General features: G+C 45.7%; 93 protein-coding genes, 1 tRNA gene, 1 pseudogene and 1 riboswitch (1 of these 96 only partly in view). Of the genes and pseudogenes, 24 read left to right on the top strand and 71 right to left on the bottom strand.

Annotated features, from left to right (window positions below; genetic code table 11):
• From ACAN55_RS06690 to ACAN55_RS06665, 6 genes are all read right to left on the bottom strand, one after another.
• On the bottom strand, nt 1-1,603 hold a 1,603-nt coding region (locus tag ACAN55_RS06690; protein WP_379129820.1), incomplete at its 3' end, for a hypothetical protein.
• Between the two features lie 132 nt (nt 1,604-1,735).
• Nucleotides 1,736-2,347: a ribonuclease HII gene (gene rnhB / locus ACAN55_RS06685; protein ID WP_379129855.1), complete on the bottom strand. Its 612-nt coding sequence runs from the start codon at nt 2,345-2,347 to the stop codon at nt 1,736-1,738.
• 203 nt (nt 2,348-2,550) lie between these two features.
• Nucleotides 2,551-3,411 (bottom strand): ribosome biogenesis GTPase YlqF, encoded by an 861-nt coding sequence (ylqF, locus tag ACAN55_RS06680; RefSeq protein WP_379129818.1) that lies wholly within the window; start codon nt 3,409-3,411, stop codon nt 2,551-2,553.
• 28 nt (nt 3,412-3,439) lie between these two features.
• Nucleotides 3,440-4,057, bottom strand: coding sequence for a signal peptidase I (lepB, locus tag ACAN55_RS06675; RefSeq protein WP_379129815.1), 618 nt, complete (start codon nt 4,055-4,057; stop codon nt 3,440-3,442).
• 175 nt (nt 4,058-4,232) lie between these two features.
• Nucleotides 4,233-4,577, bottom strand: a complete 345-nt coding sequence (gene rplS, locus ACAN55_RS06670) for a 50S ribosomal protein L19 (RefSeq protein WP_379129812.1) — start codon at nt 4,575-4,577, stop codon at nt 4,233-4,235.
• 147 nt (nt 4,578-4,724) lie between these two features.
• The gene (locus ACAN55_RS06665; protein ID WP_379129810.1) at nt 4,725-5,009 is read right to left on the bottom strand and encodes a hypothetical protein; all 285 of its coding nucleotides are present in this window, start codon (nt 5,007-5,009) and stop codon (nt 4,725-4,727) included.
• A 255-nt stretch (nt 5,010-5,264) separates the two neighbouring features.
• Between ACAN55_RS06665 and ACAN55_RS06660 the strand changes: the two genes are divergently transcribed.
• Complete coding sequence (locus tag ACAN55_RS06660) at nt 5,265-6,209, top strand: DUF4097 family beta strand repeat-containing protein (protein WP_379129808.1); 945 nt, start codon at nt 5,265-5,267, stop codon at nt 6,207-6,209.
• 86 nt (nt 6,210-6,295) lie between these two features.
• Here ACAN55_RS06660 and ACAN55_RS06655 read toward each other — a convergent pair.
• The 9 genes from ACAN55_RS06655 to ACAN55_RS06615 all read right to left on the bottom strand — a co-directional run bounded on the left by ACAN55_RS06655 (nt 6,296) and on the right by ACAN55_RS06615 (nt 13,263).
• Nucleotides 6,296-6,369: transfer RNA gene (locus ACAN55_RS06655), tRNA-Pro, on the bottom strand.
• A 737-nt stretch (nt 6,370-7,106) separates the two neighbouring features.
• Nucleotides 7,107-7,934 (bottom strand): tRNA (guanosine(37)-N1)-methyltransferase TrmD, encoded by an 828-nt coding sequence (gene trmD, locus ACAN55_RS06650; protein ID WP_379129853.1) that lies wholly within the window; start codon nt 7,932-7,934, stop codon nt 7,107-7,109.
• Nucleotides 7,934-8,461, bottom strand: a complete 528-nt coding sequence (gene rimM / locus ACAN55_RS06645) for a ribosome maturation factor RimM (RefSeq protein WP_379129806.1) — start codon at nt 8,459-8,461, stop codon at nt 7,934-7,936. Before rimM ends, trmD begins: the two co-directional genes overlap by 1 nt.
• Nucleotides 8,462-8,552: 91 nt before the next feature.
• The gene (locus tag ACAN55_RS06640) at nt 8,553-8,783 is read right to left on the bottom strand and encodes a KH domain-containing protein (protein WP_379129804.1); all 231 of its coding nucleotides are present in this window, start codon (nt 8,781-8,783) and stop codon (nt 8,553-8,555) included.
• A gap of 22 nt (nt 8,784-8,805) precedes the next feature.
• Nucleotides 8,806-9,078 carry a 30S ribosomal protein S16 gene (rpsP, locus tag ACAN55_RS06635; RefSeq protein ID WP_379129801.1) on the bottom strand — a complete coding sequence of 91 codons (273 nt, stop codon included), beginning with the start codon at nt 9,076-9,078 and terminating at the stop codon, nt 8,806-8,808.
• Nucleotides 9,079-9,114: 36 nt separating this feature from the next.
• On the bottom strand, nt 9,115-10,500 hold the full coding sequence (gene ffh / locus ACAN55_RS06630) for a signal recognition particle protein (RefSeq protein ID WP_379129798.1): 1,386 nt from the start codon (nt 10,498-10,500) through the stop codon (nt 9,115-9,117).
• A gap of 20 nt (nt 10,501-10,520) precedes the next feature.
• On the bottom strand, nt 10,521-10,877 hold the full coding sequence (locus ACAN55_RS06625; protein WP_379129795.1) for a putative DNA-binding protein: 357 nt from the start codon (nt 10,875-10,877) through the stop codon (nt 10,521-10,523).
• A 126-nt stretch (nt 10,878-11,003) separates the two neighbouring features.
• Nucleotides 11,004-11,651, bottom strand: coding sequence for a PAQR family membrane homeostasis protein TrhA (gene trhA / locus ACAN55_RS06620; RefSeq protein WP_379129792.1), 648 nt, complete (start codon nt 11,649-11,651; stop codon nt 11,004-11,006).
• A gap of 94 nt (nt 11,652-11,745) precedes the next feature.
• Nucleotides 11,746-13,263 (bottom strand): carboxypeptidase M32, encoded by a 1,518-nt coding sequence (locus ACAN55_RS06615; RefSeq protein WP_379129790.1) that lies wholly within the window; start codon nt 13,261-13,263, stop codon nt 11,746-11,748.
• 348 nt (nt 13,264-13,611) lie between these two features.
• On the opposite strand from ACAN55_RS06615, the gene ACAN55_RS06610 reads away from it, so the two are divergent.
• The 6 genes from ACAN55_RS06610 to ACAN55_RS06585 all read left to right on the top strand — a co-directional run bounded on the left by ACAN55_RS06610 (nt 13,612) and on the right by ACAN55_RS06585 (nt 18,354).
• Nucleotides 13,612-13,788 carry a hypothetical protein gene (locus tag ACAN55_RS06610; RefSeq protein ID WP_379129787.1) on the top strand — a complete coding sequence of 59 codons (177 nt, stop codon included), beginning with the start codon at nt 13,612-13,614 and terminating at the stop codon, nt 13,786-13,788.
• 122 nt (nt 13,789-13,910) lie between these two features.
• A complete protein-coding gene (locus ACAN55_RS06605; protein WP_379129784.1) occupies nt 13,911-14,639 on the top strand; it encodes a hypothetical protein in 729 nt (242 codons plus the stop codon).
• A gap of 185 nt (nt 14,640-14,824) precedes the next feature.
• A complete protein-coding gene (locus ACAN55_RS06600; RefSeq protein ID WP_379129782.1) occupies nt 14,825-15,196 on the top strand; it encodes an iron-sulfur cluster biosynthesis family protein in 372 nt (123 codons plus the stop codon).
• A gap of 88 nt (nt 15,197-15,284) precedes the next feature.
• Nucleotides 15,285-15,851, top strand: a complete 567-nt coding sequence (locus ACAN55_RS06595) for a beta-class carbonic anhydrase (RefSeq protein ID WP_379129780.1) — start codon at nt 15,285-15,287, stop codon at nt 15,849-15,851.
• 177 nt (nt 15,852-16,028) lie between these two features.
• Nucleotides 16,029-16,736: an ABC transporter ATP-binding protein gene (locus tag ACAN55_RS06590; protein WP_379129776.1), complete on the top strand. Its 708-nt coding sequence runs from the start codon at nt 16,029-16,031 to the stop codon at nt 16,734-16,736.
• Nucleotides 16,720-18,354, top strand: a complete 1,635-nt coding sequence (locus tag ACAN55_RS06585; protein WP_379129774.1) for a hypothetical protein — start codon at nt 16,720-16,722, stop codon at nt 18,352-18,354. The genes ACAN55_RS06590 and ACAN55_RS06585 overlap by 17 nt, the downstream gene beginning before the upstream one ends.
• A 97-nt stretch (nt 18,355-18,451) precedes the next feature.
• Here the strand turns inward: ACAN55_RS06585 and ACAN55_RS06580 are convergent, their stop codons facing one another.
• Both ACAN55_RS06580 and arfA read right to left on the bottom strand, forming a co-directional pair.
• Entirely contained in the window at nt 18,452-18,814 is a 363-nt protein-coding gene (locus ACAN55_RS06580; protein ID WP_379129771.1) for a hypothetical protein, read from the bottom strand.
• Nucleotides 18,815-18,904: 90 nt separating this feature from the next.
• A complete protein-coding gene (arfA, locus tag ACAN55_RS06575; protein WP_379129768.1) occupies nt 18,905-20,410 on the bottom strand; it encodes an arabinosylfuranosidase ArfA in 1,506 nt (501 codons plus the stop codon).
• Between the two features lie 166 nt (nt 20,411-20,576).
• On the opposite strand from arfA, the gene ACAN55_RS06570 reads away from it, so the two are divergent.
• Nucleotides 20,577-21,491, top strand: coding sequence for an ArsR/SmtB family transcription factor (locus ACAN55_RS06570; protein WP_379129766.1), 915 nt, complete (start codon nt 20,577-20,579; stop codon nt 21,489-21,491).
• A gap of 191 nt (nt 21,492-21,682) precedes the next feature.
• A complete protein-coding gene (locus tag ACAN55_RS06565) occupies nt 21,683-21,964 on the top strand; it encodes a hypothetical protein (protein WP_379129763.1) in 282 nt (93 codons plus the stop codon).
• An 84-nt stretch (nt 21,965-22,048) separates the two neighbouring features.
• On the opposite strand, the gene ACAN55_RS06560 is transcribed toward ACAN55_RS06565, so the two are convergent.
• A complete protein-coding gene (locus tag ACAN55_RS06560) occupies nt 22,049-22,426 on the bottom strand; it encodes a MerR family transcriptional regulator (RefSeq protein ID WP_379129760.1) in 378 nt (125 codons plus the stop codon).
• Nucleotides 22,427-22,499: 73 nt separating this feature from the next.
• Between ACAN55_RS06560 and ACAN55_RS06555 the strand changes: the two genes are divergently transcribed.
• The gene (locus tag ACAN55_RS06555; RefSeq protein ID WP_379129757.1) at nt 22,500-22,781 is read left to right on the top strand and encodes a hypothetical protein; all 282 of its coding nucleotides are present in this window, start codon (nt 22,500-22,502) and stop codon (nt 22,779-22,781) included.
• A 90-nt stretch (nt 22,782-22,871) separates the two neighbouring features.
• Here ACAN55_RS06555 and ACAN55_RS06550 read toward each other — a convergent pair whose 3' ends face one another.
• From ACAN55_RS06550 to ACAN55_RS24240, 8 genes are all read right to left on the bottom strand, one after another.
• On the bottom strand, nt 22,872-24,965 hold the full coding sequence (locus tag ACAN55_RS06550) for a thioredoxin domain-containing protein (protein WP_379129850.1): 2,094 nt from the start codon (nt 24,963-24,965) through the stop codon (nt 22,872-22,874).
• A gap of 207 nt (nt 24,966-25,172) precedes the next feature.
• On the bottom strand, nt 25,173-26,273 hold the full coding sequence (locus tag ACAN55_RS06545) for a DUF1648 domain-containing protein (protein WP_379129754.1): 1,101 nt from the start codon (nt 26,271-26,273) through the stop codon (nt 25,173-25,175).
• Between the two features lie 1,018 nt (nt 26,274-27,291).
• The gene (locus ACAN55_RS06540; RefSeq protein ID WP_074108930.1) at nt 27,292-27,453 is read right to left on the bottom strand and encodes a DUF255 domain-containing protein; all 162 of its coding nucleotides are present in this window, start codon (nt 27,451-27,453) and stop codon (nt 27,292-27,294) included.
• Between the two features lie 579 nt (nt 27,454-28,032).
• A complete protein-coding gene (locus ACAN55_RS06535) occupies nt 28,033-28,740 on the bottom strand; it encodes a nuclear transport factor 2 family protein (protein ID WP_379129750.1) in 708 nt (235 codons plus the stop codon).
• A 6-nt stretch (nt 28,741-28,746) separates the two neighbouring features.
• Entirely contained in the window at nt 28,747-29,550 is an 804-nt protein-coding gene (locus ACAN55_RS06530; protein WP_379129748.1) for an SDR family oxidoreductase, read from the bottom strand.
• A gap of 72 nt (nt 29,551-29,622) precedes the next feature.
• Nucleotides 29,623-29,925: a Dabb family protein gene (locus ACAN55_RS06525; RefSeq protein WP_379129746.1), complete on the bottom strand. Its 303-nt coding sequence runs from the start codon at nt 29,923-29,925 to the stop codon at nt 29,623-29,625.
• A 300-nt stretch (nt 29,926-30,225) separates the two neighbouring features.
• Nucleotides 30,226-30,432 (bottom strand): hypothetical protein, encoded by a 207-nt coding sequence (locus tag ACAN55_RS24245; protein ID WP_489685767.1) that lies wholly within the window; start codon nt 30,430-30,432, stop codon nt 30,226-30,228.
• Nucleotides 30,433-30,553: 121 nt separating this feature from the next.
• Nucleotides 30,554-30,697 (bottom strand): hypothetical protein, encoded by a 144-nt coding sequence (locus ACAN55_RS24240; RefSeq protein WP_489685766.1) that lies wholly within the window; start codon nt 30,695-30,697, stop codon nt 30,554-30,556.
• Nucleotides 30,698-30,826: 129 nt separating this feature from the next.
• Here ACAN55_RS24240 and ACAN55_RS06520 point away from each other — a divergent pair, with 129 nt between their 5' ends.
• The 4 genes from ACAN55_RS06520 (at nt 30,827) to ACAN55_RS06505 (ending at nt 34,885) form a co-directional block, all read left to right on the top strand.
• Complete coding sequence (locus ACAN55_RS06520) at nt 30,827-31,753, top strand: helix-turn-helix transcriptional regulator (RefSeq protein WP_379129744.1); 927 nt, start codon at nt 30,827-30,829, stop codon at nt 31,751-31,753.
• Between the two features lie 14 nt (nt 31,754-31,767).
• On the top strand, nt 31,768-32,856 hold the full coding sequence (locus ACAN55_RS06515) for a DNA polymerase Y family protein (protein WP_379129742.1): 1,089 nt from the start codon (nt 31,768-31,770) through the stop codon (nt 32,854-32,856).
• A gap of 70 nt (nt 32,857-32,926) precedes the next feature.
• A riboswitch (cyclic di-GMP riboswitch) is annotated at nt 32,927-33,016 on the top strand.
• 454 nt (nt 33,017-33,470) lie between these two features.
• Complete coding sequence (locus ACAN55_RS06510; protein WP_379129739.1) at nt 33,471-34,187, top strand: sensor domain-containing protein; 717 nt, start codon at nt 33,471-33,473, stop codon at nt 34,185-34,187.
• Between the two features lie 335 nt (nt 34,188-34,522).
• Nucleotides 34,523-34,885, top strand: a complete 363-nt coding sequence (locus ACAN55_RS06505) for a VOC family protein (RefSeq protein ID WP_379129737.1) — start codon at nt 34,523-34,525, stop codon at nt 34,883-34,885.
• A gap of 327 nt (nt 34,886-35,212) precedes the next feature.
• On the opposite strand, the gene ACAN55_RS06500 is transcribed toward ACAN55_RS06505, so the two are convergent.
• Nucleotides 35,213-36,016, bottom strand: a complete 804-nt coding sequence (locus tag ACAN55_RS06500; protein WP_379129734.1) for a hypothetical protein — start codon at nt 36,014-36,016, stop codon at nt 35,213-35,215.
• A gap of 468 nt (nt 36,017-36,484) precedes the next feature.
• On the opposite strand from ACAN55_RS06500, the gene ACAN55_RS06495 reads away from it, so the two are divergent.
• The gene (locus ACAN55_RS06495; RefSeq protein ID WP_379129731.1) at nt 36,485-37,048 is read left to right on the top strand and encodes a CPBP family glutamic-type intramembrane protease; all 564 of its coding nucleotides are present in this window, start codon (nt 36,485-36,487) and stop codon (nt 37,046-37,048) included.
• A gap of 12 nt (nt 37,049-37,060) precedes the next feature.
• Here ACAN55_RS06495 and ACAN55_RS06490 read toward each other — a convergent pair whose 3' ends face one another.
• The 3 genes from ACAN55_RS06490 to ACAN55_RS06480 form a co-directional block, all read right to left on the bottom strand.
• Nucleotides 37,061-38,182, bottom strand: a complete 1,122-nt coding sequence (locus ACAN55_RS06490; protein ID WP_379129728.1) for a PTS transporter subunit EIIC — start codon at nt 38,180-38,182, stop codon at nt 37,061-37,063.
• Between the two features lie 212 nt (nt 38,183-38,394).
• A complete protein-coding gene (locus ACAN55_RS06485) occupies nt 38,395-38,835 on the bottom strand; it encodes a hypothetical protein (protein ID WP_379129725.1) in 441 nt (146 codons plus the stop codon).
• A gap of 197 nt (nt 38,836-39,032) precedes the next feature.
• Nucleotides 39,033-39,584, bottom strand: a complete 552-nt coding sequence (locus tag ACAN55_RS06480; RefSeq protein WP_379129722.1) for a hypothetical protein — start codon at nt 39,582-39,584, stop codon at nt 39,033-39,035.
• Between the two features lie 259 nt (nt 39,585-39,843).
• Here ACAN55_RS06480 and ACAN55_RS06475 point away from each other — a divergent pair, with 259 nt between their 5' ends.
• On the top strand, nt 39,844-41,061 hold the full coding sequence (locus tag ACAN55_RS06475; protein WP_379129719.1) for a hypothetical protein: 1,218 nt from the start codon (nt 39,844-39,846) through the stop codon (nt 41,059-41,061).
• A gap of 343 nt (nt 41,062-41,404) precedes the next feature.
• On the opposite strand, the gene ACAN55_RS06470 is transcribed toward ACAN55_RS06475, so the two are convergent.
• Nucleotides 41,405-41,809: a GNAT family N-acetyltransferase gene (locus tag ACAN55_RS06470; protein ID WP_379129716.1), complete on the bottom strand. Its 405-nt coding sequence runs from the start codon at nt 41,807-41,809 to the stop codon at nt 41,405-41,407.
• 321 nt (nt 41,810-42,130) lie between these two features.
• Here ACAN55_RS06470 and ACAN55_RS06465 point away from each other — a divergent pair, with 321 nt between their 5' ends.
• Complete coding sequence (locus ACAN55_RS06465) at nt 42,131-43,156, top strand: NAD(P)-dependent alcohol dehydrogenase (RefSeq protein ID WP_379129714.1); 1,026 nt, start codon at nt 42,131-42,133, stop codon at nt 43,154-43,156.
• A gap of 17 nt (nt 43,157-43,173) precedes the next feature.
• Here the strand turns inward: ACAN55_RS06465 and ACAN55_RS06460 are convergent, their stop codons facing one another.
• Nucleotides 43,174-43,728, bottom strand: coding sequence for a GNAT family N-acetyltransferase (locus tag ACAN55_RS06460; RefSeq protein ID WP_379129711.1), 555 nt, complete (start codon nt 43,726-43,728; stop codon nt 43,174-43,176).
• 215 nt (nt 43,729-43,943) lie between these two features.
• Here ACAN55_RS06460 and ACAN55_RS06455 point away from each other — a divergent pair, with 215 nt between their 5' ends.
• Together ACAN55_RS06455 and ACAN55_RS06450 are read left to right on the top strand one after the other, a co-directional pair.
• Nucleotides 43,944-44,267, top strand: a complete 324-nt coding sequence (locus ACAN55_RS06455; protein WP_379129709.1) for a hypothetical protein — start codon at nt 43,944-43,946, stop codon at nt 44,265-44,267.
• A 146-nt stretch (nt 44,268-44,413) separates the two neighbouring features.
• Entirely contained in the window at nt 44,414-46,279 is a 1,866-nt protein-coding gene (locus ACAN55_RS06450; protein ID WP_379129706.1) for an LTA synthase family protein, read from the top strand.
• A 112-nt stretch (nt 46,280-46,391) separates the two neighbouring features.
• Here ACAN55_RS06450 and ACAN55_RS06445 read toward each other — a convergent pair whose 3' ends face one another.
• The gene (locus tag ACAN55_RS06445) at nt 46,392-46,637 is read right to left on the bottom strand and encodes a hypothetical protein (RefSeq protein ID WP_379129704.1); all 246 of its coding nucleotides are present in this window, start codon (nt 46,635-46,637) and stop codon (nt 46,392-46,394) included.
• Nucleotides 46,638-46,739: 102 nt separating this feature from the next.
• Nucleotides 46,740-47,693 carry a ketopantoate reductase family protein gene (locus tag ACAN55_RS06440; RefSeq protein ID WP_379129701.1) on the bottom strand — a complete coding sequence of 318 codons (954 nt, stop codon included), beginning with the start codon at nt 47,691-47,693 and terminating at the stop codon, nt 46,740-46,742.
• A 177-nt stretch (nt 47,694-47,870) separates the two neighbouring features.
• Here ACAN55_RS06440 and ACAN55_RS06435 point away from each other — a divergent pair, with 177 nt between their 5' ends.
• Nucleotides 47,871-48,446 carry a TetR/AcrR family transcriptional regulator gene (locus ACAN55_RS06435; protein ID WP_379129699.1) on the top strand — a complete coding sequence of 192 codons (576 nt, stop codon included), beginning with the start codon at nt 47,871-47,873 and terminating at the stop codon, nt 48,444-48,446.
• Between the two features lie 10 nt (nt 48,447-48,456).
• On the opposite strand, the gene ACAN55_RS06430 is transcribed toward ACAN55_RS06435, so the two are convergent.
• The 7 genes and pseudogenes from ACAN55_RS06430 to ACAN55_RS06400 form a co-directional block, all read right to left on the bottom strand.
• Nucleotides 48,457-49,326 (bottom strand): aldo/keto reductase, encoded by an 870-nt coding sequence (locus ACAN55_RS06430; protein WP_379129695.1) that lies wholly within the window; start codon nt 49,324-49,326, stop codon nt 48,457-48,459.
• Nucleotides 49,327-49,445: 119 nt separating this feature from the next.
• Nucleotides 49,446-49,865, bottom strand: a complete 420-nt coding sequence (locus ACAN55_RS06425) for an RrF2 family transcriptional regulator (RefSeq protein WP_379129693.1) — start codon at nt 49,863-49,865, stop codon at nt 49,446-49,448.
• A 159-nt stretch (nt 49,866-50,024) separates the two neighbouring features.
• On the bottom strand, nt 50,025-50,420 hold the full coding sequence (locus ACAN55_RS06420) for a hypothetical protein (RefSeq protein ID WP_379129848.1): 396 nt from the start codon (nt 50,418-50,420) through the stop codon (nt 50,025-50,027).
• Between the two features lie 33 nt (nt 50,421-50,453).
• Nucleotides 50,454-51,398 (bottom strand): annotated as a pseudogene (locus ACAN55_RS06415) (dihydrolipoyl dehydrogenase family protein); the annotation flags it as partial.
• A gap of 30 nt (nt 51,399-51,428) precedes the next feature.
• Nucleotides 51,429-52,460 carry a zinc-binding alcohol dehydrogenase family protein gene (locus ACAN55_RS06410; protein WP_379129690.1) on the bottom strand — a complete coding sequence of 344 codons (1,032 nt, stop codon included), beginning with the start codon at nt 52,458-52,460 and terminating at the stop codon, nt 51,429-51,431.
• Between the two features lie 226 nt (nt 52,461-52,686).
• Entirely contained in the window at nt 52,687-53,043 is a 357-nt protein-coding gene (locus ACAN55_RS06405) for a hypothetical protein (RefSeq protein WP_379129688.1), read from the bottom strand.
• 16 nt (nt 53,044-53,059) lie between these two features.
• Nucleotides 53,060-53,854 (bottom strand): lipid II flippase Amj family protein, encoded by a 795-nt coding sequence (locus ACAN55_RS06400; RefSeq protein ID WP_379129684.1) that lies wholly within the window; start codon nt 53,852-53,854, stop codon nt 53,060-53,062.
• A 183-nt stretch (nt 53,855-54,037) separates the two neighbouring features.
• Here ACAN55_RS06400 and ACAN55_RS06395 point away from each other — a divergent pair, with 183 nt between their 5' ends.
• Nucleotides 54,038-54,853 (top strand): lipase family protein, encoded by an 816-nt coding sequence (locus ACAN55_RS06395; protein WP_379129682.1) that lies wholly within the window; start codon nt 54,038-54,040, stop codon nt 54,851-54,853.
• Nucleotides 54,854-54,898: 45 nt separating this feature from the next.
• On the opposite strand, the gene ACAN55_RS06390 is transcribed toward ACAN55_RS06395, so the two are convergent.
• Nucleotides 54,899-55,774 (bottom strand): LysR family transcriptional regulator, encoded by an 876-nt coding sequence (locus tag ACAN55_RS06390; protein ID WP_379129680.1) that lies wholly within the window; start codon nt 55,772-55,774, stop codon nt 54,899-54,901.
• A gap of 136 nt (nt 55,775-55,910) precedes the next feature.
• Between ACAN55_RS06390 and ACAN55_RS06385 the strand changes: the two genes are divergently transcribed.
• Nucleotides 55,911-56,501: a LysE family translocator gene (locus ACAN55_RS06385; protein ID WP_379129678.1), complete on the top strand. Its 591-nt coding sequence runs from the start codon at nt 55,911-55,913 to the stop codon at nt 56,499-56,501.
• A gap of 64 nt (nt 56,502-56,565) precedes the next feature.
• On the opposite strand, the gene ACAN55_RS06380 is transcribed toward ACAN55_RS06385, so the two are convergent.
• Both ACAN55_RS06380 and ACAN55_RS06375 read right to left on the bottom strand, forming a co-directional pair.
• Nucleotides 56,566-57,648, bottom strand: a complete 1,083-nt coding sequence (locus ACAN55_RS06380; RefSeq protein ID WP_379129675.1) for a small-conductance mechanosensitive channel — start codon at nt 57,646-57,648, stop codon at nt 56,566-56,568.
• 254 nt (nt 57,649-57,902) lie between these two features.
• Nucleotides 57,903-58,208 (bottom strand): Dabb family protein, encoded by a 306-nt coding sequence (locus tag ACAN55_RS06375; protein ID WP_379129672.1) that lies wholly within the window; start codon nt 58,206-58,208, stop codon nt 57,903-57,905.
• A gap of 209 nt (nt 58,209-58,417) precedes the next feature.
• On the opposite strand from ACAN55_RS06375, the gene ACAN55_RS06370 reads away from it, so the two are divergent.
• Entirely contained in the window at nt 58,418-58,924 is a 507-nt protein-coding gene (locus ACAN55_RS06370) for a hypothetical protein (protein WP_379129669.1), read from the top strand.
• A 70-nt stretch (nt 58,925-58,994) separates the two neighbouring features.
• Here ACAN55_RS06370 and ACAN55_RS06365 read toward each other — a convergent pair whose 3' ends face one another.
• The 25 genes from ACAN55_RS06365 to ACAN55_RS06245 all read right to left on the bottom strand — a co-directional run bounded on the left by ACAN55_RS06365 (nt 58,995) and on the right by ACAN55_RS06245 (nt 106,456).
• Nucleotides 58,995-59,807 (bottom strand): ABC transporter permease, encoded by an 813-nt coding sequence (locus ACAN55_RS06365; RefSeq protein ID WP_379129666.1) that lies wholly within the window; start codon nt 59,805-59,807, stop codon nt 58,995-58,997.
• On the bottom strand, nt 59,804-60,835 hold the full coding sequence (locus tag ACAN55_RS06360) for an ATP-binding cassette domain-containing protein (protein WP_379129663.1): 1,032 nt from the start codon (nt 60,833-60,835) through the stop codon (nt 59,804-59,806). Before ACAN55_RS06360 ends, ACAN55_RS06365 begins: the two co-directional genes overlap by 4 nt.
• Before the next feature lie 365 nt (nt 60,836-61,200).
• The gene (locus tag ACAN55_RS06355) at nt 61,201-61,623 is read right to left on the bottom strand and encodes a hypothetical protein (RefSeq protein WP_379129661.1); all 423 of its coding nucleotides are present in this window, start codon (nt 61,621-61,623) and stop codon (nt 61,201-61,203) included.
• 13 nt (nt 61,624-61,636) lie between these two features.
• Nucleotides 61,637-62,353, bottom strand: coding sequence for an MOSC domain-containing protein (locus ACAN55_RS06350; protein WP_379129658.1), 717 nt, complete (start codon nt 62,351-62,353; stop codon nt 61,637-61,639).
• A gap of 239 nt (nt 62,354-62,592) precedes the next feature.
• Nucleotides 62,593-64,134: a methyl-accepting chemotaxis protein gene (locus tag ACAN55_RS06345; protein ID WP_379129655.1), complete on the bottom strand. Its 1,542-nt coding sequence runs from the start codon at nt 64,132-64,134 to the stop codon at nt 62,593-62,595.
• 252 nt (nt 64,135-64,386) lie between these two features.
• Nucleotides 64,387-65,157, bottom strand: a complete 771-nt coding sequence (locus tag ACAN55_RS06340) for a succinate dehydrogenase/fumarate reductase iron-sulfur subunit (protein ID WP_379129652.1) — start codon at nt 65,155-65,157, stop codon at nt 64,387-64,389.
• A gap of 14 nt (nt 65,158-65,171) precedes the next feature.
• A complete protein-coding gene (locus ACAN55_RS06335) occupies nt 65,172-66,830 on the bottom strand; it encodes an FAD-binding protein (protein ID WP_379129648.1) in 1,659 nt (552 codons plus the stop codon).
• A gap of 21 nt (nt 66,831-66,851) precedes the next feature.
• Nucleotides 66,852-67,388 carry a hypothetical protein gene (locus ACAN55_RS06330; RefSeq protein ID WP_379129645.1) on the bottom strand — a complete coding sequence of 179 codons (537 nt, stop codon included), beginning with the start codon at nt 67,386-67,388 and terminating at the stop codon, nt 66,852-66,854.
• On the bottom strand, nt 67,385-68,110 hold the full coding sequence (locus ACAN55_RS06325; protein WP_379129643.1) for a 4'-phosphopantetheinyl transferase family protein: 726 nt from the start codon (nt 68,108-68,110) through the stop codon (nt 67,385-67,387). The genes ACAN55_RS06330 and ACAN55_RS06325 overlap by 4 nt, the downstream gene beginning before the upstream one ends.
• Before the next feature lie 28 nt (nt 68,111-68,138).
• Nucleotides 68,139-69,287: an ABC transporter permease gene (locus tag ACAN55_RS06320; RefSeq protein WP_379129641.1), complete on the bottom strand. Its 1,149-nt coding sequence runs from the start codon at nt 69,285-69,287 to the stop codon at nt 68,139-68,141.
• Nucleotides 69,284-70,417, bottom strand: coding sequence for an ABC transporter permease (locus ACAN55_RS06315; RefSeq protein ID WP_379129638.1), 1,134 nt, complete (start codon nt 70,415-70,417; stop codon nt 69,284-69,286). The genes ACAN55_RS06320 and ACAN55_RS06315 overlap by 4 nt, the downstream gene beginning before the upstream one ends.
• A gap of 29 nt (nt 70,418-70,446) precedes the next feature.
• A complete protein-coding gene (locus ACAN55_RS06310) occupies nt 70,447-71,370 on the bottom strand; it encodes an ABC transporter ATP-binding protein (RefSeq protein WP_379129636.1) in 924 nt (307 codons plus the stop codon).
• A gap of 45 nt (nt 71,371-71,415) precedes the next feature.
• On the bottom strand, nt 71,416-72,237 hold the full coding sequence (locus ACAN55_RS06305) for a thioesterase II family protein (RefSeq protein WP_379129632.1): 822 nt from the start codon (nt 72,235-72,237) through the stop codon (nt 71,416-71,418).
• Between the two features lie 14 nt (nt 72,238-72,251).
• A complete protein-coding gene (locus tag ACAN55_RS06300) occupies nt 72,252-72,764 on the bottom strand; it encodes a hypothetical protein (RefSeq protein ID WP_379129630.1) in 513 nt (170 codons plus the stop codon).
• Nucleotides 72,765-73,192: 428 nt separating this feature from the next.
• Nucleotides 73,193-73,963: a hypothetical protein gene (locus tag ACAN55_RS06295; RefSeq protein WP_379129627.1), complete on the bottom strand. Its 771-nt coding sequence runs from the start codon at nt 73,961-73,963 to the stop codon at nt 73,193-73,195.
• A gap of 30 nt (nt 73,964-73,993) precedes the next feature.
• Complete coding sequence (locus ACAN55_RS06290; protein ID WP_379129624.1) at nt 73,994-77,356, bottom strand: thioester reductase domain-containing protein; 3,363 nt, start codon at nt 77,354-77,356, stop codon at nt 73,994-73,996.
• Between the two features lie 40 nt (nt 77,357-77,396).
• A complete protein-coding gene (locus ACAN55_RS06285) occupies nt 77,397-78,503 on the bottom strand; it encodes a 2-oxo acid dehydrogenase subunit E2 (RefSeq protein ID WP_379129621.1) in 1,107 nt (368 codons plus the stop codon).
• A complete protein-coding gene (locus ACAN55_RS06280) occupies nt 78,500-79,537 on the bottom strand; it encodes an alpha-ketoacid dehydrogenase subunit beta (protein ID WP_379129619.1) in 1,038 nt (345 codons plus the stop codon). Before ACAN55_RS06280 ends, ACAN55_RS06285 begins: the two co-directional genes overlap by 4 nt.
• Nucleotides 79,515-80,459, bottom strand: a complete 945-nt coding sequence (locus tag ACAN55_RS06275) for a thiamine pyrophosphate-dependent dehydrogenase E1 component subunit alpha (RefSeq protein WP_379129617.1) — start codon at nt 80,457-80,459, stop codon at nt 79,515-79,517. The genes ACAN55_RS06280 and ACAN55_RS06275 overlap by 23 nt, the downstream gene beginning before the upstream one ends.
• On the bottom strand, nt 80,452-80,691 hold the full coding sequence (locus ACAN55_RS06270; protein ID WP_379129615.1) for an acyl carrier protein: 240 nt from the start codon (nt 80,689-80,691) through the stop codon (nt 80,452-80,454). Before ACAN55_RS06270 ends, ACAN55_RS06275 begins: the two co-directional genes overlap by 8 nt.
• Before the next feature lie 267 nt (nt 80,692-80,958).
• A complete protein-coding gene (locus tag ACAN55_RS06265; protein WP_379129612.1) occupies nt 80,959-82,989 on the bottom strand; it encodes a condensation domain-containing protein in 2,031 nt (676 codons plus the stop codon).
• Nucleotides 82,990-83,004: 15 nt separating this feature from the next.
• Nucleotides 83,005-93,246 (bottom strand): amino acid adenylation domain-containing protein, encoded by a 10,242-nt coding sequence (locus ACAN55_RS06260; RefSeq protein ID WP_379129610.1) that lies wholly within the window; start codon nt 93,244-93,246, stop codon nt 83,005-83,007.
• Nucleotides 93,247-93,266: 20 nt separating this feature from the next.
• Nucleotides 93,267-97,913, bottom strand: coding sequence for an amino acid adenylation domain-containing protein (locus tag ACAN55_RS06255; protein ID WP_379129607.1), 4,647 nt, complete (start codon nt 97,911-97,913; stop codon nt 93,267-93,269).
• A 13-nt stretch (nt 97,914-97,926) separates the two neighbouring features.
• Entirely contained in the window at nt 97,927-100,962 is a 3,036-nt protein-coding gene (locus ACAN55_RS06250; protein WP_379129605.1) for a type I polyketide synthase, read from the bottom strand.
• A 19-nt stretch (nt 100,963-100,981) separates the two neighbouring features.
• On the bottom strand, nt 100,982-106,456 hold the full coding sequence (locus ACAN55_RS06245) for a type I polyketide synthase (protein WP_379129602.1): 5,475 nt from the start codon (nt 106,454-106,456) through the stop codon (nt 100,982-100,984).
• A gap of 983 nt (nt 106,457-107,439) precedes the next feature.
• Here ACAN55_RS06245 and ACAN55_RS06240 point away from each other — a divergent pair.
• A complete protein-coding gene (locus tag ACAN55_RS06240) occupies nt 107,440-108,144 on the top strand; it encodes a DUF6199 family natural product biosynthesis protein (protein ID WP_379129600.1) in 705 nt (234 codons plus the stop codon).
• 187 nt (nt 108,145-108,331) lie between these two features.
• Here ACAN55_RS06240 and ACAN55_RS06235 read toward each other — a convergent pair whose 3' ends face one another.
• Nucleotides 108,332-108,829: a hypothetical protein gene (locus tag ACAN55_RS06235; RefSeq protein ID WP_379129597.1), complete on the bottom strand. Its 498-nt coding sequence runs from the start codon at nt 108,827-108,829 to the stop codon at nt 108,332-108,334.
• A protein-coding gene (locus ACAN55_RS06230) for a sensor histidine kinase (RefSeq protein WP_379129594.1) crosses the window boundary here: on the bottom strand, nt 108,822-110,039 show its 3' portion. It continues 540 nt past the right edge of the window; the window shows 1,218 of its 1,758 coding nt (coding positions 541-1,758); its start codon lies beyond the right edge, outside the window; the stop codon is at nt 108,822-108,824. Before ACAN55_RS06230 ends, ACAN55_RS06235 begins: the two co-directional genes overlap by 8 nt.

Here is a 110,039-nt window from a genome sequence, read left to right as displayed (position 1 = left end):
CGCCAGCCGCGGGGGCACCTGGTCCCGCAGCGTCAGCATGCGGGACCGCACTAAGCTGCGGGAGCGAGCCCCGCAGCTCAGTCAGTACGCCCTGCAGCTTCGCGAGCAGGGCCGTCCCTGATGCGGCGGGGCTGCCAACACCCGCCGCGCCTGCATTACCGGCCGCACCTCCAGTACCCGCAACTCCTGCCGCGTTCCCGGCTGCACCTCCAGCACCCGCCGCACCCGCCGCATTACCAGCTACGCCTCCAGCACCTGCCGCGCCCGCCGCATTACCAGATGCACCAGTACCTGCCGCATTACCAGCTGCGCCTCCAGTACTTGCCGCACCTGCCGCATTACCGGTTGCACCTCCAGCACCTGCCGCATTACCAGCTGCACCTCCAGCACCTGCCGCTCCCGCCGCATTCCCGGCTGCACCTCCAGCACCCGCCGTACCTGCCGCATTCCCGGCTGCACCTCCAGCACCCGCCGTACCTGCCGCATTCCCGGCTGCACCTCCAGTACCCGCCGTGCCCGCCGCATTACCGGCTGCACCTCCAGTACCCACCGCGCCCGCTTCATTACCGGCTGCACCTCCAGTACCCGCCGCACCTGCCGCATTACCGGCTGCGCTGCCAGCACCCGCCGCACCTGCCGCATTACCGGCTACATCTCCAGCACCCGCCGCGTTCCCGGCCGCCCCTCCAGCGCCTGCCGTTCCTGCTGCATTTCCAGCCGCACCTGCTGTTCCTGCCGTACCCACAGCATTCCCGGCTGTATCTCCAGCGCGTAACGTTCCTTGCGCCATTCCTTGCTGAGCTTGAGTAGAATTACTGCCGGTAGCAGCCGTTCCTGCTCGACCTGCCGTACCAGCTTGTCCACTTTCATTTATACCATCATCGGCTGTACCTGCACTCATCGCAGCCGCTTCATCCGAATTTAAATTAAGTTTTGCAGCTCCGCCACTGGTATTCTGGTTCGTTGCCACTCCACCAGTTCCAGACCCCATGCCTCCTGCTGTTTTCAGCTGAGATGCCCACACAGTGACCTGTTCCTCTAAAGCTGACAATAATTGAGTCAGTCCTGGCCCAAATACCGCCTGATGCAATCCCTTTACACTTTCAGCCGTTACAGGCAGGCCTCTTTTGACCGAGATAACCGCTGCTTGCAACCACTGCTCTGCAGGCACGCCTTGGGGTTTGGCGCTCATTACCGCATTCAGCTGAGCCGCAGTTTCCTTGGTTAAGGGAAGCCCTGCAGACTGCATTGCCTTAATAATCTCCGGGCCGTCTTTAGCGTTGGTAAGACCAAGCGATTCCAGCGCCTCCCCCATACTTTGCGGAGAAGCCACCGTCACTTCAAGGGATACCGGCTTCAACACAGGTAATCCATTTTCTCCAGGAGGTGATACCTGCATATTCAACGTTTGTCCCGCCTGCAGCGGTGTTTCAAGCTCAGCACGAACAGGCAACCCCTGAATCTGGACAACCGCTTCTTTTCCGGAATCCGAGACACTGAGCACAACGCCGCGCACAACCTGGCCTTCTTTTAACTCCAGCGACTTCGGCTCGCCAGCTTTGCTGTCTCCCAGCAACCCGCGGATCATCGATCCAATATTCATTGCGTTCACGCCCTTCCCGTCTATCCAGGTACTATCCTGTCTTTATCTTTATCGGACATTTCTTCTTTTTTGTCTAGGCGATCGTACCCATCCATCGTCTTCCATTTTCTTACATAAACCCGTCTCACACGTTTAGAACAAGGTTTGCTGCTCTGCCAATATATTATTTAGGAAGCTGCGCCGGTGCATTGGTGTTGGTCCAAGGAGGGTTATCTGTTCCCGGTGCAGTTTGGTTGCATAACCTTTATGTATCGCAATACCGTAATTTGGATATAATTGCTCCCAAATCCCCTCACACAGCCTGTCGCGTGTAACCTTAGCCACAATTGAAGCAGCGGCGATGGACTGCGAGTTCGCGTCTCCTTTAATAATGGCACGCTGTGGCAGTGGTAAATCCACCTTCTCAGCATCGATCAGCATATAGTCGGGAGTTAGACTCAGACCTTCAACCGCTTTTCTCATGGCCAGCCGAGATGCTTGTTTAATATTGATTTCATCTATAATAGCCGAATCTACGTGACCCACGCCAACAGCCAGCGCCTGCTCCATAATCAGCTCAAATAAAGCATCCCGTTTTTTGGAGGTCAGTTTCTTGGAATCGTCAACACCCTCGATTACAAGACCCTCCGGCAATATCACCGCTGCCGCAACGACGTCGCCAAATAGACATCCCCGCCCAACTTCATCCACACCCGCAATCCGCCGATAAGACTGTTCCAGGCATTCTTTTTCATATAAAAGCATATCTACGCTACTCAAATTGCATCCACCTGCCCGTTCATTTTCCTACTACTCTACTAACTCAGCTTACCATAGGAACCCTTGATTAGGCATCCTTCATTATCATACAAACCGGTCTATACATCAGCAAACAGTAAAAAAAGCCAACCGGGTACCGGCTGACTCTTCCATCCTGATGATTGCGTTATAGTTCCGCTTATTTAAAACTAAGGTGTCTCCAGTGTAAATCGTCCAAGCTTTCCTTCACGTAGCTCATGCAGCAGTGTGCGGGAAGCCTTCTCCAGATCTACCCGTCCGCCACTAATCAGACAACCACGTTTACGTCCGATAGCTTCCATGACAGCGACGATTTCATCCGGATTCTCCAGATCCTCCGGAAGCTTGTTAATGCCGAAACGTTCCTGGAAGCGGGAGCCGTAATCCTTCACCAAATATTTGATCGCATAAAAAGCGATGTCCTCGATGTTAAGGATTTCCTCCTTGATCGCACCGGTTACTGCCAAGCGGTAACCCACTTCCTGATCCTCGAATTTCGGCCACAGAATACCCGGGGTATCCAGCAGCTCCAGATTTCCACCCGTTTTAATCCATTGTTGGCCTTTAGTTACACCCGGACGGTCACCGACCGCGGCGATTGACCTACCAGCCATTTTATTAATCAGGGTAGATTTCCCAACGTTCGGAATACCGACGATCAGAGCGCGTGCAGGACGGGGATTCATTCCCTTGGCAATCTGCCGGTCAATCTTCTCTTTCAGCAGCAGCTTCACCTGTTCTGGAATCTCCTTGACCCCCGTACCTGTGGATGCATCCGCAGGATGAGCCACATGACCCTGTGCCTTGAAATAAGCCAGCCATTTGCGCGTTGCCTCCGGATCAGCCAGATCTGACTTATTCAGAATAATCAGCCTTGGCTTGTTACGCAGAATATCATCAATCATCGGATTGCGGCTGGAAAGCGGAAGACGGGAATCGAGCAACTCTATCGCCACATCAATCAGACTCAGCTTCGCCTCGATTTGCCTTCTCGCCTTCGTCATATGACCGGGAAACCAATGAATGGTCATTGCCGTCACCTCCTTTGATTTCTATCTTTTAGTGGTTAATCATTTGAATATCTTTGACCGGCCAGAATATCAAATCTGCCCGCCCAACGATATCACTTAGTGGAACATACCCGATCATCCGGCTGTCCTTGCTGTCTGAACGATTGTCTCCCATAACAAACACATGCCCCTCGGGTACTGTGGTGTCTGAGAAATCTTCATTCGGGAAGTTCTTATTATTGTACAAAGCGTTATTCTTATGCGCGTTATCCATAGCTTCCTGGATATAAGTTTCATTCACCGGTTCACCGTTGACGGTAACTACATCGCCTTCAACTTTTACAGTATCTCCAGCCACACCAATTACACGTTTAATGAAATCTCGGCCCTCAGAAGGCACATGGAATACGATAACCTCGCCACGATGCGGCGACCTGATATCATATAAAATTTCATTCACGATAACCCGCTCTCCGGTATGGAAGTTAGGCTGCATGGAAGGCCCGTCCACTATAAACGGTTTGAACAAAAGCCAGCGAATCAAAATTACCAGCACTAAAGCAATTGCAATTGCCTTAATCCATTCAAGCACTTCATTTTTCTGCTTAGGAGGTAGCTGGCTTGTCTCTCCAGACTCACCTTGTAGCTGCTCTAAATCCTGCTGCATCGTTCACCATCCTCTCGATATGCCATATATACAAATAAACGCAAAAAAACTCCCACCAAAAACCCCTCCGCAGATACTCCTTCAGGAGGCCTTTTTGGAGAAGCCGTTCCCCAGTACTTGATATAGATAAAACGAAAGGGGCTTGAACTCAAGCCCCTTTCTGTTTGCCGCAATTCTAGCGACGGATTTCTTTAATTCTTGCTGCTTTACCGCGAAGTTCACGAAGATAGTACAGTTTCGCACGACGAACTTTACCACGGCGAGCCACTTCGATCTTTTCGATTTTAGGGGAGTTGAATGGGAAAGTTCTTTCCACACCCACACCGTAAGAAATTTTACGAACTGTAAAAGTTTCACTGATTCCACCGCCGCGACGTTTGATTACAACGCCTTCGAACAACTGAATCCGCTCACGAGATCCCTCGATTACTTTTACGTGCACTTTCAAAGTGTCGCCCGGGCGAAAACTCGGGAGATCGCTGCGAAGTTGCTCTTGAGTAATTGCTTGCAGGATATTCATTATGGATTTCCTCCTTCCGTACAGGTGTTCTTGCCTCTTCAAGAAAGCCTTTGCTCTCCATCATTATCGCGCAGAGGACCACCGTATTCCACACAACAGAAATAATAATATCATAATGGGCAAGCCATTACAACCATTTATTATATTTTATAGTGGCAGCATATCCCTTTTCTTAGCTTTGACCCGGCAATCCTTGCATAAGCCAACGACAGATCCGTTGTCCTGTGCGTAGAAGATTAGTTTCCCGTTCTTTTTTCTGCAGGAGGAGCAAGGCTGATCTGTGGTCTTCTGCTTGCTCTGGCGATGCCTGTCTATGGATACCACGTTGCGGTTTTGTGCAGGTGCCGCTTTTGAAGCTGAGTCTTTATTTCGAAATAAAATAAACATGAGTGCCACTACCAGTACCAGAATGAATCCAGCAGCGTATATCATTGTGCCCACCCTTCTTTCCTGCGGCATATGAATATCTTCTATTATAAGATACTTTTTTTCTATAGAACAAGCAGTTTCTCTGTTCCTCGCCTCGTCTGCTCCTCACTACCCATATCCCGGAGATTAACTAGCCTTAGGTCCAGTACCGGAACCCGCCTGCAGCCTCTTTTTGAATAAATTTCCACACTCTATACTATTGTAAGAAGCTACGATACGAAGCATTATACTTACTGATTACTAAGGAGGATTTAATGTATGCGCACAAACAGACCGTTGCTGGCCGCGACTGTAGTTCTTTCTTTCGTACTGCTGGCTGGCTGTACAGAATTGCCTGGAAAGGCAGATCATAACCTGGGGAGTAATCTTTCTGGGGAAGGGTCATTCCAGCAGTTGGGAGAGTCGATACAGCAGGAGGTTGGCAAAGCCGCAGCTACCGTGGAGCAGGCAGTGGAAAAGACAGCGGTTAAGGTATCTGACAGCATTACAGCTGACTGGACCAGCACAGAACTTTCAGCATCGCAGGCGATAAATTCCGCTTCTACCCTTACCATGGTGAATCCCGTGGGTAAAATTGAAGTAAGACCCGTAACCGGGGAGCAATTAACAGTTACCGCTACGGTTAGATTAGAGAAAGATTCCGCTCATGAGGCGGATCATCAAATCATCATGGACAATGCCGAGGTTTCTATCCAGTTAAGTGGAGACCGGGTGAACGTATCTACACATTCCAAAGAGAATCCCGGGCAGGATTTGTGGAGTTGGGCTCAGGATGAATTAGATGATTCTGACTTCACGATCGATTACGCAATTGGAGTTCCTGAGGGGATAGATACGTTTGAAATCACCAATAATGTGGGTGAGATCCGGCTCCAGGATTTGAAAGGAGTCTACCATGTAACCAGCAATGTTGGGGCTATTCACATATCAGGTGCGGAAGTAACGGGTTCATCTACAGTGGAAGCCAATACGGGCAGTATTCGCTTGGATCTCGCCAGCATGGCGGAGGGTAGCAGCCTTAAGGCTAAGACTGATGTAGGCAGTCTGACCGCTATTCTACCTGAATCAATGGGATGCGACCTAGAAACTTCAAGCGAGCTAGGAGCGATAACAGGAGCGGATAGCGGTACTAGCAAGCTTAATGGTGGTGGGCCACTGCTGTCCCTGTCCTCCAAGATCGGATCGATCACCGTTCATCAATAATATTAATAGTAAAACAGTAAAAACCACCGCCAGCGAAAATATTCGCTAAGCGGTGGTTTTTGATAGTAATGCATCACATCTTCGAATCGGAGTAACAGGATTTGAACCTGCGACCTCACCCACCCCAAGGGTGCGCGCTACCAGGCTGCGCTATACCCCGATACTATGTAAGCCGGTGTCACTATGGACAAATTAACGGCAGCGCTTTCACTATTATTATATATACCGCAAAGCTCTTTTCCAATCAACCCCATATTTCAAAATAATTCCCGAAAGACGTCAGTAAAAATTAAAATTAATTAATATAAATATTTTAAAATTTATAGATATTCCCCCACAGCTGTGCTATACTGTCCCTACAAAGAAAGGAGGTGCGTTCACATTAAGCATGACATGTTGAACGTATCCCTTACCCGAGCCAATGCTAATTGATACCTGGCGTTGGTGGCGCGGGATACGGATCAAGGCTTCACAAGCTTTAAATAGCGCCCCGGGTAAAAAAGACCGTCTTCGGACGGTCTTTTTGTTTGAAATCTTTTATTCTATTGTGATATGCAACCTAAGATTTACGGTTTTTATAGAACTCGATAATATCACTTACCGTGCGGAGCTGCTCCGCTTTAGCCTGGACAACGTCCACGTTTGATTTAAATTCTTCCTGCGTTTTCGTAGTCACTTTGGATTCATTCCTTTCATAAATTAAACTCTGCTGACGAACTCTTTTTACCGCCGCTCTATACATTACCCACAAATCACCCTTTCAACACACTTTTTCAGTATATGCGGGTGTTTTATTTTGATGACTGTATACTGTGGGCAGTGGCTGATCTTCATAAAAAAAAGCGCCTCATTCATGGAATACCATGTAATGAGACGCTGAATCGGGTATATTCGTTATTACTTCTTAGCTTTAAGCTGCTCGAGAAACTTCTTATCCTTCACTGTCAGCTCCATAACCTCCAATAGATCGGGACGCCGCTCGAATGTCCGCTGAAGCGCCTGTTCACGCCGCCAGACATCAATATTGGCATGATGGCCACTTAGGAGGATATCCGGCACCTTCCAGCCACGGAATTCAGCAGGACGCGTGTAGTGAGGGTATTCCAGCAGCCCGGTGCTGAAGGAATCCGTTACTGCAGACGTTTCGTTGCCCAGTGCCCCCGGCTGAAGGCGGACAATCGAATCAATAACGGTCAACGCCGGCAGTTCCCCGCCTGTAAGCACGTAATCTCCAATAGACAGCTCGTCGGTAACCAGATGCTCGCGAATCCGCTCATCGTATCCTTCGTAGTGGCCGCAGATAAAAATCAGATGCTCCTCCTGGGCCAGCTCTTCCGCTATCTTCTGGGTATAGGTCTTACCCTGTGGACACATCAGGATGATGCGCGGTTTCTTCTTTACTGCGTTGTCAGCGTCTATATCCACAGCTCCCGCCACAATTTCATCAACCGCTTCGAATGCCTCAGTTCCAGTCACTGCTTTTTCGCCGCCCGATTCGGAGAGCACATGCTCCACAGCAGCGAAAATGGGATCTGGCTTCAGTACCATCCCGCCTCCCCCTCCATAAGGGGTATCATCCACAGTATTATGCTTATTGCCGGAGAAATCACGGAAATTGACCGCCTGTAGTGATACAATGCCTTTCTCACGGGCCTTGCCAAGAATGCTAGTGCCAAATACGCCTTCACACATCTCCGGGAACAGCGTCAGCACATCAATTCGTATCATGACAGTAGTCCTTCCATTAAGTGAATCGTGACGCGCTTAGCGGCCACATCCACATCAAGCACTACATCGTCAATAACCGGAATCAGGATCTCCTTGCCTTTGCCTGTTGGCTTTACCACCCATACATGGTTAGCTCCGGGTGTCAGAATCTCCGTGATGGTTCCCAGCGGCTCAGCACCAGGTTCGTCCGTATGCACAGTGCAGCCGATAATCTGATGATAGTAGTATTCATTGTCCGGCAGCTCCACTAGATCCGTGCTCGGAACTTTTAGCAGACTGCCTTTAAATTTCTCCACTTGATTAATATCTGTATAACCCTTCAGCTTAACGATATACGTCCCTTTATGTTCACGCGCAGAATCAACAATTACGTCAAAAGAGCTCCCGTTCTCTGGCACCACAGTCAGCTTCTTCCCCGTTGCGAAACGCACTTCCGGAAAATCGGTAGACGATAATATTTTCACTTCTCCGCGAATCCCATGCGTATTCACGAGCTTGCCGACAGTCAACATTTCTCCCGCCATTTGATCCTCTCCTTTAAACACATTACTATATATAATTGAACAAAAAGGAGCCGGGATATACTATCCCTAGCCCCTCATTGTGCGATCTACTTTAAGATAAAATATCTACGGTTACCCGTTTATCGCTTTTGACTGCTGCCGATGTGACTACTGTACGAAGCGCTTTAGCGATCCGGCCCTGCTTGCCGATAACCTTTCCTACATCATCAGGATGTACAGAAAGCTCATAGACGATCAGGTGATCCTTCTCAACGACCCGTACCGCCACATCTTCTGGATGATCCACCAAAGCCTTAGCAATTACTCCAACTAATTCTTCCATAGGGGACCCTCGCATTCAGTCATTATTTCGATTGCTTAGACTCATGGAACTTCTTCATCACGCCTGCTTTGGAAAGCAGATTGCGGACGGTATCAGATGCTTGCGCACCTTCTTGAAGCCATTTAAGAGCTTTCTCTTCATCGATCTTAACTACTGCCGGTTGTTCAATCGGATTATAGTAACCAATTTCCTCGATGAAACGACCGTCACGAGGGGACCGGGAATCAGAAACCACTACACGGTAGAAAGGCGCTTTATGTGCACCCATTCTTTTCAAACGAATACGTACTGCCACGAAATTCACCTCCTTAAAAAAGTATCCTGCTTATATTTAACGGAAAGGAAACTTCATTCCTTTGCCGCCCATACCCTTGAGTGCCTTCATGGCGTTCTTCGCGCCTTTGCCGCCTCCGCCCATCATGCCGGAGAACTGCTTCATCATCTTACGCATTTCATCAAACTGCTTGATCAGCCGGTTCACCTCAGCAACTGAGGTTCCGCTGCCGGTAGCGATCCGCTTGCGGCGGTTAAGGTTGATGATTTCGGGCTTCTGCTTCTCAGCCTTGGTCATGGAATGAACAATGGCCTCTACGCGTCCCATCTGCTTGTCGTCCACCTTCAGATCTTTCATACCCTTGGCTTTGTTCATACCAGGCAGCATATCAAGAATCTGATCAATCGGTCCAAGCTTCTTCACTTGATCCATCTGTTCCAGGAAATCATCGAACGTGAATTCTGCATTACGCATCTTCCGTTCCATTTCCTTAGCCTTCTCGGCATCGATATTGGACTGTGCCTTCTCGATCAGCGACAGCATGTCGCCCATACCCAGAATTCTTGAAGCCATCCGCTCCGGATGGAACGGTTCGAGTGCGTCGATCTTCTCACCAAGCGCGGCGAATTTGATCGGACAGCCGGTGACCGCTTTGACGGACAAAGCCGCACCACCACGGCTATCGCCATCCAGCTTCGTCAGGACGACGCCGGTAAGCTCGAGCTGTTTATTGAAGTTATCTGCCACATTAACGGCATCTTGACCGGTCATGGCATCCACGACGAGCAGCACTTCATCAGGATTCACAACAGTGTGAATCTGTTTCAGCTCTTCCATTAGTTCTTCGTCGATATGCAGACGGCCTGCAGTATCGATGATCAGATAATCATTGTTGTTATCCTTCGCATGCTGAAGGGCTTGCTTCGCAATTTCTACCGGACTCGTCTGGTTACCCAATGAGAATACCGGAACTTTGATCTGCTCACCCAGGACTTGCAGCTGTTTGATCGCAGCAGGGCGGTAAATATCCGCCGCTACCATCAGAGGACGATGGTTACCTTTCTGGAGCAGCTTGGCCAGCTTCGCAGTAGTGGTCGTCTTACCGGCACCCTGCAGACCCGCCATCATAATTACGGTCGGCGGCTTGTTCGACTTCACCAGCTTGGCGTTAGTTCCGCCCATCAGCTCTGTCAGTTCCTTATTGACAATATCAATAATGACCATGCCCGGTGTGAAGCTGTTCATGACTTCCTTGCCGACAGCCTTCTCTTTCACCTTGGCGACGAAATCCTTAACTACCTTGAAGTTAACATCCGCTTCCAGCAGGGCCATTCTGACCTCGCGCATCGCTTCATTAACATCTTCTTCCGAGACCTTGCCTTTGCCGCGCAGCTTGCTGAACACATTCTGCAATCTTCCGGTTAACCCTTCAAATGCCGCCATAGGCCGCTGCCTCCTTCGCCTTACTCCAAGCTTTGTATACGATCCACGATCTCCGTGAACCGTTCATTATATAGTTCCGGCAGCAGCCCGATCTCCGGGAGCCTGCGCAGTTCGTCTAAGTATTGAATCCGGCTCTCGTGCTTGCCGAGCAAGCCAAGCTTCTCTTCATAATTCTCCAGTACCTGCTCCGCCCGTTTGATATGCTCGTACACAGCCTGGCGGCTGATTTCGAATTCGGCGGCGATTTCCCCCAGGGAGAAATCATCATGGAAATAATATTTAAGGAACGTCTGCTGCTTATCGGTAAGCAGCCGTTCGTAGAAAGCAAACAACAGATTAATTCGTGTTGTCTTCTCGAGCCTGCTATCCTGACTCATTAAGGGCACTCCCTTCGTCAAGGAAAAACACTTTACAGCATCACAACGTCCCTTATAATACCGAAAACAAAGAAAGATGTCAAGCACTTTTGCTTGTCATCTTTTTTTGAGTTACTTCATATCCCATCAGCGGATCGGAAGCAAGTAGATCAGCACGGCAAAAAAGTGGGTAACCGTTCCTGCGAGCACGAACATATGCCAGATCGCGTGGTGAAATGGAAACCCTCTCCACACATAAAATATCGTGCCCAGTGTGTACAGAATCCCACCCGCCATCAGCAGTGTCATCCCGCCGTCAGCAACAGACAGAGACAACGGATGCCAGGCAATTACGATCAGCCAGCCCATGGCGATATAGAAGACCGTCGACATGAACAGAAACTTTTTCGTAAAAAACGCTTTGAAAAAGACACCGAAGACAGCAACGCCCCAGATAATCCCGAACAAGCTCCAGCCCAGCGGTCCACGGATCGCCACAAGCAGAAACGGAGTGTACGTCCCGGCAATAAACAGGTAAATGGAAGAATGGTCAAAGAACTCGAACAAATCTTTAGCTCTGCCATCCCTTAGACTGTGTACCAGGGTTGAATTCAAATATAGAAGCAGCATCGTTGTGCCGTAAATGGAGAAGCTGACCACATGCCAGGCCGTGCCTTTTAGTGAAGCAAACACGACCAGTAGTACCAATGCAGCAATGCTGAGTACTGTTCCAATACCATGGGTGATCGCATTGGCCACTTCTTCCCTGCGGCTGTAAGTATAAGTATCCGCCATACCAAAATCCTTCCGTGAATCATTTTCTTCTATTATAGCTCGTTCATCGGCTCCGTTCCACTGTGCCTGCCTGGAACTCTATACGAATAAGAAGTTACAGCTTATACAGCTCGGTATACTTCGCCTCCAGGTAATCCGCCAGATAATCCGGATTCAAGGGCTCTCCTGTCACCTGTTCGATAATCTCAGATGGCGTCAGGCTTTTGCCGTATACATAAATTTTCCCGGTCAGCCACTCTTTGATCGGCAGCAGATTGCCGGAAGCAATCAATTCGTCGAAGTCCGGAAGCTCCTTGCGCAGAGTGTGCATAATTTGTGCCGCATACATATTCCCAAGCGAGTAGGAAGCGAAATAGCCGAAGTCGCCGCCCGACCAGTGCACATCCTGTAGAACACCCAGACTGTCGCTCGGAGGTGTGATTCCGAGGTATTCCTGGTATTTCGCGTTCCATACAGAAGGCAGGTCTTTCACTTCCAAGCCTTCATTAAAGATAAGCTTCTCAATCTCGTAGCGCACGATGATGTGCAGATTATAGGTCAGCTCATCCGCTTCAATCCGAATAAAGGAATTGGCGACACTGTTAATGGCCCGGTAAAATTCTTCTACAGTAACTCCAGCAAGCTGAACCGGAAAATGCTGCTGCAAATCAGCGAAATACCGCTGCCAGAACGGTAGACTGCGTCCGATCATATTTTCCCATAGTCTGGACTGGGATTCATGAATACCCATCGACGCACCCTGGGCAAGAGGGGTTCCCACCAGGTCTTTGTTAATATTTTGCTCATAGAGGGCGTGTCCGCCTTCATGCAGGGAGCTGAATATCGCACTGGTCACATTATCCAGAAGATAACTCGTCGTAATTCGGACATCTCCGGGATTCAGTCCGGTAGCGAAAGGATGAACACTCTCATCGAGCCGACCCGCTTCAAAGTCGTATCCCATCTGACCCAAAATAAACAGTCCAAACTTCTCCTGCTGCTCTTTCTCGAAGATTCGACTAAGAAATCCCGTATCCGGCTTGTTCGGAGAAGCGGTGATCGCTTCAACCAGCGGTACTAAGCGGGCCCGCAGGCGGCTAAAGACCTCGTCAACTTTCGCTACGGTCAAGTCGGGCTCGTACAGATCTAGAAGCGTATCATATGGTGTATCTTTTACACCCCAGAACCCGATAAACTCTTTTTTGAACTCCACAATCTTCTCAAGAAAAGGCTGAAACGACGCAAAATCATTGGAATCCTTGGCTTCCTCCCATTTCGTCTGGGCGTTCGCGGCCAATATAGAGTATTCTTCGAATCTCTCCGGCGGTATGCTCTTGCTGCGCTCGTATTCCTTGCGGCAATCCTTGACGATTTTATTCTGCTGATCAGTTAGCTGATTCATAACCGCCGGACGGCTGAAGAACTCTGTTAGTTCTCCCATCTCTTCCGACGTCTCCAGTCTGAAGCCTTCTCCGCTCAGCATGCCCAAGGTTCTGGAACGGATCTCCGCTCCCTTGCGCGGCGCGCCTGTACGCAGATCCCAATGCAGCAGTCCGATGGCCTCATTGTACCCGCTGATCTTTGTAAGTAGTGCGCTGAATCTTTCCCACTGCTCTGCTACGTGTTGTTCCATGAATGGGACACCCGCTTTCTCTGTTTTACGATCACCTCTTGATGATACTTTTTTAGATACCTATAATCAACTTTGCCTCCAAGAAAATAGCTTAAATAAGTTAAACCCGCGTGGAATGAGCGTTTTTCGAGAATGTTATCTACTTTCACCTGAATCAATAGATTCCATCCCCCAAGCTTAAGTCTCAAATCTAAAAGCAACATTGTCACTAAAATTATTTCTTTATTGTATGCTAAACAACTAATTTTGCGCTAAAATAGAAATATATAGATATTAAATGAATTTATAGAAAATACTCCACTCTATTTCGTCTACTTCTAACACTCACTATTGAAGGGAGTACTTAATATGAAAAAGTTAGGTTACCTCATTATGATTTTAGGCTTCATCACCTGGGTGGCGGGGATAAAGTTACAAACCACAAACCACGGCCAGTTTGAGAAGGATGTTATTCTTATCGGTCAAATAGTGTTTATTTTAGGGGGGATTGCTCAGATGATCATTCGGGTCAGATATAAAAAATGATTTATATTATTATATATGTAAAATAAATACATAATTTTAATTATTGATTAAACTTACATTTAAATGGTATAAATATCTCCGGGAGGTTATCTTTCCCAATTATATCTTTCCAGGAGGAATCAATGAAAAATCATCTTATCAAGGCTATTGCTGTACTCTCAATCATTACTACAGTATCCGTAGCACCGCTCAGTAACTTCGCGTCTGCTGCACCCGTTTATCCGGGGGAACCGCAAGTACAAAGTTCGTCTTACCTCACGTCTGACGGAAATGAGGTATTCAAAGCCTCTGCAAAATCTGTAACTGGAACTGTAGAGATACTTGAGGGAACAGATCAAGATTGGACAAAGTTAAAGGTTGTTCAAGGCGATCGTGTTGACATTCTTGAAAGAAAGACTGTAGATGGAATTCCAACGGTCGTTATCTCTAACACCGAAGGTGATAATCATGTAGTTCAAACCATTGATGATCAAGTACTAGTTGACAATGAAATCGTTCAAAGCAAGGAGGTTAACTTACCCGCATCAAAAAGCAATAAGACTGCGGCTAATGCCGTTGCAAGTACGAGTACTACATGGTATGTAAAAGACAGTATCAGTGGGAGCTTCAATAGTGATTTCGCAGTACTTTCGATATTAATTGGTGTTATTACTGCTTTTATGAGCATCCCCGCTTCCATCGCTACTACCCTTGCTGTTGGAATTTATGGTTACAGAATACCTTACACTTGGTACAATAAATTAACACTTTGGGATGCAGCGCCTTATCGCCCACTTCATTGGATAACTACAACTACTTATTCTGACGCAGCTATGACAATTCAGACAGGTTACGATTCTTATTATATTTAATTAAACAACCTCACCAGAGATATGATTCTGGTGGGGTTTCTTTCATTTCCTCTTATAAAATCTTAGAGAACACCTCATTTACGGCATTTATTACATATTGATAATAACGATGCGCCAGGCCCAACCGAGAACTTGACGCATTTTAATTATAATCCGTATAATCAACTACTAAGGAGCGTGAGACCATGATTATTCAAGTAACACCAACCGCTGAGAAGAAGCTGATCGAAAGGCTTGGAGATCAACCTGGAATATTCAAGCTCTTTTACGATACAGTGGACTGCGGTTGTGATGGTATTAATGTACTGTTAATTGTCGATGAGACGGGTCCTGAGGATTTAACGATTGAAGCGGGCAAATTGTCCTTTGCCGTCAGCCGCCAGCAGGAGATTTTTTATGAAGAACGGATGCGTCTGGATGCGGAAGATCGGTTCTCTTCCTTTAAGCTGGATAGTGATTCACAAATATATGGAACCAACGTATTGGTGAGGGATACACGAAATGGCGGGAAAGATATCTCCGAAGATCGATCCGCCGCCTGTACTATTAAATCATAAGACAGCATGAACTAAGATTAGCTGCAAAAAGGATGACTGAAGGAAGCTGTAGAGGAAGAATTTAAGAACTGTAGAGGGGGAGCATGCCATGAGTCAAGTATCGGATATTCTGCAATTTAACCGCGATTTTGTTGAGAAGAAAGAATATGAAGCCTATTTAACCAGTCGTTATCCGGATAAAAAAATGCTGGTTATTACCTGCATGGATACCCGTCTCGTGGAATTGCTGCCGAAGGCGATGAATTTCAAGAACGGCGATGTCAAAATTATCAAAAATGCCGGAGCCGTCATCTCCCAGCCATTCGGAAGCGTCATGCGCAGTGTCATGGTTGCCTTATATGAGCTGGATGCGGATGAAGTTATCGTCGTTGGGCATTATGAATGCGGCATGGCCTCGCTGAATGCGGAACGAATGATCAATTCCATCAAAGAGCGCGGCGTTTCGGATCAAGTATTGTCCACCCTTGAGAACTCAGGAATCAAGCTGTCCAAATGGCTGCGCGGGTTTGACAATGTTGAGGACGGGGTAATTCAAACTGTGGAGCTGATTAAGCAACATCCTCTGCTCCCCCCAGGCATACCCGTTCACGGCATGATCATTGATCCGGCTACCGGAGCGCTTGAACTCGTCTCGGACGGGTACAGCCCGAATTGACAACTCTCCAACTGCTTTTGGCATGGATCTAGGATCCATGCCCTTTTTTATGGAACAATGCTTATTAAGCTGGGTGAAACCTGCCTGTTCGCTTTAACGTATTACCGGGAGATATCGAATACAGCTACATCCATAACTCAGTGGTATTGGTATTCAAATGAATAGGACGGTGCTGACATGCAGCTGATTTTGGACAATGTGCATAAGTCTTTTGGGGACAAAAAAGTATTGGAGGGAATTGATTACACCTTTGAGAAGGGGAAAATTTACGGTCTGCTGGGACGAAACGGCGCGGGCAAGACCTCATTATTCAATTGTCTCAGCGGTGAGACGGATATGGATATGGGGGCTGCGTTTCTGGCTGTAAATGATCAGCAGAAGCCGCTTGCCAGCGAAGATATCGGATATGTCTTCTCCTTGCCAATTCTGCCTGATTTCCTGACCGGATATGAGTTCGTAAAGTTCTTTATGGATATTAACATGGATAAAATCATCCCTGGTGCGACCATCGATTCCTATTTCGAACTGATCAAGATCGGTCCGGACGACCGGCACCGCCTGATCAAGAGCTATTCCCACGGCATGAAGAACAAAATCCAGATGCTCTGCTTCATTATTACCCGTCCGCCGCTGATCCTGCTTGATGAGCCGCTGACCTCCTTCGATGTTGTGGTGGCGCTGGAGATTAAAAAGCTGCTCCGTGAGATGAAGGATGATCATATCATCATCTTCTCGACCCATATTCTGCAGTTGGCCGCCGACCTCTGCGACGAGCTCGTAATTCTAAATAACGGTAAGCTTGAAGAGATTCCCGCCAGTACCCTGCACAGCGCAGAATTTGAAGAGAAGATCATTCAAATGCTGAAGGATGAGAGCCATGATTAGTGCACTGTTCTCTACACTTAATAATATTCTGAATATCCGCGCTTCTTCTTCGGTTAACCGGCTGATTTATTTTTATCAGAAAATACCGCTGATCGGCAAGTTGGCGAAAGATCGACTGTATGCCGAAATCTCACTCAAAAAGAATCTTACCGTCGTCGTAACCATCCTGGGCATGATCTGGGGGATACTGAACAAATTTTTGTACATAGGTGTGCTGATGTATTTACCTGTCGTCTATTTCCAGAAAGATCTGCCTGCCAGCGATCAATTCGATCTATTCCTGGGGATCTTCGTCCTGCTTAGTTTTATCGTCGCTGCTATCTCCAATACAGTCATCCTGGAACCAAAACGTGACAAATACATCTGTGTGAAGCTAATGAAGCTGCCAGCAGAGGGGTATATGCATGCTACACTTTCCTACAAATATATAACCTTTGTTATTTACTTTTTGCCGGCGGTCTCGGTATTCTTCTCACTGCTCGGTGCCACGTTCATTCATGCTCTTCTGTTCACCCTGATGATGGCCGCATGGCGCCTCATTGGTGAAGCCTTAGCCCTATGGAACTTTGAGAAGCGCGGCAGCCTGCTGTGGAGAAACTACCCGCTTATTTGGACTGTAATTCTTGGAGGTTATGCAGTAGCATACGGAACGCTGTATCTTGGGAGACCTCTGCTCCACAGTCACTGGATGTTTAATGTGCCGAGCGTACTGATCGTGTTATTACTCGGTACCTGTGCTGCCTGGTACATCGCAATATATCCGGACTTCCGCAAAGCGGTGGATGCCGTAAGCAAAACCGACGAACCTCTGCTGGATATGGGCCGGATGATGAAAAATGCGAAAAAGGCTGAAGTCAGCATCAAGGAGAAGGACAGCAGCTTCAAATACTCCACCGTAGACCATTTCCAAGGAAAAAGCGGGTACGTTTATCTCAATGCGATCTTCTTCGCACGCCACCGGCGCTTCCTGATCGAGCCTGTTCTTCGGAGGCTGTACATCATCGGCGCCCTCTGTGCTGCTGGTTTTGCGGGAATGCTGATTGCTCCTGACTCCGCTCCACTCATTGCCTCCAAGCTGACGGAATCACTGCCTATACTTGTATTCGTAATGTATTTCACCTCCATCGGTGAACGCGTCTGCAAGGCTATGTTCTACAACTGCGATCTCAGTCTGCTGAGATACAGCTTCTATCGCGAAAGAGAGACCATACTCAAGAACTTTAACATCCGTCTGCTGAAAATAGCCGGGCTTAACCTGATTCCGGCAGCCGCCATCTGCATCACCGTAAACGCGCTAATCCTGTTCTCCGGAGAAGAATGGGCGATGCCAGAAGCGCTGAGCTTTAGCGTCTCAATCCTGTTCTTGTCACTGTTCTTCACGGTCCATCATTTGTTCATGTATTACATTTTCCAGCCGTATGCGGCAGAGTTTAATATGAAGAATCCTTTTTTCTTCATCGTGAACACCATTGTGTACGCTATTTGCTTATTCTGTTTCCAGTTCAATACGGCTCCCGCCTATTTCGCACCGGTGGTCATTGCTGCTACTGCGTTATATGTGGCCACCGCACTGGTTCTGGTGTACCGGATATCACCCCGGACTTTCCGTATTAAATAAGGGGTGGCTATTGAGATCGTCCCGGAACGACACAAACCTCCGCTACCACTGTAAAGTGGGCGGAGGTTTGTGCTATTTCTCTGTAGAGTGTGCTATTTTATAGCAGCGAGATCGCCAGCAGCTCATAGAGCACCAAAGGCAGGATTACATTGCCGCCGCCTGGATAGGGATAAGGGGTCGGATAGTGGTGATATGGCGGATAAGGCTTGGGATAATAAGGATTGTAATAGCCCCTGGACATATCCGCTGTAAGTGTTATTGACAGGTACAAGTGCTTGTTGTCCATGCCTGCAATCATGCCTTCGTGCATTTGACCATCTATGGTCTGCACCGTCACAGGATGGTTCATGTATGGCTTACAGTTGTTGTGCAAGGTTTTCTTAATTCCATGCAAATGCTCTACCACAGCAGGGTCTGCCTGATAAATAACGGTCTGCTGGCCGGGATTATATGTCGACATTTAAACTCAGTCCTCCGTAAATGGATTTGCTCCATTCTATGCGGATGCCTATGCCGGGGTGCAGCCCAGCTTGCTTACGGATTCATTTAACTACACTTTCAGACGAATCACATTCCATGACGCTTTGGCTAGAGATGCTGTAACCTTCGCCCCCTCCACCCCAGCACTACCGTTACGATGCGGTTTAACGCGATCTGGCTGCTGCTCCGTATTGGCGGCCTTCAAATCTTCGCTCTCCATAACGGTATGCTCGATCAGCGTGCATGAGCCGAAACTCCGGAGATCCACCTCCAGCAGCAATGAGGATTCCAGATGGCGGTTGACGGCAAAAATCGTTACCTCACCTGCTTCTTCATTGTGTATAGCAACAGATTCCAGATAGGGTACATCTGTAATTTCCTTGGAATCGTATTTCGGTGAGTTGATTAGCGGTACCAGTGCTTTGCCACGCCCATACACCGAGGTATGCATATACGGGTAGAAGATCGTCTGTCTCCACGCGCCCCCTCCATTTGAGGTCATGATAGGAGCAATTACGTTGACCAACTGGGCCATACAGGCCATTTTCACCCGGTCCGCATGCTTCAATAAACTGATCAGCATACAACCGACAAGGAGTGCATCCTCATGGTTATAGATATCCTCAAGCTGTGGGGGCGCGATACTCCAGGGATCTCTTTTATTGTCCGCCTCATGCGAATGATACCAGACATTCCACTCGTCGAAGGATAACAGCATCTTCTTCTTACTTCGTTTCTTCGCCTTCACATAATCACAGGTCGCTATGAGCGTGCGGACGAACTCATCCATCTCCAGCGAACGGGCCAGAAAGGTCGGGGTGTCATCCTCAGGGTTGCCATAATATTGATGCATCGACAGATATTCCACATGCTCATACGTATGGTCAAGCACCGTAGCTTCCCAATCCGGGAAGGTTGGCATCGCGATACTCGAGCTTCCGCACACAACCAGTTCAACGCTTGAATCCACCCACTTCATCACCTTGGCCGATTCCTGCGCCAACCGTCCGTATTCCACTGCTGACTTGTGGCCGATCTGCCAGGGCCCGTCCATCTCGTTGCCCAGACACCAGGTCTTGATGCCGTGCGGCTGTTCATATCCATGCTCACGCCGGAGGTCGCTCCAATACGTTCCTGACGGATGATTGCTGTATTCCACAATATTTCTTGCAGCATCAATTCCCCGGGTTCCCAGGTTAATCGCCATCATGACATCGGTATTGGCTTTTTGGGCCCAATCCACGAACTCATTGAAGCCGAACTCATTCGTCTCAATAGTGCGCCAGGCAAGCTCTAGTCTGCGTTTGCGTTCATGTACCGGACCGACCGAATCCTCCCAATTGTAGCCGGAGACGAAATTTCCGCCGGGGTAGCGGACAATTGGCACCTTAAGTTCTTTAATCAGCTCCAGCACATCTTTCCTGAAACCGTTCTCATCTGCTTGCGGATGACCAGGCTCATAAATGCCGCCATACACAGCCCTGCCCAGATGCTCGATAAATGATCCATAAATCCGCTTATCAATCTCCCCAATCACGAAATCTTTGTCCACAATCATCGTCGCTTTAACTGTCATTCCTCTGTCCCTCCGTATGGATTAATATAATTATTAATCAACTCGTAAATGCATTAATTTATCTATTATATTAAGGTTTTATCCACTCAACGGCAACATTTTTTGCCAATGCATTTGTATAAACATTAAATCTGCCTTAGAATAGCAATAGATTGGAGGGCTGAACTTGATAAAAGCTTACACAGATTCATCCTGGCTGCCTTTATTCGAGGCCTTAGCCAGTGAAGTACGACTGAATATTATCCGGCTGCTGGCAGAACAGCCCATGAATAACAAAGATCTGGCGGCGCAGCTGAAGCTCAGCGGGGCTATTGTCTCCATGCATGTTCGCAAGCTGCAGGATGCCGGTATCATCCAATCGGAGATGGTCCGTCTGGATGGCGGCACCCACAAAATGAATACGCTCTCTGTGGAATCGATTGAGATCCTGTTCCCTGTCATTCGTCATGTTCCCAGACTGTTTCATGAAATCTCTGTCCCGATCGGACATTTCAATGACTTTGACATTGCTCCCACCTGCGGGCTGGCCACTCCAAACCGGATTATCGGGCAGTTCGACGATCCGCGCTTTTTCCTTGACCCGGAGCGTGTAAATGCAGGCATCCTCTGGTTCGGCAAAGGCTATGTCGAATACCGTCTGCCTAACTATCTGCTCTCCTCCCAGAAGATTGAGGAAATCGAGATTACGCTGGAGATCGGCTCCGAAGCACCAGGCATTAACCGCAATTGGCCATCGGACATCAGCTTCATCCTGAATGGTACAGAGCTTGGCTTCTGGACAAGTCCCGGTGATTCTGGAGACGGAAGAGGGACCTATACCCCTGCGTGGTGGAGAGATGACGTCAACCAATACGGGTATCTGAAGCAAATTCAGATTAATGCGGGTGGCACCTTCCTCGACGGGCAGCGGATGTCGGACATAACCTTACAGGATCTGGCTGTGGACCGGAACCAGTGGACCCTACGGCTAGAGGTCAAGGAAGATGCTGCCCATGTGGGCGGATTAACCCTGTATGGGGTTGGCTTCGGCAATTATAATCAGGATATTGTGTTCCGGACGTATTATAAAGCGGGGGAATAACCTTTTTTGGCACACTAAATAACCGTAAACTTTGGAGGAAGCGATTTGACAGTAGAATTCGGATGAGGATACAGGAGTTATCGGCGACCCGACTCACGCAAGCGCTGCCTTAGGGGAGAAATTGTGGTATGATACCGTCGATGCCATTGCGCGGATACTACAGGAACTTATTGAGAGGAAGTGATATCGGAATGAGCAAAGTTCAAACCATTGATTTTTCAAAAAAGTATAAGCAGCAAGCAACTAAAAATGAATTTATGATATTTATCGGAACAAGTTTGTTGACAATTCTATTCGTAATATTAGCTGTCGTTCAATCTGTCTGGTATTTAATATTAATCCTTCCAATCGTCGTTTTTTGGGGAGTTTATTCGAACTATAAGAAAATACAGCTAGTTGAAGAACTCGACACGGGTGCTAAGCTATTTGTTCATAATACCGAATGGAAAAAATACAAACAACAAAATAAATAGCATTATCGCTTCATTCATTAAGGACACAGGGTGTATAACGAAACGTTATGCGCCCTGTGTTTTTTTCACAGAGTACAATGCCTTTCATTCATGGAGGGGTAACCCTGTCAGCAAGCTATTCACTTCGTGGAGGCTTCTCAGTACATCTTCCTTCTGCTTCCGCAGTACTTCCAGATTCTCCTCGATGGACTGTACCCTATTTATCAGCAGCCGGTGCACATAGCTTAGAAGCTCCTCCGTTCCGCAGCCCGACTGCCGTTTGTACTCAAAAAGACCCTGAATCTCCTTCACCGCGAAACCCCACTGCTTGAGCTGTATAATCACACCAAAGTCCATGACTTCCCGTTCCGTAAAAAAATACCGGTTACTCTTCAGCTCCGGACACAGGAGCGAGAGATCCATGTAATACCTGACCGTGTCCATGGTAGTGTTCGTGGCCTTGATAAACTCACCGATCTGCATTAGCCGCCCCCCCTTGTCATGGGGTTAACCCCATATGTTGTATTTATTATATCTCATGGTGAGGGGGTTAATAATGTTCAATTGGCTTATTGTGACCTATGCCATCCTTATGGGCTTCGCCGCCGTATCACAGCGCAGCAAGCTGGGAACGCCGCTGATGTCTGCCAACTTCTTCTTCTCCTGCCTGCTGCTGCTCAGCAGTATTCATGTCCTTATGGCAGGTGCCGGACTTATCGGGCTGATTGCTTGTACCATAAAGAACGGCTATGTGCTGCACGGGCGTATTCATCCGCTTCATCTGCTCATCCGCTGCGGGATTTCCGCATTATTGTTCGCGGGGGTTCTGCTGATCTGATCGCAGAAAATAGCGCCGGAAGCTACGGATGCTGCTTATCCGTTCTTCCGGCGCTGAATTCATCCAAGATAGATTACTGCCTCATCATGCTTACTCTTTGCCCAAAAGCTCCCTGACGGCATCCACATTCGTGACTGGCGCTTGACAGGCGAAATTCCGGCATAGATACGCTGTCGCACTCCCGCCAATCGAAGGTTTATCCGCCAAATGCGGCAGCAGCTTCATAATCTCTTCTTCTTTGTCGCCGCTTTCCCATTTCACGATCAAGGAAGCATCAGGTAGATAGGCCTGCTGTACATGGGCTAACATACCGTGGAGTGCCGGATCCTGGCGTTTGCCGGACAGTACCCACTCCTTACCTCCGCCGGTCATTGCCAGCAGGGCTTGTAAATACATCGAGTACCCCGGTGGATACTGCGTTGCCGCTGCTCCGAGTGTAGAAGCCGTACGTTCAGCCACGCTTTTTAAATCCACATCCTGGATTACGGTAGCAAGCTTCCACAGTATCTTCGTCGCCACAGCATTCCCGGATGGCATCGCGCCGTCATTCAGTTCTTTCGAGCGGATCGGAAGAGGTTCCCCGTCCGTACCTGTGAAGAAGAATCCGCCCCGTTCGTGATCTGCGAACAGGTTCAGCATACCGTCTTTGAGCTGAAGCGCCCGTTCCAGATGTTCTGCCTGGCCTGTAGCCTCGTATAGCTCCGTCAGTCCCCACAGCAGAAATGAGTAATCATCCAGATACGCCGGGAATGCCGCTTCACCGTCCCGGTAACGGGCAAGAAGACGACCATCATCGCGCCGCATCCGGTTCCAGATGAAATCCGCTGCAGCTGCGGCTGCTCGGGCGTATTCCGGCTTTTGCAGCACCTTCGCACCTTTGGACAGAGCGGCGATCATCAGACCATTCCAGGCGGTCAGCACCTTATCATCCTTGTGAGGATGGATACGCTTGTCCCGGTAATGAAACACCTTCTCCCGCCACTCCTCCATCCGGGTACGAAGCCCAAGCGGATTCATCCCAAGCTGTGCCGCCAGTTCATCCGGCAGGCCCTGCAGCAGATTCGGAATATTCTTGCCTTCAAAATTACCCTCCGACGTGATTCCGTATACATGACAGTAGGAGTGCATATCCTCAAGACCTAGAGCCTCTTCAAGCTCCTCACGGGTGAAGACATAGAACTTGCCTTCCTCCCCTTCGGAATCGGCATCCTCCGCAGAGTAAAATGCTCCCTCCAGCGAGGTCATATCCCGCAGCACATACGTGAACACATTCTCGGCTATCTCCGCATATAAACGTTTCCCGGTAATTTGAAATGCCTCCAGATAGACGTACGCCAAAAGCGCGTTGTCATACAGCATTTTCTCAAAATGCGGCACCAGCCACTCCCGGTCTGTGGAATAACGCGAGAACCCAAATCCGACATGATCGTACATTCCGCCCCTATACATCGCTTCAAGCGTGATCTCCACCATGTGCAGTGCCTTCGGCTGATTGTACTTCTGGCTGTAAGCCAGCAGAAAGGAAAGGTTATGCGGAGATGGGAACTTCGGTGCCTGACCGAACCCGCCATACTGCTCGTCGAACTGACGAACGTAGAGCTGATAGGCATCATGCAGGAGCTGCTCCTCTGTGCCTTCTGTATTTCCAGACTTCTCCGGTGAAGTATGCTCTGCAGCCTGAAGCTCGGCCAGCAGTTCATCCCCCATCTGGTTCAGAGCCTTTCCGTCCTGCTCCCACTTGCTGCGAATCTGCTCCAGTACATCCATAAGTCCAATCCGCCCGTACATTCGCCGTTTCGGGAAATAGGTTCCCGCATAAAACGGCTTCTTCTCCGGTGTAAGCAGCACCGTCAGCGGCCATCCCCCGCTCCCCGTGAGCGCCTGGCACACCGACATGTAGAGCGTATCGATATCCGGCCGCTCCTCGCGGTCTACTTTTATCGCAATATAGTTATCATTCAGTAGTTTCGCGACTTCTTCGTCCTCGAAGGATTCGCGTTCCATGACGTGGCACCAATGGCAGGTCGAGTAGCCGACGGATAAGAAAATCGGCTTGTTCTCTGACTTCGCTTTAGCAAAAGCCTCATCACCCCATGGATACCAATCCACGGGGTTGTGGGCGTGTTGCAGCAAATAGGGGGATTTTTCATTTATCAATCGGTTAGGCTGATTGCCTTCTTTGATCTCCATTTATGTAGCCTCCTTATGCGGAATGTGCCATTGTTAGTATTACCCGTTGATTGTCAAAAAGACACCAACAAGGGCTAGTGCCTCGGTTTACCTTTTCTCTTTATCTTTGCAGGTTGAAGATATTGTTTTTCACCTTCATTCATATAAATCGTTTTTTTATCGTATCGGTTCACTTATGTTCGAGTCAAATAACGGTGAGCACTAACCTCTAAGCCTTGTTATTACAACTAACAGTACAATAATTCCGAACAAAATCAGCCAGCTTACTGGGTGACCGAAATTTAATCCCCAGCCGACTCCGAACCTTTTTTCGACGATTAGGTTTGGATCCTTACGATTGAAATAAATCATACCTAACAGCCATTTATCATCATCATGGACAGGTCTGACATTGGAGTAATCGGCAGATCGTTCCAAGCGGCTTCCGCCCTGACCAGCCCAGAAGGATAAGGCGAAGTAGAATAGCATGATAAAGGCTATTATGATTAGGATAATGGGGATAGCGAAATTGATGTTAAGCAGAGTTATCATGTTTAGTTGCACGACGGAAAACAGGATAACTATTAAGAAGCTTGCTGTAATCATAAAACATGACCAAGTACGGCGGAAAGTTACGTCTTGTCTAATGGAACGGTTCGGATCAGTGGGTTGAACCTGCTGCTTCACTCTGCGAATACTCCAATTCTCAAATATGAACAAAAGTGTTATGAACACTTGTATTATCGTAGTCATAAACACAGAACTATAAGATTTATCTGCATAGCGGTCAACGTTCCAACTGCTGTTGTAATGGATCGGAATCTGATCAGGAATCTGATCGTAGTTGAGTAGCACAGTTACAATACTAACAACAATAAATAATACATGAATGAGGAGCCAATTATTAGACAAGCCAATGTTTCTTTTCCGAAAACCAGTGTCCACTGCCATGATTGATGGTTCCTGAGTAATCGGCAGCATAGGTAGTAAACTTTTCATTTTGAAATGATAGCTAATGTTTATGACTAGGGAGATTACGACCATGGCGAATGAATAAGTGACAATGATCCAACTTTGTTGCTTGGAATGTTCATCACCGTATATTAGGCAGATGATACAAACAATGAAAAGGATGGTATGCAAGGTGGCACTAATCCTAGCATATGACTTCCGCATCTGGCGCAGAGGCTCACTGTGGAATTGTACAGCACTGACGGTGACTCCAAAACTAATCGTCACTCTTGTTAAATAAGGCATACTTACCATGAGTACAATGGTAGGTACAAATACAAAGATCATTATTATAACAGGCATTATCGTCATATCATTCGCCTCCTCTTATACAAAAGTGTGTATTCGAAAACTCTATAACCCTTAGAGCTTAGGCGATTCATCACTATGCCTTTTTGCGTATGATTATCCTATTAACTTAGGATAGGTAATCGACTTGAACATAAATTTAATTATAATCCATTTCAGTGACTACATGGGTGAAATTAACATTTATCCAGACCTTTTGTTACGCAGAGCACTCATCTGACAACTGAATTATGGCAAGTACATCTGTTTGAAACTCTATGTAGGTAAAGGACAGGTATTCGCTATCCCAATTTTTTTATTTCATACGTTTTCTGCTCATCAGAATGAAATGGTGTTATTACAAATACATAAATTTTCTGTGAGGTTAATTCGATAGCTGTAATTCCAGCATTAAGAGATAGGTTTGCTCCACCTCGATCAGGTTACGTTACAGAAATTAACGTGCTCGCTACTTTTGGGACAGCCCCTTTTTTGTAGCATCTAGTCCATTAAAACCATAACATTTGCGGAATGGATTGTTTCGTTTAAGCAATAGAAAAAGGAGCCCTTTTACAGGCTCCCCTTCGACGGTGTTTGATCGTTCGAGTATCTTTAAAAGTCACACTTCACATCATTAGAAATACTTGGGCACCGCTTGTTCACTTTCCGTTTTAAAGGAATGCTACTAGGCGTGTGTGTTCAGAGATGCTCTGCGACACAACCCCTCGCTTTCAGTTGACTTAGTGATTAGTTAAATTCCTCTTGTAGCCCTAGCACCGAATGGTCCAACGGAACCACACCTCTCTTCACACCGTCAAAAATATCTTGCACAGATTTCAAGCTTCTTATACATCGTATACTCAAATAATATTAAATCAGGATCGTTAAATATTACCATATTATTCTAAATAAATGAATGTCTATAACCACACTTTCTTGTCCGTTAATAAAGGAAAGTAATTTAGTATGGGATGAAAAACTAAGATTAAAAGAGTGGAATTCACCGACGTGACACCAATGACAGGTACGTGTGAATCAACAACTAGCTATACCCAATAGATAAGAAGACAGGCTTGTTGTCACGTTTCGCGACTTCAAAAGCTTCTTCCGACCAAGGGAACCAGTTCACCGGATTATGCGCGTGTTGCAGTAGATACGGCGACTTTTCCTTGGCTAATCTATTGGGTACTTTGTGAGTTGTCATGGGGCATCACCTCGTTTCGTTGGGATTTGGGTAAAGTATTGCTTAGAGTTAGTTTACCCAATTTGTTGGGGGAAGGCTCGAGATATGATTTACTACTATAAGTTATCCTAAAGAGATAGTGGCGGTGGATGCATCGTAGCCCTGCGATTCCAAAAGTTCCTTATATAGGCTGTTGCCTCCCATGCAGATGAGGAGTTACATAACCGTTTCAAAGGGGAGCTTTTCTTTCGGGTATAATCTTTCTCCGGGTTTTTGACAAAGGGTGCGGGGGCCGCTGACATTTCTCGCATGGGGGATGTCAGCTTTGGCATAACCTCCTTGTTTTTCAAGGGGCTTCGCCATACATTTACAGATGAATGTCAAGTTTTTTATGCAAAAAAGAGCGGGTTGTCTTTTCGACAACCTGCTCTTGATCTTGATTTTTTTGGCTAGCGCCTTAACTTAAAGGCAATGCAGATATTATTGATTACTCCCGATCATGTGCTCCCATACAGAGAGTACCCCGGCAGACCTTCACGCAAAGACCTCACTTTGTGCATTGATCTTGATTTACCTGAATTAAATTCTCTACCATCATCCTTATTTACCTGACACTACGATATTCAAGGCTTTTATTTTATCGTTATTAAGCGTGAAGTGGAAATCCAGTGGAATTGGACTGCCATTGAAATTACCTGAAATAGTGGCGGTGACAACCGTTTCGTCATTTTTCTCCGCACAATTGATGATTTCAGTCCTACCCGCAGCGTCCCTGTTTGCCTTGACAATAAACTTGCTGATAACTTCGGGACCATGAAATTCTTTTCCCACGTCAACTAAAATGGCATCCTCGGCAAAGCAGTTAGCGAGAAGGTCATCGTCAAAGATATCTGAGGCATGATAATAGGCTGCAATAGGCTGCGGCAAAGGAATTGCCCTACTGTTAGAGGAAAGAACAATGCGCAGGCATGTTATTTTATCTCCTTCCACAGTAAAATGAAAATCAAGATAGAGGGGATCCGGTAGTCCGGTTTTGTCGTAATTGCCGTCTGATTTTGCGGTAACAACGATCTCTTTGGCATTCTGAACGACATTTGTGATTTCCAGTCTTAAACGTGCTTCGAAATAGTCGTGGTCGCTCCACTCTTTGATAGCGGTTTTCCCGTGATATTCTTTGCCGGCATCAAAAACAACGGCATCTTCGGCAAAGATCGAAAGGAAGGTCGCGGGATCATCTGTATTTGTCGCATGAAAATGTTTCTCAACCGGTTGGGGTAATTGAATTTTGTTGTTCATCATAATCATCATCCACCTTTATAATGTGCGGACAACGCCGCCATCGATTGTATGCTCGGAACCGACAATGTAGGAAGCGCGGTCAGATACTAGAAAAGCAATCAGTTCTGCTACTTCCTCCGGACGCGCTGTTCGTCCTATTGGGATACCGCCGAGGGAATCCATCACAGCCTGCCGGGCGTCGTTATAGTCGTATCCGAGTTCCTCTGCCATCTGCTTAAGGAATTTTTCAGTAGACTTTGTTTCGGTGAAACCGGGTGCAACGCTGTTAACACGGATGCCTTTGGGTGCAAGTTCAGTTGCAAGCAATTTGCTGTAATTTCCAAGCGCAGCTTTGGCTGCTGAATATACCATGGTATCTTCTCCTGGAAAGCGCCGCCGTATGGATGTGACATGAATGATAGCACCATAGCCTTGCTTAATCATTGGCGGCAGCAACCCGCGGTCCAGCCGGACAGCAGCGAAGAAATTAGCCTCAAACGTCTGCTGCCAGTCTGCATCGGATTGCTTAAGAACGCCGCCGGCCGGGGTTGTAGAACTGCCGACATTGTTGACGAGGATATCGACGCCGCCAAAGCGTTCAAGTATATGATCCACAACCTTTGTGGTGCCATCGGGCGTGCTGATATCAGCTTGGATAAATAAATCCGATCCCTTTAAATGATCTGGGGTGGTTCGAGCTGTTGTGATGACCGTAGCGCCAGCTTTCGTAAGGCGCTTTACAGTTGCTTCCCCTATTCCTCCCTGGGTACCACCGGTAACAAGGATATGTTTGCCTTCAAATTCTTTGGGATCAACAATGAAATGGTTGATTTTTTCCATTAATGAAACCTCCTATTATAAGTTTTATTCAGGATGCTATTGTTCCGAAAACAGTACAAATTGATTAATTAATTAATCAGTGCGTGACGTGCTTACCTCATAACACAGAGAGGCCATTGTATCAAGGACACTGAAAATAAATTTTGAAACTTCCAAATGTGCCGGATGTGCAAGATATGCATCCAGGTCCTCCATGGATGCAAATTTCGTGATAAAAAGAACATCATAAGCACCTTCCTCAGGACGAACATTTTTTTCAATCTGTATATCCAGAAGGATATCAATTTTTCCTTTCATGCTGAGAAGAGCGGCCTGTACTTCACTTGTATCTTTTTCCGGATTCTTTAGCTTTAATAATACATTGTTTGCAATCATAGCTTTTCTCCTTTTCATATTAATGTTGTTCTAAAGCTCAATTACAATTATCAATATAATGGACAAAACCTGACGACAGTCCGTCAGGTTTTGTAATAATAAATAGTTATCAAAACATTAATCCAATTCTTCATCACCAGTTGTATGTCCAGAGGTTCTATTACAGTGTCGTGCTTTTACTCTATAAGACAAGTTTTCACTTTTATTAATGTTCTGTTCCCTTTAGAATTAACAATACTTCTTAAACAGTATTACTTATCCCGTAGTCTCCCTTGTAACTATTATCGTAATCGTGATAGATCAAAGATGATGTTCAAGCATTTTGATTGTTAAAATCGTTTCAGCAACTTCCTGGCCGCTCACTTGAAGTACAGTCCGATGATTACCCAGATAACGACGGCGAGTGGTCATTTCTGAAAAGCTATACTTACGCGTCACAGTAAAGTGTATACTACCTGCTACCGTCTTATCGGAAAGAAAAAAAGGATTTGCGGGATGACTTACTATTTGCCTTTACGGAATTAATACCGTATGCAATCCAAACATGCACCGGTTCATCTCCTCGTGTGTCAAGGCTGTATTGAACATCACAACTGTCCATTAATAATTCCGCCATTTATTGTCTCCTTCAAAATAAATATTTTTTCCTAATTTGATTTTGGTGGTTTAACAGAACTCCACTTATATTTGAAGACGTTACTTTTGCAGAGCCATTATCGACTACTACACGGTTGTCAACAATGGCGCTGTAGGCCTCATGTATTTTTTCAATTGGCGGCAGTTATACTATTCATTTTAATAAACTAAAATTGTTACGTGCTTAATATAATGTATCATTTTAAATATGACACACTAGTGTCATGTTAAGAATGATATACTGTGCTTGGATTGAGGTGATTTAATGCAGATCAGCAGACTTTTCGGCATTGTTTATTACTTACTTGAGAAAAAAGAAACTACGGGGAAAGAACTTGCCACCCGTTTTGAAGTATCGGTTAGAACAATATATCGCGATATTGAGACATTAAGCAGCGCTGGCATACCTATCTATACGAATCAAGGCAAAGGCGGCGGAATCGTCATTCTTGACAAATTTATACTGAATAAGTCGGTACTTTCTGAAAAAGAGCAGGATGAAATACTGCTCGCCTTGCAGAATCTATCAGCAGCGCGGTATCCGGAAATCGAGACTATTCTTTCACGATTAAGCAGTCTTTTCAAAAAGAGTGATGTTAATTGGATTGAACTGGACTTCTCACCCTGGGGAAGTGATGAAAGAAACAAAGAAAATTTTAGTGCACTAAAAATGGCAATTATCAGCAAACATATTATTATTTTCGAATATTTTAACACCTCGGGTGTGAGAAGCGTGCGCAAGGTTGAGCCGATTAAGTTGATTTTTAAGGATAAGGCATGGTATTTAAAAGCGTATTGTTATGATAAAAGAACACACAGAACTTTCAAAATATCCCGTATGGCTAATATTCAAATCACTGAAGATGTTTTTGAGCAACAGACATTAGTAGAATCTGCGGCCGAAGCGACAGATAATCAATTTCAGAAATTTATTGATATTCGGTTGAAAATCTCTCCTGAGGGAGCGTATAGAATATATGATGACTTTAGTGAAAAACAAATAACAAGACATGAAGATGGATCTTTTACAGTTATCGCATCTATGCCTGAAGGAGATTGGCTTTCAAATTACTTTCTCTCCTATGGCCCGGTTATCCAAGCGATAGAGCCTCAAAGTCTACGTGATGCTGTTATGAGCAAGATAGAGGTATTGATGGGGAATTTGAATCGAACGGGTGGTTCTGGCAAGTAAAGGAAGGTGATAGGATGGAAAGAATTATAATACATGCCGACTTGAATTCATTTTATGCAAGTGTGGAGTGTTTATTGAACCCTGAGCTTAAATCAGTGCCAATGGCTGTTATTGCAGGTCATGAAGAAAATCGACATGGAGTTATATTGGCCAAAAATGAACTCGCTAAAAAATATGGTGTAAAAACTGCCGAATCTATCAGGCAGGCAAAAAGTAAGTGCCCCGAACTGTTAACAGTGTTGCCCCACCACGATTTGTATAGGGAATATTCCGGAACAGTGAAGGCAATTTATGCGCGTTATACCAGTCAAGTGGAGAGTTTTGGCTTAGATGAATGCTGGATGGATATGACGAGTTCATCACTAAATCAAGATTCAGTAGAAGCATTTGCTAACACACTAAGGGAGACGGTCAAGTCTGAAACAGGATTGACAATATCGGTCGGTATATCATGGAATAAAGTGTTTGCGAAGCTTGGCTCTGATGTGAAAAAACCCGATGCTACAACAATGATCTCACGTCATAATTTCAAGGAGAAGGTTTGGCCGCTTCCTGCCTCTGACCTTCTTTTCGTAGGCAATGCCACTAATAATATACTTAGTAAGCATGGGATATATACTATTGGAGATATCGCAACATCAAAGCTAGAATTTTTACAACATATTTTAGACAATACTGGAAGAAAAATATGGACATATGCAAATGGTCTCGATACCACACCTGTTGCATATATCACTGAGAAAGAAAAATATAAAACAATTAGTAATAGCCTAACAACACCCAAAGATGTTATGGACATCAAGGAGGCCCGGGATTATATATTATTTCTTTCGGAAGGTGTTGCTCAAAGACTCCAGGAAAATAATCTAAAATGTAAAACAGTACAAATCATATTGAAGGACACTAACTTCCGCACAAAAAGCCGCCAGGGAAAACTAAGCTTTCCAACATATACAGCTACAGAAATTGCAGAAAAGGCTATAGATCTTTTAAGTCATAATTACAGTTTTCAGGTTCCCTTACGACTTATAGGAGTAACGGCTAGTGATTTAACGGATTTATCTGAGGGTGAACAACTAACCTTATTTGATAAATTTCCCTGACTTCAAAAATAGGAATTCTTTTAAATTTCTAAAATAATTGTTAACGGATATGATAAGAATTACAAAAAAATGGAGTTAAGGGCAAACCCATCTAAAGGTGGGGACGTAGCCGCAGGGTCTAAGATGCTTCAAAAAGCGTTATGATAACCTAGCTGCCGGAAGCCATGCAAAAGCCCGCCCTTATAACGTATAACGAGGGCGGGTCTTTGCCGTTTGGCTTTTGACGAATGATTCTTGGGGTATCAAATGCAGGGCTTTCGCCATGCCCCGGTGAAAGGGGTACCCATATGATCATTCCCTGCTTCTATCCTTTTCGGAGGTCAGAATAAAAACAGAGCATTTCGTACATACGACCCTCCAATAAGGAAATTAATAACTTTCCGAAAAGGTTAACTCCATCGAATGAAAAAGGAATGGAGTTTTTAAACAACTTCATATAAATATGTATTTCTTACGAAAAGATAATCTTTATTTGGACTTTTAATTCCTGCTGCTTGGAGAAACAACTCCTAGTCTTAGGTCTAGTACAACTCCATTCCCCAGACTGTGTTGAGTCTTATCTTCACCACGTATAATGAAATTAATTGAATAACGTGAGAGGAAGGACAGAGAAAATGAATGATAAAGTGTATACTAGGCCGATTGGAGTGCTGGATTCCATACAAGTTCCTGTAGAATCACAATCTAAACCTCGCAAACGCGGAGGAAGTCCCAAGACATACCGGAGTATTATATATTTCTTAATATCATTGCCGATCACGATTGTCTATTTCGTGTTTATGGTGACAGGGCTAGCGTTATCCATTGGATTAACACCAATTTTCATCGGCATTCCCTTGTTTTTTGCAGTAGCTAAGGGATTAGATTACATCGTTAAATTTGAACAAGAGCTAGTAAGATCATTGCTGGATATTCCTAGATCGACTGAGGAACATAGATCAGATATGCAGAAAGAGGTAGCAGGCTTCCTTCAACGAATGAAATTGGGTTTTCATGGTGCGAATTTTGCACGTAACATCATGTTAATTATGGGGCGGTTCGTTTCCAGTATTATCTTCTTTTCACTTACGGTAGCTATGGTAGCGACTGCATTGAGTCTGATTACACTACCTGTGCTTCATCAGATTTTTCTGCAAACGATGGATTTGAACATTCTTGAGAATAGTGTGTTTTCTTTGTTTAATATCCACTGGACATTACCTCAACAGTACATTTCTTATGTTGTAGCTGGATTTGTCGTTGCCGTGATCGCATCTTGGGCGATTCGGTTGCTTATGGATGTACAACGTAGAATGTTGCTTGTACCCTACGATGAAGTACAGCAGTATTAATTAATAGTAATGAATCGGGTTGTCCCTTAAGCCATGAAATGGCTGTCTGGGACAGCTCATTTTTTCAGTGCGCACAGTATGGGCGTTAGCTCTTGGGTTGAAGTCCGAATGGAGAAAGGCAGTTTCACAGTTTGCATCAATATGCCTTTGGACAAGCAATAGTTAGACTGAAGGATACTCGTAGAGGCACGGGTCAGCGCACATATTAGTTCAGAAAGCACCGTGAAGAACTCAAAACAATGGAAACCGCTACTGACATACTGTTGCAGTAGGGGGCTTGTATAATCAAGACAAACATCATAAACAACCCCATATACTAAGGAGGACATTACATTATGTCAGCAATTGGACCCGACTTCATTTCACTTCAAGTGAGTAATCTCGAAGGCTCTGCGGAATTCTATCAAAACTATCTTGGACTGGTACGCTCACAGGCGGGACCACCTCATGCTGTGGTCTTTGAAACAAAGCCTATTACATTTGCTCTTCGTGACCTAATGCCAGGAATCGAACTCGGTTCAGGTACTCAGCCTGGGCTTGGTGTCGCTCTGTGGCTTCATGCGCCGGAAGAAATCCACGACAAGCTTGTTGCAGCAGGTGTCAAGATTACATCTGCACCAATAGATGGACCATTCGGGCGAACCTTTACATTCGCCGACCCAGACGGGTACCTAGTTACCCTTCACAGTAGAGCTTAATTCGCAAATGTATCCAACTTAATGATAGTGATAACTTCTCTGCCACAGAGAGCCTAGTGATTATTACAGCATTAAGACCGTGTTCCTAAAGTGATAGGCTTCCCATATGGTAATAGGTGAAATAATAAATCCTGTTATACTCCAATGTCACTCTCCCTTTATACACCTAATTAATATCTCGGACTATCTTCCCGAAAACTCAACGTAATCATCCGAGTAGATGCCGCAGCTTGCTGCTCCTCGCTAAAAACGTAAGCAAATGAATAAGAATATTCAAAAAAGGTACTGTATCAGCGATACAGTACCCGTTTCGATTCTGAAGTAGAATTACTGGTTAATAGCGAACACACCCACTTGCTCTCCAGACTGTCCCATCCACAGCGCTCCGTTACCGATCATAACCCCTTTCCAACTAACAACTACTTTATCGACTTTTTGCGCTAATAACGCCTTCTTCACTTTTGCAGTCATGATTTGATCGTATTTTGTAATAAGATCTTTCTTCGTTTTGATTTCCATGGTCTTCCCCTTATTATTCACTTTCAGTGGGTACACCATCAGATTGGCGACTTCGGATTTTTTGCCTTCTTTAACGTATTTCTGGAGCAAACTGAAGTTATGCTCAAACACGATTGGATTGTTGATGCCCGCGACTTCATAAGGATTGTTAATGATATTTACCGCAATAACTCCAAGTTTATTGTTTCGTTCACCGATCCACACCTCTCCATCTCCAACCATAACTCCTTGGTAGTTCACAAATAGTTTATCAACTTGTTGGGCCAGCAGCTTGTCACGAACAAGGGAAGTGAAGATACGATCGTATTTCTTGATAAACTCATCCTTGGTATAAATCACATACGTTTTGTTGTCTTTGTTCAAATTCATTGGAAAGGAGATCAGCTCTGCCACTTCTGCCGGTTTGTTATCCTTAACCGCTTTCTGTAATTTAGCAAAATACGCCGTAAATTCTGCTTGATCGTCTATGCCGGCAACCTCGTAAGGATTGTTGCTATCTGAACTCGTTGCGTAAGCAGGTGCTGCAGGTTTTGTACCTTGCTCCGCCCATGCTTGACCGGAAAATGCAGTTATAAGAATTGAGAAACTCAGAATAATTGCGGCTTTTTTCATGCTAGTGTTTGTCATTATTGATTCCTCCAAATTAATTTATATTCCGAGTATATAACTTAGCTGTGTACAACAAGTGTACAACGCTGAAACATTCAGACATGGAATTCGGGTTACTTTCTATCAAAAAAACTCCTGCCAAATTAAGAGCAGAAGCTTCTTTAAGTAATTTCAGACAATCCTAATCCTCTAAATTTTGAGTTATACGCATGAATTCCGCTTGATTTATCGGCAGAAATCATTTGATAATTAACTTATATATCCAGGAGGTGCCTCTTGAGAAAAATATCCTGTTTCGCGCTGATTCCGTTGCATATTATTTTACTCTTTCTACTTAGCTATGAAAGCAATGATTTGATTAATACTTACCTCGTGTTGCCGTATATAATACCAAACACATCAATAAATCCGTACATAACTTCCTATTTTTTCAATGGGATATTGAATGCAGTATTCGCCTGTATACTCCTAATGATCTGGTCAAGAGGTCAAGGTCTTAAACGTCAATCTAATGAAATCGACTTCCGTTTTAAGCATTTTAGACATCACTTTAAAACGATCCTGATCTTTGTAACAATTTTCATGAGTATTTATGTTTTATTCGGTACTCTTGCTGCAAAACAACACTTGTTTGATTATTCATTTCCATTTCCTCTAACTAACCTCAACATAATGCAATGGTTTGTATTTCAATTACTCATTTCCAATTTAGAAGAGATCTTCTTCCGATATTTGGTTATCTTGATTCTTCTTAAATTATGGAGCCGTCTCTTCACCAAACCTTTGCATCTTCAGATTGCAGTTGTTGCCGCCTCTACTTTAATATTTGCTATGCGACATATCGGGTTCATCTTATATCCATTCGAAATAACTTATTTGGTTCCACTTCACATTTTAGTGGTCAGTGTAATGGGAATATTCTTGGGCATTATATTTATTAAAACCAGAAGTTTTTGGGCTGTGTATACTTCACATGGGTTGATTAACGGATGTATATTGGCATTTCTACTTACACTAAATATAATGTTGGGTTGAAGCCTATTTCTTCTACTCGTTCACCGACTGTTCGGTTGGAGCCAATGCCAGCTTTAATGACAGCGTTGCAACAAAAGATAGGACCAAACCCGTCGCGCAGGCGATCAGGAAGCCGCTGAATCCATCTCCCAAGTAAGCCGGCAAGGTTGCCAATCCGGGAAAAGCGAAAGAAATCGCAGCCGAGTGGAATATCCCGGCGAGCCCACCACCAATGGCTCCTGCACAGCACACAACAACCATCGGCTTGCGCAGGGGAAGATTCACACCAAACATCGCGGGTTCGGTGACACCGAATAATGCTGAAATCGCTGCGGATAATGAGAGTGTTTTAAACTTTTTATCCTTGGCTTTGAAGAAAACCGCAAGCGCCGCTCCTGCCTGGGCGAAAGCTGCCGGACCCATCAAGGCCAGAATCGTATCCGAACCGTTAAGTGTAATATTATTTATGGCAAGAGGCACCAAACTCCAGTGCAGTCCGAATATGACCATCACCTGGATAGCTCCGCCCAGAGCCATTCCCGCCCCGACTGGACTGAGATTGTACACAAACCCATATCCTTTAGCGAGCGCATCCCCTACAATCATGCCCATTGGACCAAAGACCAACAGCGTAACGGCAGAGACGATAATGATAGAAAATAAAGGTGTGAAGAAGCCTCGGATGACTTCGGGTAACACTTTATAACAGAATCTTTCGATGTATAGCAACAACCCTGTCGCCAGAATAATGGGAATTGCGCTGGCCGGATAATTAACAGGCGTAATGCTCAGGCCAAAAAAACTAATGGTTTGATCGTCTCCAAAAAGAGTACTAAGACTCGGATGCAGCAGCACTCCGGCAATGACTACGGCGCAAAATGGGTTGGCCCCGAATTTTTTTGCCGATGTAAATGCCAGAAGAACGGGAAGATAATAAAACAGGCTGTCAGCCATTGCATTCAGCACCTGATAGGTACCTTCCGTCTTGTTAAGCAGATCTAATGCCACAGCGCCAGCCAGCAAACCTTTCATAATTCCCGCCGCGCTCAAAATATTCACTAAGGGAAGAAAGATACCGGAAATCCCATCGATAATGATATTAACTATACTCTTCCGGGGCTGCTTAGCAGAAACAACTAGATTTTCAACCTCCATATGTACCTCCTACATTCACAACGAATTCGCCAGTCAAGGCGTCCGCCTCGACCAAACAAAGACTACTATAACATAGATAATATAAGTACAGGCACCCCTAAAATTAGTGCAATGATGAGTCATAGCCTCTTCACCAAAAACTGAAGATATTCAAACGCAAAAAGACACTAACTTGAGTTAGTGCCATCGCGGATAGAATCCCTTGGAGAAGTTCAGCTTAAAGGCTTTGGTCCAAAGTACTCTTCATAAATAAAATCAAGATCACTGAGAATATAGCTTTCCATTTGATCAGGGTTGGTATCGTTTGTAATGAAGGTTAATTGGAATTTTATATTATTAAAATACTTGTTATCCAGTTGTTTGAACAGACTCATCGCCTGTAACCGATCCCCTACCGCTTCAAAGTTATAAGTTAAGCCGTCTTGGTCGTTGAATGCAGGTTCTCCATAAATACGAATTACTTCTTTTCGGCTTGCGGGCATCCGAAGGCCTTTGTTAGTCTGCACTTCAGGTGAAGGATCAACGAGAATTGCAGCTACGATATTTCCGCGATAATATACAGATACTTTCCCGTATGTATCCATGACAACCATGGAATAGGAAAGCTGACTATCCGGCTTGCCGTTCGTAGCTTCTACTGTTTCACGATGCATACCTAGTGAAATCGGCTTATCTTTTCCATTGCGAATGCCAATGATTTCTTCCTCAGTGAACGTTGGTCTTGATGGATCAGGTTTCGTATATAGATCTTCTATGGATTGAGTAAAGGCTGCCTGTTCGACGGATATATCTCGGATATTACCTGAACTGCTGACGTCAAATCTTAACGTGTATATGTCCGTTTTACCCTTTATTTCTTGAGTAGCTGAACCATAAATCTGTTTGAGTTACCCTTTGTCAGTTGAAAAACATATTCCCTTCTAGAGTCTTCCGTCCGGGAAGGTTGCCCGAGCTTCATTAGGACTTTCTTCCAAGGGGTTCCAAACTTGAATTGGCCATTTAAAGATGTTTCGTACCCAGTAGTACTAATAGAAGCGGCTAAACCGTTAAGATAACCAACAGTGACATGTCCCGTTGTGATGCTGTTACCGTAGGCGTAGCCTCTGAAGCCCGGGTATCCGATTTCTGTCGGCTTCCCCAGCAAATGATCTACCTGCTGTTTGGTCATGCCTGGCCGGATGTATACCGGCTTGTTCTCCTTAAGGATTTGGATGGTTAAGTACGGATGCTGAATGATACTCCCGCTGACCACATTCGCGCTTGATGCAGCTGCGTGTACTTGATATGTAGCAGAAACTGACACTGTCCTTAGGATGGCGATAAGGATCATTATTGAAACTACACGCCTAACCCGCCAGCCGCCATAGCCCGACTTTCTTTCTATCTTTAAGTATGCCCCCATTAAATTCTTTCCTTTCAGTTATATTGCTGAAATATGCTATCTATAACTATTCAATAGAATTGGTGAATTATTCACTAGGCTGCCAATTCCTGCCGCTTATGTACTGTGTCACTAAAAAGTATATTATTGGGGAATATTGCCACTCATTAATATTCGGTAATGAAAAGTAAAGTCCTTTATATGTACATAACGATTGATTCTACTTCTAGCGCACATATAAAATGAAAAGACTAATTCAATGAAATAAGGGGTGCAGATATTGGGTTCGTTTCTTTCGAATATCCAGGTTTTTACCGGATTGAAGGATAGCGCGATGTTGCTGGAGGAGCTAGTGCTTGCCGTAAGAGATAGCATTTCCGGGATAGAATACGAAGAAACGGAAGATGCAGAATTAGCCGACCGGTCTCTGATTCTACAAGTTTCCTCCGAACGGTGGATATCTATCTACGACCAAAGGCTTGACGTTCAGGATATAGACGAAATGGATGCACTTGGTGCATTCATCTCTGCTCGTGTTGGTGTCCCTGCCGTTGGGTCTGTCGTACATGATAGCGATTTACTGTTGATGCGCCTATATAGGAATGGCAGGAATGCCGATACGATGATTAGCAACTTGGATATATTTAACGAGTTATCCGAGGGAAGACGTCCACGGAAACGGAATGGACAACCTTCGAAATGGCTGGAGGTTTGTGCGCCTGGCGTAAACCCTTCCCAATTGAAAGCTATATGGGAGCAAGAGATGGTCTTCGCGGAAGACGCGTTGATGCTAGCAGCGGACTTGCTGGCTATTCCAGCTGAAGCGGCGTTGAGGGGTTATGAGTTTGAACCTACGTTAAGTAAAAATTCATTGAAGGACGATCTGGTGAAAGTTCTTCATTTTCGCAGCAAAATCCGTTTTTCCGATTACTTCGTGCAGAACGAAGCACCAAAGATGGCTTTCACAAGCTGGCACTACTATGCAGGAGGGAATGTCGGTATGCCCTCCACGCTTCATTTTGGACTGACCAATCAAGGCCAAGCCTTCACGGGACTAGACGTGTTGTTATGGGGTCCGGCACTAGAGGAGCAATTGATAGAAATGGGATTGGGTATGGTTAACCGTGTATCAAACGATTTTAATACGCGCGAGGAATGGACATGCGACTTACAACCGTCTGATTTCGAAATGGAACAGGCGGGAACAGATAAACGAATTCAGGTCAAAGGATACAAATATGAATTTCCAGAAGTCGCGTTTCCAAAAGGGTATATGCAGATTTTATACCCTGAGACGGCCGCCCAGTTGGGCATCGTCGATAAGTGGATAAAGAAGTTCTCTCTTCCTCACTATTCATTCCTGCTTACATTTACGGGAAACAGCCTTGGCAATTCAAATCTTTACATCTCAATCATTCCCAGGGAGGCTCCGAAAGGCCAAGTAGGTTTGAGTTTACCCGTATATATTGGAGTAGTACCGAAGCTGGATATATTCTAGTTAAGACGGTCAGCTGTGATTAAGTTGACCGTCTTTTCAACTACAAATGTCGTTTCTCATAGAACAGATTGTATACTATTTTCCTTTAGCAATAACTGTGTATAGGCTGTTCTTGACATCATACGTTAGTTTAACAGTTACATAGGCGTCCTTCATATGTTTGATGTGCGGCTTGAGACTCTTCACCGACATGCGGAAGGTCAGCTTGAATACGTCGAATAGAAGTTCTCCAGCAGGTAAGCTCGGACCTCATCCTGTGATTTCCGTTTCATCGGATCGAGATTCTTAAACAGCTTGGCGTCGGGTACGCCTATAGATAGTTTTTCAAGTCATCGCAAACCGATCACACTAGCTCTGAAATAAACATAGGTGTAGAGCCGTCCTCTGGATGAAATCCGATCCTGTTATAGAAATCTACGGCATGAGGATAAGAGATTAATACTTTTGTTTTGTATTCATGGTATCTATCGAGCATGATATTCATTAATTCCTTCCCTATTCCTTTGCCCTGATAACTCGGGTGAACAAGCAAATAATGAAAATATACCGTTAAAGCACCGTCTGACAAAGCATTAACCAAGCCGATCAGCATTCCGTCTTCCCATGCAGTAACTATGGAGTGGGATCCCCGAATGGCCTGGAAAAGCTCGTTTGGGTAATTGCCAGATTCCCATTCTACGGAAAGAAATAACTTCTGGAGAAGTTCGGCAGTAATCTCTTCTTTGTTCGAAGCATAATAAATACTCATTCCTCTACCTTCCTCTCATATCCCTAATCACTACTCAACATCTGTTAAATCTCAATATATCGTTAAAAATTGGAATGGAAAATGGATTGACTGAAGAGTAATTTGTGTTTATTTCACTTCCGGAAACTTTAAAAAGATTCTTCTATCCATGAGGCTGGTAGCTCATCACCCTGGAACGGGAATTAGTTCAAGCACTCCAACACCGAGTGTGTTACCATAACCAGTAACTTGGAATCACAGCATCGACAGACCAGATTGTATTCTCAAAGCATATCTGCTAAGAACCGGGACACATATCAGCCTATCGAATGGAGAATGACTATGAGAGAAGCACTAAAGGATACCGGCTTACCCAACGAACATGGAGTACGTACGATGACAGCGATGGTCTATGATACCTACGGATCGCCAGAAGTGCTCCGGATAGAACAAGTGGACATCCCCGTTCCTTTGGAGCATGAAGTATTAATCGAAGTCTATGCGGCTTCAGTTAATTCCTGGGATTGGGACCTGCTCCGCGGGAAACCATACATCACGCGCCTTGGCGGGCTTCGTAAGCCCCGTTACCGGATTCTTGGCGCGGACGTCGCGGGCCGGGTAATCGCTGTGGGTGCAGCCGCCAAACGGTACCAACCGGGGGAAGAGGTGTTCGGGGATCTTTCAGGTTGTGGCTGGGGCGGATTTGCAGAGTATGTATGTGCCAGCGAGAAAGCCCTAACCCCAAAGCCTGCCGGGTTGAGCTTCGAACAGTCAGCGGCCATTCCTCAAGCAGCCGTTCTAGCCTTACAGGGAATACGGGATAGAGGTATGCTGCGAAAGGGACAGCGGGTTCTAATCAATGGGTGTGGTGGTGGCGTGGGTACGTTTGCGGTTCAATATGCCAAATGGCTCGGTGCAGAAGTGACCGGCGTTGACAGTACCGGGAAGCTGGAAATGCTGCGTGCTATAGGGGCGGATTATGTAATTGATTATACGAAAGAAGACTTCACTGCAAGCGGACTTCAATACGACCTGATTCTCGATGTCGTGGGAAACCACTCGGTTCTTGCAGTAAAGCGCGCACTAACGTCAGGCGGTACGTATGTCATCGTCGGCGGCTCACCGCTTCATATCCTTCTTTCTCTGATGGCAGCCCCACTGTCTGCTTGGCTTAATAAAAAGAAAATTGCGCTGCTTGTCCATAAGCCGAACCACGAGGATCAAATGGTATTGAAGACACTGACTGAAGCAGGCTACATTGTGCCTGTTATTGATCGGCAGTATCCGCTAAACAACGCGGCCCAGGCGCTTCGTGATCTTGGAGAAGGCCGTGCGAAAGGGAAACTCGTAGTGAGCATGAAAAGTTAGTGTTCCCTGTTATTATTTCATTCTAGATAATCTTTGACCTTACAGAGCCAGATCATATGATCTGAACCAGGTCCCCAATAGTCCGGAACTGTGAGATAAGGCATGCCGAATTTTCGCAGCCATCTTGCCTGAGCACGCTTGTAGCCACTGTCCAGGCAAAACCGATCCGTGCCCTTTTTATCGAGAAATGAGACCATCGCCTGAATTAAGGTTGACCCGATCCCTTGGCTTTGATAGCTTGGCAGCACATATAAACTTCCCAGTTCACTCACATCATCAAGTCGATGTTCTGTGCATGACCGAATCACTTCACCACATGGTGCAACGGAAATGGTTCCGACAACAACCTCTTTTACTTTAGCAAGCAGGAACCAGGTATCTGTAATCGTCGGGTCCAGTGATTCCTCAACCATCCGCTTTTTACTTTCAATTTCCTGTTGAATATCCTCTTGAAGATGACCCAACCCTTCTTGTACGAAAGCGTCTGTAATAGAAGCTTCAAAGAGCCGGTTTACCGAATGCATATCGGCCTGAGTGAGCTGGCTTATGGTCAAATGATATGTATTAGTCATGTCTGATACACCTCTATACAAAATTTAATGAACTACGAAAACTACATAAGCTGAACTTAATAATATAATGAAAAGGAAAAGTGACGTTCACAGAAAGTTCACTTATGTGGGGGTTTTTAATGTCGCTATTTTTCTTGATTATTTCAATTATATCAGTAAACACTATTGCACCTACGATAACGGGTTTGGAACTTGGTTTCAGTAAGGAGGTTTATTTGAATACTTTAAAAATTATTCCGTTTATGTGGATCATCGTAATGTTATCCATAAGATTAATCGCGGGACCGATTGTAAGGAAGCTGACTCCAAAATTCGCGGGTCCAACAGACGGATTTAATGCCAGAGTATTATTGAATACCTTATTAAATGTAACCGTGTTATCTCTTTGGTTATCCTTTGAACACTTCTTTCATATTTGGCCTAGAAACTTTGGTGTAGCCTTTTGGATTGAAATACTGATAGCCCAGCCTATAGCAAGATTTGCAATGAAAAAATTACACCTTAGTCAGGCGCGTAAAGCTTTAACTGTGAATTCTTAACGCATCAAATGATGATAGTCATCCCATATACATTTTGCAGAAATTTATAGTAATCTTTTATAGTTGATTCTGAAACCTTCTATGTAATAGAATGGACTAATTATAATAGAATCATCTATTTCAAAAGAAAAGGATGCGCATCAGAAATGCGGTTTACCGAACCACGTACACTCAGTAAGAGATCCATACTGTTCTTCTCATTGATTATGCTTATCAAAAGTTATTTCGCCTGGTACTTCTTGTTCGAAGACGGGCCGACCTGGAGTACATGGTTCAAAGAAATTCCTTTTGTACTCATCATCTTCTGCCTGATTGAATGGTTCGCCACGAAACGTAAGATTGCGATCTACATGCTTGTCAATCTGGCAATCACGATATTATTCTTCTCCCTGATCGTCTATCATAACCACTTTGGAATTATTGCTACTTCTCAGGTGATCGGACAAGCCAAGCAAGTGGGAGCCGTCAAAAAGAGTATTTTCGCGGTTATCCGCCCTCAATATATGCTTATTTTTGTGGATATCATTATCATCAGCCTGGTGATGCTCAGCCGGAAGAAAGCGCTGGCCTGGAAAAAATCCATGGCACGTCCCAGCAACCGGAGAGTAGTCGCTGCTCTGTTCTGCATCTCCCTGGCCATCTGTATGATGAATATCTTCCCGAATCAGGCCAGTATGAATGAGAACGTCCAAGCGGAGCAAATGGGCATTCTGAATTATGAAGCATACGCCCTGCTTGCGGATGAAGACGAAGAGCAAATTGAGCTGTCCGAAATCTCACAATCCGTCATTGATCAGACCAAAGGCATTCAACCCCAGTACAACCCGGCCCTATTTGGAGCAGCTAAGGGAAAGAATCTGATCATCCTTCAAATGGAGTCTTTCCAGAACTTCCTGATCCATTTGACGATTGATGGACAGGAAATTACACCGAATATGAATAAACTTGCGGACAGCAGTATGTATTTCCCAAGATTCTTTCAGCAGGTTGGACAAGGCAACACCTCCGATGCCGAATTTATTGTGAACACTTCCTTTTATGTTCCGCCGGATGGTCCGGCTACGGAGATCTACGCACCCAAAGAGCTGCCTAGCTTGCCTAAATTGCTGCAGGGCCAAGGGTACGATACAGCCACATTCCATACCAATGCAGTTGACTTCTGGAACCGTGGTGAGTTGTATAAAGCACTTGGATTCAACCGTTATTATGACAAAGCCTTCTTCGGTGAAGAGGACACCGTATTTTATGGAGCGTCCGATGAAGTTCTATATTCCAAGACATCGGCTGAGCTAGCCCGGATGAATGAGAGCACTACTCCTTTCTACTCGCAGGTCATCTCAATGTCCTCTCATAATCCATTCTCGATTCCGGAGAACAAATATCAGATGAAATTACCGGAACGATTCGAAGGAACTTTTATTGGTGATTATATCAGGGCCCAGAATTACGCGGATTACGCACTTGGACAGTTTATTGCAGAGCTTAAGGAGAACGGTGTATGGGATGACAGCTTGGTCGTCTTGTACGGTGATCATCGCGGACTGCCTATCTTCTCAATGAAGGATGAAGATAAGGCGTTGATGGAGAAAATATTGGGTCATGAGTATACAGAACGCGACCTGATCAACATTCCTCTAATCATTGCCTCCGGGGGTGTTGCTTCTCCAAGTGTAGAGAATCAATTAGGCGGACAAGTTGATATTCTGCCGACGGTATCGAATTTATTAGGGGTTCCCCTAGATAATCATATCCATTTCGGGCAGGATTTATTGAATCAGACCACCTACAATTTGCTACCGCAGCGTTACTATCTACCGACGGGATCCTTCGTAAACAATGAAGAGCTGTTCTTATCCGGCAGCGGGTTCGAGGACGGCCAGCATTACACGTTGTCCGGCGGCGGTGACAAACCGCTTCAATCCACTGAAGATGAATTCAACCGTGCATTGAAACTCCTCCAACTGTCCGATAGTTATGTGACACAATTGCCGGATAGAGAAGTCAAAGAATAAAGTAGATACCGTCATTTTTCCGGCAAAATAAGATCAGCCACCTCCACTTCACAATGAAGAGGGGGTGGCTGTTTTGTGGTTAGAGGCTTGGTGTCATGGTCAACAGGCCCATCTAAAGCTCTTTACTTTTAATTATAAAACTACGGACTTTCATCCACTTACCTGCAACCATTTCATCGATCGTTCCTGTCTTCGTTCTGACACAGAATTTATGCTCCGTTCCTCTGTCGAAGCCCGACGCCTCATATAGTAAATCATCACCGGCTTGACCTTTATAATATACCTGCTTCAATCCGAGCCTGTTTAACAACTCAAGCTTGACACTTTCAATATACAAACGTGAATATTCCTTTGACATCTATAGTTCCTCCTGCGGCTATACCATTTTCTTATCTTTATTATAACGCAATGAGCTGATTCCTGGAAAACTCTATTACGTATGCCGCAGCCGGTCGCTTGTTCAAGTGAAATTCAAATATTCGGATTCCATACCCGTAAGACGCGGAAGCGGAACACCCAGTCTTCTTGCATCCGCAAGTGCATCTTTTGGAAAAATACTGGTTGCAGCACGATTCAGATTCTCACTGGTACCTGCCTCAGCCATAATATCTCTTGCCAAATTGCCTTTTGCCATAACCTTCTGCATCACCCAACCCAACAATCCTGCTGGCAGATGCAGTGCTAGGGTGGCAGCGAAGCCTACCTTGCCGCCTTTCGCCCTAATCAAGGGTAAGGTTTCACGTAAGAGCAGCATCATATGCTTAAGGTGCGCTTTTGAGTCAAACACACGGTCAAATCCACCGGCTTGCAGTGCTTGAGTTGCGAGACCGACATTAAGCGCGAAATGAACCCATAACCAGCTGCGCATATCTTTTTTCTCAGAGATGGTGAACCCAGCATTTATAAATAACTCCCGGACATTCTGATAACGCTTCGTTACTGAGGTATCCCCCACGAACCCCATAAATATACTTTTCATAAAACCGCCATTTAGCGTATTAGCAGTCGAGTATATACCGCCGGCACCAGGAAATCCCCACACTACCTGCTCATTTGGCAACTGTGCCACCGCATCAGAAGGCTCGACCCAAACATTATTAAACATCAGGACCGTTGCTGTGCTCACCCGCGGGGCTAGAAAGTTCATCACGCCATCCAACTGGTCATGATTGACACTAACGATGATCAAATCATAATCATGGTTGACATCCAGTTCTTCCCTCATAGTAATCGGCCATGGTTCCTTGACTAGGGTACGTTTCTTTCTTGCATCTATAATCTCCAGGTTGACAAGTGGTCCATACTGCGCCACTCTTCCCGGTCTGACATAGAACTCTACCGTATTCCCTGCTTTCTCTAGTGCCCAAGCGTATTGCGTTGCAATGACACCGCGGCCAAATATTAATATTTTCATCAATGATTCCTCCTGAAAGTTTTTAAATTAATACATCAATATTTAAAAACATTGTATCCCGGAGAAATCCCTGCGTCAATAAGTTTTTAAATATAATGTCCTATGTTTAAAAACATTGCTTTCAGTGTTATAATGATCATGTTGCGTAATTACTAACAGCCAACCGAGGTGACCTCTATGAATAAATACGAAATCCGAACTCAACAAAAGAAAGATGCCATCATCCACGCCGCATTGTCCCTGTTCAAAGAAAAAGGGTATACCAATGTTAGCATTAATGAAATTGCATCTTTCTCGGGTATTTCGAGTGTTTCTATCTATAACTATTTTCAGAATAAAGAGGGACTAGTTGCTGAGTGTGCCAATATTTTGATGAAGGATAGCATACAACTGGCAAGGAATCTGCTGCAGGAAAAAATTGATTTTAAAGAAAAGCTGCAGAAGATTGTATCCATGTGTACGGATGCGCACCAACAGTTTCTAGGTGAAGATTTCTCCCCGGAGGCCTTAAATGATAAGGTGCTCGTGAACTTGTATAGTGAGAAAGTAAATCAGATTCGAATGAACATGCTGATGGAATTTATTGAACTTGGCAAAGCCGAAGGTGCAATTGGTTCATCCATATCTACACAGACCATTATGGAATTTATTAATGCCATAGCAGAAATGCAGCTGTCCTGGGAGCCGACAAGCAATTTTAAGGAGAAGGGACAAGAACTCTATCACCTGATACTTTATGGATTAATTGGTTAGTCACGTAACCTCATTTTATAAATAACTTCATCAACCTGTTATAGATTGGGTTTACAATATACCCCGTTGGATTGATCGCATACCTTTTACTAGTGTTAAGACGATTGATCTTCGTCATTTCCTCACCCGTCAGTGCAAAATCAAAGATCTCGCTGTTCTCCTTGATTCTCTTGGGGTTCGATGACTTGGGAATAATGATGATGCCCCGTTCCAAATGCCAGCGCAAAATGACTTGAGCTACCGTCTTCTGGTGCGCATCGGCGATGATTTGTAATTCCGGATGCTTGAGTAGCGCTGGATTTCCTTGTCCGAGCGGAGCCCAGGCCTGATGCAGAATACGGTGCTTGCCCAGATACGCATGCAGTTCATTTTGCGGAAACTCCGGATGGGTCTCGATCTGATTAATCATCGGCGGGATTACGGCGTGTCTCAATAACTCTTCAAGATGCTGTACTTCAAAATTGGCTACACCGATCACTTTGATCTTCCCGGCCTTATACAGTTCTTCCATGGCCCGCCACGTTCCCACGTAATCCGGTGAGGCGAAATGAATCAGGTACATATCCAGGTAATCTACACCCAGCTTGCGTATCGATTGCTCAAAAGCCTTCTTCGTTGCCTTATAGCCATGATCTGTATTCCAGACTTTCGATGTGATGAAAAATTCCTCGCGGGGAATCCCGCTTCTCCGAATCTCCCTTCCCAGCGCCTCCTCATTCCCATAAATCTTCGCCGTATCAAAATGCCGGTAACCTGTTCGTATCGCCTCGTTGATCGCCGTTTCGAACTCTTGCTGCTTCGTTATTTTGTAGACACCAAATCCCAGTTGAGGGATCTTCACTCCATTCATGGCTTCAACCGTCTGATTAGCAATCTTCATTTGTCACGCCACTCCTTGTCTGGTTTATGTGTTATATCTAAATAAACTAAATATAAATTATATATAGTTTAATCAAAAAAAAGAGCAGGTTAACCGTTTTTATCAAACTCAGACTGCTCTTATTCGTTCAATAATTCGGTTAACCGAACCTTCTTCAAATAATTCTCCATCACCGTTTCTGCTGCTTGCAAGTGATCGGAAATTCTTTGTTTCACTACTTCCACTCCACTTCTTTGTAACGACACATCGGTATGCATCTTGAACAATGCCTTCCCGGGCTCAACGGCCAGAAATACATCAAGCATTGTGATTTCCGACAAGGGCTTTGCCAGCAGAATGCCTCCCTTGGCTCCTTCTTTAGCAATCGTCAGCTTCGCATTATTCAGGTTACGGATGACCTTAACTGTAGTCGGAGCAGGGATATTTAATTGCTCAGAAATCACTTTGGTGGATAAAAAGCTGCTGCATCCTTCCTCTGTGATCCCGTGTATATAGAGCAGGATTGATATCCCTTGAGATAAAGCCGTGGAGTAAGCCATTTGCTATTCACCCTAACCTTATATTTTCTAAATATACTATATATCTTTTAGATTTAGTTAACAAGCGATAAATGGTGAGCTGCCTGCAATAAAAAACAGAACACGCCAACAAGGGGCATGCTCTGTTTATCAAGCTTCAGGGTAGTGCGGGCAGCTTTATTAAACTTGGGATAAGATATCGTTCAGCGATTCCGCCATTGTCGGATGTGTGAAGATGGTGTCTCTTAGTACGGTGTAAGGCTGGCCTGAATTCATAAAGAGGGACACGATATTGATTACCTCGCTTGACTCCATAGCGAACATGGTGAACCCTAGCAGTTGATCCGTATCCGCATCAATAACCGCCTTGAGCAGTCCGTCCGTGTTCTTCAGAATCCGTGCCCTAGGGATTGCCATCGCGGGCCATTTCGCGATTTTTACGTTGTAGCCTTGTTTAACGGCTTCTGCTTCTGTAAGTCCAACATGCGACAAGGTCGGATCTATAAAGACCGAATACGGAATCCGCTGGCGGTCCTTTGTCGAACGCTGCTTATGACCATACAGCTGATCCTTCACAATCCGGAAATCATCCAGTGAAATATACGTGAATTGCGGCCCGCCGTTCACATCACCAAGCGCCCAAATGTGAGGTACGCTTGTCTGCAGCGTTTCATCCGCCTTAATAAAGCCGCGTTCTGTCGTTTCGATTCCGGCTGCCGCCAGATTCAGCCCATCTGTGTTCGCCTGTCTGCCGGTCGCAACCAGGATAGCATCTGCAGTCAGTTCCACAGGGCCGTCCGGAGACGTAAGAAGCAGCTTGGCCGTTTCTCCCTCATCGTCAATCCGTTCAACTTTTGTCTGCAGCCGAATATTGATTCCTCTTTTCTCCATCACCTTCTGAACCTCCAGAGCGATCTCCCGGTCTTCTCTTGGCAGGAACCTTTCTCCGTTTTCGATGATGTCTACTTCAGAACCAAAACCGGCGTAGATGGATGCGAACTCCAGACCGATATAACCGCCGCCAAGAATGGATAACCGGCGCGGGAGCTTCGGCAGCTCAAGCATTTCAGTACTTGTAAATACCTTATCGCTGCGGATTCCCGGAATATCAGGTATAAACGGTTTGGCCCCCGTGTTCACAAAGATCTTCTCTGCTTCCAGGATGACAGTACCGGACTCCGTTACGACCTAAACCTCATGGGAGGACAGAAATGAAGCCCTTCCTGTGATGACCACAGCACCCTGTTGATTGTTCACATTCTCGAAATTTTTGGCGCGCAGCAGGGAGACCAGATCATCCTTCTCTTGTTTCGCCCGAATATAGTTCTCGTCTTGAATAGCAGGATCTTTGATATTTAGCTGTGAGAACAGCTGGGACTGATGGGCCAGAGCTTTGGTTGGAATGCATCCAATATTGATACAAGTTCCTCCGTACATTAGAGGGGATTGCTCCACCACCGCAACGTTAAGCCCTTGTTTGGCTAAAAAAGGCGCCAGCGTCTTCCCTCCCTTGCCGAATCCGATAATCAGTGCATCTACTTTTTCCCTCTGCATCGCGACCCCTTCTTTCAAATTCAGTCTCAATTAAAAGCGTTCAAGCACCACTTTACCGACCGTTCGGCCTGATTCCAGAATCGCATGCGCCTTGCGCAGGTTCGCAGCATTGATCGGTGTCAGTATATCGGTCGTAGTTGTCCGGATAATTCCCTGATCCACAAGCCGGGCCACTTCATTCAGCAGCTTATGCTGCTCGATCATATCCGCCGTCTGATACATCGCGCGGGTGAACATCAGCTCCCACACGAACGTTACACTTTTATTCTTGAGCAGGGTTAGATCAAGGAGTTCATTGGTCTCGACAATCGAACATATCTTGCCCTGCGGGGCAATGACTTCGGCCATGTTCTTCCAGTGCTTTTCAGTAGTGTTGAGACAGAATATGTAATCTACCTGATTGAAACCAATGGCCGTTAACTGAGGGAGAAATGCCTCGAAATGATTAATGATATGGTCCGCCCCAAGTTCCTTCGCCCATTCCGCAGATTGCGGCCGGGAAGCTGTTCCGATTACGGTCAGTCCGGCATATTTAGCAAGTTGAATGGCTATCGAACCTACCCCGCCAGCTGCACCAATGATCAGGATTGACTTGCCTGCGTTATTCTCTTTGCTCGCTGAGACGCCTAACCGGTCAAACAATCCTTCCCATGCCGTAATCGTGGTAAGTGGAAGTGCAGCAGCTTGCGCGAAATCCAGAGAAGTCGGCTTCAAACCAACGATTCGTTCATCGACGAGGTGGTATTCGCTGTTCCCTCCGGGACGGGAGATACTGCCGGCATAATAGACCTCATCCCCGGGACTGAATATTGTGCAATCCGGGCCGACCTCCTCCACTATACCCGCAACGTCCCATCCCAGTACTCTTGGAGCGTTTTCGGTCCGACTCTTCGGTGAGCGCACTTTAACATCTACGGGATTTACGGAAATGGCGTTCACCTTTACAAGGATATCTCTGCCTGCAGGCACCGGCTTCTCCAGCTCCACATCAGTCAGGCTCTCCGGATCATCAATCGGTAAGTACTTGGTCAGGCCTACAGCTTTCATTGTTTCTTTTGTCATGTATTTACTCCTCCTACTAGAATAATTTCGATGGATCATCCATTCAATTGAATGAATGTATATAGTAAGTATAGATTATATATTACTTGAGGTTAAGTACGCACATTAATGTAAGTTAGTATAGTTTTGTATACTGTTAATATACAAAAAAAGATGTGCTAAATAGCAGGCATTTGCTTAAACCAATTCAGCTCTTACATTTAATCGTCTGTCCCCGATGGTCAATTTATTTTGTCAGCACAGGTTCCAGTTCAAACTCTTCAGTGTGACCATTGAAATAGATCTGCACCTGAACAGTAGAATCTTGCGCCGCATATGCCCCATTGCCACCGGAGCTTCCAGTTTGAACAATCCCGTGCTGTAACTTAATATTAGACTCGGTTCCCTTCCCGTCTCCGCCGCCCTGGGTTTGAAACGCATAACTGAATTCACCTGTTGGTTCAGGACCTGTTCCAATATACTTGAGATTGAGCTTCGAAAAATGATTATCCAAGTGTTTCATTTTGTATACAATATAATTCGCTGCCCAATTCTCCGTATGTCCCTTATATTCATAGACGAAATCAATTTGTATACGTTTCAATCTCATCATCTCCAAATTATATAATGGATACCATCCAGTTAATCCAGTAAGCAGCCGGGACCAGCAATACCTGAGCAACCATTGTTCCGCACAAACGCGAGACCATTAATAATCCAAAAATCTTATTAAGTGTATGCAGCTCCCGTTCTCCCCGAAGGACTTTATCTGTGATTAGTCCAATGTGCGGATCAATCAGCAGCGTAAGTAATATCGTTGCCATCCCGTTAATCAGGCCGGAAGATTGAGATGCGGCAATCGAAGATTCTGCAGTTAAAGTTGAAGCCAATAGAGCTGCTAACACACCAATTGTATATATTGCCGTTACGAGCGTATTTAGAACGAGCAACCTTTTGGGAAGGCCACCGGTCCGGAGACGTGACAGCATGGATAACTTGGGTAAACGCATATGATAACGTGCATGTTGTATTTTTTGAATAGAAACCGATGAACGCAGCATTACGGGGATGGAACCCGCAGTCTCCAAATGGGATATTACCCTTGAAGCCAGTAAAACTGCCGATGGGAACAATACCAATGCTGTAAGTGTCCCCAGTGTAGCAGCTCCGATAATGATATGAAACTGATCGATTAGAGCATCGACATGATGTTTTCCGGAGTCCATTATTTTGCCGGTGAGTAGAGCCTGTACCATATTGGAGGTTCTTGAAATAAGAAGTATGATCCCGGATAAGGATAAGGCAACGGCCAATTTTCCTAATCGCACACCAGCTACACGAAGCGAGTAAGTAAGGGTCTCGGATAGATGAATAATAAAAGTGAACAGAGATACAAATAAAACCTGCTCCAGCAAATTAGCACCTCACCATATTCATTATGTATGACCATCTTTTAAAACTTTAGTCATATCATACAGGTGCATTTCTTTGTGATAAAGAGAAACTATTCTGCATAAATTTCTCATTTACAGGCTAACGACAAGCACCGATCCCACTTTCTGATCATACATAGAATAGGTAAGAAGGGCGGGATGCAGATGTTCAGCACAACAAGTTTCGGAGAACGGGCGATCTTTCTGGCAGCAGTCTGCTCACAGACCTACACCCTGTTCTCTAACGCGGATGGTTCATTCGTGGTTCCAAAGGATTATTCGGTAATCCATACCATTGAAGCAAAATCCATCACTAACGTATGGGAGCGCTTCGGGTTCATTATCGAGTCCCCGCAAGAGATTATTATTGCCTTCCGGGGTACCAGCTCAACAACTGATTGGATCTCTGACATCATCGCCTCGCAAAAGAGATTCAAATACATCAATGAACATTGCCTTACACATCGCGGCTTCACCGATATCTACACCTCAGCCCGTGACGGGATAATCAACGCTCTCACCAAGCTTTCAACGGACAAAACGTTAACCATTACAGGACATAGTCTCGGCGGAGCGCTGGCGACCCTGTGTGCGGTAGATGTGGCGGCCAATACAGCCTATCACTCACCCGACTTGTACACCTACGGTTCTCCCCGTGTCGGTGATCCGGCTTTTGCACAAGCTTTCTCAAAGTATGTCCGGCGAAGCTTCCGCATTGCCAATCTCTTCGATATCGTTACTTATGCCCCTCCTACTATCTATAAGCAGCCCAAGCGGGATAAAAAATACTATTACAGCCACGTCCAGACCCATAGCCCACTTTCCTTCCAGAATGGAGCCATCAGCCTAAATCATGTGATTGGAAGCTACTTCGCTGCACTCTCCCAGCTTAATCCGGAATATGCACAAAGGTTATGTTCCACAAATCCGGGGTTCTGCCCGGGTATTAAGGAAACTAGTCGATCGTTAATACAAACTTAGGTGGAACAACAATCAAAGGCTTCCGTGGCTATCCACGAAGCTTTTTCACTTCCACATACCCTCCACTATTGAGGCGATTTCAGAGAGCACAGGATCACTCTTTTGATCCTTCGGATATCCAAAGTATAGATCGATATAGAGATCGATACCCTGCCAGATTTGGAGCATGTTATCTCGGGCAAACCGCATGGCTACCGGTTCTGCAAGTAGGGAACAACCGACCTCATCTTGAACCAGTTTACCGATTAGAGCTTCGTCATCGACATACATAATTTTACGCGGAATAATATCCTGCCCCACGAAATATTCAATGGATTGACTATAAAAGGGACAACCTTGAGTTGTCCAGATCCACGGCTTATCTGCAAAAAATCCCAAAGACAACCCTTGCTCAGGAATATCCCAGCTTCCCGGAAAGACCACAGCCATCCGAAAGGAATGAAGCTTAATGGATTGGATAGACGGATGGGCAGCGTTTCCGTAGTAATAACCTGCATTTATCTTGGAGCTGGTTACATCCGGGATAAAGTCTTCGCTTTTAGTGTTTATAAAATGCAGCTCCACCTGGGGCAGGCGCTCTGATATAGACTCAATCAAGGTCCCGACTTGGAGAAGCTGCCCGTCCGTATTTAACCCGATTCGAATGTTATCGATTGCAGTTCCAGCCAATTCACTAGCTGCATGATGGAATTCATCCATGGAAGAAATGACCTTCTGTGCTAGTGGCAGCAGTTTCGCGCCTTTGTCCGTTAGAATCATCCCTTTGGAAGTTCGATGAAATAGAATAAATCCTACTTCACTTTCCAAGGTCTTGAGGTGCGCGCTTGCAGCGGGTTGGCTCGTGTTAAGCTGCGCTGCTGCTTCGGTCAAGTTGCCGGTTTGGGCAATTTGCATAAACGTTTTTAATTGATACAGCTCCAATACTCGGCCACCTCCTTTCGACGCATTTGCAGCAATATCTATTTTTCTGATGGAACCGATCAGAACTTGCAATTGGACGTTTTATTCTTACATGAATTATAGTATTTTCAGGAATATTATGTAAGGAGTGTACAAGATGAGTATTTTTATTGCAATGTTCTTTTTTTCATTATCCATGTCCATCTCTCCAGGCCCAGTGAACATGACGATTCTCTCTTCGGGAGTCAATTACGGGTTTAACCGCTCTTTCTCTTTAGTGTCCGGGGCAACTATCGGGTTCACGATCCTATTGACCGCTGTCGGGTTAGGGATATCCAATCTTGTAGAAGAAGTCCCTGTATTTTATGAATGGCTGCGATATGCCGGGACAGGTTATATGATCTATATTGGTTATAAGATTATAGTCTCCCGCCCAGAAATTGAAGTCAAGGAGGAGAAGCGGCCGCGTTTTCTTCACGGGTTTCTGATGCAATGGCTTAACCCCAAGGCTTGGATCGCCTGTCTCTCCGGGGTTTCCGCCTTCGGGCTGAACTCCTCCCCTTCTTTGCTTCTTGTCTTTATATGTATTTATTTTATCATCTGTTATCTCTCGCTTGCAGCGTGGGCACAGTTGGGATCGAAGCTTCAATTTCTGACAAAAGTGAAGAACGGGATTCAGATTTTTAATGCGGGGATGGGCGGATTGCTAATGATTGTGGCGGTATATCTTTTGTTATCAGCTCTATAGGAATGAGAAACAAGCTTCCGCGGATATCCACGAAAGCTTGTTTTTTTCATAAGAGATGTTCGTTTTATTTATCCGTCACTTCAAAATCTCCGTCAAAATCAAACACATATGCAGCAATCAGCCACATAATCCAGCAGTTCACGCCAAAGAACAGATAACCGTAGTAGCCGAGAATCGGCATCTCGGAGAAAATATGTATTTTATCCAGATACGGTACGGAATACTTCCAATAGTTCGGGTTGGTCGGCAATGAATCGTTGAACCACTCGCTCCCGAAATTCCACATTTCCCAGAAGAAGCCGTTGAATAATGTGGCGAGCCCGATGAGGATGATCTTGGACCAGTTCCCGTCTTTGATTGGGGTAAAAGGCGTCCAGCGGCCGGTGAGTGCCATAGCTGCAGAGAGCAACGGAACCAATGCCACCCAAAGTACCCAGAAGAGCAGATACGGCCAATAGCCCATCGCGTAGGCCAATACCAGACCAAAGCCGTAGAACACCAGCAGCGCTGTCCGTGAAAGTCTCAATTTCGGGCCAAAGCTATAACGGTCTTTGAAGAATTTCGATGTCCGCAGCAGGCCGTACCATTCTACAATAGCCGGAAGCACAGTCGTATACGACAGCGAGAACCAGAAGACATTTCCGAAGTTCGAGAATACTTCATTATTGGGATAATACCAGTTCTCCATGACGAAGAAATTAAGGTATTCAAAAGCAAACCAGCTGAAGCAAGAGACCACGGCGAGCAGCTGCATCAGCTTTGGCTTCTTGGCAATAATCGAGTTGCCTCCGCTGCGCTTATATACGAAACCATCCAGAATCAGGATAAACGCCCACCACAGCGGGACGAACGTATAGTATTCGAGCGAGATGTGCAGCTTAACCCGTCCCCACATTAAGATCCAACTGATAAGAAGCACCGGAAGGCTCCACCAGAACCAAACCGGATATGTGGTATGTGTCCGGGGGGCTGTGTCTTCCTGCGCAGGCCGCTTGAATCCGAACATCCGGGGGAATACCAGCACTAGTGTAATAAACAAGGCGACCATGCAAGCCAGTGTGAAGTACAGTGAATTGAATCCGGGATCGCCTTCCACCTTTTGCGCAGGGAACAAACCGTACCCGGGAGGCAGCCCGTTCCATTTCATAAGGCTCCCTATCAGCGGCAGTGCAAAGATCAAAACAAAGGTGACCATCAGGAACCATTTTGTGTTACTTTTTCGTGAAATTTTGAAAACCTCCCTTTATGACATATACAGTCGAATTTTGTAGATATATTCGTTAGACTGGATGATTATTCCTGCCAAGAAGAGAAGCGATTCGATAAAAACTCACCCATAAGATCACAAATTAAAAAACGGTTCTCCAGGGAGAACCGCTTAGACACGCAATATGTGTATTACTAAACCAACGGGTAATCGACAACAATCACATTCTCCAGCAAGCCGTCCAGTGATTTCACAAATTCCTGATGCATCGGATGGGGGCCATAGGCGCGCAGAGAATCAAGATCTTCAAAGCTCACCCGCAGTCCAAGGGAGTAGCCGTGGATGTTATCCGTTTCTTCCGTTTCATTAATACCTGCGCTGATCTCAATAATCCCCGGAATGCGCTCCCGTAATGCAAGCAATTGATCCACAAGCTCCTGTTGCTTGGCCGGGTTCATCTTATCATTGAACTTGAAAACAACGAGATGTTCGTATTTCATCATGACCGCTCCTTTTAGGTTGAAGAAATGTTTGAATAATCCTGCTAATAATATACACCAGTTGAGGGGCAGCCACCAAACAACAACTTTTTTCAATAGGATAGTGATAAATAAAGTCGTCTTTCATCTTGTAAAGAGTATAATAATGGAATAATAGTTTCTTGTTGGATGCAATAATGGAAGGTGGAGAATCAGTGAGGAAGAAGAGCATGCTGATCGGAATCATGATATTAGGTTTAATGTTCATTGCTGCTTGTGGCAGTAGATACAGCCGCGGACAAGAAAACCATTCATCAGATAACGAAATCTCGATAGCGATGAGTATATGCAGTACATACAAGAAAGCTGAACTTAACGCTGCACTTTTGAATAGTATAAATGACATACCAAAGGAAGAAATACAGAACAAGAAGGCTGTCATTAATCTGACGACGGCAAGTTTCTTTAACAAACAATCGGCTAATCATATGTATTCTCGCTCGTTAAAAGTCGCGTGGAGTAAAGGGCATGACCTTAGAATAAATTATCTTACGATTACACAGCAAAGTGTTACTGATCATTATATTGAACTGACATATGATTGTACACTGCGCTTCGGAGAAGGCAAGAAGGATAGGATGTTTGTGAAAGGAACCATGACTCTTATCAAGGAAGACGGTCACTGGAAAGTGAATAGCGATAGCTATAATTCAGATGAGATTAACGATCTCATGTGAGAAAAATAAAAAAAGTAGCTGAGAACGGAAATCCGCATGTTCTCTGCTACTTTTTAATTTCAGCGACCCATTACGTACGGCGCATATATGCGCGAACCGTAATCGGTGCGAAGATGGCTACAATAACCGCTGCCCCAACTAGGGAATAGACAAGGTCCGATCCAACGGTTCCTGCATTTACAAGCTCCCGTACGGCTGTAACCAGATGAGATATCGGATTCATCTTGACGAACCACTGAAGCCAATTCGGCATCGTATCTACCGGCACAAACGCGTTGGACAGGAAGGTGAGCGGAAACAATACAATCATGGATATACCCTGTACGCTGGATGCCGAACGCGCAATGACACCAAAGAAGGCGAAGATCCAGCTGATGGCCCACGAGCACACAATCACGAGTATACCAGCCAGCACGACATTTCCAAAGCCGCCTTCAGGCCGTAGACCCATAATATAACCCATAGCGAAGGTAAGAACAGTCGCAATGGTATACCGAATTGTATCCGCCAGCAATGCTCCCGCTAGTGGAGCAATCCGGGCAATCGGGAGTGACTTGAATCGGTCAAAGACGCCCTTTTCCATGTCCTCACGCAGCTGAACCCCGGTAACAATAGAAGTCGTAATTACGGTCTGCACCAGAATACCCGGGATAATGACCGGTAAATAGCTAACCACATCCCCTGAGATGGCACCGCCAAAGATATAAGTGAACATTAGGGTGAAAATAATCGGCTGGAACGTGACGTCAAACAATTGCTCAGGTGTGCGGCGGATTTTCAATATCCCGCGATAAGCCATAGTTAATGAATTGCGGATGGATTGTCTAAGGCTTGTATGATTCTTCAATTGGCGCTGAGCGCCCGGTTTGATTATAGTACTCATGCGATTACCCCTTCCACTTGGTTCGATCTTTCAGACTCCGGTGATGCCCCATCCTGTACTCCATGACCAGTGATAGTTAGAAACACTTCATCAAGCGTTGGTTTCTGCACACTCATCTCAGCCAGAGGGATACCCGCTTCGCGGAGTGCGATTAGCAGGTCTGTAACCTTATCGGCCTCACCCATAGGAGCTGTAATTTTTCCTGCTTCAGGGGAAATATTGGAAGTTACCTGGAGCACACGTTCAACGGTTCGGCGAGCTGTTTGAATATCTTGAGGGTTCTGAACTTTTAAATGCAGGGATGAAGTTCCAACAGAACCCTTCAGTTCATCTACTGTACCCTCGGCCACAACCTTACCACGATCGATAACTGCAATCCGGTCTGCCAGTTGATCTGCTTCTTCCAAATATTGTGTAGTCAGCAATACGGTTGAACCGCTCTTGACCAGCCGCCGGATCGTATCCCACATCTGATTACGCGTGCGTGGATCAAGGCCAGTTGTAGGCTCATCGAGGAAAATAAGTGGCGGTTGTGCAATAAGACTTGCCGCCAAATCCAATCTGCGGCGCATCCCGCCGGAGAAATTCTTGAGCGGACGTTTTGCCGCTTCGGTCAATCCGAACTCTTCCAGTAGCTCCGCTGCCTTATTCTTCGACTCTGCACGTCCCAATCCCAGAAGTCTTGAGAAAATAACGAGATTCTCAGTAGCGCTAAGTGACTCATCGACTGAAGCATATTGGCCCGTCACTCCGATTAACTGACGCACAATTTGTGGCTCCTTGAGCACGTCATGCCCGAAGATACGCGCGGTTCCTGCATCAGGCCGGAGTAAGGTGGCGAGCATCCGAATTACAGTGGTTTTCCCCGCCCCATTCGGGCCGAGAACCCCGTAGATCATCCCTGTGCCTACCTTCAGATCTACACCATCTACCGCACGGTTGCTTCCGTAAATTTTGACGAGTCCCTGCGCTTCAATGGCCAAATCCCCCTGGCCTGACGCCATTATCTTGTTTTTGTCTTGACTCATTCTCATTTCCTCCTAGAAACTGATTATATAAGCATGGTAAACGACTTATTTAAACTGAATTTAAACATGAAGTCATTTGCAGAAAGCTTTTTTCTATTTCCATTAAACCAAAAAACCGATCCTCATGGATCGGCCTGTGGAATGAACGTGAACTCATCCTGTAAGACTAAAGTTGATCTTAAAGAATAACAAAGCGGTTATCGCAACTGCGGTGAATCTGTGAACTTCCGGCCGCTGTTTCACCCTTTTTATTAGCTCCGAACGTTCCCAAGGGGATACGGCATGAAGATCACGAAGTGGGACTGCAATTCTCACTGGATAATCTCGCATCTTATACTGAATAAACAAAAGACGAAAAACACTCGTTAGTGTCTTTCGTCCCAAATTAGCTTCAAATCAACTATGACTTGTTCAACCTCATCATCTCTTGAAGAACTTCCAGATTCATAAAAAATCAATACATTGCCGACTTGATATCGATCGTGAGACACCAATTCTGCGGCAGCGGTCTTGTCCTCAAAATCCTGAATCCCCTTCTTAACTCCATTAACAGAGGAATAGACATAGATACTAATTAATTGATCTTTATTAATCTTATAATACGCGGGTTCGACATCGTTCAAAGACATGATAAAAACATTTTCTTTGCTTATATCAGTCATCGTCTCCAAAGCAATCCCATGCTGTTCAAATAAGTCTTTAATCTGTATTAATGTGAAATTACCCTTACTCACGCATCCGGTAACAATGAAACTTATTACTCCAAGAAGTAACAGTATTCTTCTCAATGTCATCCCTCCGCTAGTCCACTACCTCCACTTGGTCTCCAATCTGGATTTCTCCAGTCTTGACCACGGAACAATAGACGCCAAAATGCAGCCCGTAATCTTTATTCACTATTTTAAGCAGAGACGGGTCTTTCTCCCGTGTGTCTGGATCCATAGTAATAACAACGCAACGTTCACAATAACTATCCACCTGCAGTTGTACATCACCAATGTTAAGCTTGCGCCCAATCCAATCCCCTTCGTGAAGAGAATCATCATTTAAGGTGATCACAAAATTCCCGCGAAACCGCCGTTGATCCAGCTCTTTACCCCACTGAGCTTCCAGTTTATTGAGACTAGCGTCCGTAATCAGCAGGATGCTGGCTCCTTCAACCGATAACAGCTGCGGATGCTCCGGGTGTGGATCTTTAGGGGCAGACATGGTGATACGAGTGGTAGTTTGACTTTGGATCTCTTCTAATAATTCAGTGTCCCATCCAAACGTCCGGCCGTCAGCTGCTGTTACGCGAACTTCACCTTCAACAAACTGTGCTTGATAGGTGAACATGTTCGGAATATTTCTTACTGTGATATAACGCCACCAGCCCTCTTTACTCTCATCGTAAAAGGTACAGAAGCGGTCACCCAGCATGCCATACGGTTCAATCACACAAGACTCTAATTTCTCTCCAGCAAATGACTTTACCGGATAACGGTTAATTTCACGGATTACTCCAACATTTAATTGCACAGCCGAACTCCTCCATCTGTCTTAAAATACAGCTTTTCTTATTCTATTCTACTCATTCCCTTTGTGGTTTGGAAGGAAAAAGAAACAGCCGCCAAAATCTGCTTGTACGCCGCGTACCGATCATCCTCCGGGTGATGTGCTCTCATTTTCTGGCATATGTTTATTTAAATAAATGAGCTTCGAGTGTGGGAACGATCTCCACTCTATAACCTCGCTTCATTGCTCTTCTTGTTGGAACCTCAAGCCTTAAGTGTCTGAGTCTTCAGTTCCTGTGCTACTAGATCCAATGTTTGGGATTGATTGGATATTTCCTTGGCGGATTCGGTTTGTTCGATAACCATGGACAGAACCTCCTGCGAATAGGCTGAAGATTGTTCCGTGGAAGCAGTAATAGTGGCAATCATCGAATCCACATGAAGCATGTTTTCCTTATTGCTGTTGAATATTTCCTTCACCTCTTGAATATGCGCTGCTGTATTATTGGCACTCTGCAGAATCAATAGAAGCGTTTGATTATTCTTATCGATATTATGGACTTCCACATTGAATTGCATCAGATTCTCGCCCATCACATGAATTACAGCGTGAGTATCATCTTGAATCTGTTTGACCTCTTTGGCAATATCCTTGGTCGCTATAGTAATCTCTTCAGATAATTCGCGTACTTTCTCTGCAACCACAGCAAATCCTTTTCCATGATCACCTGCTCTGGCTGCCTCAATAGCGGCATTCAATGCGAGCGTATTGGTTTGTGTTGAAATGGTATTAATAAGGTGGACGATATGCTCAATTTCATCTGTTCGCTGCCCCAGGCTCTGTACCTTTCCACTGGCTTGTTCCATATGCGTCAGCACCTCGAATAAAGAGAGTACTCCGGCATGAAGCTTGTCTTTCCCAACGCTGGCAATGGTTGCAGATTCAGCGGCAATGGATGCTGTTTTATCTAAATACTCATTTTCTTTTTCCAGATTAAGTGTGGTGCTTCGGGTTAAATCCAGAATACTTTTGATTTGTAGGCTCTGCTCTCCGAGACTCCGCGCAATTTTTGTGATCTTCATCTCCATTTGCTCAGCTTCTGCTCGAGACTTTTCTGAAGAGTGGAATAGTCGTTTACTATTCTCAAACACACTTTCAGATGCTCTTTTGATACTAGAGATCAGGATAAGAATAGGTTGAGACAGAATGAAACTTGAGATAAGCGTAACCAGAATCAATATCCCAAGCAATATCCAGGCAATGCGCGAGCTTTGTTGTACGGCAGAATCCAGTCCTTCGATATCGGCATGAATCTGCCTTAGAGAGTCGTCCCGATAGGCGTTGATTTTGTCGTTAATCTGCTCAGCCGTAGCATCAAAGTCTTCCATAAGTAAATTACCATTGCTAGGACCACCCTCTATGTAAGCATTTGCCATATTTTTACCATGCTGATAATAATCGTCAAAGGTGGTTTGAAAAGAACCAAGTAAGGCGGACTCGGCTCCAAGCGTACCTAATTCCTTCATTTTATCATTGAAATCGGTTGCAAATATTTGCGCTTGTGCAAACCCGTCATCCAGCCCATCTAGTCCCCTAGTCGCACTAATGTCAGTAAGGTATTGTTGAACTTGAATAACATCTAAGACCAGTTGATCAGATAGTAAAGCAATCCTCAATGACTTATTCTTAATATTCTGAATTGAAGCATTATGATTCTCCAGTTGTCCAATTAAATACACTTCCACTGAAGCAAAGGATAGAATCAATACTAAGTAACTGATAAACAATTTATTACGAATCGACATGATTCTGCCTCCCAAAGGTACTTTCGTCTTAATAATTATATCATAGAAGACTCTGGAACTAATTCTCATTTTGGAAGCTGCACTATAGTCCCGCGTTCCTATACTCACAACAAAAAGCTCCATCTTCACTTAGAGGCTAGAACTGATCAGCAGTGAAGTGCATAACGGAATTTCAAAAATTGTTCATCACAGCAAAAAGGATCCACCCTCGGGTAGATCCTTTTTTGATCTGCAGCATAACATCATTGTTTTTTATACTTCCAGTGCATTTTGCAATTCTACATTTGTAAATACAGCTTTATCCTTGTCGGTCTTGCCGCTACTTCCGAACATTTGCCACATGCTCCAGACCGATACCCGGTTCATCTTGGATATGGCTTCCACAATAGGAATCTCCATTGGACACACTTCCTGACAGGCCAGTGACTTGGAACAGCCGTTGTAGACCCGCTTGGTATAGTCTTTCTTAAAGGCTTTATCTTCACTGAGTAAGGTTAGGTTAACCATAGACATCGCAGACGACATCCCTGCGAAAGTACCTCCCAGGCTGTAATTCGGACAGGCTTCGAGGCAACTGCCACACATCAGACATTGAGACACATCATATTGCATCGGCAGATTGGCGGTCCGCACCTTCGCCGGCTCTTCAAGCCATAACTTCATCTCTTTCATCGCGTCAAACATTTGACTCCGGTCTACGGCTAAATCGGAAATCACGGGGAATTTACTTAATGCCTGAATTGTAATTTCCTTGTTCTCTTTCACCAGCTCATCGCAAAAGATTTGACAGGACAATCCCGGTTTGTCATTGACCACCATGGCACAGGCTCCGCATAAACCCTGTTCACAGCTGCAATCCCAGCGTATCGGCCTTTCTCCTTCTTCTTTCTCGACAATCTCACTATTGATTGAATTGATTAAAGTCGCAACTGATATACTTAACTCTCCGCTGTAATCATAACTCTGCCAATAGGATTCCGTGTCCGCATTCTCTTGTCGCAATACATTAACTTTAATGCTCACAACCCCGCTCCTCTCTAGTGAAAAGCAACACTTATATTCTTATTTTCAAAGATGACATCCGTCGGTCTCTTGAAATGCTTGTCATTTCTCTCGCAATAGTCTGTACGCTGATGCGCGCCCCTGCTCTCTTTTCGTTCCAGCGCACATTCCACCATAGCTTTGGCCAATAATATATTGGCTGATAAAGTTTGGTTCTCATAGAAATGATGATGATAACAGAAATCTTCTGCTTCGCTCCGCATTTCCTCCAGCCTTTTTTGAGCGGACAACAGATCTCTTTCTTTCCGGTAGATACCCATTGCGCCGTACATAAGCTCTGATAATTCTTGTCTCAGCGCAGTATGCTTCCTCATTGAGCCGCTTACTGCTTGATTCTCCCATTTCACGAGCTCATGACGGGCTGCCTCGAGCTGCTTCGTGCCAACCTGCTTTGCTGCATTGTAATCAATGTCATCCACAGCACCTGCACTTCTCGCCGCAAAAAATCCGCCGCAAATGGCTCCCAGTAACGAATTTCCGCCCAGTCTATTCGCCCCATGATATTGAGCGGAACATTCACCGGCTGCGAACAGCCTTTTAATATTTGTTCTATGATCCTTGTCTGTCTTAATCCCGCCCATAAAATAATGAATTCCGGGAGCAACGGGAATCGGCTCTTTATACGGATTGACCCGCAGGAATTTGGTACATATGCTTACCACCTCATCCAGTTGGGAATCGATTACGTCTTTAGACAGATGGGAGACATCCAGATATACGCTCTGTTTCCCATCTATTCCAAGCTTCATTTCGTTGCATACTTTATAGATGCTTTGACTGACCACATCACGGGGCATAAGCGCTCCATGCTCGGGATACCATTCCTCCATGAAGTACCAGGGTTGTCCATTTCGATTGACGAACAACCTCCCACCAACGCCGCGTGCCGCCTCTGTAATCAGCATACGTTTGGAGGCTGTAAATACGGTTGTGGGATGGTACTGGATCATTTCCAAATTTGAAAACTCAACACCCTGCTTAAATAACTTACCTGCGGCGTAGCCGTCATTTAACTTCGATCCTGTTGTTCTGCCAAATACACCATTAGGGCCACCTACAGCCATAATGACTGCATCCGCGGTAATACATTTGAAATCATTCGTATTCTCCTGGAGTATAACGGCGCCTGCACATTCCCGATTCTCGATTAACAAGGAATAGAATCTCCAGCCCACAAGCCGTGTAAGCTTGCCTTCGGCTTCATACTTCCGGCATTTTGCGATGAGAGCAGTGGCAATCTGCTTACCAGTCCTGGCACCAGCATAGGCGGTGCGTTTCTTCTTTTGTCCGCCAAAATTCCGTAAATCTACCCTGCCCTGTTCATCTCTGGTAAAGTTCACGCCGAGTTCTTCCAGCCAGCGGATGATCACCGGAGCAGTACTCACTAAATTCAGGGCAGCTTCCGTATCATTGAGATAACTGCCTCCCCGCAGGGTGTCCTCATAATGCTGATCGATAGAATCATCTTCATGTTTCGTATTTAAGGCCGCATTTATCCCACCCATTGCCATGACGGATTGTGCACGTTCTGAATAGGCAGGTGAAACAAGTGTAACTGTCGAGCCTTTGTCAATCAGCTTCAGCGCCGCAGTCATTCCGGCGAGTCCGCTGCCAAGTATTACTATTTCTTTCATGTAAGTCAAGACACCCCTTTCTTAAGCTGTCCAGAACATAATCTGGGAACCGACATACAGCACAAACATGAAGGCCAGGAAAGCGTTAGTCCTTTTTTGTATCAACGGGTATGTCTCGCGTCTCTTGATCAGTCCCATCGATATGAAATGCTTGGGTACACTGACGGCAATGTGCGTGCATACGACCAGAATGAAGAGAAATTCGACAGACACGTAAATAACATCGAAGATCGTTCCATCAAACGATTTATTTAACTCAATTACGAGCACATGCAGCAGCAGGAAGATACCTGTGAAAATACCCGTCGCGAATTGCAGAACCACACTCATATTTAACTTCGGGTATTGCTTGGCCTTCTTATCTCTCTGACGATTCTGGACCATAAGTGTCGTTGCTGCGATCATATGAATCGACATGGTGATTGAAAGGATGCCCCCGATCGTCATATGAATATATCCATACGGCATGATTCCCACATAATAGATACAGGCTACCACCAGATGAATCAAAAAGAACACCGTGCTTAATGCTCCGAATATAGCTGTTATTTTCTTCATCTCATAACTCCTAACTCATGTTTGTTCGTTAACCTATGTTCTATGTCAAGATGGGATACGATTTCATGCAGCGATATTAGTTCCAAATGGATAGAGGCTGCCTTCTCTACGCACACTGCAAGCTTATAATGATCACCGATCAGGTATCGGTAAAAATAAGCCGAAGGGTTTTCTTGTGAATATAACGTGGCGGAAGAACCGTCCAACGTAAAGTAAAAGGATCCGAGCGGTTTATTCAGCCCAACTCCCAAATACTTAATATAGCTTTCTTTCAACGTCCAAAAATCATATAGAGTTTGAATTTGCCGATCCATTTCCTGGGAAATTATGTATGCATACTCTTTGATGTGAAAATAGCTTTTTGCCAGGTCAAGACCAATGTCCCTGACTTCTTCGATATCGACCCCGATATTCTGATCATCGAGGCCACATACTACATAATTACCGGAATGAGATACATTGAAATGTATCCCCTCCCGGTTGTTCAAGTAAGGCTTCCCGAATGGATTCTTGACAAGTTGAATGTCATTCATAGGAATTCCGGAATTTTTCGCTATCATATAGCGGGCCAAAGCCTCACCATACAATGTTCTTTTCCGATCCGCTTCAAATCTGAAATTCCCTATGGTTTCTCGTTTGTCAGCGGTACATATCCCCAGAAGCTTGTCGTAATCCTCCTGGCTAAGCTCTTCATTAATATTGATATAATAAATATCTGTCATAGTCGTTCGGATTCCTTTATCTAGTAAGTTAGGATAAGCTTCGGAACTTCTTTTCTCTCTTGCTGGTAATGAGGATGGATACTGCCAAGATTAGAACAGCCATACCGGCGAGCAGCGCTGCCTTACCCGAAATATCTCCTAAACCAAGACCCTGCTGCAAATCCAGAATACAGGCCATAGCCCATCTTGCCGGTGAAATATATGAGATTGCATTAATGACATCCGGGAATAACTCCACCTGAATGAAGCAACCTCCCAGGATAACAATCAGCAGGTTGGCGAAATTGGAGATCATCGAAGCTGCATCACTCTCTTCTGAAATCGATACATAGAAGGTTCCCAGGGACACGGCGACCATTGCCGTCAAGAATAGAATCAGGAACAATACTCCCGGCTCAACTCCGATAGATGTATCCGTCAAGTATTCCATACTGAGTACAGCGACCAGAATCTGAAAAGCTACAATGACCAGGTTGCAAAGTACGTTGGACAAGTAATACATCCAAACTTTGGCCGGAGACAAAAAGATTCTGGAGTAAATATTTCGTTCCCTATCAATATTGATCACATTGGCGATTGCTGATGAATTAAAGAAGACGAACAGAATCAAGAACCCTAAGAATATATTGGAGTTATTGTATTCCGTATATAAATCATTCAATGATGTCTTCTCTACAAACTCCGAAGTTGCAATATAGTTATCAACGGAAGCTTCGAAGACAGCAGCATCTTTCGTGGAGATCTTACCCAAATTTCGTAAATTCAGCAGATGATTTTTTAGGATGGCCTGGATCAGAGTATAGACATTCTGTTCTTCGTTACCGATGACCCGAACATCATCGATGGAATTGTTTAATAACCCTTCCTGAAATCCGTCTTTGATGACAAGCGCAACGTTGATCTTATTGCTCTGGAAGCTGTCGTTCACTTCATCCTCATTCATATAGAAGACTTTAATCCCTTCCAGTCCTCCGACAATCTGGGTTATCGCCTCCGATGCACGGCTTTGATCGGTGTCGGCAATCCCAACATTCACGATACTGCTGGAATAGCTGACGACTTTACTGGCAATGATCAGAACAATAATTGGAGCAATCGTCATTAGCAGAAAAGAAATCGGCTTATGCAATATCGAAATGCGCAAGTTATTTTTAACCAGGGCAAGAAATGACCTCATGCTTTCAGTACCTCCTTCTTTTCCTTGGCGACGATGACTAGTAGGCTGGCTATGGTTACAACGAAGAAGATTCCTGCACTAATGAGAAGAATCTGATTGTCGTCTGCGTAGATACTCCGGAAAATACCCACATTCACCCACCGCAATGGTGACACCATCAGAACTTTGCCGAATACCCCGCCCATATCATAAGGGAACGGAGTATATGAGCCCCCAAGGAACGAAAAGATAGGAATGATCAGTACGGACAGGAGCACATCGACCTTGCCCCGGGTTTTTAACAGTTTGGTAAGCAGCATACCTATAGCAGCATTGAATATGGCAAACAGGACAATATACAAATACATTACCAGTGAATAATCACCCCATTTGACGCCCAGGTAGGTAATGGAGAAGATGAAGGCCGGTATAAAAGCAACAATCGCCACGATCGAGTAAGCGATGAGTGATGCCCAGTAATATCTGGTACGGCTAAGCCCGGTCAGTATGATTCTGTCCTTCACGTTGGTCTTCCGGTCATTAAACAAATCTCCAATCGGAATAAGCATGACGTACAAAACCATAAGCGTTAATTCTGCAATCCCGTAATAATCGTAGGAGCTCATCGCATTTTTCGATGGGATAAGTTCAACCGGAACTTCATAATTGGCGTTATCCGTTCCAATCAGCTTAATGGCGTTCACGGGGTCAATCTTATAAGCTTCTTTGACGGTCTGGATGCTGCACGCCACACTGCGGAATAATGCCACAACCCGCGCGGTGTTCAGTGGTTCCGATTCATTGCCGTAGACCAGAATCTTATCTTTGTTCAAATGTACGAACACTTTTTTGTTCACGCGAGCCTCTTTCTTGCCTTCCTTTTCAGAATCTGCGTAGTTGATCTTGATACCATAATCCTCTTCTATCGATACCGAAGCTGAACTTAAAGCATCCAGAACTTCCTTCGATATCCCTTCAGAATTGTCCAGCATTGCAACCTCAACCATAGTCAGGTTGGATTTATCCGAGAATGCGCCGTTCAGAATAGATCCAATCAGAATCATTAGAAAAATTGGGAATATCAGCAAAAATAAAAACCACTTCGGATTCCGTATTTGATTTCTGATTATTTTTTTAATTATCTGGAACATAGGATCGTCCTTTCATATTGACTTCATGATCAATCGCGTAACTTTCTTCCCGTCAATGTTAAGAAAACCGTCTCCAAAGTCACATCTTTGAAGCCGATGTCCCTTACTTTCACATTCTTGCTGCTGACGTATTCGATGATCGTATTTAGATTGTCAATATCCTTTAAGGACTCTACTTGGACGAGATTGTCGTTGATCTCCACATTCACTACACCATCAATGCTGAGCATGGCATCCTTGTCCAGCTCATACGGATTATCCACGGTAAGATGCAGGGACTTCTTGTCGTCAATAAGCTCGGTCAATTCCTTCTTTGTGCCGGAAGCAATAACTTTCCCCTTGTCGATAATGGCGATGCGGTTGCATAGGACTTCAACTTCCTCCATGTAATGGGTCGTGTAGACTACGGTTACACCCTTCTCATTCAGCCGTTGCACGGACTTTAAGATATGGTTTCTAGATTGTGGATCAATGCCGACCGTCGGCTCATCCATAATAATGAGCTGCGGGCTATGTACCAGGGCGGCTGCGATATTTAAGCGTCTTAACATACCACCTGAGAAGGTCTTCGCTTTTTTGCGTTTCACATCGCTGAGTCCGGTGAATTCCAGCGCTTCATCAATGCCGTCCTCCAGTTCTTTCCCTTTTAATCCGTACAACTCCCCAAAGAACTTCACATTCTCATAGGCCGTGAAATTATCGTACAAAGCTATATTTTGCGGGACAAAACCAAGCCGTTTACGCTCATCATCCACCTTATTGCCGAACAGCTTTACGGTACCCGCCGTGGCATGCAGCAGGCCGCACACCAAATTAATAGTTGTACTTTTGCCGGCTCCGTTGGGTCCTAAAAGACCAAATACTTCACCTTGCTCAATGGATAAGCTCAGTCCGTCTACGGCGGCGTGGTCCCCAAATTTTTTCACCAGGTTATCAATTTCAATCACATTCATCATTAGATCCTCCGCTCATTTTAGATAACTCTGCTTGTCTTACAACTAAAGTGCCTCTCGTTGTCCTTCGTCTGAAAGTTCGTTGCATATGTCAGTCAGCTTATTGCGCAGATGGAATAACAGCATGTTGGGATTGTCCGTGAAGTAGAAATGATTGCCTTGAAAGATGGTAAGCGCGTATTTGGAGGTGGTGAAATTCTTCCATCCTTCGAGTTCTTTTTTGGTAGCAATGTTATCTCTGTTGCCGCCATATATATCGAATGAAACCGGTACAGCATGTGCATGTTCAGGATTGTACGTTTCACACAGTTTCATATCTTTTCGAAAAGTGGGTAATATCAATTCGAGGAATTCTCTGTTCTCGCTAAATGCCTCCGGAATTCCGCCAAGACTAATAATTTTGTCTATAAATTCGGTATTACTCTTCAGATATAATTTGTCATTCCCGTTAGCCGTAAGACTCTCGGTAAATGTATTCATATAATTCGGAGCTTTCATGCTGGAGATCATTACGTGTTCCGGTAATCTAATCCCCTGCGTTAATAATTTACGCGTTAATTCATAAGCAAGCAGTCCACCCATACTATGGCCGAACAGTACGTATGGCACATCCGCATATCTTCTGAATTCTTCGACTAATAGATCAGTCAGTGTATTCACATTGTCAATTGCCGGCTCCATAATTTTCGCCCCTCGTCCGGGCAGCCTTACGAAACAAGCCTCAACATGTTTAGGCAACTGCTCTTCCCAATGCAAGTATGTGGACACATCTCCTCCAGCGGGAGGAAACAAAAACAATCTCAATTGAATGTCAGACTTTTCAACCCTTCTTTTGATAAAGAACCACGGCTTTACTTCCTGCTTCATGTTATCCTCCATCCTTAGATTGCAAAATTCAAATAGGTATTCAGCGCATGAAGTACGCCAAAGGTAATAGCGCTAGCCACTCCCAGGCGGTCTCCGCGCCACTTCCCAGCAAATGCAAAATACACAGCGGGTGATATGGCCATACCCATATACACGGGAAAACTTTCACTAATCAGACCATAATCATCCCTGCCACCGGCGAAATAGCGGACCCACAGGGCGTAATACAGAATTAAGAAGAGTGCCATCCCCATCACGTATCTGCTCTTCATAGACAGCGGCTTCGAATGTACTCGAAATACCAATAGCAACATCAATATCAGTTGGCTGGCATGTTCAAAATAACCCAGGATTTGATAGCTGTCTGCAAAGTCGCTGTTGGCCGTGGAATCCTGTACAGCAAATATATAGAAGAGAACATTTGGAAGGAGTACTAGAAAGAGAATCACTATTCCATTGAAAGAAAAACCGAATCTATTACTGCGCACTCTCTGCTCCAGTGTTGTTTCCCCCTTCTCTATTAGCATAATTTATTATATTTATAACAAATAATGCCTAAAATTACTGTGACATGATTCCTTTGTAGTTATTTTATTCCAAATAAAATCTGAGGAATGGTGTAAAGACGTAACTTCGGTGAATGTTTGGACTTCCGGCCGCTGCTGTCTCCGGATTTCTTGATTTGGACCGCTGATCGCGGTTGAAATCCGGAGACAGCATATGCTTCCGAAGCGAGCTTTCCTCCGGAAAGCTTTCGGGCGGACGCTCTCGCTCCTACAGTTCCAAAAATCCCCCTACGTTACTTCCATCCATCTTTTTAGTATTAAATAAAACATGAGGGTATACCTTAGCAGGTCAGGCATTTTACCTTCGCTCACTGAATCTGTGGTGTGGAAAATTACCAGATAGAATAAACTTGCACACATAAGCCAGGGCAAGGGGGCGAAACACCAGCTTAAGCGGCGTTCTTATGCTGCTCCAGCAGTGTGGTGATGCTGCCTTCGAACTTGGCTTTATTCTTTCTCATATCAAAGAACATCCAAATGTGATACACGGCTCCCATAATACCGCCAAGCAATGCAGTGATCTGCATAACCGTCATCTGTCCGTTCTCAAAATAGATGATGGTATCTGTCATCGCGAATACCATGGTCAATATGAGGTCAATGCCGACTACGATGCCAAGAATGTTAATTTTGGATGAGAACACTTGATTTCTTCTGGCTAGTAATGAAGTCACCAGATACCATAGTCCAAATCCGCCGAACATCCAGATGAAGTCAGGATCGACAGGGAATGCCGCCACTTCGAGCGCTACACGGTGCATTTCATCTCCGTTTGAGTACAGGGTCATGACTTTCATGATGAAAATTTCCCGCATCCACTCAATGCACAGCATAACTGCACCGCCATAACCAAGAAGGTTCACCCATTTATAGAAGCCTTCCCATTCATAGCTTTTGGTTCTGACGATGGTCACCGCTGTTGATATCCAGTACAAGGACAGGAAGCCGATCACTACAAAAATATATCTCCATAGATGCGGAATGAACGGGTGCGCAGCGATCTGCTCATAAAATTCGGTTCCTCTGTACCGTTCTGCCGGGTCGATAGGCATCAGAATTCCAATGCCCGTGTACAGCAGACCAATGAATAGGGAAACCCACATTCCACTGGTATAAATACTCATTTTTTTAGCTTTAAGCACGTCCAATCTTTCCTTCATTCTTGTTTCCTCCTAAAGTTTTAGTGGTGTTCATCGAACGGTTTGTGCTTGAGTGTTGAATTCAAAATACTTTGTCTTCACAAAGTAATCCAAATACCGCGTAAAAATCTCCTCTTCCACAACAGGACAAGTAATGCCGGTACCGCGTAAGGCCCTTAATACATTGGTCTCGTCATAGGTAATCTCAACATCCCATTCCGCCATATCCTCGGGGATAAAAGGTAGCATCGCTTTGGTGGTATTGAGGTCCGGATTCTTGGCTACTCTCTCTACCAATTCATCCTTCCAGCGGTCATATGGCATAATCTCTACTTTAAAGCCGTATTTCTTCATCCATTCATAGACCTGATGCAGACTGTTCATGGCCTTCCCGGCGATATGGAAGTTCCGGTTAATAGATTCCTCCTGGATCGAAAGTGCAATAATGGATTTGCTGACATAATCGACAGGGATGAACTCGATCTTCACATCTTCATCGAACAAGACTCCCGCCTCAACGCAGCACTTGATCATCAGCCACATAATATCTTTGGTCTGGCAGGCGCCCGTAGTACTGGAGCCCGAGATTCTTCCTACACGATAGATGCTCACCGGTATTCCTCTCTCTTTAGCCAAGGCCATGATGTTCTCGCCGACCCATTTGCTCTGCTGATACCCGAGAACGAGCACCTCATCACTCGATGGCATGGTATCCTCGTATGCGATAAAACCATGCTCATGTGCCAGATTGGAGAATACATAGTGAGTGGAAACGTAATGCACTGGCTTCAGTTTATAGGTTGATGCCAGACGCAGGATTTCCTGCACACCCTGCACGTTCACATCCTTGATCATCTTGTATGGCTCCAGGAAATTCGTAATGGCTCCCGCATGATAGATCATATCGATCTTCTCTGCGAGTTCATTGAAGCTTTTAATACTCTGGCCGAGCAGCGGCTTGGAAAGATCACCGGTATAGACTTCGAATCTGCTCCGGTACACCTCTTTCCACAGATCATACTGCTTCATATTTTCAATAATCCGCTCATAACCAGACTGTATATTGCCGGAACGGACAAGCAGCACAATGTGATAATCCGTTCTGGCGATCAGTTCTTCCAGCAGAAAGGCTCCAAGGAATCCGGTACCGCCCGTCAAAAGTACATTCTCGATCCTGCCGTTGCCCCGTGCCTCCCATTCCTTCTGTCCGGTAATCTTCTCATCCAGCCATACTTCGCTCTTCAGGAATTCCCTCGTCTTGTACCGGAAATTACTTACTGCGGTTTCATTAAGCTCCTGTTTGTCTTCATCAAGTTTCAGGGCATCAATATACATGGCCATCTGCTCAACAGAGGAGTTGTCGAAGAAGATCCGGACAGGAAGCTTAACGCCAAACGCATTCTTAAACTTCACTATCAACTGCGCAGCCATGATGGAGGTACCGCCAAGGCCAAAGAAGTTATCCAGTACCCCGACTTGATCGATGTTAAGGACTTCTCCCCACAACTCGGCAATCTTAAGCTCCGTCTCCGTCCGCGGCTGAATATACTCAACTTGAATACCGGCCCGGGTCTTCACTTTTGAATCGGCAATGGCATGCATGATCTCCTCGATGGAGCTATTGCTGCTAACAAAATTCATAACTTGCTCTTTCTCATCCGCCTTCATCTTGTTCCACTTGTCCGCAATAAACCGGTACGGGTCAAGAGAGGACACAGAGTGCTCCTGTTCCTGAGTTTTCTCACGGCCTGCCTTCTTCTTGCTCTGAAGAACTGTATCTGCATACTCCGAAATGAGCTCGCATGGAATGGTGAGTGTTACCCCTGCCAGAATCCGGTTCATGCCGAACTGGGTGATCTTGGTCAGGAACTCAGCCGCGAGTTCATTCCGTCCATTGGACTCATAGCGCATGACGACGGAGTCGCAACCGTATTCCTGTATGCTGTCAACCAGCTGCTTCACCAGATGAAACTCCGCATTTTTACCGAGTACCCTGCAGTTCAGCAGCAGATTATCAATCGTGAAGCTGAACTCCTGCCAGTTGATCGTTCCGATTACAGCCCCTGCGATTCCGTAATCGCCAAATCGATCCTGGACTTTTACGGCGTAGATTACCTTGGCCTTCTCCTGCAGCATGGCGAGGATCTCCTCGTGAGACCATACCCTGCCGGTGAGGTTGAAATCCTTGGTACCATGAAGGATATGCTCGATCTTGTCCGCCTGGGTCTCGTTGACTTCCTGCAAGCTAACCTCCAGATTCATGGAATGGAGAAAATCCTCCAAGTTATACGCTTCAGCAGGCTCCACAAAGGATTCTTCCACATTCCCGTAAAATTCAACTGCATCCGGAATGTAATCTAGCACGTCCGACGCTTCCATCGTCTGCATCCAAAGTGTAGAATCCTCCGGCAACAACAGCTGCCTTACTCCGTTAAGCTCCAGATCCCGTGTATCCATGACAATGAATTGTTCCAGCGGAATTCCATGGTTGTTATGTATTTCAGCAATCGCATCCGAAATGGAATCGCACTCACAGCACATATACTTGAAATGCTCTTCAGCAACGCCGAGGCTACCTGTCCTGAATATCCGATGCAACGCCTCTTTACTGGATTTCGTGCACAGCAGGATTTCATGTCCCCAGTTCACTAGCTCCTTCAAGTAGATCTGGAATAAAAGGTAGGAGTCATCTGTTATAAGTCTCTCTTCTTCCACTTCACGGAGCGTTCCCGGCCCACTAAGCACCTCTTGTTCACAGAACAAGACATCCGCATCGAACACTAGGATATTGCGCTTATTGTGTACGTCCAGACGGATAATTCTACTAACTGCCGAAGCTGCCTCTTGATAAATCCTATTGACGAAAGGTACCTTGGCAAAAGCATACATCCCCATGTTATAGCTCTGATCTGCGCCGAATCTCCGGATGAGCTCTTCACCGTCTGCGAGGAACACATTGTCCACGGATTGAAGCTTATCCAGCATATATTTTCGCAGAAGCATAGAGGTTACCATCGTCCCATGGGTAATTTGAAAATCACCGAGCCCCAATGGCCTGTTCTCAATCACTGCGGGAAGAATAAAAATAACTTTGGTATTGATCTTGTTCTTGGCATGCAATACGGCTTCCATTAACATTGACAGGTCGCTTCGAGCTGCATCTAGGCTCTCTTTCCGGTAGAAATCAGTACTTCCTAAGATATCCTCAAACCGGGTCCACACGACCAGATATTGAGGTTTGCTCTTATACAACACACTCTCTTCATTCATGCACTGGGAGATGATCTGATTGTACGGGCCTGTTGCAATCCGGGAATGTATCCCTGCCTCTTTCAGCTCCTGCTCCAAATACGTTTCCAGCAGATTGGCAGTGAAACTCGCTAAAATAAAAATCTCATGCGATAGGCTGCTCAATAATAGCTCCTCCTCCTGTACTCCCATGTCCTGCTGCCGCCTACATACTCACTTCAAAATGCTCAAGTTTATGCTTTACCCGGGTCATGAAATCTACAGCGTAATGTCCGTTAATTACACGGTGGTCATAAGCAAGCCCAAGGTTCACGTAACGTCTTTCAATGACCACTCCGTCCTGCAGTGCCAATTCCTTCATCACTGCTCCAACCGAAATCATGGCAATCTGTCCAGGGAGAATTATAGGCAATACGCTGATTACATCAGGACTAGTATTTAAGCTGACTGTAATATTGCCATCCGTCAGATCGGTTTCTGCAAAACTGTTCCGCAGCGCCTTAAATTTATATTCCGCCATAACTTCTACCACGTTCTCAATACTGTGAAGGCTATCTTGTTTAATGACCGGAATGTAGAGGCCTGTGCCCACATCAATAGTTACACCGACATTGACTTGGGCTGCAGGAATAAAGGTATCTTCATCCTTGATTCTTCCATACATGTACGGGAACTCATCCAGAAGTGAGGCAAGGGTTACCGGAAGTACTTCACCGAATCCAACGATCTCCTCCAGCCTGTCGCCAATTTGTTTCATGCCAACCAGAACTTCATCGCAATACACTTTCAACAGCAGGAAAGCTCTTGGAATGGTGGCGTAGGAGGCGGTAACCGTTTTGGATACCTGTTTTTGATTTTTGGTGAAGTGAATGACATTGCCCGTTTCATCACTTCTGAGGGCAAGCAGCTCTTCCAGATCGCTCAGTTTAATGAGCTTTTTATTCAGTGATGCCAGTTCATCGTGCGAGAAACGGTGCAGATCCGCGAAATCCTGGGCTTGATTAGAAAGCTTGTAATGGGCCGTGCTTTCCACAGCAGAACTGCTTGCTGCCGACTCCTTGTATCTGTCCATTTCCTCCAGCGACTCAAAAACAAAAGCAATAATCTCCCCGGTCTTCACATCCGACAGTTCCTTGACCGCCGGATAGAAATAGCCCTTCACTTCACATTCGATATCAATGGCTGACTTGGAGGTTTCAACCGTTGCCAGCAGATCCCCGGATTGGACCGCTTCGCCGTCTTTGCAATAGAACTGCTGGATCATGCAGCTGTCATCATTCGCATTTAACTGTGGAACAACAACCGTTCTCATCTCTGGCCTCCTTTGACCGCTTCTTTTCCCATCAAACGCAGTACACCTTCATAAATATCCTGTTCACTTACCAGTACCTTCTGCTCATACTGAACGGAGGCTGGAATAATGCTGTCACTGGAGCAGAGAAGCTCAATAGCCCCCTCTTTTCCCGAGAGAACATAAGGGTATAATTTAACCGCAATTCCCTCCCCCCAGCTGCCGCCCGGTGTTCCTTCCTCCACAATTAGAACCTTTCGCGCTGCTGCAGCCTCACCTGCGATATCCTCTACCCGGCAGGGATACAGTTTGGAAGGTACGCAGACCTTGACCTCAATCTCATCCTCCATAATCAGCTTGTCGGCAACAGCCAGACACATCGAAGCCAGTCCGCCCGGACAGATCACGAGACAATCGGGAGTGCTCTCCTGATCAATCGCTGCGATAGCCCAGTTCTGATCCTCTCCTGCATAGGAGAAATTAAAGAGTTCGTTGATCTCCCCGTCCGTGTACATGTATTGCGCATATGTTATTTTTTCTTCAAAAAACATGCCTGGAATATTCTCACTTAGTATCCGTTTCAAAACATCATAATTGTCATGAAACGGGGACATTTCATAAACACTCAGATTGGGGATACCCATGAAATATTTCTGCATACTCTGGCTGTGCGTAGCCCCATATCCCCGGTATCCGCCATTCGCGCATCGGATAATCATGCTTAAATCGAGCTTTTTCCCATACATGGTGACGGACTTGGAAGCAAAGTTTAATAGTGGATCGAACGATAGGGTGGCAAAATCGGAGAACATCATATCCACGATAGGCTTCAGTCCCATAATGGCCATTCCGCTCGCCATATTTACGAACCCTTCCTCGCTGATCGGCGTTCCAAGAACTCTCTCCGGGAACTCGTCGGACAAGCCTTTAGTGATTTTAAATGCTCCGCCATAGGGCTCCATTACATCCTCCCCGAGAACAACAACGGTTTCGTCCTCATCCATCAAACGGTGAATGGCATTTCTCAGATTCTCATTTGCTTTTTCTTTCTTCATAGTCGGTCCATACGGCTCCCTCACGGTTAATGACAAGCTCCTTAATGGTCTGCATCTGATGTTGAACCTTGTGTTCCAGCTCTTCCATCCGCTTGGCACTGTTTGCTCTCATGTGAGAGTACCAATCGTTCCGCTTCACCCGATCCAATTCCTCGGGACTTCTGGTATCATCGCCTTTACTGTGGGATGACACCCGGTCTGTCATGAATTCAATGACCAGCGGCTTCGATAACAGGCGAACCTGATGGACGGCATCCCGCAGCTGTTCCCGGATGGCATGGATGTCCTTGCTGTGTACACGAATATAATCGATATCAAATCCCCGTACCCGACCCTCTATACTTCCCGACATACTGTCCTTTTGAAAGGTTGATAAGGCAATCCCATTATTCTCGACAACGATAACCATAGGCAGATTCCAAATACCGGCGAAGTTTAAGCTTTCGTATACGCAGCCTCTTCCGAAGGTTCCCTCGCCAATGTACACAAACACGACGTTTTCTTGCTGTCTGTGCTTATAGCTCCAGGCAATTCCCGTTCCCACTGCAATCCCTTCCGCCTGAACACCTGTAGAGATGAACCGATCCCGGTGAATATGCTGGCTTCCGCCGATCCCGCTGCACACGGCCCCTTTTTTGCCCATGACTTCCGCAAGCAGCCCCTCGATATCCTTGTATCTCGCAAGATAATGCCCATGTCCTCTATGATTGCTGATTACGAAATCGTCCTCTTCAATGAACGGATTCAAGGCAACCGGAATATATTCTTGCCCGATGCAGGTGTGCGTGGTTCCTTTAATATGACCGGTTGAGAAAAGCTCAAGAATCGATTGCTCATAATGCCGGATCATCAGCATGGTCTCAATGTCCTCATCACTGATGTTCTCGGTGATAATCTCCTCCGCTGCGATTACTTCATGCAAACACTTCATCCCCTATCCCTTTGCTTTTTAAAATGGTGATAAAGGCGGCATAATTCTTGAGACTTTTCATTTCCTTAAGTGTGAACTTGACGTTATATGCATCCTCAACGGTTGTAATTAATTGAATGTGCTTCAGGCTTGTCCATTCCGGGAACGTCTGCGGCGACAATTCCTCATTGATATCCTGCTGCGGAAGCTTCAGAATATCAGCCACGATTTGCTTCAGATTCATTTCTCTCACATCCTTTAAGTAATAATGATGAGCTTAAAAACTTATCCGGTTGAACAGCCGTGACTACGGTGAATATTGGACTTTCGGTCGTTGTTGTCTCCGGATTTCTTGATTTAAATCGCTGTTCGCAGTTGAAATCCCGAGGACAGCACATGCTTACGAGGCTAGCTTTCCTTTGGAAAGCTTTCAGGCGGACGCTCACGCTCCTACAGTTCCAAAATTCCCCTCCGTCACTTTTATTCAATCCGTCCTCCTCAATTCAACTAATTAAGCTATCGATTGTGTACTTCGCTGGAAGATACTGAGCACCAATTCCGTTCCCATGGCGGTGAAATATTCGCGCAGGTAAGGAACATGGCCTTCTTCATCTCCGAGCCCGTCGTTGAAATCCGTCATTTGATACTTCCTGGCGATGTCTTCACCCTGGATCACGGCAATATTCTGGTTCTTGGCACATTCCAGGTTAATCTTGTCTTCGAGCCGTTGCACCAGCTGCAGCAGTCGGTTGTCCTGCTTGATCTTGTCCGAAGCCGGACACAGGCAGACCACAATTTGGGATTGATGCTTATTCACAAAGCCTTTGGCGCATTGGATAAAGCGGTTCGCATTCTCCGTTAGCACCGCTTCAGCCTGAGTGGAATGGTGCTCCATTCCCTGTATCCAGTCCTCCAGACGAAGAAGAATCATACCGATGCCATCCCTGTTTTTGCACAGCAGACCTGTATCATCGATCAATTGCTGAAACACCTGACTGTATGGTGCAAATTGCAGTTTGGCGTGAATCGAAAGCTTGTCCAGCCAGAATTCAATGGCCTCAGCGACAGGTTCGGATTCGAAAGACGAGACCACGGTCATAAGAATCTTCTTCCTGGAGAGTGAAGTCTTGAACTCTTCTATTCTTCTTTCAGGATTCTGCACGATCTGTTGAAGCAGCAGCTTAAAATCACCGATCAAACGGGTAATGGTATCCTGTTCAAACAAATCGCTATTGTACTCAAAGCCTGCGGACATGCCGTTTTTCATAATCGATGCGTATAAGGACAGATCAAACTGTGCCGTGTCCACCGACACCGGAATCACCTCAACACCGATGCCCGGAATATTCACGTTTAGCATCGATTCCTCGGTCTGCACATAGAGCACCTGAAAAATCGGGGAATGCTGCATTTGTCTTTCAATGCCCAGCCCCGTTACGACTCTTTCAAAAGGGATCTCCGCGTGATTAAAGGCCTCCATGCAATGGTCTCTCACCTGGGCAAACAATTCGGTAAAGGTCATCCCCTCTTCGATGTCGTTCTGAATGACCACGGTATTAATGAACAGTCCGATCAATTTCTCCAGTTCCACTCTGCTTCGATTCGCAACTGGCGTTCCAATGCAGATGTGGTCATCCAGACTATAGCAGTGCAGCAGGAGGGTCAGCGCAGACATCATCAAATGATAGACAGAACCCTTATGCTGTACGCAAATCTCATTAATCTCTTTCATGACATCCCGGTCCATTGTAAAATACTCGGTTCTCCCCCGGTAGGTCTGCATCTCCCCACGTTTGTGATCGTAAGGCAGACGTATGGATTTCGGGACATCCTTCAGCTTGTCGAGCCAGTACTCCAGCTGATAATCGAGCGCGCCGCTTTCGATTCTTGTGCGCTGCCATTCCGAATAATCAACATATTGAACAGGCAGGGGAGCCTGGAGTGCATCCCCTGTAAGCAGTTCACTGTAGATCTGCGCGATTTCATTCATAATGACGCCGAATGACCATCCGTCACAGATAATGTGATGGAGAGAGAGCGTCAGAACCGTCTCTTCCGCAGAGAGCTTCAGCAACTGGAAGCGCCAGAGCGGGCCTACGGTCAGATCAAAGGGCCGTCTTGCGATTTCGCTGTTCATCTCCCGGATCTTGATCTTCTGCTGCTCACTGTCGTATTGCTCCAGACTGACCGTCTCGACCCGAAATCTCTCGAAAGGTTTAATGATTTGTGACGGCACATAATCAATCGTATTAAACACCGTCCTGAGACTCTCGTGCTTCTCCACGATCCGGTTCAGGGCTTCTTCCAGTAGTTCAAGATTTATTGTCCCTTTCAGCAAATAAGACTGGGGTACATTGGCTACCCCTCCGTTCATGAACTGCTCCATAAACCATTGTCTCTGTTGAGAGAATGACTGGGCGAAAGAGTGGGATGTCCGGTCCACTCTTTCGATTTCATTTTTCTTGTTCTCTTTAGCTTTTGTCATAAGTTCGAGCAGCTGTTCTCTTGATAAGGCTTTGATTAAATCCTTCTTATTCTCCATATCACTGCTCCTTAGCTACTTTCTCATGAGTTCTTTAAGGCGTTTTCTCTTGTCTTTCATCGCTTCCTTCTCGCTGTGCAGCTGCTCACTCACCGCTGCCACTTCCGCATAGCTATCTGTTGCTTCCTCAAGATAATCGCACAAGCTCCGGATGGTCGGATATTTGAACATATCCACGACCGTCAGATTCGTCTGGAAGCTCTCCTTGATTTTGTAATACACCTGGAGAACCAGCAGCGAATGGCCTCCAATGTCGAAGAAATTATCGTTAACTCCAATGTGTTCGGCATTGAGGATGGACTCCCAAATCTTCTTGACTTTCTTTTCCTTGTCGTTGGCTGCGTCTGCATATTCGGTCAAAACCGTTCTTCTTGTGCTCTCCGGTTCGGGCAGTGCCTTCATATTTAACTTGCCGTTAGGCAATAGTGGCATTTGTTCTAGCACGATAAAGAACGAAGGAATCATATAATCCTGCAAAAATTTCTTCGTGTACTCTCTGATCGAAGGTATATATTCCTGGTTATATTTCCATTCGAGCGGATTCGTGAAGTAGATGCTTCGGTCTTCACTGAACCGGAGGTGGTCCGCAACAGCATAATTGTAGATAGCGGTATCAGAATTGAACTTGCTCTTGTGGAGTAATACCAACTGATATTCTCCGCTCTCGGAGTGACCGTTCCATAGCGGATGAATGATATAACCCCCACCATCTTGCCCGGTCAGCAAATCGTACAGATTCGGAACATCTGCCGGAGAGTCTTTCAGTATTCTTCTTAATTCACCGACGGTTGTTGCCTGTCTGGAATCATCCTTCAGCAGCGCCTCCGCCCTGTTCTCATCCATCAGCTTATCGAGCCCGATATCCTGGATCAGGATAATGTCTTCTGATGCGCCTTTTAAGAATCTCTCCAGATTACGTGCAGGCCCTATCTCATTCCAGCTCAGCTTGACCGTAGGCTGCAAGGCCGTGGCTTCTTTCGTTCCAATGACGACCTGATATCTGAATTTACTCATCTCATTATCGAAGCGGGTCCGTTTCGGGAGGATTGACACATTCTTAACCCGCTGTTCTGTATCCTTAAGGCTTAAGAAATACTTGGAATCGACCAGCAGCTCATTCTCCGATGCGATGGAGTTCTTAATTCTATCCTTCAGCTCGGCTACCGTTAATTCATCGTCTGCTTTGTACAGCTCCACCGAAGTATGATAGCTAGCCAGTAGCTGCAGGGACCTCACGTCACCAATAAACAGACTGCCGTCCTTGCTCAGCATGCCTAAGAGTTTGGCAATGACCTCTTGCAGATATTCCCCGCTTGGAAAATACTGAATAACCGAGTTTAGAATGATCGTATCGAATGTCTCCGACTGCAGCTCGCCCAGATCATCAGCCGATTTTTGATACAGCCTGACATTCATGGTGTCATTCAGATTGCTGTGGATATACTCCAGCCCGATCCGGGATAAATCCACACCCACATACTCCTCGCATACCGGCGCAATTTTGAAGAGGATCATCCCTGTTCCGCAACCGACCTCCAGCACTTTCTTCGGCTTCAGACTCTTGATGATATCTACCGAATCAGACAGCCATTCCTCCATCTCCGGTTGCTCGATCTTATCCCCGGTGTAACTGCTGTTCCAGCTGATGGTGTTGAGACTAAAGTCTTGAATGGTCTCCTCTTTGTTATAGGCATTATCAAAGATCGACTCCCATTGGGTAACCTGTTCCTTGCTGTCTTCGCTTACGTCCTGCTTCTGATAGTTCTCGTCGCGGACAATGTAGGACACGATTCTAATGTCATTGTCCCCTTCTCTGGCGATAACGACATTGTCTTTTACCGAAGGGTGGGACTGGATAACTTTTTCAATTTCGCCGAGTTCAATCCGCAGTCCTCTTAGCTTCACCTGATTATCGGCACGCCCGATAAAGCTGATATTGCCGTGCGGCAGGAGCTTAACGATGTCTCCTGTTTTGTACATTCGATCCTTCACATATTTGCTGAAGTGATTGGGAATGAATTTCTCCCGGGTCAGATCCTCCCGTTTGTAATACCCTCTCGCCAGGTTAACACCGGCAATGTACAATTCTCCGCTTACGTTGTAAGGAACAGGATTCTTATACGCATCCAGAACATACAACTGCACATTGGCAATCGGCTTGCCGATCGGAACAATCTCTTTGTCCAGCTTCTCGCTGCAATCATAGTAGGAGACTTCAACCGCCGCCTCGGTCGGGCCATACAAGTTGTGCAGCTCCGCAGCCAAGGTGGTATAGAACTGCTCTTTCAGGCGATACGGCAGGGCTTCACCGCTGCAGAATACCTTCTTCAGGCTCTTGACTTGTGAGACTCTCGGATTCTCCAGAAAGAGCTTGAGAATGGACGGGACAAAATGAGACATGGTAATCTGCTCGTCCTTGATCACATCAATAAGATAGTCAACATCTTTATGACCCTCCGGTTTGGCCATGACCAGGCACGCCCCTACGGTAAGCGCCCAGAAAATTTCACTGCAGGAAACGTCAAAGCAGAACGGGGTCTTCTGCAGCTGACGGTCTTCCGGCTGCATTTGATACTGCTCTTGCCCCCACAAAATACGGTTTCTCAGACCGCTGTGAATATTGATGGTTCCTTTGGGCTTACCGGTCGATCCCGAAGTGTAGATCATGTATACCGCCTGTCCCTCATCCACCTTTACTCGCGGATTGTGAGTACTTAGGGCCAATATTTCCTTACTGCGGACATCAACCGCTTTAACCCCGCTCAGGGCATCGATCTCATCGGCACAGTACAATACCAGCTTGACCTCTGAGTCCTCCAGCATGTAATCCACCCGGTCTCTCGGATAGGTTGGATCAATCGGAATATAGGCAGCCCCTGCCTTCAAAATCCCGTAGACCGCCACGATCATCTCGATTGAACGTTCGGCATAGACACCTACGAAGTCTTCCAGTCCAATGCCCTCTGCGATAAGATAATGAGCCACTTGGTTCACCCGCTCATTTAATTCACGGTATGTTAGGCTAACACCCTCAAATCTCAAAGCCAGTGCGTTAGGATTTAACAGGGCCTGCTCTTCAAACAACTCATGCACCAGCAGATTCTTGTCAAACTGCCGGTCTGTCTCATTTTTCTCATAGATAATTTCATTGATTTCGGCTTTATCCATATAATTGAACTGCTTGATGCTCTGGTATGGATCCGCACATAACCGCTCAATGATATTTTCTAGATGCCGCATCATTCTTTGCACGGTCTGGCGCTTGTAAATATCTGTGTTGTATTCGCAGAGCACATGCACGCCATCCCCCAGCTCCCTCATGGAAATCCAGAAGTCGAACATGGCAGACTGGTTGTCACTTTCAATCCGGGTAATCTTCAAGTTCGGCAGCTTAAACTCCGGCAGCTCTCCATTCTGGAGGGCGAACATGACCTGGAATAACGGATTCCGGCTCAGATCACGTTCCACATCAAGCTCATCTACGATCATTTCGAAGGGCATATCCTGTGCATCATACGATTCCAGTGCGCTGGCTTTGACTCTCTCGATTAATTCCATAAACGAAATATCTCCGGATAAGTCGTTGCGGAGCACCAGAGTATTGACGAAGAAGCCGATTGTATTCTCCGTTTCCTTCCGCGTACGGTTGGCAATCGGTGTACCAATGGCGATATCATCCTGCCCGGTGTATCTGGCGAATAGCACATCAACCGCCGCCAAGTAGATCATAAATGGCGTCGCGCCCGTGGTTTCGGCCAGTTCATTGACACGTTCCATGAGGCTTCGGTTATACACAAAGAACTCTTTTTTACCATTAAAGGTCTGCACGTTCGGGCGGGCATAATCCGATGGAATATCCAGCGTCGTCACATCCTGCAGCTTGTTCTTCCAGTAAGTGAACTGCTCTTCTTTGACTTCACCTGTGAACCAGCCCCGCTGCCACTTCGCATAATCTGCATATTGCCATTCAATTTCAGGGAGTAGAACTGTTTTACGATTCACTAAGGCATCATACAATTGCACGAATTCCCGGATGAAGATCCCCATCGACCAGCCATCCGAAATGATATGATGCATAGTTAACAGAATGACATGCTCATCCTCGGCAAATTGAAGCAGCTTACAGCGGATTAACGGCCCGTTCGCGAAATCAAACGCCTGGTTGACCTCAACATCCGCCCATTTGGAAATGATCTGTTCCCTGTCTTCGGCATCTACATCTGTCAAATTGATCAGCGGAATCTCAACACGTTCAACCTCATGCAGCACCTGCATAATTTGTCCGTCCCTGCTTGCAAAGGTTGTCCGGAGTCCGTCATGACGCTTCACAATTTCCGTAACGGCCTGCTGCAGGGCGGACACATCCAGTTCACCTTCCAGCTTGACGGCCTCAAGAATGTTGTAAAATGCGCTTTCTTCATCATATTGCTTCAGGAACCACAGTCTTTGCTGGGCATAAGATACCGGAATGCCATGCTTCTTGTCTTCCTCAGATAACCGCTGCATGCCAGGGTCTGTTAGTACATTCAGAGTCGCCTGAAGTCTCTCATCGACAACCTTGGCAAGTTCTCCGATGGTTGGATAATAGAATAAATCATTGATTGCAAATTCAATTTCATATTCTTTCTTGATTCTGGAGACCACCTGTGTCGCTTTTAATGAGTGCCCGCCAAGCTCGAAGAAATTATCGTTCATGCCGATTTTGTCGGTGCCGAGTACCTCCGACCAGACCTTGCTTATGGTCTTCTCGGTTTCGGTTGAAGGCTCAACGTACTGATCTTCGTCTTCTCCTTCGATCACTTCACCCATCGAGTTCACCGCATACACTTTGATGGCGCTGGCAGCGCCGAAATCGTCCAGCAGCTTCGAATGGTCTAATTGCAACTGATTAGCCGCTTCCTCATCTACATAAGCAGCAAGATATTCCTTGGCGTATGTTTTTTCGTCTATCCTGCTGAGCATGTGCAGATTGTTCTCATCAATTCCGACATATACGGCTTCTTCATCCATATTCAGCAATGCTTCAAAGATGGAAAGCCCATCTTTCTCACCGATGACATGCTGACCGATGGATTCACTGAGAATGTGCAGAGACTGCAGGTTGCCCGCCGTCATGCCGATGTCGTTCCACATGGTCCAAGAAATGCATTTTACAGCATAACCAAGCCGATTCGCCGCATATTGGCAGAACATCTCCAGAAAGCTGTTGCCAGCGGCATAAGCGCTGAACGTCGCACCTCCCAGAAAAGATGTAACTGAGGAGAATGCGATCATTGACGCGTTAGGTCTGGTTGTCAGGATGTGGAACAGATTCAGAGTCCCGAACACCTTCGAGTTATATTCTTCTTCAAAAGCCTGTTTATCTCCGGCGGTAATCCAGTATGCATCCCGGTTATCCAAGTGCTCCTGGTAGCTTGAATTGCCTGCAAGATGAATAATTCCATCAATCTCTGTTCCTTTAAGTTCTTCATAATATTTGACGACCTGACTCAGGGAGATCAAATCACAAATATCGACCTGGCGGTAACAAAGTGAAGGGTCCAGCTCCAGTAATTGTTTATAGTTCTGCACCCTGCTGTCATTCACACCCAGGCTATGAATATCGCTTCTACCCACAATCACCAAATTAGCCTGGTAGTTCTCGATTAAGGCCCTGCAAATTCTGACTCCGATGCCCCCCAGGCCTCCGGTTACCACATAATGTCCGCTTGGTTTGATCTTTGTCTTCGATTCCTGTTTCATGAATGGTACAGCTTTAAGCTTCCACGCCATTCTTCTGCCGCTGCGGTAGCTGATTTCACCGGAGTCCATGTCTCCATGGCTGATTTCTTCGCACAAAGAATACGCATCCTGCTCCGCATCTTGGCCCTCTAAATCGACCAGCAAGCTGCGAAGTCCTGTGTTCTCAGTACGAAGCGCAGCCATAAAGCCGATCAGCGAGGCATTGTCATATCGGCTCTCCCTGCCGCTTACTCCCTGGTACACATTCGAGCTTCCCACATACAGCTTCGCACCTTCACACAGATTATGGCCTGCGAGTGATTGGAGCAGCTGAAGCAGGCTGAATACTCCAAGTTCATTGCTGCTTCTAATATCCTTATCCTCAGAGATGTTCAACTGATAAGTCGGCAGATAAAGAATATGACTGGCATTCCGCTGATTAGCACTAAGATACTTAACCAACCTTTGGCAACCTTCTGCGCTAGTGAAGTCGCAGCTGATTCGATTAGAGCCATGTACTTTAAAGTTCTCTTCATTTTTAACCGAGATCACTTGATCTTCATGGATACCCAGACGTTCCATCACCTTGGCTGCCAGACCTTCGTTGTCTTCAAACACCAGGAAATCTCCGCTAAAGCTTGCGGTCTTTCCACCTTTAAAGCCCTGCGGCTTCCAGGTTTTCTTATATACCCAAGGATTTAATGTATTTTGATCACGGATTAGATCCACTTGTTTCAGAACAGAATCGTATTTCCCTCCCAGAAGGGAATCTCTTAACAGGATCCGCTGAATTTTACCGATAGCAGTCTTAGGGATGTCCTTTTTAGCCAGTGGAACGATATATTCAATGACCACCCCGATTTTGGAAGTTATCACCTTCTGCATCTCTTTCATAATCTTCTTGAGCTTAAAGGACTCCATGGACGTCGGATGGAAAAATACAGCCAGTTGCTCTTCTTGCGATCCGCTTGCTCTAACCGTAACCGCAGCAGTATAGGAGACTTCCACACCGTCTATATCTTCTAGCACGGCCTCGATTTCCGAGTTATTGTAGTTGACACCGTTAATGATAATGATATCTTTCGCTCTGCCGGTAATGGTCAATCCCCGGTCTGAGATCATACCCAGATCCCCCGTATCAAACCACCCGTCACGAGTGAATGCTTCTGCGTTAGCTTTCGGATGATTATAATAACCCGGTGTTACAGCCAAACCCCTGATCTGGAAACGTCCTTCCGTCCCTACCGGTAATAACTCATCCTCTGCATCAACAATACGGACCTGATGTCCGGCAAGCGGATAACCTACGGATACCTGAGTATCCTCCGGCTTCACCAGATCGTTGCCGATATCCAGTGAATAAATAATTCCCGAGCAGGTCTCCGACATCCCGAAGCAAGGTCGCATCGCTGTTTTCCGCAGATTGTACGGTCTCAGAATCTCATTAAACTTGAGAGCTACTTTAGCGACGACCACTTCCCCGCCATTGGTGATCACCTTTAGTGGAGACAAGTCAATTCCGAGCTGTCGGATTTCTTTTTCATGGCTGTTAATTAGATTGTAGGCAAAGTTAGGCGCCCAAGTATTGGTCACCTTATAGTCGCTCATAAGCGTAAGCCAGCGGAGCGGAGATTCCAGGATGTAACCGACAGGCGCCAGTATCTCCTGGCTGTACAGATAGATATCTCTGACGTTAGACATCACCGTTCCACCGACATGATCCATCGGCATCCAGTTGAAGGTAACCTCCTCAGGACCAAATCCATTGCTCTGTACAGCAGCGATCGTCCGGCACAGAATGTTTCTGTGACTCTGCATCACCGCTTTTGGCATACCCGTACTTCCGGAAGTAAGCAGCATAAGAGCGATATCATCAGGTTTAACCTCATATTCGATCACACGATCCTGGCTATTCATCAATTGTTCAGCCACATATACGGTAAGCTCGGCTTCTTCATGCAGAATACGCGGAACATTGCGGATACTCTCCGCCAGTGCTTCATCCGCCACAATGACCGGCTGTTCAAGCATTGTCCATGCATTATACAATTTGCGTACAGCCGCATTATCTTCCTGATAAGAGGTGGCTACAGTCACCGGAATTCCGATAAAACCGCCCAACATGCAAGCCCAGAACGTATTCACATAATTCCGGTTATTATCAAGCTGATAGATGACCTTGTCACCGGGCTTAAGGCCCTTCTCCATCAGACCGGAGCATACAGATTTAGCTTCACTGTATACAGTCTTGTAATCGGAGAAATCAACGCTTCCGTCATAATTAATAAAACGGATCCCATGATTCTCAGGTGCACAGTCGGCGGCCCGCCGGATATAATATCCCAGATCAAACACGGTGACCTCAGGGATGATAATCTCTTCACCGGTTATCAGCGACAATTCACTTTCTCCACCGCTCGCTTCTTTACTGCCGCTAACGATTTCAACCTTGTCCGAAGCTTTGGAATTTGTCTTATTCACAAAGCTGAAATGGTCCGAAAGCTCTGACAGATGGACCTTTTCCCGGTTGATTTTTATTTCTTTACGAGCGAATCTGACAGGGGTTGTGCCGGAGAAGCCTGCACTCCCATTCTCCGCAAACAGGCTACTCCAGCGCTGAATAAGGTTGTCATTGATAATCTCAAGCTCAAGCAAATCATTAATTTTAACAGTTCCGTCTTCGTAATAAGGAATGCCTGACACATGAAGAAACTCTAGGATCTCAGCACATTCTTCTATATTCATCTCAAGAAGTGCACATAACCTGTCCGCTAGTTTCCTTCTCACTTCCTCAGCCCGTTCTGCATATTCAAGCTGCCCCTGATCCTCCGCTGCCTTTTCAACATAGTAGACCACAAGCTTCGCTTGGCCTTCCAGGTTGGTCCGATGTACAAGCTTGATATCTTCAACGAGCGATTCAGCTCTAAAAGCACGCTCTGCCAAGGTCAAATTAAGGCTGATTCCGCCTAATCTCATACGGGTGCTTAACGTCTCATTGAGCTTCAACGTTCCACCCGCTACGTAGTGCCCGACATATCCGCTATCGTTTAGCTTCCCGTTCCCAGGCACACATACTCTGCCTTCAAAACCATCCGGAAGCAGGTTGCCGTACTTATCAACGATCAAGACGTGTTCCATTTCCGCTTTCAGATCATTGACCTCTTGTTGTTGAAGATTCAGGACAGAAGATACAGCCTTACCGGATGTAAGAATATCCTCCAGCTCACTTGAGATCAGTTGTACCTTGCGGACAGGCTCAGTCACCTTATGGACAATTTCGTTCAGAATGGCAATGAAGCTTTTTTGAAATTCATCGATGAGCTGTTCACTAAAATAAGCAGAATTATATACGGTTTCGATGCAGGTGCCATGATCCGGCTTGACCACCCAGGCCAGCGGATAGTTAATTTCTTCCCTCAACTGCAGTTCGGTAATGCTGAATTCCGTGATATCCTTATAGGCTTCGGCATTCGCATAGTTCTCATAGACGAAAATACTTTGAAACAGTTCAGCGTGGCCGCTGGTACTGCTTATTTCAGCCAATGACATATACTCATGGGAGCTTCGGCTGATCTGCGATTGTTTCAGGCTCTCTAGGCATTCGATCAGTGAAACCTCCCGTCCAAGCTGTACCCGCACGGGAATGGTATTTATGAATATCCCTACCGCTTCGTCAATACCTCTGATGTCCATAGGCCGGCCGGATACCGTCGTGCCATAAACCACGTCGTCTTTCCCGCTGTATCTGCTGAGTAATATAGCGTATGCCAGATTATAAATCTGATAGGACGTAATCCCTTGACTCTTAGCTGTTTCTTCAATACTTTTGTTTAGTTCCTCTGACAAGCGTAGGGTACGCTTCTTCGTCTCCCCCAGATGATCTTCCGCCTGATCTCCAGTAATGTTCAGGACGTCCTCAAACCCATGAAGGACCTCTTTCCAATATTGCGCCGTTTTGCCTGTATCCTGCTTGTTCACCCACTGGATGTAATCCTTGAACGAGGTTCTCTTCTTCTCTGACGGACTCATTCCTTGCTGTAGTGTTTTGTAATTCTCAAGCATCTGTCCAAGTACGAGGGGCAGCGACCAGCCGTCCATGATCATATGATGAAAGCTCCACACAAAATAATGGCTGTCTTCCGTGATTTGAATAAGTGCGAATCTCATCAAGGGAGCCTTATCCAGTTCAAAGCCCAGGTTCCGGTCGTTTTCAAGAAATTTGCTGTACTCTCTACCAATCTCTGACGGCGATAAATTCCTCCAGTCATATTGGATGTACCTGCATCCGCATTCTTTTAGCACGACCTGAACCGGCTTTTTAACCCCCTCCCACATAAATGCAGTCCGCAGCGCCGAATGCTGATCGATGACCTTCTGCCAGGCCTGCCAAAATACTTCAATATCGATCTGTCCATTCAATCTGCAGGAGAACTGTTCAAAATACATGCTGTTGCTCTCACTCTTCAGACTGTGGAACAGCATCCCTTCCTGCATGGTTGACAGTCCATAGATGTCAGAGACATTTCCCTTGTTCATGCTTTCCCCTCCTGGGCGCCTTAATTGAATTTTGATAGAATAAAATCCAAATCTTCCGTATCCACATCTAAAAAATCCGCTGCCGAAACCCCGCTGTCCTCCGACTCCATGCAATATTCGATGATGTCTAGCAGGTTGCCCAGGAGAGCTTGTGCCTGCTCTGCTATCTTGTCTTTCGAATAAAGGTTCTGATTATACACCCATTCAAAAGTTAGCTTGTCTCTCAAAACATAGGCATTTACTTCAAGCAGGCTTACTCTCTCATTTGTTAAACCACGTGTATAAAGAGATTCACCGCCGAGCAGTTCAAATGGAGAATCACTTGAATTATGATTGTCCAGATGACCCATATAATTAAAGACCACCTCAACGGCACCTTTCGGATAATCGCTGATCAAATACTCAAATCTGCGTTTCTCGGCAGCGGCCATTCCATCCTTAACGACTTTCAGTGTGCGCCCAAGATCCGAACTCTGATCAGCGGCAAAATAAAGAGGATACCAATTCGTAAACCAGCCGACAGTTCTGGACAGATCCACCTTGTCTTGCAGCATATCCCTCCCGTGACTTTCCATATAAATCGTATGGTCAGCGCCATCCAAATTCCGCAGCATGAGCTCCATAGCAGCAATCATCACTTCACCGGGTTTAATACTGTAGGACTTGGACACATCGGTCAGGAGTCTTGCTGAAGTTTCTTCCGGCAAGGAGCAAACGAACGTTGCAGCATCCGCTTCGGTATTGTTTGAGTTAGACCCGTTCTTGTGTGCCTCACGGCAGTGGGTCTTATGGTCTTTATTCCATTCATTTTTCTTAGTGATAGCTTCAAAGCTGGCGGAATAAGCCTCCGCTTCCTGGCTCCATCTGATAAACGAGGTGGTTTTGAGAGGAACCTTCACTTTCTCTTTTGCTGATAAAGCCTGATAGAAATTGAACAGATCTTCAATGATAATCCGGTAGGATACCGCGTCACACACGAGATGATGTGCAGTCAGCACAAGTCTGCTTTTTACCCCAGTATCGTCCTGAATCAGCAGCCCCTTAAAGACTTCTCCGGTTTCGAGCCGTAAGGACTTCTGAAGCCCGATGATCTGCTGCTGCATTTGATGTTGATTAGCTACGGAAGTTCCGACTATCTGTAACCGATCACTGTATGCAAAAGGCATGATTTCCGCATATCTGCCGGCATTCCCGAAGACATTTCCCAAGGTACTGCCACCAGCCACTCTAGTCCGTAACACATCATGCTGCCTGCAGACCTCATTGAGTGCGTCATTCAAAACTTTCGGGTCCACCTTTTCTTTCAGCTCTAGGCATACAGACTGATTCCAATGGTTGAAATCACTGAAATTCTGTCCGATGAACCATCTCTGGATAGGTGTTAAGAGGTACGTCCCTGCGACTTCCCCCTGATCACGCTGAATGTTCTCCATTGGCGTAGCATTCATACCCATCTGCTCAATGCATTTATCATCATAAAAAGATTTCAATTCCAGCTTGATTCCCTCTTCTGCCGCTTTCGCGATGACCTGCATACTGATGATCGAATCTCCGCCAATTTCAAAGAAATTATCCCGGATGCTTACCCGATCAACTCCCAGAAGTCCGCTCCAAATCTCTTCCAGCTTTCTTTCAATATCAGTAGACGGTGCTTTGTATTCGTTACCAGGCTCCAACTTGCTGCCTAAAGCTGATAATTTGGTGAAATCGACTTTGCCGTTAATATTGAGTGGAAGGGCATCAGCAGTATAAAAAACGGCCGGAATCATATAAGACGGTACTCTTTCATTCAGAAATGCCCGGATCTCCGCAATCGTCACCGGCGCATCCAGAACCAGGTAAGCCGCCAAATAAGGATTGCTGTTGGAATCCATCTCGGTTGACACTGCAGCAGCATTAACGTTGTTATGAGAAATTAACTTACTTTCAATCTCACCGATCTCAATTCGATGGCCTCTGATTTTAACCTGGGTATCGATTCTGCCGTAAAAAGCAATATTCCCGTCCTCCAGCCAGCTCGCGTAATCCCCTGTCCGGTATAGCTTTCCGGGACCAAACGGATTATCGTTAAACTTCGCTGCGGTAAGCTCCGGTCTATTCAGGTAACCCCTGGCAATCCCAACACCAGTTATGCATAATTCTCCAATTCTTCCTTTTCCGCATAACGTGTTATGGTTCATTATATAAATCTGCATATTGGAGATCGGCCTGCCGATAGGGATCTTCTTCGGGATCTGCTTGTCCCTTTCAAACCACCAGTCCGAGGCACAAACGGTAGTCTCCGATGGTCCGTATGCATTAAAGTACTGGAGGGACGGCGGCAATTGCTCGACAAGCCGTGTATTAGATTCCGAGCCTGCTGTTATTAACAAACGTAGCCCGAGATCCCTGCCCGAGATTTCATTCCAATACTGCGGCGGCAAGGTAGCAACCGTAACCTCATGCTTCTTCAGTTCTTGCTCGAACCGGTTCATATGTAGTGCTGCTTCTTTAGTTACAATGCATAGCTTAGCTCCTGTAAGCAAGCCCATGACAAATTCCCAGACAGATGCATCAAATACGAGATTGGCAAATTGAAGAATTGTATCATCTGAGGTCACCTTGTATTTTGTTATGAAATAATCTCTCAGATTCACGATACCCGTGTGCTCCACCATGACACCCTTGGGTTTCCCGGTAGTTCCCGATGTATAAATAATGTAGGCCAGATTCTCTGAACTGCTGATGTCGGAAAGATTGTCCGGTGATTCCTGTTCAATCAGCGCATCATCAATTACAATGTGATCTGCACCGATCTCATCCAATATGATGCCTGCAGTAATCAAATGCCGGGCCCCGCTGTCGGCGAAAATATATTGTATTCTTTCCTTAGGATAGGATGAATCCAGCGGCATAAAGGCACCGCCTGCTTTGGTTATGCCAAGAATGGCAATCAGCGCTTCGATGGATTTATCCAGCATCATTCCGACAATGCTCTCGCGGCCCACACCGCGCTTCCGGAGAACATTTGCCAATTGATTGCTTCTTTTATTGAGTTCATGATAAGTTATGCTTTCGTCTCCACAGACGGCTGCGACAGCTTCATTCCTTGCGCCGGCCTGAGCCTCAAATAATTGCTTGATGGTCTGCGGTTGATACCCGGACACCGGACGGTTAAAAGAGTAGAGAATCTCAGCCTTCTCGGCCGCGGTGATCATCTCAATATCTTTGATAGCTACGTCTTCATACTGAGAGACAGTATCCAGAATCTGCAGATAGTAGTCTTTGATGGTTTCAATCCGTTTACGTGAGAACTTGCCGGGCTTATACTCGAACCAGGCACTTAATCCATCCTTCTCCTCATTGACCTCTAGCGCCAGATCCACCTTGGCTGTCTTCAAGTCCAGCTCACCGAATTTAATATGGAAATCCTTATTCTCAATATCCTTCAGTACATTATTCTCATAGCTGAATACAACCTGATAAATAGGCGTGGACAGCAGATCTCTTTCCACTCCCAATTCCTCTACGATGAAATCAAAGGGGATATCCTGATGCTTCAAAGCCTGCATCACATGATTATTCTCCGTTTGAATATACTCAAAGAGCATCTGCTCCTCACCCATCTGGCTTCGAATCGGAAGCATATTCAGAAAACACCCGACAATAGAATGAAGCTCCTCATCATTTCTACCTGCAACGGGAACGCCGACAATAATATCGTTTTGCCGTATGTACTTATGCAGCATCAATTTGAGCGCGCTCATGTATAGAACAAACAAGGTCACACCATGCTTTTTAGCGGTGGTCTCAAGCCTTGACTTCAATGTCTCCCCGATGGAGAATTCAACCCGATCCCCCTGATAGGTAAGCTCATGGCTCAGTGCATAATCCGTTGGAATCGCACATGTCATGGGGCTGCCGTCCAGATGTTCCTTCCAGAACTGAAGCTGATGATTGAACTCGCCCTTCGCAATCCTATCGTTCATATGAAGGACATAATCATAGTACTGGATATTCGATGGACTAACTGGTTCGCCGCTTCTTCCTGCGTAACTTTCATACCACTCCAGCAGTTCCTTGATAAAAACACCAATGGAATATCCGTCGGATACGATGTGATGCCAGACAATCTGCCCGACCCACTCCGTATCGCTGAGTTTATAACAGATTAGCTGAATCAGTTGCCCTTCCGCCAGTTCAAACGGCTTCATTCCTTCTAGCACCATCATTTGCTGAATGTCACTTCGGGAGATTCCGGCATTGGACATATCACATACTTTAAAGACTCTCTCATCGAAGGTTTCTCCAAGTTCCACCTGAAGATTGCCCTGCACTTCCTTGAATTTGGAACGGAGTACTTCCTGCCTCTCAATCATTCTTTTAAAAGCTTCATAGAGATATTCCACTTGAAGTGCGCCATGAAACTCCACATAACCGGACACATTGTAGGCATGGGATTCATTAAAAAGCTGTTCCACATACCAGAATTTCTTCTGCATATAGGTGCAAGGTAAAGCTGTTATGCCAGAGTCTCTCTTTTCAACCCCGGATAATCCTTTTTCCTTCAAAATAGACTGCCTTTTCTTTCTTCTCTGCTCCTCCAGCAGATTCTCCAAAAGGATACGTTTGGATTCCGACAAGGCACTGACTCTATTTTTCACACTTTCACTTTCACTCGTATGCATATCTCCACACCTTCTATATGAGTATATTGAGATCCAGATTTGCCGATAATTCCTCTACAATAAGATCAGCTACTTCCTTAACGGTAGGCGCTTCTACGAACTGCTTCAGCTGTAGCTCGATGTCATACAACTCCTTGATTCTTAATATCACCTGGGTGATCATCAGGGAATGACCGCCAAGCTCAAAGAAATTATCATTGATTCCAATGGGCTTGATGCCCATCATGTCCTGAAGCATCTGGACGACGCTCTCTTCAATTACATTGGTAGGCGCTTCATACGTAACCGAAAGATCCGGTCTGTTATACTCCTCATCCGAATCCGAACTTAAATCTGCTTCTTGAATTACTTGATCTCGTTCACTGCCCAGCACCTCTTCGAAAGCCATTTTCTTGTCAGGTGCGATCCAGTGCCTTTTCTTCTCGAAAGGATAGGTTGGCAGAGGTATTCTGAATAACACTTCATGCTCATACAATTTAGCGAAATCAATATTCAATCCGCTTATCCAGGCCTTTTTAAGAAACTCACCCAAGAATTTAGAATCATTGACCGAATTCTTAACGTCGCGGAGAGTTTGGTACAACACACAATCCTCATCGTTCCTTAAATTCTCCTGCATAAATACCGATAAGGTTCTGCCCGGACCGACTTCAATAAAATGCTTGTAATTGGACTTGGCCAAATTCACAGCAGCATCCTTAAATCTGACCGTACCCAGCATATGCCGGACCCAATAATCCGCATCCGCTGCTTCTTCCGGTTTCAGCCACTCACCTGTAACATTGGACATTATCGGAATCTTAGGTGCGGAGAATTGTATACTCGATAGGACATCCAGCATTCCCGGAACCGCAGCCTGCATCATATAGGAATGAAAAGCATGTGAGGTATGGAGAATCCGGCAATCTCTGTTCCCTTGAATCTGTTCCATTACTTCCTGCAGCGCTTCACTGTCACCGGATAGTACAACCCTGTTCTCGGAATTGATTAAGGCCAGCGACACCTTGTCGCTCAAATAGTGCTTGGCCTCTTGCTCGTTCATATTTACATAAAGCATGTCGCCTTTTGGTAGAGACTGTATAATTCTGCCACGCATCAGCACCAATTTAAGTGCATCTTCGAGCGAGAAGACTTCCGCTAAACAAGCCGCCACATACTCTCCAATACTATGTCCGAGCATAGCCTTAGGTGTTATACCCCAATCTATCAGTTGCTTGGCAAGGCAATATTCAACAACGAAAATAGCAATCTGCGTATGCTGCGTTTCCGTCAGGCGTTCCTCCGCCTCTGCTTCAACATCATCTGAAAACACGATTTCTTGTAAATCGTAGCCAAACTGCTCTTGCAGAATCCCAAAACACTTGTCCATCTCACGCCGGAACACAGGTTTTGATTCGTAAAGCTGACGTATCATATTCAAATACTGGACACCCTGACCCGGGAAAAGAAATACAATTTCTCTCTCATTCTCACCCGGTGACCATGTTCCCGAAAGTCCGCTGCTTAATTTCTCGATCAGATCTTCTCTGCTATTGCAGACCAGACCTCCGCGATGCGGAAATCTCTTTCTACCAACATTCATGGTATACAGAACGTTCCGGTAATCTGCTTCCTCATGGCTATTTAGATAATCCAGCAACTGAGTTGCCACTTTGTCATAAGCATTTTTGGATTTGGCAGAGAGCAGCAGCAGTTGATATTCTTGATTGCTTTGTACACTGCGTGTCTCAATGGCTTCCTCCAATACCACATGCACATTGGTGCCACCAATACCAAATGAGCTGACACCCGCTCTTCTTACTTGGCAGTCCGGCTCCCAGTCGGTGTATCGGGTATTGACATAGAAAGGTGAATTCTTCAAATCGATATTAGGATTGGTTTCTGTATAATTGATGGACGGTACCAGCTTCTTGTTCTGGAGCATCAGTGAAGTCTTAATTAATCCGGCAGTTCCAGCTGCTGCATCCAAATGTCCAATGTTCGCTTTCACCGCACCGAGCGCACAGAAATTCTTCTTATCAGTGGCTTCTTGGAATGCTTCCGTAAGTGCCTGCACTTCAATCGGATCACCCATCGGCGTTGCCGTTCCATGCGCTTCTATATAGGTAATGGTTTCTTCCTCGATCTCACTTAGGATCTGTGCGCTTTTGATCGCATTTCTTTCTCCCTCAACACTGGGTGCTGAATATCCAACCTTTGCCGAACCATCGTTGTTAAAAGATGCACCTTTGATTACAGCAACTATATGATCACGATCATTTACCGCATCCTCCAGCCGTTTCAGCAGAACCAGCCCCACTCCGCTGCCGCCGAGCGTCCCGGTACCATCCTTGTCAAACGGTCTGCAATGACCGTCTTTGGAGAGTACCTCTCCCTGAAGATATAAATAACCGGCGTCCTGGGGAACTGCAACCGTGCAGCCCCCGGCAATCGCCATGTCGCATTGATAGTTCAGCAGCGCCTGAACCCCTAGAGTGACTGCCGTCAAAGAGGTCGAGCATGCCGTCTGCACATTTACACTAGGACCCTTCAGATTCAGCTTGTAGGAGATCATGGTTGAAGCAAAATGAACATCATTGCCCATCCAGATCTGTCTGATTTCAGGTGAGGTATCTAGGTCGATGCTGGACATAATATTTTTCAGCAAATATTTACTGGTCCCCGTGCCGACGAATACGCCTATCCTGCCGCCATATTGATCCGGGTTATAGCCTGCGCTTTCCACCAGCCGCCAGGAGCTCTCCAGCAAAAGCCGTTGCTGCGGGTCCATCAAGGCCGCCTCTCTTGGAGTAAACCCAAAGAACGAAGCATCAAATTGTTCGATATCATTCAGTTTAAAACCACGTTTGATATACTCCGGGTGATTCATTAATTCTTGCGGGATGCCCGCAGCCAGCAGCTCCTCATCTGTGAAAAAAGTGAGGGATTCCACACCGTTACAGAGATTGTTCCAATACTGGGTGACGTCGTCCGCTCCAGGAACCTTGCAATCCATTCCTACAATGGCGATATCCAAATCTCTCAGCTCATTCTCGTCAGCAATTCTCATTCTCCGCTCTTACTCCCCTCTATTTAGACAATAACAAGGCAGCCTCTTCCTCGGACATATTCTCCAGACGAAGCAGCAGGTCTTCCATTTCTTCCGCTGACTCTTCTTCCACCACAAGCTCATTGATATCGCTGAAATATTTTGCTGCAAGGTCCGCAATGCTGATTCCGCCCAGGATATCTACAATAGACACATTGATGCTGCATTTTTTATTAATTTTATTGCGGATCTCGGCGGCAATAATGGAATCAACACCTACCGAGCTGATTGATTCTTCGAGTACAATATTTTCTTTCTTGGCATGAATCGTCTCCGCAATAATCTCTGCAAAAAAGTCCATGATTACCACGCATTTTTCTTCATCCCCGGATGTCTTGGCCAACATGCTGAACAAATCGGTATCCTGTGTCTCCCCCGTAGATACTTCACTTCGCAGCGCAAGATGGTTGAACAATACCGGCTTGCCCGGGTAATTATTGAGCGCAAGCGGCCAGTCGGCTTCGCCGATTACCGTATGGCAGATCTCTTGGCCGAACACTCTTTCCAGCGCCTGCATCCCGTTAACGGCATAAATTGGACTCATGCCTCTTTGGTATTTATAGTGGTCTATCAGATTCTTTTCCTTGACCATCCCTACGCCCCACGGTCCCCAGCCCAGACTTAATGCAGGCTTCCCGTTACTGCGGCGGTAATAGGCAAGTGAATCCATAAACGAGTTGGCTGCGGCATAGTTAACTTGTCCAACGGCTGTGACCACCGATCCTGTCGAGGAATACATAATGAAGAAGTCTAGTTCTACCTCTTCCAGATGTTTGTGCAACAACCATGCACCTTTCACCTTAGTGTTGTAGACCTCATCAAATTCCTGCTGCTGCATCTGCATCATCAGTTTGTCTTTGACTACACCAGCAATGTGAATGACACCGCCGACCGGCATGGTTTCTTCATGGATTAGCCGCTGCGTAAGCTCAAAGACAGCAGCCTCATCGGCAATATCCAGGGCGGCAACTTCAACGGTGCAACCCTTTCTTTCCAGTTCATTAATGAATTGCACTTGGCTGAAGAGTGGATGAGACGGCTCAATTCCCTTTCTTTCCCGTTTGGAAGGCAATGCAGTTCGTCCGATTAATACAAAATATCTCGCACCCTTCTCAACCATCCAATTTACCGTGATTTGTCCCAGAGAGCCCATCGCTCCGGTAACCAGATAAAATTTATTGTTATGCAGATGGACAGGGATGTTCCCATCCAGCTCATAGATATGCTCCAGCCTTGCCACATAACGGGTTCCGTTTCTGTAGGCAATTTGATCTTCTCTGGAGTAGAGCTCCAGATCATGTACAAGCATTTCAAGGGATTCAGGAGATCCGTCGATATCAATGCTTGCTCCCCAGCTTCCGATGCACTCTGAGTGGCTGATCACTCTGCACATACCTACAGCCGCTCCTTGCAGAACATCCACAGAATCACCCGGAAGTACACTAACCGCACCGCTGGTAACCGCCCATGTCCGGAATTTAATGCTGTTCTCATTCAGTGTGTTCATTAGATACCGAATACTGTTGACAGCCTTTGGCTTGGAGGCTTCAATATCTTCCGTATTCATATCGGCACTGCTGTGAATATCCAGTCCCCATAAATGAATCACGCCATATTCCTGTTCTTTATCCAACTGCTGAATAATTTTCAGGTAATCTGCTTCGTCGTTGCTGCGAATCACGCTGCGTCCAGCCTGGTTATCCGGATGCTGGTCATCCGCATAGAAAGAGATGCAGTTATTGCCTTTACTACTCAGCAGATCCGCAAGCTTGTCGCCAGTCCCGGATGCATCGCACAGAATAACCCAGTTCTGATAGGAAGTCCGGGCTGCAAGCAACTGTTCATCGTCTTGCTGCTCCTGCGGCTTCCATTCTATTCCGTAGAACCATTCTTTCAGCGCATTCTCGCTTAGGACTGCATCCTCGGCATCTTTCTCGACGGCCCTTGCAACGAAGTTATCTACGAATACAATGACATTTCCCTGCTCATCATAAATTTCAATGTCTCCGGCAATGAACTCCGAATTTGATTCCTTCACGATCGAACGAACCAGCAAAGGTCCGGTGATCTTGCCGTATACAATCACTGCATCCACCGTATCCGGAAGTTTGATATCCACTTTCCCTTTTTCTCGCAGTTCATCGAATTGGTTGGCGAGCAGCGACTGGAATGCCGCATCGAGAATAACCGGATGCAGAATATTATCCATGTCTTCTACGCCCAGTTCCTCCGGCAGGCTGATTGCAGCCAGAACCTCATTATCTTTAATCCATACTTCCTTCAGGCCGCGGAACATCGGACCGTAATTGAAATTCATCCTCTCAAGCAGGCCATAACATTCTTCTTTGGACAAATGCTCCTTGGCGCCATTCTTGACAGCTGCAAGATCAATGGTTTTACCCGCTCTAATGGTCTGTTGTCTAACAAATTCCCCGCGGAAATTCTCAGCAGCTCTGGTGATATCCCCATCCGCGATGCTTCCGATTTTAACCACACCGCTCTGCGGATCATAGCTGATGGACATGCTGCCGACATTGTTCTCATCCAGGAAGAGCGCTCTTTTAAAATGAATATGATTCAGCGCGTAGACTTCCTCTTGCCGTATTCCGGAATAGCTGCGCATCATCTGGAATGCTGCTTCGATATAATGCGCACCTGCCAGCAGAACCTGTCCATTAACACAATGATCCGCAACAAACGGCAGAACATGATCATTGATCTCCGTCTCCCATAACGGAACAAAACTGTTCTTGCGGTAGCCGATAAACGGATGCTCTTTCTGCCCAAGGCGTCTCTTCATATGCTCCTTAGACTCTTTCCAGAACTTCTCATGCTCCCATTGATAATGCGGTAATTTCACATATTTATAAGTCCCCTGATAGACTTCAGACCAGTCGATCTCATAACCGGCGCACAGCAGTTCACTGTAAGTTCTGAACATTCTAGCCATTTCAGGTTCATTTCTGCGCAGGGAAGGTGCAATAAAGATGTCCTTGTCCATTTCATAAGCCAGTTCACTGACCGAATTCGCCAGCACCGGATGCGGGCCGACTTCAACGAAATTCGTGTAGCCTTCCTCCAGGATCTGCTTCATGGCTTTGGCGAAGTATACGGAGCCCGATACGTTCAACCACCAGTAATCATTATCTAACTCAGGTCCATCCGCCAGTTGGCCGTTGGCAGTAGTGTACAGCCGGATCTTGCTCTTGCGCGGATAAATATCCTGCAGTGCCTCCATCAGATCGTCTTTAATTTCGTTCATAAATACACTGTGATATGGTACGGTTACTCTAAGGAATTTATTAAATACGCCATCCATATCGAGCTTGTTATGAATTTCTGTAAGGCATTCCATGTCACCGGACAGCGTTAAGCTGGTACTGCTGTTAATGGCGGCGATCGATACCTTATCCGCTTGTCCGGCAATAAGCTGCAGAGCCTGTTCCTCATCCAGACCTACGGCCAGCATGCCTCCTTTGCCGGTCAGTCTCTGCTGAAGCATACTGCGGTAATACGAAATTTTGACCGCATCTTCAAATGTGTAGACTCCCGCTGCATATAGTCCAGACACCTCACCAACACTGTGACCGATAATGGCATCAGGGGAGACGCCCATGCTCTTCCACATCTCATACAAAGCCACTTGAACCGTAAAGTTCATTGGCTGAGAGACTTCTGTGAACTGCATGTTCGACTCTTCCTCATTGATCAGAAATTCATCGAGCAGCGACCAAGTCAAATATTTAGAGAACTCTGTATGACACCGCTCTACTGTCTTGCGGAAGACTGTATTGGAATGATACAGCTCACGCCCCATGGCGAACCATTGCGGTCCCATACCGGTAAATATGAATACCAGCCGTTTATCCTTGGCCTCATTGCCGACCGCGACATTCTCTGAACGGCCCTCTTGATTATATTCGGTAAGGCTGCGCACCATTTCTTCCGTGCTATGTCCGAACACTGCTAAGCTTTTAGAAAATTTCTCACGTTTAAAAAGCGCAGAGTGGCAAATATCCGCCAATCTCTCTTTTGTGCCAACTAACAATTCACTATACTCCTGAGCTAGCGCCTTTAAGGAGTGCTCGGATTTCGCTGTAATGGCGAGTACCTGAGGAACCTCTTCATTAACCGTTCCATCATACGTTCTGTCGCTCGACACACCCTGCAGAATAACGTGCGCATTGGTTCCGCCGAATCCGAATGAATTAACCCCGATAATCGGATCTCTGCCATCCTGAGGCCAAGCCTCATTCTCTAGAGGAATTCTCAGCTTCAGCTTGTCCAGCTCAATGGCCGGATTCAGCTCCTTCATCCCGATATGCGGCACAATCTGTCTGCGGTCCAGCGTCATGGCCGCCTTGATTACCGAAGCTACACCGGAGGCTGCTTCCAGATGGCCGATATTCGGCTTGACCGACGCGATGATGCACCGGTTGTCTTCAGTCCGGTTGACGCCAAAAAACTCCCCTACGGCATTCACTTCGATCGGATCACCTAGAGCCGTTCCCGTTCCGTGCAGCTCAACATATTGCACATCCTCGGATGAAATACCGGCTCGTGCGTATACATCTTCGAGCAGCATTTTTTGTGCTTCACCATTCGGAACCGTAATCCCGTTTGTTTTGCCGTCCTGGTTAACCAAGCTTTCTCTGACTACCGCATATACGTAATCGCCGTCTTCCAGCGCTTTATCCAGAGGTTTAAGTACAACGATCCCGCCGCCTTCACCTCTCACATAGCCGTTAGCAGTGGCGTCGAAGGTTTTACATCTGCCATCCTCGGACAGAAATCCGCCTTTGGATTCTGCAACGTAATATTCCGGAGCATAGATCAATTCAATGCCTCCTGCCAGCGCAAGATCACACTCGCCGTTATGGAGGCTTTTGCAGGCTTCATGAATGGATACCACGGATGAGGAGCATGCGGTATCGATCGACAAGGAAGGACCCATCAAGTTGTATATATATGAGATCCGGTTCGATAACATAGTCATCATGCTGCCTACTGCTGCGTGTGTTCCAATCTGGGAAACATCCGCAAACTGTAGAATCTTATAGTCCAGTGTAAATCCGCCGATAAATACACCCGTCTTCGAGCCGCTGATGCTCGAGGGCTTGATTCCCGCATCTTCCAGCGCCTCCCACACGATTTCAAGCATCTGCCGCTGCTGAGGATCGATTTGGTCGGCCTCTCTGGCATTGATCCCAAAGAACTTAGCGTCAAATTCATCAAAACGATCAATAAACCCGCCGCGTTTCGAGTGGCTTTTTCCCTTAACTTGCTTGTTACTATGATAATATTCATCAATACTCCATCTGTTTTCAGGTATTTCTGTAACCGCGTCTTTACCGGATTTCAAAATTCCCCAGAACTGTTCCACGTTATTCGAACTCCCCGGGAATCTGCATCCCATTCCAACAATCGCTACTAACCTATCACTCTTATTACTCATTCTTTCCTCTCCTTTTATCATGATCAAGCCGAATACAATTGCTCACTGATAGCAGTCATGGAGGATATGAATCTTATGCAAGCGGCTTGGATTTCATAAAGTTATGCCAGAATCGCAACAGATGTGTTAGTACCGATTATAAATTAGCAATATTTTTTAAATTATGGTAATTTATTAAATTAAAAACATATTTAAACACGAATTGCAATGAATTTTACAGATTTAAAGGAAGAGGGTTAACTTGTCTAGAAGGGTTGTGAATCAGCAAGCTATCCAATCAAGAAAGGAATTCTTTAATACCAGGAGACTGCTTTCATTAATTGGACAATAAAAAAAGTGGAATGTGTTCAGAATGGATCAGTCACGAAGGGGAAAATGCTACATTTTGTGACATATTAGCCATTCCAAGTAGAGAACTATAACCTAGATTGTCAATATGAATCATTATTTGAATTACAGGGTAAAAATACCATATCATGCAGATATCTTCAAGTTAAATTTGTCACATTAATCCATTAGTGCATTTACGTGACAAAAGTTGCACAAAAATAAAGAAAATATCGAAAAAACAAGTATTTTGGTGCAAGTACAATAGCCTAATCCGCGTATATGGCGGGAATCCCTAATGACGGCGAGCTTAGTTGAAAGCCACGAACATGGGGACAAAGTTCATATTAAACTAGACATTAATAAAGATGACATCTGACAATATTAGGTGCCACCACTTATTCCATCATCCAGTCCATTCAGCCTCTTGTAGCAGTTTCGATGCTGTCGGTATGCTTCTCTGCAACCGAGTTCTTAACACGTATACTCACCTAATTCACTTCCTAAGTCGTTATCTTCAATTATGTATTTGAATATCCTATTCACTCTTGGCAAGTAAGAGCGAATGTTAATGAACTTTATTACTCAGAAACTCAGCAACCGTTCACCACGATCTACGTATGTAAAGGTACAATGAGCGGAAGGAAGTATCTGTTATGAAATCATTGCTCCTAAAGATCAAATCCCCGGACTTTATTTTTTTCTCATCTCTTCTTTCTCTTTCTATTATTGTTGCGTTATTGTCCCATAACTACTTCACAGAACGGGTATTTTACATCTCAGGAGACATGTATACTTACTACAGCGAGAAGGAGGACCTCATTACATACCACAGCGATAATGCATCTCCTGTGCAGGTTCGGATCGATTATCCGGATCGTATCGTAATTCTTAACGACAATGAATATACGATAACGAAGCTTAAATCCGGCTATCTTACCATATACAACGTGACTTTCCCGGACGGCAGCAAATACGAAGTTCAAGAACAGCCTGGAACGCTAATCAGCTTTGATGATCAAGGAAATCTGGTCTCAGAGCTTCTGATGTTCGTGAATAACCAGAGGGTCATGTCCGAAGGCGAATTGCTATATACTCCTGCCATGCTGGTTAAGGCTGCTTATCCGGAATATCATTTCACAAGGGGGGAGCCCTCATTTCTGTATTTAGCGCTGGCGCTCATGATTTATGGCTGGTGCACCTTACGGTATGAGAAGTTTCAGAACTTTCTGTTCTTAATTTCACTGCGCTGGGTATGGGTAGAGGATCCCGAACCAAGTGATTTCTATTACTTCATGTGCATGGTGAGCGGAATCGCAATTATGCTCATGGCCGTGTGGGTCGCATTTCAAACGTTCTGAAGCATCCTGCCACAAACAGCGATTTGGCAAAAAAACTCCCGTGTCATCGATGACACGGGAGTTTTAGAATTATCACTATACTTCTCCTTACGTCAAATACCTGACCTAATTCGACTTTTGCTCACAATCTACGGATTGTTGACGAAAAACAGATTATTTTGTCGTTCGATAATTAAGCCCAAAGGACCTAATTCAAAGTAATTTCTTTCTTCCAGGTCAGCTCCTGGCCCTGCTCATTTGTAAAGAGAAACATTACCTGACCTTGCTCACCTTTCATTGTATCGGGGTAAAAAAAGCCCATAAATTGGCCGTCTCCGCTGATGTAGAAGCCGTCTTCCCCATTCGCTCCATGCGCAATGGCGTCTGGCACGGAATTCACTATCCGATTCTTCTCAGAGACCCATTCCATTTCCGCCAACGCAAATCCTTCCGGCCTCCGGTTGACCACAAAATCAAAGCTATTCCCCTCGATTGGTTTAGGGGTCTGGTCGACAATAATGAGAATCTCCTCGCTGGTATGTGCCGAATCCGCGTTCTCGTCTATTGCCGCATTCTCCGGTGTTGTTACAGGAACCTGTGTGCTTGTGATCTCCGGGGAATCAGAGTTCAATTGTTTGCCACACGCACTGGTTAGCAATACTGCAGTCAAAGCTGCGGCGATATAGAAATATTGTTTCTTACTCATAAGTTTCTCCTCGGCTTTCTTGTAATGAAAAAGAAAATGCGACACCATGTTGCGTATTCACCGCTTCATACCGGCTATTATGAAGCTCCAGGATATGTTTGACGATGGCGAGACCCAGACCCGTTCCTCCGGACTTCCGGTCCCTCGAACGTTCAGCCCGGTAAAATTGATCCCATATCCGTTCCAGGTCTTCCCTTGCGATAGGCGGACCCTGGTTCTCGATGACTGTAGTTATCGTATCCGGAGACGTTCGCCCGATGTCAATCGTGATGACACTATGCTCCTCGGCATGCCGGATGGCATTGCTCAGCAGATTTAATACCACCTGTTCTATTCGTCTGGTGTCCGCCACGACGTATAGCTCCTCCGAATCCTCAGTAAGGATACGCAATTGAAGGTGCTTGTTCTCCATCTGCCGGGTAAAGGATTCTGCGACCCTTTGAATAAGGCTGGCAAGTAATAGGCTTCCGGGATTTAAGCGGACTGCTTTCGCTTCGAACTTGGAAAGCTCCAGCATATCCATGATTAAAGCATTCATCCGGTCCGTTTCATTGACAATGAGAGCCAGATAACGATCTCTTTTCTCACCTGCAACCCCGTCCTGTAAGCCTTCAGCGAAGCCTTTAACAATTCCCAGTGGTGTCTTCAATTCATGAGATATATTCGCAATGAGCTCTTTACGGAGCTGCTCAGACCTTTCTTGTTCAGCTACATCCTCTTGCAGCTGCTCATTCGCCCTATGAAGCTCCGATAAGGTTGTATCCAAATTTCGGGACATTGTGATCATGCTCTCAGACAGCTCACCGAATTCATCCCTTGAATGGATTTCCGGCTGTCCGCTAAAATCCAGCTTGGCAAGCTTGGCTGCAGAGCGATTTAATATCACCAGCGGCCTAGAGACCGCTCTGGAATAAAATAAAGAGAGGAGAACCACAAGCAGCACTATGACCGGTGCCGCATAAATGAAATACTGCCTTAGTATTCCGACAGCCTCCCCTACAGGCTGCAGCGAAGTCATGACGAATACATAACGTTCATTAATACTGCCCTCTGGCAGTGCACGTACCATCACAGCATATTGAATACCGCTCCATTGATCCTGCCAATCCATACGAACCGGGGAACCCGCATCCAGCTCTGACCGATAGTCTTCTGCTACAAGCATCCAGTCACGAAGGGCATCGGTGATTAAGGCATCCTGATACAGTGG

The sequence above is a fragment of the Paenibacillus oryziterrae genome (assembly GCF_042610485.1).
Taxonomy (GTDB): domain Bacteria; phylum Bacillota; class Bacilli; order Paenibacillales; family Paenibacillaceae; genus Paenibacillus_AQ.
The sequence above is the reverse complement of the archived record's forward strand: the minus strand, read 5'-3'. Positions and strand labels throughout refer to the sequence as shown.

Bases quoted from the DNA above. Each gene is read 5' to 3' on its own strand.
- ACAN55_RS06315 (WP_379129638.1), bottom strand. From the start codon at position 70,417: ATGTTCCAGATAATTAAAAAAATAATCAGAAATCAAATACGGAATCCG.
- ACAN55_RS06505 (WP_379129737.1), top strand. From the start codon at position 34,523: ATGTCAGCAATTGGACCCGACTTCATTTCACTTCAAGTGAGTAATCTC.
- ACAN55_RS06520 (WP_379129744.1), top strand. From the start codon at position 30,827: ATGCAGATCAGCAGACTTTTCGGCATTGTTTATTACTTACTTGAGAAA.
- ACAN55_RS06610 (WP_379129787.1), top strand. From the start codon at position 13,612: ATGAAAAAGTTAGGTTACCTCATTATGATTTTAGGCTTCATCACCTGG.
- ACAN55_RS06385 (WP_379129678.1), top strand. From the start codon at position 55,911: ATGAGTATTTTTATTGCAATGTTCTTTTTTTCATTATCCATGTCCATC.
- ACAN55_RS06250 (WP_379129605.1), bottom strand. From the start codon at position 100,962: ATGAGAATTGCTGACGAGAATGAGCTGAGAGATTTGGATATCGCCATT.
- ACAN55_RS06540 (WP_074108930.1), bottom strand. From the start codon at position 27,453: ATGACAACTCACAAAGTACCCAATAGATTAGCCAAGGAAAAGTCGCCG.
- ACAN55_RS06525 (WP_379129746.1), bottom strand. From the start codon at position 29,925: ATGATTGCAAACAATGTATTATTAAAGCTAAAGAATCCGGAAAAAGAT.
- ACAN55_RS06270 (WP_379129615.1), bottom strand. From the start codon at position 80,691: ATGAATCTGAAGCAAATCGTGGCTGATATTCTGAAGCTTCCGCAGCAG.
- ACAN55_RS06235 (WP_379129597.1), bottom strand. From the start codon at position 108,829: ATGAGTAAGAAACAATATTTCTATATCGCCGCAGCTTTGACTGCAGTA.
- ffh (WP_379129798.1), bottom strand. From the start codon at position 10,500: ATGGCGGCATTTGAAGGGTTAACCGGAAGATTGCAGAATGTGTTCAGC.
- ACAN55_RS06450 (WP_379129706.1), top strand. From the start codon at position 44,414: ATGCGGTTTACCGAACCACGTACACTCAGTAAGAGATCCATACTGTTC.
- lepB (WP_379129815.1), bottom strand. From the start codon at position 4,057: ATGCAGCAGGATTTAGAGCAGCTACAAGGTGAGTCTGGAGAGACAAGC.
- ACAN55_RS06380 (WP_379129675.1), bottom strand. From the start codon at position 57,648: ATGAAATGGAACGGGCTGCCTCCCGGGTACGGTTTGTTCCCTGCGCAA.
- ACAN55_RS06445 (WP_379129704.1), bottom strand. From the start codon at position 46,637: ATGTCAAAGGAATATTCACGTTTGTATATTGAAAGTGTCAAGCTTGAG.
- ACAN55_RS06360 (WP_379129663.1), bottom strand. From the start codon at position 60,835: ATGAGTCAAGACAAAAACAAGATAATGGCGTCAGGCCAGGGGGATTTG.
- ACAN55_RS06485 (WP_379129725.1), bottom strand. From the start codon at position 38,835: ATGCATCGTGAAACAGTAGAAGCTACGAACGGCAAGCCGGATAGTCAG.
- ACAN55_RS06600 (WP_379129782.1), top strand. From the start codon at position 14,825: ATGATTATTCAAGTAACACCAACCGCTGAGAAGAAGCTGATCGAAAGG.
- arfA (WP_379129768.1), bottom strand. From the start codon at position 20,410: ATGACAGTTAAAGCGACGATGATTGTGGACAAAGATTTCGTGATTGGG.
- ACAN55_RS06665 (WP_379129810.1), bottom strand. From the start codon at position 5,009: ATGATATACGCTGCTGGATTCATTCTGGTACTGGTAGTGGCACTCATG.
- ACAN55_RS06305 (WP_379129632.1), bottom strand. From the start codon at position 72,237: ATGAAGCAGGAAGTAAAGCCGTGGTTCTTTATCAAAAGAAGGGTTGAA.
- rplS (WP_379129812.1), bottom strand. From the start codon at position 4,577: ATGAATATCCTGCAAGCAATTACTCAAGAGCAACTTCGCAGCGATCTC.
- ACAN55_RS06545 (WP_379129754.1), bottom strand. From the start codon at position 26,273: ATGACGATAATGCCTGTTATAATAATGATCTTTGTATTTGTACCTACC.
- ACAN55_RS06410 (WP_379129690.1), bottom strand. From the start codon at position 52,460: ATGACAAAAGAAACAATGAAAGCTGTAGGCCTGACCAAGTACTTACCG.
- ACAN55_RS06265 (WP_379129612.1), bottom strand. From the start codon at position 82,989: ATGGAGAATAAGAAGGATTTAATCAAAGCCTTATCAAGAGAACAGCTG.
- ACAN55_RS06440 (WP_379129701.1), bottom strand. From the start codon at position 47,693: ATGAAAATATTAATATTTGGCCGCGGTGTCATTGCAACGCAATACGCT.
- ACAN55_RS06365 (WP_379129666.1), bottom strand. From the start codon at position 59,807: ATGAGTACTATAATCAAACCGGGCGCTCAGCGCCAATTGAAGAATCAT.
- ACAN55_RS06295 (WP_379129627.1), bottom strand. From the start codon at position 73,963: ATGAAGGAAAGATTGGACGTGCTTAAAGCTAAAAAAATGAGTATTTAT.
- ACAN55_RS06580 (WP_379129771.1), bottom strand. From the start codon at position 18,814: ATGTCGACATATAATCCCGGCCAGCAGACCGTTATTTATCAGGCAGAC.
- ACAN55_RS06565 (WP_379129763.1), top strand. From the start codon at position 21,683: ATGAGCAAAGTTCAAACCATTGATTTTTCAAAAAAGTATAAGCAGCAA.
- ACAN55_RS06245 (WP_379129602.1), bottom strand. From the start codon at position 106,456: ATGAGTAATAAGAGTGATAGGTTAGTAGCGATTGTTGGAATGGGATGC.
- ACAN55_RS06470 (WP_379129716.1), bottom strand. From the start codon at position 41,809: ATGAGTATTTATTATGCTTCGAACAAAGAAGAGATTACTGCCGAACTT.
- ACAN55_RS06490 (WP_379129728.1), bottom strand. From the start codon at position 38,182: ATGGAGGTTGAAAATCTAGTTGTTTCTGCTAAGCAGCCCCGGAAGAGT.
- rnhB (WP_379129855.1), bottom strand. From the start codon at position 2,347: ATGCTTTTATATGAAAAAGAATGCCTGGAACAGTCTTATCGGCGGATT.
- ACAN55_RS06310 (WP_379129636.1), bottom strand. From the start codon at position 71,370: ATGAATGTGATTGAAATTGATAACCTGGTGAAAAAATTTGGGGACCAC.
- ACAN55_RS06515 (WP_379129742.1), top strand. From the start codon at position 31,768: ATGGAAAGAATTATAATACATGCCGACTTGAATTCATTTTATGCAAGT.
- ACAN55_RS06255 (WP_379129607.1), bottom strand. From the start codon at position 97,913: ATGCATACGAGTGAAAGTGAAAGTGTGAAAAATAGAGTCAGTGCCTTG.
- ACAN55_RS06605 (WP_379129784.1), top strand. From the start codon at position 13,911: ATGAAAAATCATCTTATCAAGGCTATTGCTGTACTCTCAATCATTACT.
- ACAN55_RS06260 (WP_379129610.1), bottom strand. From the start codon at position 93,246: ATGAACAAGGGAAATGTCTCTGACATCTATGGACTGTCAACCATGCAG.
- ACAN55_RS06535 (WP_379129750.1), bottom strand. From the start codon at position 28,740: ATGATGATTATGATGAACAACAAAATTCAATTACCCCAACCGGTTGAG.
- ACAN55_RS06660 (WP_379129808.1), top strand. From the start codon at position 5,265: ATGCGCACAAACAGACCGTTGCTGGCCGCGACTGTAGTTCTTTCTTTC.
- ACAN55_RS06510 (WP_379129739.1), top strand. From the start codon at position 33,471: ATGAATGATAAAGTGTATACTAGGCCGATTGGAGTGCTGGATTCCATA.
- ACAN55_RS06325 (WP_379129643.1), bottom strand. From the start codon at position 68,110: ATGACAGATATTTATTATATCAATATTAATGAAGAGCTTAGCCAGGAG.
- ACAN55_RS06240 (WP_379129600.1), top strand. From the start codon at position 107,440: ATGAAATCATTGCTCCTAAAGATCAAATCCCCGGACTTTATTTTTTTC.
- ACAN55_RS06595 (WP_379129780.1), top strand. From the start codon at position 15,285: ATGAGTCAAGTATCGGATATTCTGCAATTTAACCGCGATTTTGTTGAG.
- ACAN55_RS06465 (WP_379129714.1), top strand. From the start codon at position 42,131: ATGAGAGAAGCACTAAAGGATACCGGCTTACCCAACGAACATGGAGTA.
- ACAN55_RS06500 (WP_379129734.1), bottom strand. From the start codon at position 36,016: ATGAAAAAAGCCGCAATTATTCTGAGTTTCTCAATTCTTATAACTGCA.
- ACAN55_RS06560 (WP_379129760.1), bottom strand. From the start codon at position 22,426: ATGCAGATCGGTGAGTTTATCAAGGCCACGAACACTACCATGGACACG.
- ACAN55_RS06495 (WP_379129731.1), top strand. From the start codon at position 36,485: ATGATCTGGTCAAGAGGTCAAGGTCTTAAACGTCAATCTAATGAAATC.
- trhA (WP_379129792.1), bottom strand. From the start codon at position 11,651: ATGGCGGATACTTATACTTACAGCCGCAGGGAAGAAGTGGCCAATGCG.
- ACAN55_RS06425 (WP_379129693.1), bottom strand. From the start codon at position 49,865: ATGGCTTACTCCACGGCTTTATCTCAAGGGATATCAATCCTGCTCTAT.
- ACAN55_RS06555 (WP_379129757.1), top strand. From the start codon at position 22,500: ATGTTCAATTGGCTTATTGTGACCTATGCCATCCTTATGGGCTTCGCC.
- ACAN55_RS06435 (WP_379129699.1), top strand. From the start codon at position 47,871: ATGAATAAATACGAAATCCGAACTCAACAAAAGAAAGATGCCATCATC.
- ACAN55_RS06460 (WP_379129711.1), bottom strand. From the start codon at position 43,728: ATGACTAATACATATCATTTGACCATAAGCCAGCTCACTCAGGCCGAT.
- ACAN55_RS06370 (WP_379129669.1), top strand. From the start codon at position 58,418: ATGCTGATCGGAATCATGATATTAGGTTTAATGTTCATTGCTGCTTGT.
- ACAN55_RS06375 (WP_379129672.1), bottom strand. From the start codon at position 58,208: ATGAAATACGAACATCTCGTTGTTTTCAAGTTCAATGATAAGATGAAC.
- ACAN55_RS06615 (WP_379129790.1), bottom strand. From the start codon at position 13,263: ATGGAACAACACGTAGCAGAGCAGTGGGAAAGATTCAGCGCACTACTT.
- ACAN55_RS06300 (WP_379129630.1), bottom strand. From the start codon at position 72,764: ATGCTAATAGAGAAGGGGGAAACAACACTGGAGCAGAGAGTGCGCAGT.
- ACAN55_RS06320 (WP_379129641.1), bottom strand. From the start codon at position 69,287: ATGAGGTCATTTCTTGCCCTGGTTAAAAATAACTTGCGCATTTCGATA.
- ACAN55_RS06430 (WP_379129695.1), bottom strand. From the start codon at position 49,326: ATGAAGATTGCTAATCAGACGGTTGAAGCCATGAATGGAGTGAAGATC.
- ACAN55_RS06395 (WP_379129682.1), top strand. From the start codon at position 54,038: ATGTTCAGCACAACAAGTTTCGGAGAACGGGCGATCTTTCTGGCAGCA.
- ACAN55_RS06590 (WP_379129776.1), top strand. From the start codon at position 16,029: ATGCAGCTGATTTTGGACAATGTGCATAAGTCTTTTGGGGACAAAAAA.
- rimM (WP_379129806.1), bottom strand. From the start codon at position 8,461: ATGGCGGGAGAAATGTTGACTGTCGGCAAGCTCGTGAATACGCATGGG.
- ACAN55_RS06335 (WP_379129648.1), bottom strand. From the start codon at position 66,830: ATGAAAGAAATAGTAATACTTGGCAGCGGACTCGCCGGAATGACTGCG.
- ACAN55_RS06530 (WP_379129748.1), bottom strand. From the start codon at position 29,550: ATGGAAAAAATCAACCATTTCATTGTTGATCCCAAAGAATTTGAAGGC.
- ACAN55_RS06480 (WP_379129722.1), bottom strand. From the start codon at position 39,584: ATGGGGGCATACTTAAAGATAGAAAGAAAGTCGGGCTATGGCGGCTGG.
- ACAN55_RS06330 (WP_379129645.1), bottom strand. From the start codon at position 67,388: ATGAAGAAAATAACAGCTATATTCGGAGCATTAAGCACGGTGTTCTTT.
- ACAN55_RS06345 (WP_379129655.1), bottom strand. From the start codon at position 64,134: ATGTCGATTCGTAATAAATTGTTTATCAGTTACTTAGTATTGATTCTA.
- ACAN55_RS06280 (WP_379129619.1), bottom strand. From the start codon at position 79,537: ATGAAGAAAGAAAAAGCAAATGAGAATCTGAGAAATGCCATTCACCGT.
- ACAN55_RS06625 (WP_379129795.1), bottom strand. From the start codon at position 10,877: ATGAGTCAGGATAGCAGGCTCGAGAAGACAACACGAATTAATCTGTTG.
- ACAN55_RS06285 (WP_379129621.1), bottom strand. From the start codon at position 78,503: ATGAGAACGGTTGTTGTTCCACAGTTAAATGCGAATGATGACAGCTGC.
- ACAN55_RS06585 (WP_379129774.1), top strand. From the start codon at position 16,720: ATGAGAGCCATGATTAGTGCACTGTTCTCTACACTTAATAATATTCTG.
- ACAN55_RS06640 (WP_379129804.1), bottom strand. From the start codon at position 8,783: ATGGAAGAATTAGTTGGAGTAATTGCTAAGGCTTTGGTGGATCATCCA.
- ylqF (WP_379129818.1), bottom strand. From the start codon at position 3,411: ATGACCATTCATTGGTTTCCCGGTCATATGACGAAGGCGAGAAGGCAA.